Below are 115343 nucleotides of genomic sequence, written 5' to 3'. Positions count from 1 at the left end.
CATACGGAGAAGCAGCCCCTGTCCTTGGTGCAGTGGTAATTTCCCTTATAGGAACTTTACTGATTATATTTTATATCCCCGAAAACAGAGAATGCTCTCTGAAGGGACCTGTCAAAGCCGAAGACATAAGAAAAGTGTTTGGCTACGAGATAAAGGAATGCCGGACCGTGCGGGAAACCGGGAAGCCTTCCTTCAGGGAAGTTTTAAAGCTTCCGAATATCCCTTACATGCTCGGCCTTTACTTCCTCATCTTTCTCGGCTTCAATATTTTCTACACCGCTTTTCCGCTGCATGCAATCGCAGCCCTTGACTGGGGCATAGCAGGAATGGGGGTCTACTTTACGGTCCTGAGCGGTCTTCTGATAATTGTGCAGGGTTCCATACTCCCAAGGCTTTCAAAAAGATATTCGGAAGCCTCGCTGATAATATTCGGAAGCCTTATGCTCGGCACGAACTTTCTGCTGCTTATCCCCGGAAACCTCTTTCTGACCTATCTTGCAACGGGATTTTTCGCAATGGGGGACGGACTTATGTGGCCTTCTTTCCTCTCCCTTCTATCAAAAATTGCAGGGAAAAATTACCAGGGCACGGTACAGGGATTTGCCGGCAGCTTCGGAGGGCTTGCAAGCATAACCGGCCTGATCCTCGGAGGGTTTTTATACGAACTGCTTGCAGGAAGAGCCTTTTTGCTTGCAGGTATGATAATCTATATCGTATTTTTCCTCAATTTCAGGCTAAGGAGATTTGAGAAAGAGCTAAAATACTGAGATAGAATTTGAGATAAGAACTTGAGACCAAAGAAAGATGGGATTAAAAAAGGCAAAAAACCAAACTGTTTAAGTAAATAGGGCCGTATATTGAAAAATAGAACGGGGCTGAGAAAAATCCAGATTAAGAAAAACTCTGGTTAAGAAAAATTTCGGATTAAGAAAAACCAAAACAGGAAACAGTAAAATGCCAGGTAATTACCTTATTCTCATTATATTCGGATTTATTTTTCTTCTTTCTTTTATCCTCTGGGCCTGGACCCTTGTTGACTGCCTGCGAAAAGAAACGGACAAAGGGAATACACGCCTTAAATGGATCATAGTAATTGTTTTTACATACATTGTAGGAGCTTTTCTTTACTACCTTATCAGGCAGCCTAAAAGAATCAAAGAACTCGGCAGGTAATTCCCGAGAGCTCAGGCATCTCCCGATTATCCGGAGAAAAAGTAGAGAGGGTTCCCCCCTCAAAGCGTTTTAAGGTATTCAACGACGTCATTCACATCCTTATCGGTCATATTCCATCTGGGCATGGTAAGGTCAAGAGGCTCGCCTGCAGAATCAATACCCTCCCGGATCGCCCTTTTGATGGTCTCGTCCGTATATGGAGGATGTCCTTCCTCTTCTTCGTGCTCGTCAGAAGTAAGGGTCTCATATCTGATATCCGGAGGGATTGTGTAACCCATCATCACCGGATATCCTCCTCTCCCGTCCGTCCGATGGCAGTCAACACAGCTCCCTCCATGAACGTACAGCCAGTGAGGACCGTACTCTGTCTCAATACGCTCACCGCTTTCATTAAACCCGGTATAGTAGATTAACTCCCCGTTTGACTCAAAATCACTTATGTTATAGGAAGGATACCCTCCCGGATACATACCTCTTCCCGGATACATTCCACCTCCCGGATACATTCCACCTCCCGGATACGAAGTCCTGTTTTCCGAATAAATATCAGGCCGGCCATAGAAGCCGTCCCCTGTACGAGAAAATCCCCACATGGTCCCGAAAGTAAAAATAAGGAAAGCTATCCCTGCGACTATCAGAACCAGCAGGAGAATCAGGAATGGATTGCTTTTGCTCTCCCTGTCTGCGATGCTTTAACCCCCTTTTAAATCATACCTGAGTTTATCTGTTAAAATAATCAGCCAAAATAATCAGCCAAGATTATCAGGTTTTTTGTTCACTACTTATTATTTTCTTCTTTTTCCCCTTACATGCTTTGAGATGAATTTGACTCCTGCAGAAACCATTGCTGCCAGAGCCAGTATCTTCATCAAACCGCGAATTATTCCGAACATTAAATCACCCCATATCTAAAGCTCTTGCATTTATAGCCACGATCACGGTACTAAGGCTCATGAGAACCGCCCCTATGGCAGGGCTCAATAAGATGCCGCATCCGTAGAGTACCCCCGCTGCAAGCGGAATTGCAAATACATTATACCCGGTTGCCCAGAGCAGGTTCTGGTACATCTTGGAGTAAGTTTTTCTGGAAAGCTCAATAATGTACAGCACATCTCCCGGATCGTTTTTCACCAGTACGACATCAGCGGTTTCGATTGCAACATCCGTGCCTGCTCCGATGGCTATGCCCACATCAGCCTGGGCAAGGGCAGGGGCGTCATTGACCCCATCTCCGACCATGCCGGTAATGTACTGCTTCTGGACTTCCTTGACCTTTGCAGCCTTTTCGTGCGGGAGGACTTCTGCAAAGTAGTCGTCAAGCTCCAGTTCCTTAGACACCCAGGCAGCAACATAGCGGTTGTCCCCGGTAAGCATCAGGCATTTTATACCCATTCCTTTGAGCTTTGAAATTGCTTCCCTTGACTCTTTCCGGACAATGTCGGCAAGGGCAAGGGCTCCAAGCACCGTATCTCCTTCAAGTAGAAATACAACGGTTTTTCCCTGCTCCTTAATTTCTTCTATTTTCTCAGATTCGATTCTCCCGTTATTCAGGAGAATTCCTTTTTCTTCAAGGTAGCCCGGGCTTACAACAAGGAATTTCCTGCCTTCTATTGTGCCCTCGATTCCTTTTCCGGGAATGGAACTGAACTTTTCAACCGGTAAAGGCTCTATCCCTTCTTCCCTGGCACTTTCAAGAATTCCCCTTGCGATCGGGTGTTCCGAACTTGCTTCAAGAGAAGCTGCAAGGCTGAGGACCTCTTTGTCGTTAATTTTATCGACATCTCCTGAGAGCAAAACTACATCGGTTACCCCAAATCTGCCTTCAGTGAGGGTTCCGGTTTTATCAAAAATTACAGCCTCAAGGCTCCGGGCTTTTTCAAATGCCTGCCGGTCCCTGATGAGAAGCCCGGACTTTGCCGCCAGGGACGTTGAAACTGCAACCACGAGCGGGATCGCAAGCCCGAGGGCATGCGGGCAGGTGATAACCATTACGGTTACCGCTCTCTCCAGGGCAAAGACAACTTCATGCCCGAAGAAAATCCAGAGGAGAAAGGTGAGCGCGCCCACAGTCAGGGCTATGATCGTCAGGTACATTGCAGCCCTGTTCGCCAGGTCCTGAGTCTTTGATTTGCTTTCCTGGGCTGTTCTGACGAGTTCGACAACCTGGTTAAGATAGGTGTCCTTGCCCGTTTTTTTTACCTCCACGACAAAAGCCGCCTCTCCGTTAATCGAACCGCCTATGACCTCAGTTCCCGGCTTTTTCGTGACAGGTCTTGATTCCCCTGTGAGCATTGATTCATTGACGCTGCTCGTCCCTTCCGTAACAATCCCGTCAACAGGAATCTTTTCCCCGGGCTTGACCAGAACCCTGTCCCCTATTTTTAACCGGTCAACTCCCACGTCAACAGTTTCGCCGTTTTTCTTCAGGTGAGCAATAGAGGGCATGATTTTTACAAGCTCTTCAAGGGCTCTTGAAGCCCCCATTACCGAGCGCATCTCCAGCCAGTGCCCGAGCAGCATTACATCGATAAGGGTTACGAGTTCCCAAAAAAAAACGCCACCTGGAAGCCCGAATACCACCGCAGAACTGTAAAAATAAGCCACGCTGATAGCAACGGCTATAAGGGTCATCATTCCCGGAGCTTTCTCTGCAAGCTCGTCTTTGAGCCCTTTGAGAAACGGATAGCCGCCGTAGAAATAAACGACAGTGGAAAGCAAAAAGGTAAGAATATCCGCGCCTGGAACGCGAAACTCAAAACCAAAAAAGCCCTGAATCATGGGAGAGAGCAGCAAAACCGGGAAGGTCAGTATAAAAGAAACGATGAATCTTTTTCTGAAATCTGCAAGCATATGAGCATGGTGATCGCCATGACCTTTGCCGTGACCTTTGCCCCCCATTTCATGCCCCTCATGTTGCATTCCTTCATGCTGGTCATGACCCTGAGGGTTCATCTCAGCGTTCTGATCATGGGTTTGAGTTATCTTTTCCTCGTGCCCTGCTTGCCCTTCCTGATGGTCCTCATGCAGCATATTTCCAGCCGATTTATGCCCGTTATCTTCGTGCAACTCGTGGGAATTTTTGGGCATTTCCATTCCAGAGTTATGTTTTTTATCGTGAGGAGATTGTTCATTTACCTGAACGGTAGAACTTGTAGTGTCAATCCCTCCGTTTTCAGCCTGCATATACCCAGATACCCCCTGATTTTAATTTTGTTAAATATTATAACTCTTAATATATTTGAAAATAAGGGAATCAAACGTCCCACATCAGACAGAACAGACTTAAAAAAATTACGAATAGTGAAAGAAAATAAAATAAGAGAAAGAAAAAATGGAAAGAAAAAGAAGAAAACTTCAGTAACTTTGTTTACTCTTAATACCCCGATGCACGATGTATATCAAAAAATAGAGCATAATGAAGCAAACGGTCCCGATGAAGACGGTAGACCAGAAAGCCACATATGCAGGAATGTAACTAATTGATCCAAAGTCTCCAAGCAATACCGACATATTATAACATATATGCCCACATGTAATAAACTTACCTTACCACCTTAGAAGGAAAAAAGAAAGACAAGAGAGTTTATAAAGGCAGATCAAAATACAAAAATATCAAAATTGTACAGTCTCACGAAGGATAGATATACGTTTTGCCTTCAATTCCTACATTTTTTACTCTTTTTATTCATGATTTTTTATTCAAGCCGTACAACGTCATTATAGGGATAAAACAGGAGGTCGTTTCTTTTGGCGAGTATCCACAGGTTGGAAAAGACTTTTTCCCGGAACCCGAAAAGAAACCCTTTAATCGGAAACTCCGTGAGTTTGAAGGCTCAGGAAATGGAAATAGAAAGAGTGATTAGAAATTATGTATGCATCTGGTTTCTTTAATGACTTTACCCGTACTATCTTTTTCTATAAATCTCATGATTTCTTTGTCGTGAGAAACCATTGTGTCACAGTAGGGGCATATTTCCGAATTTTTGTATATTACCGTGTGCAGAAACGTTTCTGCATCTTCAAATTGAACAATTTGTGAGCGGAACCATTTTCTACACTGTGTACATCTGATTTCACAGCTTGTAGTCACTTTCATTTACCTCATCTTTTTGATATATTTTTGATATATATAAACAATATTATTAGACATATATAAAGTACTATGATAAAAAAATGATTTCTTCATTGAATAAGAAAGAAAACATCACGTTATACTTCTGTAAAACTACAAAATAAATAGCAATTGCCGGACATTGTCCCGAAACCGGGAAAATGAGGAAGGATTCAGGGAAAGATCAGGCAGAATCCAAAGAAAAAAATCAGCCGGGACTTAACAGTCTGATTTTCAAGAGAAATATTTGTTGAAAAAAGAAACAGAGAACTGATTTTTCCAATGAACTGCCGGCAAAGATTCACTCCCGTATTCTATTTGTTACCCCCAACTCTGTTGTTATTTTTTCCTTGCAGTATTGATCCCGAGAAAAGCGTATGGAGTGCAATGTCTCAGGATCGAACTGTAGAGTCCCGTAAAAGCTATCAGTGCAACAATCCATTTCAAAGGAGAACTTTTTATAAGATTCGTTGCCAGAGCAGTAATTCCAAGTGTCCCTAACAGGGCCCGGAGTACCAGATCAAAACCGCCCACATTTTCTTCCAGAAACAATTTCTTGAGATTCGTCGGACAAAACCCCCATATAAGCCTTCTTACATACTTATAGAACCTCGCAATATATAGCGTTGTTCTGCTTGTGTTCCGTTGTATTTCTTTGTATTCCGTTGTATTCCGTTGTATTCCATTGTATTCCGCTGTATTCCGTTTGATATTTACTTACCAAAAAATCCTGAACAGGAAAATTGTGAACGTCCCTGTTAAAGGGCCTAAAATTCCCGAAAAATCACAAAATATATAACAAGAGATGAGAAGGTTTCTAACTATGCCCGAGATAAAAATTGATAGGTCACTCTCATACCTCGAAGGCACCCAGCGCGTGTATGACGAAGCCACAACCCTTGAAAACACTAAAGATCAGATAAAAAGGATAGGTGTAACCCGAATTGCAGATATAACAAACCTGGACAGGCTCGGAATTCCGATCTTCTCGGCAATCCGTCCCAGTGCCGCTCCGGGAGCGATCAGCATCTACTCAGGCAAGGGCTCAACCGAACAGCGGGCCCGGATTTCGGCAATAATGGAGAGTTTTGAGCGCTGCCTGGCAGAAAGGCCGGGCGTGAACGCAAATATAGAAGGTAGCATCTCTGCCCCGGCCCTTGTGGAGTCCTATGCCAGTGCAAAAGAAAACTGCAGCGTGCTTGACCCTAACTCTCTCCTCCTGTCCCAGCCCTTTAACCCCGGATCCCTTATAGAGTGGGTTGGAGCATATGATTTGATGAACGGAGAAGAGGTCTTCGTAAGTGCAAATGCGGTTTACCACCCTTATGACGCTCCCGGGCAGTGCCAGAAACTTTTCCTGAGCAATACCAACGGACTGGCTTCCGGAAACGTGCTTGAGGAAGCAATCCTGCACGGGCTGCTTGAGGTTATAGAAAGGGACGCAATCAGCACGGCCCAGTTTACCCGGAACCTTGGGAAAGAAATCGTGCTGACTGAAGAGGACGGCTACCTGTACGAGCTTGCCCGGAAATTCAAAGATGCCGGAATAGACCTCAAAATCTGGCTTGTCCCGACCGACACCGGGATTCCCACAATAATTGCAGCAACTGATGACGTTAAATTAAAAGACCCGGCTCTTCTGGTCATGGGAGCAGGTTCCCACCTTAAACCCGAAATCGCAATTTCAAGAGCAATAACCGAAGCCGCACAGTCAAGAGTAGTCCAGATTCAGGGCGCAAGGGAAGACACGGACAGGGAAGGCTTTATCCGAAGTGTGGGATACGACCGCATGAAACGCCTGAACTGGTTCTGGTTCGAAGAAGGAGAAAAAATCTCCCTTTCCGAAGTGAAGGATCTCTCCGGAAAGAGCCCGGCAGAAAACATCGATATAATACTTGGACAGCTGAAGGGGCTTGCCGAAAAGGTGATTGTTGCCGACCTCTCAAGAGAGGAAGTCGCAGTACCTGTAGTCAGGGTAATCATTCCGGGCTTTGAACTCTTCACTATCGACCGCGACCGCAAAGGACAAAGAATCACTGCCGGAAAGAAGAAAGAAATTATAAGAGACAAAAACGATAAGCCGTGGAAAAGAAGATGAAAGCAAGAGCAGTTATCTTTACCGGTAACAGCATCAGCCATGAGGATGCAAAAAAAATCCTCAGGGCAAACTACCAGCCCCCAATACGCAGGTTCCAGCTGGAAAAATTCGTCCGGCAGGGGTATAACGTCATAGGGATTATAGACGGGATCTTCTTTGACCGGGCTGCAGTAGGGCACAGGGAGATCTTGTCTGCCCTTAATGCAGGAGTGAGAGTTGTCGGCGGAGCCAGCATGGGAGCCCTCAGGGCTTCTGAACTGGATACACACGGCATGGTAGGCGTTGGAAAGGTCTATGAATGGTACAGGGACGGGATTATCGAGTCCGATGACGAGGTGGCTGTAAGCACCAACCCTGATACCTTCGAACCCATCTCCGTGCCCCTAGTAAACATCAGGGAAACCCTTAAAGCTGCTCTCGATACCGGAATTGTAAGCGAAAAAGAACAAGACGCCCTTCTGGATCTTGCGATCAACACTTACTACCCTGACCGGAGCTATCTCGGGCTTACAAAGGAAGGGGCAAAAAAAGGGCTGATCCCGGAAGAAAAAAGAAAGCAGCTTCTTGATTTTTGCCTTAGCAGCGAAGTTGATGTAAAAAGACAGGACGCGGTTCTTGTGCTTGAAACCGTAAAAAAGCTTATTGAAGAGGCCTGATATTTAAGGTCTCCTCAAATCAAGGGTTTCGGCTCTTCAAATTCCTTTTTTCAGAGATTGAGAGATTTTCAACTGATTTACCTGTATATTTTCGTCTATTTCGTCTTTTTCGTCTTTCTTTTATATTTCAGGGCTGTTTTTAACTATTTCAACAAATTTTACATTTCATTTCAGCGCTGTACTATGTACAGCCTGAGAACGTACAGGCTTGCAAGCAGGACTATGAAATTGTATACGGCCCTGAAAATGGGGATATACTCATACTCAAACCAGATCTCGATTACTCGCTCTATTGAAAAATAGAGCTGGAAGGTCGCCACAAGCAGAAGCAGCATGGCAATCACAAAAACTCCTTTATTGAAGTTATCCCTGAGATCTGAAGTTTTTGCCTCTTTTGTCTCTGGGCTGAGCTCTTCTGTTTCACTCATCCAAACCGCCTCCTTAGAACCGCTGCCGAACAGAGCAGGACTGCTGCCAGGAAAAGGCTAAACCCGGGAGTTGCTCCTTCTTCGGCATATTTCTCTTCAGGGATCATTTCATAATCATCCACGTTTTCAAACTCACTGGTCTGAATCTTCTTTGTTTCCGTGGAAGTTTTATCTTTAACCTCAACTTTCGGGTTAAGCTGGATATAATCTTCCCCGCGCCTTACAATGGTATCATTGTTCCAGATCAGCACTTCGACAGCGTAGTTGTACTGGTCAGGCATGGTCAGGTTAACACTCCGGATAACTGTTGTTTCGGGCTTGATCTCTCCCGTCAGGGTCCAGACCTTATCGGCAAGTAGCCCCGCGTCCAGTTCCCGGACCTTGACAAGCATACGGAGATCCTGACTGGTTTTCTTTCCCTCGTTTGTCAGATAGATGTCACTTTCAATGAGGACTTTTCTGTCTTCCACTTTCCTGACCCTGAAATCCATTTCGGAAATTTCAAGCCCTATGTCCTGCACATCCGCAGGCAGAAAATCAAGGTTGTAGACATCGATTTCTCCGATGCCCTTCTGGGTATCCCCTTCGAAGAGAACGGAACGTATATTATAGCCTCCGGTCTTTGGCAGGTTCAGACTCTGGCTTACGGCTTTTGTTTCCCCTTTTTCCAGCGCCCCCAATTCAATTCTTTCCTGTGTTTCAAGCAGCCCGCTTTCCCTGCTGTAAACTTTCAAAAGAAGAGAGGAATTTTTCTCCGTATCCCCCTGATATTTTTCTACATATGTGGTAACATTAAGGTCTACAAAAGAAGTCCCGGCACGGTCTGCTGAGATATCCATATCTTTGATGTTGTAGTAGCTTCCCTCTTCAAAGCTCCGAACGCAACCGCTTCCAGAAGCAAAAAGGAAGATAATAGACATCAAAAACAATATCCGGATTGGCTTGATCCTCTGTTTTCCCAAAGTCTATCCTCCTCTTTATTAATTGTATTGACAAGTATATGCCTTTTGCCGTTATCGACAGGCTTTCCATTCCCTGGAAACTTATTCGGTGAAAATTATTAATATAAACATACGGATATTCAGATATGGGATAATATTCCGGGGGTTAGATTATGAAGAGCAAACTCTATAGAAAAATTCTGCTTGCAACCGATGACTCCGAAAGTGCCAGAAAAGCTGCAGATGCCGCGCTTGAGCTTGCTCACCTGAGCGGAGCGAAAATTTATGCTGTCTATGTTATCGACAGATCGATTTATTCTTCGGTTCCTGAAGATCTGGAGTGGGAAGAGGCAATGTATACCCGGTTCAGGGAACTGGGAGAAGAAGCCGTTTCTTATATGGAAAAAGCTGCAAAAGATACTGACTTGCAGGTAGAATCCGTCCTTCTCGAAGGACATCCCGCAGAAGAAATTGTCAATTTTGCAGAAAAGAACGGAATGGACCTGATTATCATTGGCTCGCTTGGAAAAAGCAAAGTCGAACGCTTCCTGATAGGCAGCATATCCGAAAAAGTGATCAGGAACTCAAAAGTCCCGGTACTTGTCGTACACTGGAAAAGACCGTAAAATCGGGATTTTACGGGAAAAATCAGATCGGATTCAACAAAGTGAGGGGAAATAATGCTGAACGAAAAGATGGAAGAAGCGCTGAATGAACAGATTAACAGGGAACTGTACTCTTCTTACCTTTACCTTTCCATGGCGGCATACAGCTCGTCTATCGGACTGCCCGGGTTTGCCCACTGGTTTAAGGTACAGGTCAAAGAAGAGACCATTCACGGAATGAAGATCTTTAATTATGTCAACATGCAGGGGAGAAGGGTCAGATTAAAGGAAATTAAGGAGCCACCCATGGAGTTCGGGACACCGATGGAAATGTTCCAGAAGACCCTGCAACATGAGCAGTTCATTACCCGCTCAATCAATGACCTGGTAGAGCTTGCCCTTTCGGAAAAAGATGAAACAACGGCTTCCTTCCTGCAGTGGTATGTCGAAGAGCAGGTCGAAGAAGAAGAAAACGACAACGAGATAATTGATAAGCTGAAAATTGTCGGGGAAAACAAAGATGCTCTGTCAGCACTTGATGCCGAGCTGGCAAAGAGGCTCCCTCCCGATGATGAAGAATAAGTATCCGGGAGCAGAAACCTGAGCAAAAAAGAGGGCAAAAAATTTAGAAATTTAGGAGGAGTATACAGCTACAATAAGGAAGGAGTATACAGGCTACAATAAAATAGTCTGAGATATTCCTCTTTCTCAGAGAAACTTGACGATGGTTCCGCTTCCGAATGCTGCGAGCTCTTTCCCCGCAGCCAATCTCATTTTCCTTTTATTCGTTTTTTTCTTAGCCCACTTTACCTGCGATTTATTTTGTTCCGTATTTCCGGGACCGCTTTACCGTAATTTACTTTGTTCTGTAGTACTCCCCGGTTTCCGAGTCTACTTTCTCTATTTTGCTTTCACCAAGCAATTTTTCGAGGACAGGGCTAAGGTTTTCAGGGTCCATGTTCAGGCCCTGCCAGATCTGTTCGAAGGTACAGGGCCTCCTGAGGAGAAGGGCATAGACCTCTTCATCCGGCTCCCGGTGTAAAACCCTTGCCCTCTTGTTTTTTCCTTTTAAAACCAGCCTTACTTTTTCGTCCCCAAACTCCGAAACAAAGCACTTCGCAATTTCCCTTAACCGTGCCTCAGAGACCGGTTTTACCCATTTTTCCGCGGGAGGACGGCTGACTGTAAGAATTTCAATCTCGTCAGGGCATATGTACCTGATTGTTGTTATCAGGCCCCCGACCTCTTCATCAGTACTGTTCAGAGGCTTCCCGGTTTCACTCTCAAGAAACATGACCTCAAGTGCAAGCTTTTTTCCGGTCCCTGCTTTTGCAAGTTCCCGCAAGCCCTCGATTATTCCCTTCAGGGTTATGCCGGGAGCAGGTCTATGGATCTTTCTCCAGGTATTTTTATTTCCCGAAACCAGAGTAGCAACAACAAGGTCCGCCTGAGCCAGATTCTCCCGGACGTCTTCCCTTCCCACAAGAGAAGAATTCGTGATGACACAGACAGGGATTCCCCCTATCTCCCTGACATCCCGGATCATCTCCCCCAGAGAAAGGTTCAGAGAAGGTTCGCATGTCCCTGAGAAAGTGACATAGTCCAGACCCTCGATGTCTTTATGGAAATTCCGGAAGCTTTCTGAGACTTCTTCCGGAGTTACCGGTTCCTTTACATCTTCAGGACATCCGAGCTTTGATTCAACGTGCCCGAGCTGACAGTAAATGCAATCATAGTTACAGTTTTTTTTCGAGCCGGTGTTTTTAATCACATCGACCCCGAGAGATCTTCCGAGCCTTCTTGAAAGAATTGGCCCGTAAACGATTCTTGATTTCATTGTATAGGCTCTTCTCTTTGTCGTGTAAGCGGTCACTTCCTGACCATAGGAGTCCCGCATTCTTCACATTTTGTCTCAATGCAGGGCACTCCCGGCCTGTGGGACACCTCGTATCCGCATTCAGGGCATATGCACGTCCCTTCCGGGCCGCCGGTTCCTCCCTTGCTCCTGCACCGCCCTCTAATCTCCCGGCTTGTGCCCACACCCGGACCTCTACCTTCCGGACCGCTGCCGTCTCCACCTGGCATTCTGTAATCTTCTCCTTCAATTTTTACTGATTTTAATTTTTACTTCATTTATGTGTACAAAAGCTTCAGTCACTTTTTCAAGTACGCTTCTGAGCGCCCTCTGAAAAGTAGATTGGTGAGCATCAGGCTATATTTCCAGCTAACCTGCCAGTCTAGAATAAACTGGGGGAATCTACCGGGAAATCCACCAGGAATCCCTCATATCCCAGTTCAAAAATTATTTTTTAAACTAGTATATATATGAATTCGGAGCCCATCAATGAACTATTAGTTAATGGACTCTTTTCTGAATTTGTTTATTAACTCATTCCTTTTTATCGTTTTCCTGGGACTGGAAGTTCTTCAAATTTTCCGTTAATTTATCAAGCTCCTGTTTCAGAGCCTTTATTCGGTCCTCAAGGAAATCTATATCCGATTCTGCCCCTGTCTGAGAAGGTGCAGGATAGTAATATCCAGAGTACTCACCCCGGGAAGCAAACTGCCCACTTTTTCCGGAACCGGGAGTTCGCCTGTGTCCTAAACCCCGACCTGCTCCGCAACCTGCTTTTCGGTTCATACCGCGTCCGGCCCTGCGGCCAGCTCCTACAGGAGTAACCGTCTTATAGCCCGGCTCGTCACTGCCCGAGCAGTAACCCATAGCTCTTCCTGTCTTTGATCCCTGGCCCATCGGACCTGTTCTATCTCCATGTGGCATTGTTTCCAACTCCTTTCATTGTACTATTCGATACATTGTTAATTCGATACATTGTTAATTCGATACATTGTTATATTGTGCGTAAAGTGAGAGTGGTCGGGGAAGAAGCTTTAAACAGTTCCGATAAGAAAAACTGAAATGGAACAGCAAAGGAGCACTGATTGTACCTTCCTCCCACTCTTTTTCGACCTTCCTTTTAACTTACTTCCTGACCATTGAGCTTCCGCATTTCTCGCATTTCACCTGGCTACAGGAGACTCCCGGCTTATGGGGAGTTTCATACCCGCAGGCAGGACATACACAATTTCCATCAGGTCCGCCGAACCGTCCACCCCGGCCCTTGCCCTGTCCACGGTTTCTTCCACCGCCAACCGGGCCCTGGCCTGCAGGACCTGTTCCGTCTCCTCTTGGCATTCTGTAATCTCCTCCTTCGATCCGTATTGCTTTTCCATGGACAAGCGCATCGGTTACTTTTTCAAGTGCTTTTTTCAGAGCCCTCTGAAAAGTGGACTGGTGGATCTCCATACGAAGCGCAGCTTCGCCCTGAGAAAGATTTTCCAGAAAGCTGAGCCTCATGACCTCAAGTTCATCGATAGTTAGCAGAACCTCTTCGGGAATTTCACTTTCGGGACCGAAAGGTCTGAACTGCCTTGCCGAATGTTCGAAATCCACTATCCTTCTTTTTCTAGGGCGCATAATTATGCATAATAATGCAAAACTATATATAATTTTGCATTCATGCCAGGATCCGGACCTGAAATCGCTTTCAGAGGAAAAAAGGAGACTTGCCAGTCAACTTTTAATACATGAAGCTTGAAAAGCACCGTTAAATGTTAAACAACCTGGAATTTGATATTGTGAAAAAAGGTTTCGAATGGCTCTCTTCCCGGCAAATCCAGTCCGTAAAAGAACTTGCAAGTACAGTATCGGCTCATGCTTTATGGGGACTTCCGAACCCCTATACCCCTCTTCTTATCCGTAAAAAAGAAGGCAACTGCTGGAACTCCTCAATAAGGGATACGGCAAGGGCCTGTTCAGCCCTTTCGGCGGAAGGAATCATATTCCGGGCTCCGGAAAAGTGGCTACTTTCCATGAAAACAGGAAGCTCATGGAATGAAGACGTCTATGACACTGCCTACAGTCTTGGAGCTCTTGCGGACATGGAAGTTTCTGACAGGGAAGGATGCGGATGGTTATACGAAAACTACGGGCCAGACTGGGAACAGGTTGGCACTACTTCCCTTGTAATCACAGCCCTGAAAAAACAGGACAATCTAACCGAAAGTAGGGATTTTGAGGCTTTTGTCCGGGAAAGGGCTGAATGGATCCTTTCAAAAAGAAAGCAGGACGGAGGCTGGGAACATATTTCCACAAGCAATCTGGTAATCCAGGCTCTCCTCCTTGCAGGTTTCAAAAAGGAATTGGGAGCTTCCATTGACTGGCTCCTTGGAAAAGCCCGTGAAAACGGGGCCTGGGGGAACAAAGAAGACGATATAAACGCAACTGCCCTGACTCTGAGCACACTCGGGATGTACGAAAAAGCCTGAACATGAAAACTTGATTTATTTCTTTATCCATTTCCCTCTTTCATTCGAGCATTTCCCTCTTTCATTCGAGCTTTTCTCCCACATTTTTCATCCGGATATTTTCACCGTACTTTTTTTATTTTTTAATCTTTATAGAGATCTGTTTAATGAGAACTGCTTTCCAAAAACTATAAATAAGAGCGTGAATTTTGCAGGAGTTTCACCAAAAAACGTATATATAAAAAAATAATATTCTATCTTATCAATTAAGAATTATATAGAGAAAAAACAACATATAAAATTTAATTCTATTTTGTTGAGGAGGAAACCTGATCATGTAGATCGAATGGACTCTAAATCCGTTCAGCCGGGTTAGATTCCCGGGGTTTCCGCCATGTTTCTGAATCCCGGAATGGCACTTGCATAACATTCCACCGAGATCTTTTATAGAATCAGGAAACACTTTCCAGAGCCTATAAACTATTTCTGGATCACTTTATTTCTTTTCCGGGTAGCTGCCAGCAATTGCTGGCTCCACGCTTATGTTCTGTAAGCCGGGGTTCTGAATACTGTTCTTGGAAATTATCCGGGTTTTAGTTCACCGAGGGGTAACACTATGGATAAAAAACCACTAGACACTCTGATATCTACAACCGGGCTCTGGATGTCCAGAACCGGAATGATTCACAAAATCAAGCACCATGAAGTTTCAAGAAGCAAGATATATGTCGAAATGGCATGTGGAGAAAGGCTCGTTGTAAATAATTCCCGGAGCAGTAGGACCGCAAGAGCGCTCAGGCACCACAAATACAGGAAGACCTGCAGGCACTGCAGGGTTTCGGACGAGGATATTAACAACTTTCTCACAAAGACCAGCGAAGAGAAGACCACCGTGAAAGTCAAGGTTGTTTCCACTCCCAGAGTCAGGAAAGCAATGCCGAAATCCATTGCCAGAGCTCCAAAACCACTTGAAGCCACAACACAGGCTCCGCTTTCCGGGATACAACCTGCACCCGCATCTCCGGTTTCTGCACCGACACAGGCTTCCGCATCAGCAACATGCTCGGCTTCGGCAGCACCTGCAGCAGCACATGAAATGAAAAAATCTGCTGCGGTACCGGCTGCCCCTGTTCCTGCGAGTGCTCCTGCGCTTACAAAGAGCCAGCTTGACAGGCTTGAAGGGCTGTTAAGTCCGATGGATAAGATTTCCCTGGATTCCGGGAAGTCTTTCAGGGAGCTTGAGTCCGAACTGCTTTCCCGGAGAAAAAAAGACCTGCAGCGGACCTATGCCGAAGACAGGGAAAATTACCTGGGAAAACTCGAACGCGAGATCACGAAATTCTTTGTGGACAGGGGTTTTCTGGAGATAAAGTCCCCGATTCTGATCCCTGCGGAATACGTGGAGAGAATGGGCATCAACAGTGACACGGAGCTTTCAAAGCAGGTCTTCAGAATCGACAAAAATCTCTGCTTAAGGCCGATGCTTGCCCCGAACCTCTACAACTACCTGCGCAAGCTTGACAGAGTCCTGCCTGACCCGATAAAAATCTTCGAGATCGGGCCCTGTTACAGAAAAGAATCGGACGGCAAAGAACACCTGGAAGAGTTTACCATGCTGAACTTCTGCCAGATGGGCTCAGGCTGCACGCGGGAAAACCTTGAAGCCATAATTACGGAGTTCCTTGACTACATGGGGGTAGACTTTGAGATTATAGGGGATTCCTGCATGGTCTACGGCGATACGCTTGATATCATGCACGGCGACCTTGAACTTTCCTCTGCGGTTGTAGGCCCCGTCCCTCTTGACCGGGAATGGGGAATTGACAAGCCCTGGATAGGAGCCGGTTTCGGGCTTGAACGCCTGCTGAAGGTTATGCACGACTTTAAAAATATCAAAAGGGCCGCAAGGTCCGAATCTTACTATAACGGAATTTCCACAAACCTCTGAGCGGAAATCCCTGAAGAATGACATCTAACTGTCCAGATTCCACAGGACAGGGATATCAGAGTGGCAATAAATGGCAATTCAAACTTAAAATGGCAAAAACAGGTTTCGGGACTTAAAATGGCAAACCAGGGACCTGAAAATGACAAAACGGAATGAACAGACCTTACCTGAAAGAAACCCGAAAGGAAGGCAGTAAAGATGGGAAAAACTGTAAAACTATGAGAGGGTGAAATTTTGATCAAAAAAATGGCAACCGAGGACCTTGACAGGTTCGGAGAGAAAATCATTGAAGGCTTTCAATTGTCTGACGAGGACCTGAGGGGGCTTCTCTCCCTTGAATCCGAAGAAGAGCTGGAAAAGCTGTACTATGTAGCCCGAAAGGTCAGAAACCAATATTTCGGCAACCGGGTATTTCTTAACTGCTTTATCTATTTTTCTACGTACTGTAGAAACCAGTGCTCTTTTTGCTACTATAACTGTAAAAATGAAATCAACCGCTACCGTCTGACCCAAGAGGAAATAAAAGAGACCTGCAAAACCTTAAAAGGAGCAGGTTTTCACATGATCGACCTTACCATGGGAGAGGACCCGTACTACTATGAGGAACCTGACCGCTTCGTTGAGCTTGTCCAGATGGTAAAGGACGAGCTTGGACTTCCCATTATGATTTCCCCGGGAGTGATGGACAACGCTACCCTCCTCAAAGCCAGGGAAAAAGGAGCAAATTTCTTCGCCCTGTACCAGGAAACATATGACCAGGAACTTTACGAAAAACTCCGGTTAGGCCAGTCCTTCGAAGGGAGATATAATGCCCGCCGCTTTGCAAAGGAGCAGGGATACTGTATAGAAGACGGGATTCTTACGGGTGTTGGAAACGATATTGAATCAACAATCAAGTCCCTGAGGGGAATGAAATCGAACGACCCTGATATGGTCAGAGTCATGACGTTCCTGCCCCAGGAAGGGACCCCGCTTGAAGGTTTCAAGGAGAACTCAAACCTTTCGGAACTGAAAATAATTGCAATCCTCAGGTTAATGTTCCCTAAATGCCTGATTCCGGCATCCCTTGACCTCGAAGGAATCGACGGCATGGTTCACCGCTTAAATGCAGGTGCAAACATTGTCACTTCCATCCTCCCCTCGGATTCAAAGTTAGAAGGTGTTGCCAACTATGACCGCGGCCTTGAAGAGAGGGATAGGGATATAAAAAGCGTAATCAAAAGGCTTGAAGGCATGGGGATGGAACCTGCTCCGCAGGCAGAATTCGAAACTGTCCTGGGGTGCTAGCTTGAAAACCATCTGCCTTATAGGCGGGAAACTCCAGGGCTTCGAAGCGGCTTACCTGTCTAAGAAAGCCGGAATGAAAGTAGTTGTGATCGATAAAAATCCACAGGCCCTTATAAGGAACTATGCCGATGAGTTCCACTGTTTTGATGTAATAAAAGAGCCGGAAAAACTCCTCGGGATCTCAAAAAACGTTGATGCCGTACTTCCGGTAAATGAAAACCTTGAATGTATAGAATTCCTGAGTTCCGTAAAAGAGAAATTCTCCTGCCCTGTCCTCTTTGATTTCGAAGCTTACCGGATAAGCAGGGACAAGAAAAAATCAAAAGAATACTTTGCATCCATAGGAGTCCCAACCCCCCAAGACAAACCTAGCAGGCCGCCTTATTTTGTAAAGCCGCCCTGTGAAAGTAGCAGTGTGGGAGCCAGGATCATTTACGACGAAGAGGAGCTCGGAACACTCGAGCAGGGCATGCTTGTCGAAGAGTATGTGGAAGGGGAAGTGGTTTCCCTTGAAGTCATCGGAGATGGGACCCGTTTTGCTGTTGTAAAGGAAACGCTTGTACACATTGACGGAACCTACGACTGCCACATGGTAACCCCTCTTCCTCCTGACCCTTCCTTCAGGGAGATATCCCATTCCCTTGCAGCAAACCTGCCCTTAAAAGGAATCATGGACGTGGAAGCAATTTCCGGCCCCCCTGGATTGAAAATAATCGAAATCGATGCCCGCTTCCCGAGCCAGACTCCAACTGCAGTCTACTATTCTTCGGGAGTTAACCTTATAGAACTCCTGTTCTGCGCCTTCGGAGAAGGTGTTGAAGAGACCGGAACCCTTCCTGAAGACAGGTACTGCATTTACGAACACCTCATGCTTGCAGAAAACGGAGCCCTCGTCCCTGTGGGAGAACAGGTACTTTCCATGGGAAACGATTACGGCAAATATTATGAGGAGCCCGGCATTGAAATCTTCCTGTGTAAAGGAAAAGACCCCGTGTTTACCCTGGTTTTCTGGGGCAAAGATAGGGAAGAAGCTGAGAATAAAAAGAAAACAGGGCTCTTGATCCTGAAAAACCGCGTAGGGGCGGCTGTGTAAAATGGCAAGAACCTGATCAAATAAAGAATTTGTCCAAAGTAAAAATTTGTTTAAAAAAGAATAAGGAGATAAAAATGGCACTTTTAACCCCGGAAGACCTGGAAAACATTAACAGACAGCTTCAGGAAGCTGATTCTACTGTACGGAGAGTTACAGGGCTTGACATAAAAGGAGTCTGCAAAGACTTCTACGGCATGACCCCATGCTGTGAAAAAGTAGGCATCGTACCTGTGACCTCGGGAAACGGGATCATAGGAAATTTCTCGGGATCCCTGCATGTAATTACCGAATATTTCGGATTTGACAGCTTTGTTACGGCTATGCCTGATGTTAGCGGGTACTATGAAGCCGTAAGGAACGGAGCCCGGATTATCCTTATGGCGGACGATAATACCTTCCTTGCCCATAACCTCAAAAACGGGAAAATAGCTAATAACCAGCCCTGCACAGGCAGAATTTATGCGGAAATAGCCTCCAGATATCTGAAAGCCGATTCAAAGGACGTGCTTGTCGTTGGACTGGGGAAGGTAGGCTTTCCGGGAGCAGCGCATCTCGTAAATAAGGGTTTCAGGGTCTATGGATATGATTCTGACAAAGCTCTTTTAGAAAAAACTGTTTCTGACCTTGGAATTACTCTTTTTGAACCCGAAAACCCGAGAAAATTTTCCATTATTTTCGAGGCAACCCCCTGTGCGGATACGGTTCCCGAATTCGTAATTTCGGAGAACTGCGTAATTTCCACACCCGGAATCCCCTGCGCAATTTCCAGGGAGCTTCAAGAGAAGTATGGGGTGGAACTTGTAATGGAACCTCTCGGGATAGGAACAGCATCCATGCTGTATTCTGTCCTGTAAAGAATAGTTAAGTTAAAAAAGTGGTGGGGAATAAACCCCACCAAAATCTTATTTTGTGGTGACTTTTAGTTTGTTGATGTCGATGATACCTTCGGGACAGAGGCTGACACAATGACGATGACTTACACCACCGAATTGCGAATCTGGATCACAGGAAATCGGATATTTAGAACCATTCTATTTTATAAGATTTATGAGAATACTGAAAACTTCCCAACAATTTACAAAATATAAGGGATAGAAATTAAAAAAGTTAAGGGGAAAAATACAGGAGCCTTGGCTGAAAGATAGAAACCAAATGACTTAAATAATTGCAAAGTGTATCTTATTAAAAATTAATATAGTTAGATATAAATTTTCCGGCAAGAACAAAGCGAAAAAAATAAAAATTGTAATTATTCTCGGCAACTGGTCTGAGGTCATAAAATTACAAGTTCAGAGAGCCTGCCTATAAGAAAAAGAAAGCTCAAAGAATGTAGTTTGATGGAAGTCCGGGGGGGCTCCGAAGATGCCCAGAAACGCACCACCAGAACCTTACAGGCTCTGTCTGAGAGCCGGATGATTGTGTAAGCACGCATGTTGTAGAGCCATAATTTGAGAAGTCAGTTAAGTTTTCTATATTCTGGAAAAAGGACAAACACCATGTACGAGAAATTAAAAGAAAATACCGAACTCTGGGACCTCTTTACTAAAAAAGAAGAGTACAATTTGACCTTTTCCGACCAGTACAATAGATTTCCTTATTATTTAAGCAGGCACAAAAATATTTTTGAGCCGAGAGTTTCCAAATTTCTGATAGCAAACGGACTGCAACCTGAGTATCCGGACGAAAAAAAATTCGCCGTCTGCCTTACGCACGACATTGACATGGTTTACCCGGATAAACTGTATCCAATACTCGGATCTCTTAAAGCCCTTGCCCGAAGGGACCTGACTGAGGCGATGAAAACCCCTTTTTGCAGAGTTAACAGGAAATGGAATCCATACTGGAACTTCAAGGAGATAATGAAACTGGAAGCCAAATATGATGCAAAATCCAGTTTTTATTTTCTGGTTCTGAACCCCGAAGAGACAGACTTCAATTATAACATTAGAGGCCTTGAATCGGAACTGGGCTTTATATCAGATAGCGGGTGGGAAGTCGGCCTGCATGGCGGGCACGAATCCTACAACAGCCTTGAAGACCTAAAAGAAAAAAAAGTCGGCTTGAGGAAGTCCTGGGTAAAAGAATTATAGGGTACAGAAATCACTTTTTAAGGTTTAGGGTCCCGAATACATGGGAATTGTTGAGTAAAGCGGGGTTCAAGTACGATACCACGTTCGGGTATCCGGACTGTGCGGGCTTTAGAAACGGGATGTGTCATCCGTTCAAACCTTTTAATTTGAATACTGGACAACAGATTGATATTGTGGAAATCCCGCTTGTTATTATGGACCGTTCGCTTTTTAGAGACTACATGCGACTCGATTTTAAAAAAGCCTGGAAATTCACAAAAAATCTGATTGATACCGTTGAACAGTATAACGGCATAATTACAATCTTATGGCACAATACATGCATGCAAGGAGAAAACCTAAAATTTTATGAGGAAATTCTCAATTACTGTTCCAGGAAAAGTGCCTGGATTACGAGTGGGGAAGAAGTTTGCAACTGGTGGAACAAAAATTCCTGAATATAAAACCAGTTAACGGTATTCACTTATGAATAGTCGCAATTCAAGTTACAAAAACACTCATTTATAATAGATGCTCATTCGGAATATCACAAATATCTGCATATGCATTTCCGGTTCCAAAAACATCACCTTTTTATTTCAGCCCCTTCAACATTTAAAATAGCGTCCTTGATTTTCTCATAATCCGCCCCCACAAGCACATTCCCTCCGCCCTCTACAGTCTCAACCCGTTCGGTATTCTCTCTCATGGTTATACAGGGCACTCCAAGCATTTATGCTTCTTTCTGCACCCCGCCCGAGTCTGTGAGGATCTTTTTTGCATGTGCCATAAGTTTTAGCATCTCAAGATATCCAACTGGAGAAATTATCTTAACTTTCTTGCATAGTTTGCCCCAGAGACCATACTGCTTTAAGTATTTTTCAGTTATTAGGTGTACCGGAAAAACAATAGGGATACCAACCCCGCAGAAGGCATTAACAATAGATGAAAGGTTCATGAAGCCATAGTTATTAGAGGTCCTATTACAGTAGCAACCAGATATTCTTTTGGATTGACTCTCATATCCTCCTTAATTTCTTCCGGCATAGTTTTCGGGAAATAAGCTGAAACAGAATTGTGCTTCTCTCAAAGTGGGCGGAGTGAAGAATTGACAACGGAAAAGAGAGGGAAATGAATCCCAAAAATCTCATTTTTCCTTTATTTTGAGTTTTGTAATATCGACAGCATTTTCAGGGCAGACACTGACACAGCGCCGGCAGCTTGTGCCGAGGCATTTCTGGCTGTCGTACTTTGCAATCCTTTTTCCGTCGGTTTCAACGATCTCGAGGGCGTTTTCAGGGCATTCCTTTACGCATTTCTGGCAGTAAATGCACTTTTCTACCGGGACTTCGAGGATTATGCCTATTTCTTTGAGGATGGCAAGTCCGCCAACTCCGACATGCTCTATGTCCTTACTTACTCTCTTTTCTATGTCAGCATGTTCGAGGGTCAGGGGAAGTGTGGGCAGGCCGTAGAGTTCAAGCATCTGGTCGTACATTTCGAGGGGCATGCCCATGGTCCAGTAGGAGAGTTCACAGAGGTAGAAGTTGTTGAAAGTATCGCTAGTTGCCATCATAAGGTGATCGGCAGTAATCTTTTTTGCAATCTCTATAACGTCATCCAGCCTGGACTTGTCCAGCACAAGTTCCCGGGCGAGGGCGAGAGAGGTGTTTCCGAACTGTACGACTTTTCTGGCATATCCAGGGGCAGCCCCGAGCCGGCGGGCAGCTTCGGCGTCTACATAGGCTCCGGAAGCCCCCGACATGTACGCATACTCAAGGTCTTCGTACTTGATTCCTGATTCCACTATGAGAGTCATGTGAGCAGCCCGGATTGCCCCTATAGCTTTTCCGGCTTCTTCAACATCTTTTTCAGTAATTTCGATTCCAGGGCCTAAAATTAGTTTTCCGTTGGGGAGCTTGGGAAGCTGTTCAACCAGCCCGCTTTTCAGTGCAAGGGCAAAAACCGAGATCACCCCTGTTCCCGTAATGCCTAAAACCTCATACTCGTTAGACTCTTTTATCTCGCCGCTTACAGGGTTGATCAGGTAAGCTTCCTTCTTTTCCATCTCCCTGTCAAGCACCAGAATTTTCCAGTATTCACCCTCAGGCTTCACATCGCAAATCGCTCCCGGGCTTGCAAGCATACCGGAACTGATCCCCTGCCCTTCGATTGCAGGGCCTGCCGCAGCGCTTGCCGTTATAATTCTGTCCCCTACCTTGAGAGCCATTTCGGCATTTGTCCCATAATCGGTCACAAGCGCAGGTTCTGTCTGTGTAAGGAAATCGGTTTCGAGCATCATGGCAAGGGCATCAGCCCCGATTTCGTGCCTGATTGCGGGAGGCACGATTATTTCACAGTCAGGGTGGAAGTCGTTTCCGAAAAGTTCTGAGGCTGGAAATACCCGGGATTCCCTTTTTACGTTCTGGACCCCGAGCATTTTCTGTTTATTTTCCCCGGCGTATGCGAGGTCTCTTATTTCGATATTCTGAAAAAGAGAAAGCTGGATAGGATTTCCACAGACTGCAAGCCTTTCCACCTTAGAAAGATCGGCACCAAGTTTCAGGAACATCCTCCTGACGGTTTCGATAATAACATCATGAGCCACATTTTCCCCGGTCGTGATTGCAAAATCCAGGTGGTCCATGACATTTCCCCCTGGGAGAGGATGACCCATGGTTATGACTGTTTTTAAGGTCTCACGCGTATCAAGATCAATAAGCTGGGCTCGAAAACCACTGGTACCCAGGTCAAGTGCTATTCCATACATTTTTAGATTCTCCTGAAGCATAAACCGTCCCGAGAAGCCCGGCACCATAGACTGCCTCGGAAACGGATGACATGAAGGGTTTATATTTTTAAGTATATGGAGAGGATGCAATATTATTCGATATTAATTATGTAAAATAGAACCCATGAATTATATAAATTAGTATTATTGGTTGAATTTTCAAGAATAAAACTACAAGAATCAAAGAATTTGCTTTGTAACTTGCAAGGCTGTACGCAAACCCCCTTCGATAAAGCCCTGGAAGTCCGAATAAGCCTCCCCGCATATATATATTTTTGTTTGAGGGAGATGCCTCGTAAAGTGAGAATGCCGTTAACTCTTTTATTACCCTTCAACGCAAACGCCAGCCTTCCAGATATGACAGCCAGCCTCAAAAGGCTCCCGACTCCAATCCCTGATGCCGAAACAATTTATTAATTTAGCCCCTACTTCTATCTCTTTCACGTCCTTATTATCGGGGTCCGAGCGTAAATATCGTGTACAGCCCTCGACAAGCCGCCGGTCAAGATTCAGCTCTGCCTGTAGATGCTTTTTCTGCCGTACAAACGGAGTCCAGTAATTCATGCTTGGCTGGTCACCATAAACAATAACCATTTTTCATTTACGGATTCCGTTCTCCCTGAAGGAATAATGGATTTCTCTTGCCGGGGCGGATGAAACCCTCGTCTGTGAAGGTGTGAATTCATTCCACCAGGGATTCTCATTAACAAAAAAACACTTCACCAGCGGGATCGGGATTGCCAGAAGCGATTTGAACCTTCAAACAGAGAAATGGCATGGTTAACGCCTTTTAACTGTATTAATTTATAACAGGCATAAAGACCTGCAATGTCTCCTCCGACTATGCCCGTATCAGAATGGATAATGCCACTCATGTCACTCACTGCAGCTCTCCCCTTATTATTTTAGATTGCTCTGCACTGTTGTGCCAACGTTCAAAAATTGATTACAGGTCATACATATGAGAGATCTAAAAGCTAAAGGGGTATCGAAAAGTTAAAAGGATAGGAGAAAAGCCAGGGTATTGAAAAGCTAAAAGGATAGCGAAAAACAAAAAAATCAATGTTTAAAAAAAGCTACACCCAAACTGTATGCCTTTTCCAGATTTGACCTTTTTACAAGATCATTTTTGTTCACCATACCGCCCAGTATTTCCATTTTCACATCCGTAAAGCCAACATTATTCAAACGGTCTTTAAGCATGATGCAGCGCATACTTTGAGCAATTCCGGTTGTTTCAAGGTATTCAATCGTATGCCCGGCGGTACATAACACCAGTGCTTTTTTTGGTTTAATGAAGGATTTTCTTTCTGCATTTTCGTCGTAAAAATAAGCGTAACCTACTGTCCATACCCGGTCAAACCAGCCCTTTAATATGCCGGGGCAGTCACTCCACCACACAGGGTAAACAAAAGCTACTGCATCGGATCTCTGTATTTTTTCCTGCTCTTTTTTAACATCATCCGGAACAAGAGGCAACACTGTCCTGCTCATTTCGCGAGTATACTGGTCAAGATCCAGCTCACATTTAAAATCCATCGCATAAAGATCCCCGATTTCAAAAGTATTACCTGATTCGCTCAAACCTTTTAAAAAAGAATGTAAAACTTCATAAGTAAAAGAAGATTTACTCGGATGAGCATAGACAACATAAATGTGCATCCTATTTACCTCCTGAATAAATACAATTAATGTAAAAAATCATATAACGCGGCATAAAAGAAAGGTTGAACTCCTGTATAAATTATTTTATTGCAAACCATCAATCTTACGAATGCTAAGTTGTGTACGGAAATGCCGTGTTTGCCACTGTTTCAAAGCATCCGGCAGCCTTCAATCAAAGCTGCAAATCCTCAGCTATTTTAAACTTTCTGTCCAAAAATCCCGGATAAAACAAGTTTACTTGTATTAAGAAAATTTTCAGCCCTTTCCGCCTGTTTTAATTGAGATCTTTATATAATAAGAGCTTTAATTAAGGAATAATAATACATATTTATTTATAGTATGGGTTTTTGAATCTAGGGCTGTCTATAGAACTTAGAGAGGGATTATAGATGACAGAATATACCCCAAAAGAAAGATTATACCGTGCATTGAGGAAACAGCCAGTAGACAGAATGCCTGCAGTCTGTTTCACCCAGACCGCAACCGTCGAACAGATGGAAGCCTGCGGAGCCTATTGGCCTGAAGCCCATGCAGACGCAGAAAAAATGGCAACACTTGCGGAAGCAGGACACACAGTAATTGGCTTTGAAGCCGTTAGAGTTCCCTTTGACATCACAGCAGAAGCAGAACTTTTTGGCTGCGGAATAAAAGCTGGCGACCTGAAGCAGCAGCCATCTGTGATCAAACACGTTGTGAAGAACATGGACGACATGGAGAAGCTTAAAGGCTACAGCCTGAACGAAGGCAGAGTAGGTTTAATCCTTGAAGCTGTCAAGATCCTTTCTGAAAAATACGGAAAAGAACTCCCGATTATAGGATCCATGATCGGCCCCTTCTCCCTTGCCCAGCACATTAACGGAGACGCCTGGTTCGGAAACCTTTTCACAGGCGAAGAGATCGTTCCGGCGCTTCTGGACTTCTGCTCGGATTTCAACGTAGCATATGCAAAAGCAATGGTTGAAAACGGAGCAGACACAATAGCTGTCATAGACCCTACAGCAAGCTACGAGCTTATCGGCGGGGAATTCTATGAGAAATACGCCCTTCCCTACCAGAAAAAGATCGTTGACGCTATGAAGGAGCTTGATGTCGGCACAGTCCTCCACATCTGCGGAAACACAACCAACGGCCTTTCAATTATGGACAAAACCGGCGTAAACGGCATCAGCGTAGACCAGAGAGTGGATATCAAGACCGCAACAGGCAATGTGGAAAATGCCATCATTATCGGGAACCTTGATCCTGTTGCCGTACTCTGGAATGGGACTCCCGAGGATGTTGCAGAAGCCTCAAAGAAAGTACTCGATGCCGGAGTGGGCCTGCTTTCCCCGGGATGCGGGATTGTGAGCATGACGCCCAGCGCCAATCTCCAGAAAATGGTTGAGTGTACTAAAAACTACAAGTACTGAGCAATGAACTGCTGAGCAATGTACTTGATCGCCAGCAAGTGGTTCAAAATAACAAGTATCAAAAAGATTTAGTAATTAAACTGCCGGCTTGGAGCCGGCTTCACTTTTTTGCACTTAACTTAGCAGGTTTTACACTTATTCTTCAGTCTGCCTGAAAAAAAGTTGTATGGAAAAATGTCATATTTTGATATTTGGCTCTCAAATTTACCGGAAGCTTGCTCCAATCCTGCTCCGTGGGTAGAGCGGATTATAGGATCTAATATTTAAATTTTTCTCTATGAGCAATATAGTGATAAAAAAATATTAAAGCCAATAAATGCAGTTTTTGAGATAAAACTCGAGGTTCACAGATATCTAGTATATATAATTTTTGATTTCTTTGATCCACATAAAGCACTTTAGGAAGAAAAAGAAGGCCGAAACCCTGATTTTGGGCGCTGCAACCGGAAAAAATCCCCGATTAAAATTTCTAATAGAATATACAATAAAGAAAGATAGTGTTTGTTTATATAGGATAATTCTCATCTTTATTTCGGGAATCTGTATCTGAGTATTCAGGACAATTCCAGGCAGTTCCAGCAGGCATACCGTTGGGAAATTCGGGGCTGTTAATCGACTGGAAAAGAATAAATCTACAGTCTCCAGCAAAATTCCCCGGTAGCAATGTCAGGAGAAAAGAAATTATTCACGGTAAAACCCGAAAAAACGGGAAAGAAATGGCAAAATGGCAGTGAATAATTTCGGAAATAGACAATCAAGAAATAATGCGACGGCGTCCTTGCGCCTAATGGCAAAATTTAAGGTAGCAGGGCTTGCAACATAAGTAAGAATCCCATGCGAACGCTTTTTTTTACCTAGCGGAGCTTGGGCACATGCTTGAGCAGTACCCTCATTGTCTATTGAGATTCGATACGCATTGTACGCTCAGCGATACTGCACAGGAAAGCCAGTTTTCGACGGAAAATGGAGGTTTAAAAATGGCAAACCAAGAGATTTTTGACAAATTGACCAACGCGATCGTAACTCAAAACGTTGCAGGTTGCGCACAGTTAGCCCAGGAAGCCCTGGATGCAGGAATTTCACCTCTTGACATTATCACAAAGGGTCTTTCCCCGGGGATGAAGATTATCGGTGACAAGTTTGAGGCTGCCGAGGTATTTCTGCCTCAGATCATGATGTCTGCAAAAGCCATGGAAGCTGCAATGAAAGTCCTTAACCCCGAGCTTGAGAAGACAAAAGTAGAAGGAGAGGAAGGAACAGGGCTTGCAATCACCTTCGTTGCAGAAGGAGACATCCATGACATAGGACACCGCCTTGTTACCACCATGTTAGGGGCAAACGGGTTTGAGATCCTTGACCTCGGAACCGACGTCCTCAACGAAAACGTTGTGGAAGAGGCTGAAAAGCACAAAGGGCAAAAGGTTATCCTTGTTGGCTCAGCCCTTATGACCACCTCCATGCTCGGCCAGAAAGACCTCATGGACAGGCTCAAGGAGGAAAACCTCAGGGACAGCGTAAAATGCATGTTCGGAGGAGCACCCGTATCCAGTAAATGGATCGAAGAGATAGGGGCGGACGCTACAGCAGAAAACGCTGCCGAAGCTGCAAAAGTTGCACTTAACATAATGAAATAATCCTGGGAGGAAAAGCACATGACATTCAGAAAATCATTTGACTGCTATGACTTCTACGACAGGGCAAAAGTAGGAGAGAAGTGCACTCAGGATGACTGGGACCTTATGAGAATCCCCATGAAGGCAATGGAGCTCAAGCAGAAGTACGGGCTTGACTTCAAGGGAGAATTCGTCCCCACTGACAAGGACATGATGGAAAAGCTCTTCCAGGCAGGATTCGAGATGCTCCTCGAGTGCGGTATCTACTGTACCGATACCCACAGGATAGTGAAATACACAGAAGATGAGATATGGGACGCAATCAACAATGTCCAGAAAGAGTTCACCCTCGGAACCGGCAGAGACGCAGTAAACGTAAAGAAGAGAAGCGTAGGGGACAAGAGAAAGCCAATTGTACAGGGTGGTCCTACAGGCTCTCCGATTTCCGAAGAGGTTTTCATGCCAGTCCACATGAGCTATGCCCTTGAAAAGGAAGTAGACACCATTGTAGACGGTGTGATGACATCAGTCCGCGGGAAACCCCCGGTACCAAAAAGTCCCTATGAAGTCCTTGCAGCAAAGACAGAAACCCGACTCATAAAGCAGGCATGCGCAATGGCAGGTCGCCCGGGAATGGGCATATAGGGCCCGGAGACTTCCCTGTCCGCTCAGGGAAATATATCATCTGACTGCGTTGGCGGCCAGATATCCTCAGACAGCCACGAGGTCTCGCAACTCAACGAACTCAAAATCGACCTGGACGCAATAGCCGTTATTGCCCACTACAAAGGGAACAGCGACATTATAATGGACGAACAGATGCCGATCTTTGGAGGATATGCAGGCGGTATCGAAGAAACCACAATTGTAGACGTTGCAACCCACATAAACGCCTTTGTCATGAGCAGTGCAAGCTGGCACCTGGACGGGCCGGTCCACATCCGCTGGGGTTCAACCAACACCAGGGAAACCCTCACAATCGCAGGCTGGGCATGTGCAACCATCTCCGAGTTCACAAACATCCTCTCAGGAAACCAGTACTACCCATGTGCAGGGCCCTGCACAGAGATGTGCCTCCTCGAAGCTTCAGCTCAGTCCATCACCGATACAGCATCAGGAAGAGAAATACTCTCAGGTGTTGCATCCGCAAAGGGTGTAGTAACAGACAAGACCACGGGTATGGAAGCCAGGATGATGGGAGAAGTTGCAAGAGCAACTGCAGGTGTGGAAATCTCAGAGATTAACAAAATCCTCGACAAACTAGTAGCCCTTTACGAGAAGGACTATGCAAGCGCTCCGGCTGGAAAGACTTTCCAGGAGTGCTACGACGTAAAGACAGTGACCCCGACTGAAGAATACGTGCAGGTCTATGACGGAGCAAGGAAGAAGCTAGAAGAACTGGGACTTGTATTCTAACCCGAAATTCGGCCTGAAGTCAAATTAAATTAATGAAAGACCAGCGAACTTTTCGCTGGCTAACTTTTTTTGGAAGATTTCAGGCACAACAATTACAGACATATTACGAATTATGAAGGAAATTTTTTCATGAATAGGTGAACGTATACAAGAATTCATTATGTGAAAGAAAGAAGGGGATAGAAAATGGCATTTCAGAACAGAGGTTAATGAGTTATTGCTCTTATAGAAAACCAAGATATGCAGACATATTCCTTTAAAACTGTAAATGAACTCATTTCTTAATCTCACCTTTCAAAGATGAGCGATTTTCCGCTATCCTCTGGCTTTGTTTGTGTATGACTAAGAAATAGATAATCCTGCAACTAACGATTTTGTTAATATGGCAGGTATTTTTCCATGTTCAGAAAAGAAAATAACGATGCTTGTTCATGCGTCATCGGTCAAGCGTTAGAGAAGCTCTCTGGCATGTGTTTTTATATTAATATCCTAACTATTGGTATCTATGTCTCCTCGTCCCCCATCTACTCTAAAAGACTCACTTGCAAAAGACCCTGGTAGAAAACCTGGCAAAAAACTCGAAAACTTCCATGATGTTCTCATTCAAGACAGCACAATTGTTCGTCTTCACTCCTCTTTAGCAGACAAGTTTCCGGCAGCAAGATCAAGAACAATGGCTGTAGGCATAAAAGTGGGAGTTATGGTAAGTGCAGTTGATAACGGACCTAAAACCGTTGCTTTATACTCTGAGAAAAACTAATAGTTAGCAGAAGAATTTATCTCTTGTAAGAAATTCAACAGCTCATCCTGAAAAAATGGCTCAATATACACAGTTACGTTGGAGCACAATATTTGCAGAGAATGCATCAGATTTATTGACACTAATTCTTCAGAGATGTGGAATTCAAAGAAATTTTGACACTATAATGAGTGTATATGAAAGTCAAGCATTGGATCCACATGTAAACAGAGAAAGGTTCAGAGAAGAATGGTTTGAATAAGAAGTGATAGATTGGACTCAAAAAAGAGTGACAATAGAAGGAAATAAATAATTAACCGATGACCAATGAAAAATTATTTCAAGTTTGTAATTTAAAGTAATTGAAAATTTTAAAGATATTAAAAAATCTCTCCACTCTTGAATTTTCATAGACCTATTTCTATTACCCTCAACTCTTGAATTTGCATAGATCCATTTCTGTTACTTAATGGTTTTGAAAAACTACTCAAATTGGGCTATATACTATTAAATACATAAATAGGGTGCCTATTAAAGAATTAAAATAAAATTCCTAAAGGTAAATTGCCTTGACAAATAACCACAATTTATTTAGAGAGGGTTAAAAACGGCACCAAAAACGAATAAAATGGCAATAAAAACGGAATTAAAAGGCACCAAAAATGGCAGTGTCGCTGATTTACTGTAAGTTCTAAGTCAAGTTTTTGCATACTGTAGGAGAAATTGGTCTTCTGATATGGAATTCTTGACTCAAAAACCTCTTGAACCTGCTTTCCCAAAATTTAAGCGAATAAGTATAATTCCACAAATCTGCTAAGTCAGATGGTTGTGATATTAAAATTAGACTCTGGAATTAATACACTTAAGTATAAGCACATAATCCGATCAGAGGGAGTTTATGTGCTTAAAAAAGCGGAACTTAGGCTTGAAATTTGTGATCTTACAGGAAAGTTGGCACACTACCAAAAACGACAAAATGGCAATAAAAACGGAATCAAAATCTGTAACGAATGAATATCTAAAAACCAATAAATTATTGCATCCTTTGAAGAAGGAAATTTACAGAGAGTGACTGGAGTTTTACAGGCTGTACATTGGAATATGGCTGTGACTCACATGATCTCCAAAGAAAAAGAACTGAAAACAGACAGTTCCAGTAGGTATACTATTGGGAAATTTGGTATACAATTACTATTGGGAAATTTGGTATACTATTACTATTGGGAAATTTGGTATACTATTACTATTGGGAAATTTGGTATATGAGTAACTAATTCAGCTGGAAAAGTAAACGAATTTGCAGTTTCCAGCAAATAAACTCCCTGGTAACAATGTCAAGAGGCCAAAATTTTCGCCTATAGATAATCAAAAACCCCGTAAAGGAATTCCCTGATGACTGATTAAAATCGGAAATTGAGAACCGTATATCAAAGAGGAAATCATGCAGATGCTCTTTTTTTGGTAGCGGAGCTTGGGTATATATGCTTAGGCATTTCTGTTACGAGAATTTGGTTGTCTAGAGACATCGTGTTCCCCAACGTACCATTGTGCTCCCAACGTACCATTGTGCTCCCAACGTACCATTGTGCTCCCAACGTACCATTGTGCTCCCCAACGTACCACACGAACAGCCAGTTTTCGACGGAAAATGGAGGTTTAAAAATGGCAAACCAAGAGATTTTTGATAAATTGACCAACGCGATCGTAACTCAAAACGTTGCAGGTTGCGCACAGTTAGCCCAGGAAGCCCTGGATGCAGGAATTTCACCTCTTGACATTATCACAAAGGGTCTTTCCCCAGGGATGAAGATTATCGGTGACAAGTTTGAGGCTGCCGAGGTATTTCTGCCTCAGATCATGATGTCTGCAAAAGCCATGGAAGCTGCAATGAAAATCCTTACCCCCGAGCTTGAGAAAACAAAAGTAGAAGGAGAGGAAGGAACCGGACTCGCAGTCACCTTCGTTGCAGAAGGAGACATCCACGACATCGGACACCGCCTTGTCACAACCATGCTTGGAGCAAACGGATTTGAGATCCTTGACCTCGGAACCGACGTCCTCAACGAAACCGTTGTGGAAGAGGCTGAAAAGCACAAAGGGCAAAAGGTTATCCTTGTTGGCTCAGCCCTTATGACCACCTCCATGCTCGGCCAGAAAGACCTCATGGACAGGCTCAAGGAGGAAAACCTCAGGGACAGCGTAAAATGCATGTTCGGAGGAGCACCCGTATCCAGTAAATGGATCGAAGAGATAGGGGCGGACGCTACAGCAGAAAACGCTGCCGAAGCTGCAAAAGTTGCACTTAACATAATGAAATAATCCTGGGAGGAAAAGCACATGACATTCAGAAAATCATTTGACTGCTATGACTTCTACGACAGGGCAAAAGTAGGAGAGAAGTGCACTCAGGACGACTGGGACCTTATGAGAATCCCCATGAAGGCAATGGAGCTCAAGCAGAAGTACGGGCTTGACTTCAAGGGAGAATTCGTCCCCACTGACAAGGACATGATGGAAAAGCTCTTCCAGGCAGGATTCGAGATGCTCCTCGAGTGCGGTATCTACTGTACCGATACCCACAGGATAGTGAAATACACAGAAGATGAGATATGGGACGCAATCAACAATGTCCAGAAAGAGTTCACCCTCGGAACCGGCAGGGACGCAGTAAACGTAAGGAAGAGAAACGTCGGGGACAAGAGAAAGCCAATTGTACAGGGCGGTCCTACAGGATCTCCGATTTCCGAAGATGTTTTCATGCCAGTCCACATGAGCTATGCCCTTGAAAAGGAAGTAGATACCATTGTAGACGGTGTGATGACTTCAGTCCGCGGGAAACCTCCCATCCCAAAAAGCCCCTATGAGGTCCTTGCAGCAAAGACAGAAACCCGCCTCATAAAACAGGCATGTGCAATGGCGGGACGCCCCGGAATGGGCATATAGGGCCCGGAGACTTCCCTGTCTGCCCAGGGAAATATATCATCTGACTGCGTTGGCGGCCAGATATCCTCAGACAGCCACGAGGTCTCGCAACTCAACGAACTCAAAATCGACCTGGACGCAATAGCCGTTATTGCCCACTACAAAGGAAACAGCGACATTATAATGGATGAGCAGATGCCGATCTTCGGAGGATATGCAGGCGGTATCGAAGAAACCACAATTGTAGACGTTGCAACCCACATAAACGCCTTTGTCATGAGCAGTGCAAGCTGGCACCTGGACGGGCCGGTCCACATCCGCTGGGGTTCAACCAACACCAGGGAAACCCTCACAATCGCAGGCTGGGCATGTGCAACCATCTCCGAGTTCACAAACATCCTCTCAGGAAACCAGTACTACCCATGTGCAGGGCCCTGCACAGAGATGTGCCTCCTCGAAGCTTCAGCTCAGTCCATCACCGATACAGCATCAGGAAGAGAAATACTCTCAGGTGTTGCATCCGCAAAGGGTGTAGTAACAGACAAGACCACGGGTATGGAAGCCAGGATGATGGGAGAAGTTGCAAGAGCAACTGCAGGTGTGGAAATCTCAGAGATTAACAAAATCCTTGACAAACTCGTAGCCCTTTACGAGAAGAATTACGCAAGCGCACCGGCTGGAAAGACTTTCCAGGAGTGCTACGACGTAAAGACAGTGACCCCGACTGAAGAGTACGTGCAGGTCTATGACGGAGCAAGGAAGAAGCTAGAAGAACTGGGACTTGTATTCTAAGCCGAAATTCGGCCTGAAGTCAAATAATATTAATGACAGGCCAGCGAGCTTTTCGCTGGCTAACTTTTTTTGGAAGATTTCAGGCACAACAATTACAGACATATTACGAATTATGAAAGAAATTTTTTCATGAATAGGTGAACGCATACAAGAATTCATTGTGTAAAAAAAGAAGGGGATAGAAAATGGATATCTGGACTGTTATAAACGGACTGATATATCTTCTGGCTTTTGGGCTGATTGCCTGGGTTTTACTGGATGCCAGCCGGGTTTCAAAAAGAAGAGGCTGAGACATCATGTCAGAAAACAATGAGTCTGCCAGCCTTGTGAAGACCCTGCGGCCCTTCCATGTATGGGCTCTCGGAGTAGGAATCGTGCTGGTCGGAGAATACATGGGCTGGAATTTTACTGTCGCAAAAGGAGGGGTGCTTGGTTCTCTGCTTGCCATGCTGGTTGCAGGAACAATGTATGTCATAATCTCCCTCTGCGCCAGTGAACTCGGAGCAGCAACCAAACTTGCAGGAGGACCTTACGACTGGGCAAGGTTATTTATCGGGCCCGGAGCTGCTGCCAGTGTAGGGCTTGCGGTTTATATGGAATACATAGCCCTTGAAGCGGCAGATGCTATTGTTGTCGCCTTCATCGCACAGAGCATCTTCCCGGAGCTGCAGGTCTTTCCCGTGACTTTGCTTGTTATTGCACTTTTGACCTTCATCAACTACCGTGGCGTCGTTGCGGCATTAACCCTGAACTTTTTCCTGACCATGATAGCTTTCATTTCGATAGTTGTCTTCTTCTTCGCAACAGCTTTCGGAGGAGTGGATATCCACCCCGAATACCTGTTTCAGGGAGCTCTGCCAAACGGCATGATAGGCCTCTTTGCAGCTTTGCAGTTCGGACCGTGGTTCTACCTGGGGATAGAAGGAGCGGCAATGTGCGCCGAAGAGTGCAAACACCCGTCAAGGGCAGTACCTCTAGGACAGCAGGCCGGGATGATCACCCTGCTCATGGGAGCAGCAATGACCCTTTATCTATGTTCAGTACTGATCCCAACGGACCAGCTCGGAGTTTCAGTGTATCCACTCTTTGAAGCTGCACAAAACAGCGGCATGTTCATTTTCATTGCCCTGCTAGGACTCGGGACATTCCTGACCTGCGTTGCCAGTGCAAATGGTTGTGTCTGTGACTCCTCACGTTCCTGGTTTGCCCTCTCCAGAGACAATTATGTTTCTTCCTGGTTCTCTGCAGTGCACCCGAGATACAACACCCCGTACAGGGCAGTGATTTTCACAATGCCAGTTGCAATTGGCTTTGCATTCAGCGGTTTCCTTGACCAGGTAATTACCTTCTCGATTGTCTCGGGACTGCTCTGCTATGTGCTGATTCCTTTCGCCCTGATTCGTTTCAGGAACCTTTTTCCGCAGAACACAAGCACCATCAGGCCTTTTGTGGGCCCCCTCCAGCCGTATATTGCTTACTTTGCAATTGCAATTGCAATCACAATTCTTTCAACGCTGTACTGGGGCTACAAATATAACCTGATCTTCGCCTTTGTGTTCTACGGCATTGCTTACTTCTATTTCAGTCACAGACACAGGAGTTTAAACATAGAAAATAACTGGACTGAAATGGGCTGGCCCTTACCCAGGGGCTCGGAAAATACAGGGATACGAAAGGAGGCGACAGGCATTGGAGACAAATGAACAGGCAATGGAAAGCAAATACCAGAGCAAACTCAACGGAGATACGGTTCTTGTTGTCGGCATGATGGCCTTGCTTGTAGGTGTGGAAGGATTTATAATATACAAAATCTTTGCCGAGACCTGGGAGATTGTTTCCGGTTTCTCCTACCTCTACGTAATTTTTCTCGGATTGATCGTTTCGATTGAGACTATCGGATGCCTGAGAGTTAGAAAGTCCATAAAAAACCATATGTTCGAGTTCAAATACTACGATTGAGGAGGCAAAAGATATGGCACAAAAGAGCACCATTGCAGAGGTCTTTGACATTGTGTTTATTTTCGTCCTTGCCTTCGCCTGTGTAGTTATTCCAACCGTAGTCCAGGGAGCTGTACTTGTTTCCTGGGAAGAGGGAGGATCAGGAATAGGCTTCGTCTGGGACCCGGTAGGCTTCTTCAGTTTCTTACTTGTCATAATTGCTTTCTTTGTAGTGATCCTGTATCACTCAGTAAAGCACTACAGGTACTGAAATACGGAAAAATACGGAAAAAAGCCTGAGTAAACAGGATGCCTGCCTGAAATTGAAATCAGGCAGGCAATATTTTTTAAAGTTTTGGAGCAAAGAAAAAAATTCGTTTTTTAAATGCAGCTACAGTTCAATTTTGCTGCATGAGCATAATCTCCCTGAAATGAGGGATTATTCAGGGAGCAATGGAGGGATTTTTTGTGGTGTGGATTTTGACCCAGAAGCCCGATAAAACTTCTGCTCAAGGGAATACAGGCTCTGAACCTCCTATAAAAAGTACAGGACACCTTGCAGATGTATCCTGAAATCTCAGGTCTGTACTCTGTTTAGAAAGTGTAATTGAGCCATTTAACTCCTGAGAAGCATGAACTTCCGGTTCATTTACAATAAAAGATAAAATTTAATCGTATATATAATTTACTATGTGATTTTTACTTGTTGAGAAATTATATATATAATTTACTGTTTGATGAAGAAATAAATAGAATTATTTATATAAGAGATTTAGAAAAAACTTTAAAGGAGGGAAAGGTATAAAAACAAACTGCTCACATCTAAAATAAATTAAGATAAGAAGAAGAAAAAACTTGATTCCCGGATTAATCAGGAGAATGTGGAAATCAACTTTTCGAGCTGGATCCTCTCACTGGCAGCATCCGTAAGTCTGGAATCAGCTTCTGAGATACTGACAATAAGGCGTGCAATATCAGCATCGGGTTCTCCTGAGTCTATAAGCGCTTCGGAAAGTCCCTCAAGGATATCAGTCCCGGAAAGTCCTTTCTCAATAATCATTCCGTCTATGAGCTGGCGTCCTCTGGCAAAATCTCCTTCAAGAGCCGCTTCAAGCAGTTCATCGATAGTCTCGTCCCTGCCTTTCATGGTAGCTTCATAGACGATTTCTTCCGTAATTTCAGCACCTTCTGCCCTGAGCGCAGCAAGCTGGAGAGTCTGGACAGCTCTTCCAACATTTCCTTTAGCCAGATAAAGGACCGCATCAAGTGCTTCATCGGAAAGTTTCAGTTTTTCTGCAAGGGCAATCCTCTCAAGATGGGTTTTCAGAAGAGAATCCGGAACATAGGCAAAAAAGACCTGAAGCCCCCTTGAACGGAGGGGAGAAATGAGTTTCGAAGGTCTTGTTGTAGAAAGAATAAACCTGCAGGTTGAACTGTACTTTTCCATGATCCGCCTGAGAGCATGCTGTGCATCCGAGCTCAGGGATTCGGCATTATCGATATAAATTATCTTGTAATCAGCATCAATGGAAGCCATTCCGGCATATTCGTTAACGATTTCCTTAAAAATATCTATTACGCTCTTGTAGATTTTTTTCGGATCATCCGTGCCCAGAATGCGGACAAAACGTTTATCCCGTACAAGGTAACGTTTTCCCTGGTCGAAAAAGTCCGAAGCGTTGAAATATATAAAGTTGTTTTTCCAGGTCTCTCCGTAGAGCTGCCTGGCAAGGGCAAGAGAAGCTGTTGTTTTCCCCGAGTTTTCAGGCCCGTAAAAAATAAGGTGAGGCAGGGTCCCGGACTGTAACAGTTCGGAAAGCGTTCTTACGGCATGTTCGTTTCCAAGCAGTTCTTCAAGGGTTTCCGCCCTGTATTTTAGAGTCCAGAGATCCTTCATTAATTCCACCTTGTTTTTCAGTTTTTGAATCCTCGGTTTTTCAGGGATTTTTATTTTTTCCCGGGCACTCAGTCAGCCGTACTTTCCTGGGAGCCGTTTCCTTCTACCTCAAGCAGTTCCTTGATTACCACACCGTAAACAGGTCTTGCGATAACCACACCGATGAAAACACCAATGATAGTGGTGATGGCAAATCCCTTCAGGGCTCCGAAGCCCATGACTACCAGGGGAGACATGGCAATAATCGTTGTGGCAGCTGCTCCGAAAATGATTGAAAAGGCCTTTCCAATTCTGGAAACAAAGACCCTTGTTGGAGGGAGTTTGCCTTCGTAAAGCACCTCATCCGTAATAATTACAAGGTGGTCGATACCTGTTCCGATTGCGGCAATTATACCTGCAATTGCTGCAAGGTCAAGCTGCCAGCCGATAGCTGCTGCAACTCCAAGGATCATAATGACTTCGCTGACGGAAGTCCCGATCATTGGCACCAGAATTTCAGGTCTCCTGTACCTGCGGAAAACAACTGCAGCGACTGCTAACAGAGAGAACAAACCTGCTATGACCGCTTCGGTTTTGAACTGTTTTCCAAGGGTTGCATCAACATGTCCTGAACCTACAAGCACCACATTTACAGGTAGGGCCCCTGCCCTGAGGTGAATCTGGAGGGTTTCGGCTTCGGTCTTTGCTGCCTCGTCCGTGCCTGTGGAAGCCTCCCAGGAATAGATGGGAGTTTCTTTCAGTCTGGATGCTGCAGAGTAACTGAGGGGAGCCCCGTAGATCTTCTCTTCATCCAGATACATGTTCAGATAGTGACTTTCGGGGTAATCCGTAGCTCCTGTATCGATTGCAACTTTCTGGAGAGCCCTTGCTCCTTCTTCATTCAGAGTAAAAGGAGTATGCCACTGGTTATCGTGGTAACTCGGAATCCCCACGCTTACAATGGAGTCGCCGTAAAGGACATGCTGGGTTTCATTTCCAGTAGTCTGTATGCGTATCTCGAATTTTCCGGGCTTTTCGGCAATATCCTTTGCCGTTGCAAGGTCGATCCCTGCAAAATCGATGAGGATATAGTCCTCTCCGACAGTCCTGACAGGAATATCCTTCAGACCGAGGGAGTTAAGTTTGTCGTTCAAGATATCCCTGGTCAGATCCCTTGTATCGGTACTGACACCCTCTTTATAAGTCGAGGTCCCGTCTTCATTCTTGAGGATTGTGCCTCCGACTTTTTCCATAAGGGCTTCAATCTCTTCTTCTGAGGCTTCAGCCCTGATTTCATAAACAGTACCGTCTTCGGTACTGATGGGAAGCACTTCCGCATCAAAGGCCTTTGCTAGGTAAGCCTGAATCAGGGTTTCCTTGGTAGTAGTAAGCGTTACCTGGGTCGTACCCTGGCTAAGCTTATCAACGCTTACACTGCCAAGATCCAGAAGCTCAAGCTGGGATGCACTGACCGTGGCGGATGTTGTGAATGTGAGGTAACGGTCAGATAAACTCACCCCACTGACGTCAAGGTTGCTGTCCGTGACCTGGATAGGGGCGCCGATTACAGGTTCTACCAGTTGGCTGACTATCATTTCAGGATCCGCATCTACCTGGACAAGAGCTCCCTGTAATTTGATCTGAAGCCAGGAACCGCCTTCAAGGTCAAGTCCGTAATTCAGGTTAGTGTTCAGCCCTTCTTCAGAATTATAACCCGGATGAATAAGCACAACAGAAGCAAGCAGGGCAAGAATGAAGATGATAACCCTTACATTTTTAAAGAGGCTTTTTTTATCTCTCATCTGTTATACCTCCCTCTAAATTCGGGTTTTGTCACATACCACCGCAGAATCCCGGTGTTGAGAAGCCAGGTGTTCATAATATCTGCAAGAAGCCCCACGATCAACACGCTTGAGATCTGCGAAAGCAGGGTAATCTGTGTGAACGAAGGAATTACCAGGTAGGGGAAAGTTGAAACTATATACATAACTACAAGGGCTGCAAGGGTTGTTGTGGTCATGGTAATCCCTGTCTGCATTGCCCTTGAAATCTTTTCTACCACCGTACCCCTGCGTTTGAGCATTCTATTTGTCAGCAAAATGTCACTGTCCACCGAATAACCAATGAGCATCAGCAGGGCTGCAACCGTTCCAAGGGAAAGTTCGATCCCTGCAATCCGCATGAAAGCCGCAGCAATCATAATGTCCGAAAAGGCAGAAAGAACCACTGCAAAAGAAGGTGTAATGCTCCGGAAAATAAGGAAAACCACAATGGACATTCCTATAAATGATATGAAAACAGCCCGAAGAGCCTGAACCTGCAGTTCCTGGCCGTAAACGGGTCCTATCTGTTTGATTTCTACGTTAGAATAACGGCCCATCACATCGTCTTCAAGCTGACGCTGTTCTTCATTGTCCATAATCCCAAACTGCATGATAACCCTGCTTCCGGCCTGCCGGGCATCCTTGATGGGATAAGAGGAGTACATTTCTTCAAGCACAGCAGGGGAATCGGTTGTCTCTACCGAAATCTGGGTGCCGCCCTGGAACTCCATTCCCAGGGTTACCGGCGACCCGCTGCTTGCAAAAGAAACCAGCAGTACGGCTAAGGAAACTGCAAGTACTGCAAGGGGGACTGCCAGCAACTGGCGATTATCGTGATTTTTCACGAAATTATCTAAAAATTCGGTCAAACCTGTTGCCATAATTAAATACTCCGGATGAATGCATATATTTTTTAGAATTTACCCGAGCTTATTTTTCCGGATTACAATCCAGAAAACATTCAAATTCATAACACGGAAATGTCCTGATTTACAGGCCAGAACCATCCAGAATTATCGTCCGGAACGTACCTGGTAACTTGAAATTATCAGCCTTTTCGAACTCTGGTCCCGGGAAAAATATTCCACATTCCATATAGTATAAATAAGTCGCTTCATTTCAGCTCTATACACCATAGATTATATTAATTATTCCTCGAAAAACGATTCTTTATCTATATAGCGTTAATTCATTTCATTTAAAATTTATTGTCAAAGGCGACACAAGTTTTAACGTTACAACTATATATACCAGTTACTGTTCATTAAAAATAATGACAGAAAGACCTTCCCTTGACGAGTACTTCCTGGAAATAGCATTCGTCGTAGCCAAAAGGGCGACCTGCCTCCGTAACAATGTTGGGGCAGTGATCGTCCGCGATAAACGTATTCTCTCAACCGGATATAACGGTGCGCCAAGAGGCCTGGAACACTGCCTTGACATAGGATGTATCAGGGAACTTGAAAAAATCCCTTCAGGCACGAGGCATGAAAAATGCCGGGCAGTACATGCGGAACAGAACGCCATTATCCAGGCTGCAATCCATGGGGTCAGCATTTCCGGAGCAACCATTTACTGTACCCACCAGCCCTGTATCCTGTGTGCAAAAATGATCATAAATTCAAATATCAAAAAGGTAGTATACTCAACACCTTATCCGGACACTGATTCCCTGGAGTTCTTCAGGAGTGCTGGCGTGGAAGTCGAATGCCTTCCCTTAAAATGATAAAAAAGGAATGGTAAAAGGAATTCCCCGCAAACTCTAAAACCGGGATTAGCAGACTCTCTAAATAAATCGTTTATTAAAAGGCGCCAGAAAGGCTCTTTCAATTCATTTTCTGAAGGCGTCGAAGTCCTTTTTCATAACATCCATATCTTCAGGGTGGTAATTCTCACTCATGGACGTTTCTTCTTAACAGTAGTAATGAAACAATCAAGCCCGTGAATGGTCATTTGCCAGAAACTGGCGACTCTTGTGATTTTCATGAAATTATCTGAAAATGAGGTCAATTCCGAAAGAATTTAGAATTAATTGCCAGAAATGGCACAAGTTCTAACACTATAACTATATACCAGCTACTCTTTATAAAAAATAATGATAGAAAGACCTTCTCTTGACGAATATTTCCTTGAAATTGCCTTTGCTGTAGCCAGAAGGGCGACCTGCCTCCGGAGTAACGTCGGGGCAGTGATTATGCGGGATAAACGTATTCTTGCAACCGGATATAACGGAGCTCCAAACGGTCTGGAACACTGCCTTGAGATAGGGTGTATCAGGGACCTTGAAAAGATCATTTCAGGCACGCAGAAAGAAAAATGCCGGGCAGTGCATGCGGAACAGAACGCCATTATCCAGGCTGCAATCCGTGGAGTTAGCATTGCAGGAGCAACCATTTACTGTACACAACAGCCCTGTACCCTGTGCGCAAAGATGATCATAAATTCAAATATCAAAAAGGTTGTATACTCAACACCTGATCCTGACACTGATTCCCTTGAGTTTTTCAGGAGTGCTGGCGTGGAAGTCGAATGTTTTCCCTTAAAATGATAAAAGGGGATGGGGACTGGAAATTTATCCGTACAACCAAAAACCAGAATTAATAGACTCTAGATTCCCCAAATAACTCGTATATTAAAGGACATCAGAGAGGCTCTTTATTTCAATTCTTTTTCTGCAAGCATCGAAGCCCTTTTTTGATGACATCCATATCTTCAGGGCGGTAATTCTCACTCATGGATGTTTCTTCTTCACAGTAGTAATCAAGTCCGCGAATGACCACTACAGGGATTCCTCCTGCCCCTTCTCCCATCAAAATGTTGGCAGCTCCTGCAAGCTCATCAGCAACTGCTTCTTCCGTAATCTCCAGAACTTTGTCGAAAAGGTCCTTTTCCCCTATCCAGCGTTTTATGGGCTTTATTTTGTAAATCCCTATGGCTACTCCGGTCTGCCCGATTTTGAAAGCTCTTCCGTTTGTGTCCGTAATAATAACACTTAACTTTTTCCCGCTAATGTTTTCAAGCCGCGCTCCAAGTATAGAGGCACTTGAGTCCGGATTTTCAGGAGAATAGAGCAAAAAACCTTCCTCGATATTGGACTCGTCAACCCCTGCATTTACACAGGTATGCCCTGCAAGCGTTGTAACAAGCATAAAAGGAGCCTCAACAAAGACTTCCTTACTCTTAGAAAGGACGGCCTGGATAAAGCGGGCATCTTTCCCTGTCCTGGACGCAATTGCGAGAGCCTCTTCCCCGGGGGTGATGTTTTCAAGCCTGAAAGTTTCCCCTTCGGCTTTTGCAACAATGGTCGAGGCAATAACAATGATATCTCTGTCCTGAAGTTCAATCCTCTCACAGATTATGGAGGGCAAGTCGTCCCCTTTCCGTATCAGGGGGATGTTTTCTACGGCAATTGCTTCAAATTTCAAGAGGCTTCCTCAAAAGCTTTAAATTTTATAAAATATAGAGCAACAAAATATGGAATAGTAGATGGTATAGAACGGTAGATGGTATAGAACGGTAGATGGTATAGAACGGTAGATGGTATAGAACGGTAGATGGTATAGAACGGTAGATGGTATAGAACATTAGATTTTATGGAATGGTAAATTTGCTCTGACAATAAGACCTTTTTCATTGATTTCGGGAAACTTTTCCGATGAGTTAGGGAAACAGCCCCATTAACGGAATAATTTACAGCAGAAAAGGCAGTAACCATAAATAAGACCACCGATATACAGGATTTTGCGGCGATGATGAGAGTTACCCCAGCTGAGCAAAAAATGATGAGAACAATTTCCTGATGCCGCACTTTTCACTCTATTTCCCGGTTATTTTAAGATTTTCAGTTTATTTTGGTTTTTCAGTACCTTATTTTCCGGCCATTTTGCCTGAATTGATCAATTTTTAATTTTTCCCCATTTTAATACAGGATTCTTTTTGAAAGCATAATTAAGAATTTTTATCTAGGTTGTAAACCAATTTCTTAAGGGGTGTTAAGTATTAGCCAATATGACCTGAGTGAAATCATAGAGAAAATCAAAGAAAAAAATCCGTTTGAGTATAAAGATAGTCCCCGTGGGAAAGCTCGAGCCTTAAGAATTATTGCAAGCAAGTTGTACTATTCCCTGAACTATGAAAACGAGCCTCAGGCAACCAGGGAAAAGGTAACCCAGCTTCTTCTTTACCATGGGCAGTTCAGCAGGGAAGAAATCGATGAAACCTTCAAAACATCAGCCAGAGGAACCACAGAGTATTCCATCGAATTTCTAAAGCAGCATCCAGAACTTGCAAAAGCCGAAGCCATGAAGAGTAAAGAGTTCCGAGATGAAGAAGCGGAAGAAGCGGAGAAACTCTTAGAAATTAAGTATATTTTCCCGCATTACACATGAGTTTTTGAGACAATTTTTTCTGAAAAAACAAACATGAAATTCTTCAAATATAAGGCACAAAGGAGTGAAGGTATTTTTCAGATCGAGCTTTCATGCCAAGAAATGAAGAAAAAGCAAACTATAAAGGACAGATGGAAAAGTCAGGAAATGAATTGGAAATAAATTGGAAATAAATTGGAAATAAATTGGAAATAAATTGGAAATAAATTGGAAATAAATTGACGGATGACAAACTTACCGGGAAAACAATAAACTTGCTGGGAAAGACATAAGCAAGAAAAATAAAAAACGGATAAAGCGACTGCGAGTTTTTTCGCAGTCTCTATAGCTCGCCTTCTCTCTAGTTCGCTTTTCACGTATTCGTCTTATAGCAGAGTCTACTTTCTTTTAGATTATCATTCAATTTCTATCTTCTTTTTCGGTTCTTCAATTTGAGCTTTTGGAAGAGAAATTGTCAGGACACCATTTTCCATTTTTGCAGCAGATCCTTCCTCTTTAACACCTACCGGCAGGCGGACGGCACGGTAAAACTGAGTATATGCCCTTTCCTTGCGCAGGTAACCTTCTTCCTCAGTTTCTTTTTCCTCGCCGGTCTTTGCGCTGATCTCAAGCATGTCTTCTTTGAGATTGATTTCAACGTCTTCTTTGTTGATTCCGGGCAGGTCGGTAGTAACCACGAGCTTGTCGTCTTCTTCCATGATGTCAATGGCAGGTGTGTAGACTTTTCCACCACCCCATTCTTCCATTGGCATGAAGTCTTCAAACAGCTGGTTCAGACGTTCCTGTGTTCTTCTAATCTCTTCAAAAGGATCCCAGCGTGCGGGTCCTGAAACTGATCTTTTAGCAGGCCATTTCATTTTGATATTCCCCCTTAAGAAAAAGATAATGCATCTATAGATATGCTATTTTGAATATATTGATAAAGGATATATATGTTTTCCTGAGAGAGAATTTCACTAAAATGTAAGGAAAAACAAAAATAAAATTCATGAAAATAAAAATCCCCGAAAACCCGGGAGGAATTTCCGGAGAAATTGAAAACTTCGGGGCTGAAAACCGGTTACAGACATTTAACAAACCTGAAAACGGGTTTAGCTTTTACAGGCTTAACCTTTTACAGGTTTAGACTTTCACAAGCTTAGCTTTTTACAGGTTTAATCTTTTACAAGCATTCCTATAAGGTCTGAAGCTTTGACCAGATCCATAGAACCATTTTTGACCGAATCCTCGTCAAAGGTTTCCACAGCATCAGGACCGGTTCCATCAGTTCTGTAAATCGCAAAAGGTATCGGGTCCCTGGTATGAGTCTTTACAGAGATAGGGGTCGGATGGTCAGGCAGCACAAGGATAGTAAAAGGTTCATCCGAAGCTTCGACATGTTTGAGGATGGGAGCAACAATCCGGCTGTCAAAATCCTCAACTGCTTTCATTTTTTTCACAAGGCTTCCTTCGTGCCCTGCCTCGTCAGGAGCTTCCACATGCACGAAAACAAAATCCCTGGTCTTCAGGGCTTCGATAGCTGCACTGGCTTTTCCTTCATAATTGGTATCGAGATAACCGGTTGCTCCCGGAACCTCAATTACGTCCAGCCCTGCGTAAATTCCGATTCCCTTGAGTAAATCCACAGCTGAGATGATAGCTCCGCTTTTCCCGTAAAGTTCCTGGAAAGTCCTGAACTTCGGGGCATAACCCTGACCCCAGATCCAGATGGAATTGGCAGGGTTTTTGCCTTCCTGTACTCTTTTCAGGTTAACGGGATGCAGTTCAAGAACGACTGTGGATGCCTCAATCAAATCTGAAAAAAACTCTCCGTCTTTTCCTCCCGGAAGATAATCGTCTTTTTTCTCCCCTGTGATATCATGCGGAGGCGTACATTCCGTTTCAGCTCCCAGGTCATTCCCGGCAACAATAAGGTGCCTGTAACTTATTCCCGGATAAAACCTGACTTTTTCAGTCCTGAGTTCGAAATCAAGCGTATCGATCAGAATCTCGGCTTCGTCACTACTGATATGCCCTGCACTGTAGTCTTTTATCTTTCCGTTTTCGATTGTTACGAGATTGCACCTGAAAGCTACATCATCGGCTGCGAGGTGTACTCCCATACTTGCAGCTTCCAGAGGAGCTCTCCCTGAGTAATAGATTGCCGGGTCGTACCCGAAAATGGACATATTTGCCACATCACTTCCGGGGGGGAACCCTTCAGGCACGGTTTTTGCAAGCCCGGCTTTTCCGCGGGCTGCAATGGAATCCATAGCAGGGGTACGGGCTGCCTGCAGAATAGTTCTGCCGCCCAGTTCCTCTATGGGATAATCCGCCATTCCGTCTCCTATAAGTACGGCGTATTTCATTGCTTCACCTGTTTCCAACTGTTTTACACTTCATCTTACGGATAAAATATATCATTTTCTGCTGGAAGACTGTTCCTTTATTTTATTGGGAATCTGCCAGCAGGATTTTTCTGCCAATACTAACGTTTCAATTCCTATACCCAATTTACACAAACATTATAATATAGTATCCATATCCTATACAGAACAGGTTCCCGGCATAAAATATATTAAGTGTCAGGAGAGCCAGCGTATGCTGTTCTTTACAGTAAGGGTTATTTATAGAGAAGCAACCTGTAAGCGTAACAGGACACATGTTAATATTGTTAGTACCAATACCGGATTAGAACAACAGCTCATAATTAGTGCTATTTCAAATTACCCTGAATATGATCAGGATAATCAGAATTACTTAAACAAAAATACCAGGATTACCATATTAGAAAAAAATAACAATGTAAGAATATACTACTTAAGGCCAAAACGTGATCCGATCATGAAAATTGTAATGAAATTTGGAGGAACTTCCGTTGGAGACGGAAAAAAAATTCGTCACGTTGCCCAGCTACTTAAAAGATATCATGATGAGGGCAACCAGATCGTGGTAGTAACCTCGGCACTCGGTGGAGTAACCGATAGGCTTCTGGAAAATGCTCGCCTTGCCTCAACAAAAGGCAAGGTATCACTTGTAAAAGAGTTTAAAACAGAGCTTACAAACAAACACCACGAAGCTGTGAGGGATGCCATTGATGACCCCAGGGTAGCAAAAGAAGTCCTCCAGGTCCTTAACCTCCGCATCGAAGAGCTCGAAAAAGCCCTGATCGGGATCTGCTATCTTGGCGAACTTACTTCCAGGTCGATTGACTACATCTCGTCCTATGGAGAGAGGCTTGCAGCTCCTATCGTTTCTGGGGCTGTCCGTTCCCTCGGGATAACTTCAATCGAATATACCGGCGGTGAGGCGGGGATTGTAACTACATCGGATTATGGAAATGCCCGGCCTCTTGAAAAGACATACGAGCTTGTCTTGAAGAGGCTTGGGTGCAGGCTTGAGTCCCATATCCTCGTGGTCACGGGATTCATTGGAGAAAATGAAGACGGGATCATTACCACCCTTGGTAGAAGCGGGTCTGACTTCTCGGCTTCCATCCTTGGGGCGGCCCTGAAAGCCGATGAAATCTGGCTCTGGAAAGAAGTCAACGGGATTATGACAACGGACCCGAGGATCGTACCCGAAGCAAAAACCATCCCTCAGATTTCGTATGCAGAAGCCATGGAACTCTCTTACTTCGGGGCAAACGTGCTGCACCCGCGCACAATAGAACCTGCAATGCGTGAACATATTTCCGTACGTGTCAAAAATACCTTTGACCCGGAATTCCCCGGCACACTTGTAGTTTCGGAGAAGTTCCAGTGCAGGCACGTAGTAAAAGCAGTAAGCCTGATCAAGAACGTAGCGCTTATTAATATTTCGGGTGCCGAAATGCCAGGGACAGTCGGGACTGTGGCAAGGCTTTTTACCGCACTTGCAAGAGCAGGGGTAAATATTGTTATGATCAGCCAGGGGTCTTCAGAGTCAAACCTCTCTTTTGTAGTCAGTGAGTCACACGTGGAATCTGCATTAAAAGCCCTCCACTCCGAGTTCAACCGCGAAATCGTAAAGGAAATCACTTCGGATAGAAATGTCTGTGTGGTAGCAGTTGTGGGTGCGGGAATGGCAGGGACTCCGGGAGTGGCAAAAAGAGTGTTCGGAGCACTTGGAAATTCGATGATTAATATTATTATGATCAGCCAGGGGTCTTCCCAGTACAATATCTCTTTCGTGGTCAGGGAAGGGGACGCATTTGCTGCGGTCAAAACCCTGCATGACGAATTCAAACTTTACAATGGAAATGGAATTGAAAAACAGCTATGAAGCAGGCAGGAAGGGTCAGAGAGTGAGCGAAAAGCATCTAACATACGCGGATTCGGGCGTGGATATCACAAAGGAAGAAAAAACAGTCAAAACCCTGATCGACAAACTTCATTATGTCCGCAAGGGTATTGGAGCCCCCCTTACAGGAATAGGGCACTATGCAGGGCTCCTGGACTTCGGGGAATATGCCCTTGCCATGACAACGGACGGGGTAGGCTCAAAAGTCCTTATTGCAAACGAGATGAAGCGCTGGAACACCGTGGGAATAGATTGTATCGCAATGAACGTTAACGACCTCCTTGCCATAGGGGCCGAACCCGTAGCCTTTGTGGATTACCTTGCCCTGGAAAAACACGAAGAGGGCTTTGCCGCCCAGATCGGAGAAGGGCTGCTTAAAGGAGCCGAAATTTCCAGGATGTCCATCGTTGGCGGGGAAACCGCAACCCTCCCTGATATCATCAAAGGTTTTGACCTTGCAGGCACCTGCCTCGGGTTTGTCAAAAAAGAGGAAATCATTGAAGGAGGAAAGGTCCGGGTAGGCGACGTACTTGTCGGCGTGCCGAGCACAGGAGTCCACAGCAACGGCTATACCCTTGTAAGGAAGATCATTGAGAAATCCGGTTACTCTTACCATGACCCCTGCCCCTATGACAGTTCAAAGACCATCGGGGACGAACTCCTTGAGCCAACCAGGATTTATATAGAAGTCCTTGATGTCCTCAAAGCCTGCGAAGTCCATGGGCTTGCCCATATAACAGGCAGCGGACTTTTGAAACTGAGAAGGGTAACAAAACTTGGCTTTGACTTTTCCGACCCTATAGAGCCCCAGGAGATCTTCAAATTCCTGCAAAAAGAAGGCGGAGTCGAAGACCTTGAGATGTACAGAACCTTCAATATGGGCATGGGCTTCCTGATAATCCTGCCGGAAAAAGATGCCGCAAAAGCTGCAGAGCTTACAGGCGGAAAAATAGTAGGAAAAATCGTGGAAAGCGGGATCAAGGTTAAGGACCTGATAATAGAAGAATAAAAACCTGAGAAATAAAAACCTGAGAAATAAAGACCTGAGAATAAGAGCAAGAGTGTAAAGCTAGGATTTTAAAGTCAACTTCGAGAGAAAACTTAGGAAAAAATTTTTTCTCCTAACCTGATTCTCCAGATACCTTGCATCTAATTCTTTTCACTCAAACTCTTTTCATCTAATTCTTTTCATCTAATTCTTTTCATCTAATTCTTTTCATCTAATTCTTTTCATCTGATTCTTTTCACTCAAAATCTCTATCCTGAATCCGAATTCATTTTTTCCACATATCCAGGTAACTGCCAGAGGGTGCCTTCGGGCTCTCAGGAGGTTTGCTTTTTTTCAGAGAGGGCTTTACCTTATCCTTCGCTGTCTCCCTGAGCCGGTCGATCTCTTTTGTGCTGTCCTCGCTGTCTACGGTCAGGACAAAAGTTCCGTAGCAGGGCTTTGTATAGGTGAAAATCAGAGAGTTACCCTTAACCCCCATAGCAATAGGCGGCACTCCTATTATGTGGTAGTCCTTGAAGATCTTGTAGCCAGGGTCTACATAGTAGACTTCTTCTGAGTTTTTCTCGATGTACTCTCTGGCCTCTTTGTAAGTCGTCTTTTCCAGGAGAATCTCGTACTTCATCTGCTCAATACAGCTCATGCGGCTATCCCCTCCACAACTTTGTCCAGCCTGTTCTTAAGCCGCAAAGGATTGTGAACATCCTTTGAGACGATCTTTTCACTCTCGAATTCGATGGTTTCAGCCAGCTCATCGGCATGCCTGCCAAAAACTATGGAGTATAACTTTGCCTGAGAAAGGGCGCTCATGGTCGCAGCATAGGTCATTCCGGCATCGTTATGCATAAAGGCGAAACAGATGTCGAAATCCGATTTTTTCTCAATAATGTCCTCCATAGTTTTATCGAGATTCACAAGCTTTTTTGCATAATAGCCATCGGAATCGGAAACTTTCAAAAGTCTTGTTGCAGCTTCCGTCCCTGCAACCGTTACATCGAATCCCAAGTTGGTCAGCTTGTGGGAAAGATATAGGGCAATGCTGGTTTGAATCGGGATCTCGGGGCATCCCATCATGAGGAGCACTTGGAGCACTTTTGCGCCGGTCATAATATTTTCATCTCTGGATAATCTCTGGATATTATCTGTAAGAATGGGGTAGGTTAATCCTGAATTTCAACCTTTGCAATTAACATTAGGTAGAAACCCTTGAAAACGAGACAACGTTTTATTCAACCATCCCATAAGTTTGAGTTTTAATTCCTCTAAGTTCTGGTTTTGATCATTCTAATGATAGAACCAATTATGTATTAAATCTGTTGAGATCAGTACTGAAAATTTTCAATCTTTCAGAATGAACCTTTATCAAGATCGGTTTACCAGATACGTTCATGCCCGGCATATCACATTGTATCCTTGTTTTATTGAAGGAATGTACAGGTATGGACTATCATAACTTTATAGAACCTATTGGCCTCCTGAAGAACGGAAAGGGAAGCAAAAGTCTTCATAAGGCAATTGATACTGTGAAATTAACCGATTCCTATTCATGTTACTGCCCTTACGTGACAAAGAATATTAATTAGTATTACATCATAGGGAAATATTATGAAGAATTATGATTCGATTGTAATCGGCGGTGGCGTCAGTGGCTTATTATCTGCTCTGGTATTGTCCAAGTCCGGGAAAAAAGTTCTTGTTTTAGAGAAAAACAGAAAGCTGGGAAATAATTGTAATAGCTATCTTGTTAACGGCTATCAAGTCGATACCGGGCCTCATGCCATTACTCAACTCCATGAGGGTGGGCCACTAAGATATTTAATGGAAAATTATTTTGACTATATTCCTGCTTTTGTTGATTATGGTGATTATTTTATACGTGATAAAGATGGTTTAAAGGAAGTTCCCACCACTCTTACGGGCTACCTTACAATGGATGTGTTGCCAAGAAAAGACCGTCTCATAATTGCGCAGTCATTGACTAAAATGCTGCTTTCATGGCAATTCGGAACTGACATATCTAATATTTCAGTTTATCAATCCCTACCATGGGATACGCTCTCATCTGACACAAAAGAATTCATGGATACATTTAGTTATTTTTTATCCGGAAAATCCGCTAAAGAGACATCGGTTCAGAGGATGTTTGTCGGAGGTGGATTTATTGAGGAGGATATCGAGAAGGATATTACTCAAGAAAATAGCGAACATCAGTATATTGATAAATTTAAAAAAATGTCTTATGTCAGCCGATTGTTAAATAATAAAAAAGTAAATTATAATCAGTATTATCCGCGAAACGGTCTGAAAGCGATATTAAATGCCATTCTGTATTCCTTGCCAGAAACGGTGGAGATTGAAACTAATACTGCCGTAGAACGGATAATCACAGAAAACAAAACTGCAAAAGGAGTCTTAACAAATGAAGATTCCTATTTTGCAGATACGATTATTTACTCAGCTTTTGCAAAAGATCTCCCAAGATATGTTACTGATTTACCTGCGTCTTATGTTTCGGATTTAAGCAGAATCAAACAGTCGAAGGCCTTAACAATATGGCTTGGTCTGGACGAAGAGTTTGAAGAATTCAACTACACAGGGGGAGAAGTGTGGTTTAAACAAAAACCTTTCTGGGCAATGCCGATAAGCAATTATAACAAGAGCTTTGCTCCTGCGGGCAAAAAGCTTGTAGGTTTTATGTTTTCCATAGATGAAAATAATTCATTAGAATCTGAAAAATCGGATGCGTACGACACAATTTTGCGAGTATATCCCGGAATAAACAAACATATGGATATGATTCATTATCAAATAACCGTTCCGGAAAAAGCTTCTGTGGCAATAAATGGTTTTATCGCAGAGACAACTACGCCAGTAAAAAATCTATATCTAGTTGGTACAGATGTGGATGAACGCAGTATGGGAATAACCAGAGCTGCTTATTCTGTAGTGAAACTCATAACGGTTTTGAGAAAGGAACAAATTCCGGACCCATGAAATGTATCTTTTATTTAGCATGAAAGCACTGTTATCGGAGAAGTATTTTCCTTCCTTCGTGCCTGTTATTCGATGAATATCATGTGTGTTTTTGGGAATTTCAAAAATTATCGAGAAAAAAGTTTTTCGAAAACAATATTTTGGACTATGAGATCAGACCAAAGTGTGAGATTTAGATTGGATCAAGATTTCTACAGAACTCTCCGTTTCTCGTTTCAAAATGTTATCTCTATATATTATCCCCCCGTAATTCTAATTTATAGATATGATTAACTGTCATTCTAAGTAGTGACAAGCATCAGAATCTTTCTGGCTTCTCTAAAGAAAAAAAATCATAAAAGGTACAAAAATGGTATGTTTAAGCGAATTTGACTACGAGATTCTCCTGAAAAATGCATCCCTTAAAGAGTGTGAAGACCTTATTAAAAAAAACGCGGAGGAAGTGTACCTGGTACCGGGAGGGTACAATATAAAAGGCATTTTCCTTCTGGGTACATCCATCCCCGTCGGTTTTTCAGGAGATGCAATCCTATTTCAATTCATAAAGCCCTGCTTCGGCCTTTTTGTATTAAGGATGAAAAATGAAGCAGAAGAAATCAAGAAACTTAGAGAGCAGTATAAAAAGGATAAAAATGTAAAGAAAATAAAATAAGGTCTGACAAAAGAGCTACAGTCTGTAGCCGTTTGTTTTCCTTAAAGCTTTCCTTATGTTTATTATCGAGTTATTTTTACGCCAATTTTCCTGTATTTCTTTATTTCGGGTTAGGCATTTTAGGTTTTAGAATTTCAGGTTTTAGATTTACAGAGCGAAACTTTTTGACTTGAGATTTCATTTTTTAGACTTTCGTTTGTCAAACCTTTACCTGTCAGATGTTCTTGTCAGACCTTTACTTTTCTCGTACATGCGGCCCTGCACTCGAAAAACCCGGCTGCTGGCAGTTCATGGATTGTGGTTGCGACAATCATGCCTTCTCCGATTCCTTTTGCGACCATGATAGGCCTGTCCCTTTCATCCTCAAGTACAACTTCAGCATCGGTTTCTGAAAAGTAGCCGTCGCATCCCACCGGGGGAACAATGTTTTCGATAAGTTTCTGAGCTTCATGCTCACCCACAGGACGTGGGGCGCAGGAGTTTTCTTCCATTACGTACTTCAGGGAGAAAGGAAGCCACTCATACTCATATTCGGGGACAAGGGGGCTGAAGACGAGAAGGGTCCCGCCTTTTGCCACAAATCTTTCAAGGGAACGTTTGCCGCGTTCAAGCCCGACTCCTGTTTTTGTGTACTGCTTGTTGGCAAACCCGGTAGGCAGGATAAGGATCTTACAGGCGGGCAGATAAGGGGTACCAAGGGAAGTCGAGAGCACTCGGCTGCACTCGAGCCCGTATTCCACAAACAATTTTTCAAAAAGGAGAGGACAATCCCAGAGCAGAATTACATCACTCATGAAAAGTGATAGGAAACTCCCGCATATGAAATTATCTGCCTAAAAACTTAGGGAGTAAAGGAAAGCTCGGACTTAGATCCTGCAAGACCTTGTTCGGATATATGGCTGGGACTCAGGTTTTTCCCGAATTCGAAAACAATCATATGGGGGCTTGAAGTGACTGTAAAAGGATGACCAATAGACCTGAAGATATTTGAGTAGTACTGTATAACGCGTTCACATACTTTTCTGTCGGAGTAGTCGTGAATCAGTTTAACATATTCGCGGCCTTCCTCAGTACAGACTTCAATATCGCTTCCTATACTGTCGGTAAGGTAAATTTCTTTGAAAATCATTATGTGCTCGGCAAGGGTAAAAGTCTCCGGGGGCTTGCCCGCAAGCAACTCGAATTCTCTTCCCATATCGTCAACTGAAGGAAGATCTCCTGAGACAAATGCTTCAAAAACTTTTTTGTTCATGCTGAGCCGCTGGTAGTTCTGCTGCCTGTATGTCTTGACAAGGCTCTTCCAGAACTCCGGCCTTTTCTGGATTTCCCGAAAAGTGCCTTCCATTGACCCGAAATGTTCTTCAAACCCTTTAGGGATTTTTTCATAATTAAGGAACTCGAACCGCTTAAAATAGATTTTAGTTGCATTTGACCTGTTGAACAGCCCCTGTACATCCATTTTCATCTGCTTTGCCAGATAGAGGGCAAGGCTCTGGGCAATTACTCCCCTGAAACAGGGATTGCCATTTGAAAGGGTCAGGATTAAAGTTCCAGGTTCCTGTTTGGCATATTCGGCATCAACTTTAATTTTCCAGCCCATCCTATCATTCAGGATGTTTACATAACTAACAAAATCAGGAGTTTTCTTAATAGTATATGGATTTATTAACTCGTATACGGTCGCTTCTTCAAGAAGCAGGCCTGAAGTTTTTTTGATGAACCACTCAAGCATGGTATGATGGATTAGCAGAAATTCTTCATCTTCAACCATTTTGTTACGCAATTCGATAGTCTTCAAAGCACTACTTGAGTCTTTTTCTCCATTCTCCTTCTTTTTCTCATCAAGAACCTGAGAGGCAGCTTCTATAGAATCCCTTATCGCTGCACTTAAGTTTCCATTGTTTTTGTCCAGAAAGGGCTTTAATTTATCAATATAACATTGATCAATAGAAATATTTTTACGGACTATCAAGCAGAGTTCCTCTTATCCCTTTTTGGAAGCACAGGAAATTCGAACTTTGCCCGGTTCCTGTACTTTACCGTTTTTATAAACCAGTAATAGATTGTACCTCCTACTTATTAATTTTTTTGCCAGATGACAGAAAGGAAAGTTTATATAAAGGGATGAAGAGTTCAGGAAGAAAAATACAGGAAAACAATAGCATACGAGATTTAATGAAAATAGATCGGAAGTTTCACTTAAATATTAACACTAAATAAATAATTATATAGAATAAAACATGAGAAAGAAGAGAATTTTTAATATTTACCGTTGCTTGAAGAATAAGCAGAACAGGGCTCTTTGAACTCAAGGATAATAAGATTTGATACGGTTCTGGCCTCAAATGCATGCCCTGCCGCCATACATAATCTTGAAAAAAGTGCTATAAGTTTTCCAATAGCAATTTCATCGGAAAATTGATGCCGAATTTTTATATTTATCTTGCCCCCCTCAACTGTCCTTTCAACCCCAGTTGCAAGCTGGGTAACAGAAACCAGTTTTTTGGAAATAGCAAACAGTTCGTAAAGCGGAATTTCCTGAATAGGCTTGCCTGCAGAGGTCTCAAAAAAGCATGTAACATCAGGAATCTCCCCTGAAAGTAATGCCTCAAAGACATCCTTGTTAAGGTTTATCCGCTGATACCTCTGCATCCTGTACCTCTCAACCAGAGAAGTCCAGAATTCCGGCTTGCTTCGGATTTCCTTAAAAGTATAGTCAAGGGTGCCGAAGTTCTTTCTAATCCCTGGAGGGACCTCCATATCGGATCTGTATTCCTTAAGGAAGATACGGATAGAATTGGATTTCCGGTGAACAAAGGAAATGTCAAAGTTGAGATAGCGGCCAAGAAAAATAGAGATTGCCTCAGCAAGATAAGCTCTTAAACTGGGGTCTCCGTTTTCAAGCAATATTACGTCAGTCTTATCCCCCTCCCAGTTTTTGATAGAAACCTTAATTCCCCATCCCATATTCTGGCTACGTGTATTGAGATACTCCAGAAGGTCCGAAACAGTCCTTATCTGATAAGGATTGAAAAGTTCACTTACAAGCTCGTCGTCTACCAGTATCCCATCAGTATTTTCAATCAGCCATCGGAATGAAAGCTGACTGATCAATATACATTCTCCGCTCTCGATCAAGCTGTTACGGATCTCAGGATACTTTGTTGAGTCTTCTGTAAAATATTCCAGAGCATCTTCTACGGACTCATGACCCCTAAGGGCAGCATCTGCTAGTTCTATTGCATCCCTTATTGCAGCACTCAGGTTCCCGTTATTTTTGTCCAGGAAAGGCTGCAATTTCTGAAGGTATTCATCTTCCATAGAAACGTTTTTGCGGATCAAAGCTTATCCCTGCTTTATAAAGAGTGTTTTTTCGACAAACGTTCTGGCAGTGCAAACATATCACAAACTTAAAGACTACAGGTAAGTTTACAAGACCGATATATATAAAAATTTTGTTATTTTATTCCAGATCCAGCCCCGAAGAGACTTTTACAGCATCTAGTTCCGGAGTATCAGGAAGAGAAAAATCGAATATTATGAGTTCTGAGACATAGTTCACAGTGAAACTGTGCCAGCCTGCATTAAATACATTGGAAAACAGCTGAATAAGGGTTAAAACCACGCTCTCTTCAGAATAATCATGCCGTATTTTTATCTGCTCTTTTCCTTTCTCGGTACATATTTCCACATCGTTTACCAGCTGGGGGGCAACTACCAGGTATTTAAAGAGCGGGAGAAGTTCCGAAAGAGGGATTTCACGGAGGGAACGGTCGGCTTTAAGCTCAAAATATTTTGTTATATCTGGAAGCTTTCCGGCTACAAGAGCTTCAAAAAGACTCTTGTCCAGATTTACCCTCTGGTAATTGAACTTTGTATAAAGTTCTGCAAGGGTTACCCAGAAATCGGGTTTTCGTTCAATTTCCCTGTACAGGAGATCCTTAGCACCGAAATGTTTCCTGACGCCGGGACTTATACTCTGGCTGTCATGCCGGACAAAATGAATCAGGTACACGGTAACCGAATTGGACTTCCGGTGCAGAGCCTCTACATCCAGGTCCATCCAGCGGGAGAGGAAAATACAGACAGTTTCTACGAGGAGCTCACGAAAATCCCTGTCTCCGCCAACGAAATCCATGGTAAAAGATTCAGGTACGACTTCTCCCCTGAAAGAACAGGAGACTTCTATTTTCCAGCCCGTGGTTTTACTGGTGCTGTTAAGGAACTCCTTTAACCCGGAAACTGTAGTAAGGAGATAAGGATTGAGCAGTTCATGCACAACATCCTCGTCCATGAGTCTGCCAGCACTGTTTTTCACAAGCCATTTCATAGTCTGCTGGTTTATCATTACGCATTCGCCGTTCTGAATAAGCTGTTCCCTTACCTCAGAAGATTTCCTATTTTTCAGATCCCCGGTTTCCTCTGGGATTTGGGAACGTTCAGAGTCAAGGCTGACAAGGTCAATGACTTCACGTATAGCTGCACTCAAATTCCCTCCATGTTTTTCCAGCAGGGGCTGGAGTTTCTGGAGGTGAACCTCATCTAAAGAAACGTTTTTGCGAATCAACAAAATCCTCGAATTCCCTTTTTAAGTTGTGGCTACTCTGGAGAAATTCCTACCTGCAGAATTAAATACCTGAGGGGTCACTTGACTCGGATTCGGACCCCCTTTCAAATCAGGAAAATGACTTTTCAATTTACATTATTATGAAATTTGCACTTCCAGACAGTTATTGTTAGAAATTGTACAAAATATAAATAATTTATTATTTCATCGGGAAAATATAAATTTGCTTCTTCCAGAGGATTTGTTTTTGAAAGTCGGATGACCGGAACGGCTTTAAGTCCTGAATATATTAGTTAGCCTCATGAACAGCAACGTAGAAAGACTTTCAAGAGTCCGTATGATTGCGGATTACCAGTTCGGGAAAGGTACGGGAAAGAAACTTTTTCCAGATGGATCAACGTTTCAGTTATCCCGAACAAAAAGAGTACGTCAAGTCTATTTCTCAGGCAAGAGGATTGCAACGGCCAGAGCAAAAGACGGCTTTTTCACGCTCAGTATTGAAGGAGCTGCCATAGTCCACAGGCTTCGTCCAGAAAAAAGGCTCCGAGTAGTCGTTTCGGAAGACGCCGCTCCTTTTGTGGAGGCTGGAAAAACAGCTTTTGCAAAGCACGTAGTCGAGATCGACCCCGAACTCCGCGCAGGAGAGGAAGTACTGGTCACAGATAAAGCAGACAGGCTGCTTGCGACAGGGCAGTTGCTCTTATCCCCTGCAGAGGTCCTGGCTCTTGACAGCGGTGCAGCCGTAGATGTACGAACAGGAATTGCTTCGAAAAAAAAGGAATAAACCTTTCAGGCCCCGAAAGGCAACAAGTAAATCATAAAAAATTGGATTAAGAAAAGATTGGATTAAAAAAGAAAAATAAATTCTAAATCTGATACGGGAAGGCAAAAAGTATTTTAACTTTTTACGCAAATTTTCATATAGCTGGATATAATATATAAAGAGCCATTCTTACTGCTCAAAAATGCCAGACTGAACGGAAAAAAATGGATAAGAATATATCGTAGATAGTTATTTTTGAATGAATACTACTCGCAAAATAAATAATTGTATTTTTAACCCTGCGATTTTAAAAGCAAAACTGTACCAGATTATAAAAAACAGTTTCCCCGGAGAGTGAAAGCATCCCAGAACAAGAGCAGATCCTAAAACACCTTCTGGTTCCCGATAATACCAGAATAGACACAAGCAGGATTGTAGTTGAGGGAGACATTATTGTCGGAAATCACTCCAGCATCCAGTACAGCATATCCGGGGATATGGTCATTATGGGAGAAGGAGTGGCCGTTTCCGGAGATGTGGTAGCTCGCTCTGATACCAGGATTGACATGTGGTCAAAAATGGGGAGCAATGTGGAAGTCGGCAAGAACGCCTATCTGGGAGAATTCGTTAGCATTGAGGGAAAACTGACCGTAGAAGGGGACCTGGACGTAGGCAAGGAAGTCAAAATCAAAGGTGGATTTGTAGCCAAAGGCTGGATCGTTGTAAGAAACCCGGTCCCTGTAATCATGTTTTTATTCCTGTATATAAAGGAAATGATGCGCCTTGGAAGGGGAGAGGAAATCGAAAAAGCCCTTGAAGAGCTTTTTGACGAATCCGAAGAGGAATATGAATCCGAAAACAGGGAACCCGCTGAAAAAATACTTATCATACCCACAGGCGCAAAAATCACGCCCGAAGCCATGGAAGTCGGGGGGGATGCAGTTATAGGAAATAACTGTTATCTGATAGGAAACCTGAAGGCACAATCTGTAGAAACCGGAAAAGCCCTGGTCCTGAAAGGAAGCATTTATTCCGAAGGGAAGATCAACATAGGAGAAAACAGCACTATCTATGGGAATCTATCTTCAAAAGGACAGGTAAATATTGGCCGGAACACCAAGGTCTTCGGAGGAATAAAAGCAGAGTCCGTCTTACTTCATGAAAACGCAAGGGTAGAAGGCACTATAAAGGCACCTTCAGGATTATCTTTCTTAAGGGATGCTGCAGAAATGCCAGTTCTTGCAGAAGTTAATGCTTTGGGAAAAGTGATTCCGAGAGAAGTCAAGGAACCCGTACCCCAGGACGGGATTCTGAAAGCTCCGGACATAATCGAGATTGACTCGCTCATTAAAACCAGTGCAAAAGCTAAAAACGGCTTTATACCTGGCAGGGAAGGGATGTCTGCCAGGACCGTGGTACTAGGGAGAACCCGGCGTACTGGCGGAGTGAGAAGACTGAGAAGAAGACACGAAGCCGGAGAGCATCAGAGCCGATCATAATCCCGGCTTAAGTCCGAAGCTCCTGAAACCAGAATCTTCCGCCCGGGATTTTTCCAGATGGACTGCTCCTGAAATATCGAGTCTTTCTGTGAATCCTGATTTTGTACTTGCGCAGGAAAATTACATAGAACATGGGAAATGGTGCAGAAAATTTCTATTTTCAGAGAAAGGGCAGCAAATGGCCAGCGCCAGCAATATTCTCAGAGAAGCAGGGAATTATCCGGTCTCCGGTGAAGGTAGGAGAAAAGCTTAAACTGAGAAGTCTATTAATCAGGGAATTATTAAAAACACAGTTGAAACCAAAAACAGCTGGATAAAACAGCTGAAATACTAATTAAAATCCAGAAAAAATTACAATATTAACCTTTAAAATAAGCTTATAATCACAAATTCAAGGAAAGGAATTCACTTGACAGAAAACATTATTGAATCAGGGGACCCGCAGGCAAGGTACGATTCCGTTATAGAAAAAGACTCAAAATATGTAATGCAGACATACGGGCACCAGCCCCTTGTGCTTTCAAAGGGTAAGGGGGCGGTTGTCCAGGATATTTACGGAAAAGAGTATATCGACTGCGTTGCAGGCATCGCGGTAAACAATGTAGGGCACTGCCACCCAGCAGTTGTTAAAGCAATCCAGGCACAGGCAGAGAACCTGATTCACGTTTCAAATCTCTATTATACCGAAATCCAGGCAGAGTTTGCGGAAACCCTTGCCTCGATTACAGGGATGGAGCGCGTCTTTTTCTGCAACTCGGGAGCCGAATCCGTAGAAGCTGCAATGAAACTGGCTCGTCTGGCTACGGGAAAAAGTGCTTTTGTAGCAGCCGAACACTCCTTCCACGGGAGGACTATAGGAGCCCTCAGCGTGACCCACAAAAGCATGTACAGGGACCCCTTCATGCCGCCGGTAAGCTCCGAAACCGCCTTTGTACCGTATTCCGATGCCGAAGCTATCAGGCAGGCAATTTCCGAAAACACCGCAGCAGTAATTCTTGAGCCCATTCAGGGAGAAGGCGGGGTAAACATACCTGGCCCCGGATACTTAAAAGAAGTAAAGGAGATCTGTGATGAGACCGGCACTCTCCTGATCTTTGATGAAGTACAGACCGGTTTTGGAAGGACAGGCACCTGGTTTTGCAAAGAGCAGTTCGGAATTGAACCTGACATTATGAGCATGGCAAAGTCAATAGGTGGTGGCTTCCCCATGGGCGCCATTGCAGCCCGCAACGGGATCAGCTTCGGGCGCGGACAGCACGCTGCTACCTTCGGAGGCGGGCCGCTTGCCTGTGCAGCCGCTCTTGCATCGGTTAAGGTGATAAAGGAAGAAAAGCTTCTCGAGCGCTCAAAGGAAATGGGAGCTTATTTCAGGGAAAAGCTTGCCGGCATGGCAAGGGATGATGTTGTGGAAGTCCGTGGAAAAGGGCTCATGATAGGCGTTGAGATCAAATACCCCTGCAGCAAATTTGTTGACTTTGCAAGGGAGCAGGGTGTGCTTGTAAACTGCACCTCGGAATCGGTACTCCGCCTTGTCCCCCCACTTGTGATTACGAAAGAACAGATCGATACGGTAGTTGATGTTCTTGAGCAGGCCTGAACTGATAAAAAAAGAAATATTTGAGATCGCAGAGTACATTCCCGGGAAATCCATAGAAGAGATAGCTGCCGCCTACGGGCTTGATCCGACAGCGATTATCAAACTCGGTTCAAATGAAAACCCCCTGGGGCCCTCCCCAAAAGCTATCCGGGCTCTCGTAGAGGCTGCCCCCGGAGCAAATATTTACCCTTCAGCCGATGCGCGAGAATTAAAAGAAGCCCTCTCGAAATACACCGGTTTTCCGGTATCGAACATCGTCGCTTCCGGTCCCGGGATGGACGGGCTGCTTGACGGGCTTTGCAGGATAATGATTGACAGGGGAGACGAGGTTATTGTTCCCACCCCCACCTTTTCCTATTACGAACTGCCTGCCAGAGCCTGCGGGGGAAAACCTGTGTTTGTCAGGCGGAACCCCGACTTTTCCCTGGGACCTGAAAAGATCCTCGGAGCCGTCTCGCCCAGGACAAAGATCATTTTTCTCTGCTCCCCAAACAACCCTTCAGGCAACCTCCTTCCCGAAGCCGACCTGAGGAAAATCTTAGAAAATACCCACGCTCTCGTGTTTGTGGACGAAGCATACGTCGAGTTTGCAGACCGGGACCTTGCAGGGCTTGTAAGGGAATATGACAACCTTGCGGTTGGGAGGACTTTCTCCAAGGTGTTCGGGCTTGCAGGCCTGCGCCTTGGCTATGGAATATTACCTGAATGGCTCTCAAAAGAGTATTTAAGGGCAGCCACCCCGTTTTCTGTAAGCCTTCCGGCATTAAGGGCGGGAGTAGCCGCACTTTCGGATACGGACCACCTGAATAAAAGCATAAATCTTGCAAGGGAAGGCAGGGAATACCTGAGGAAAAACATCCCGTTTACGGTTTATCCGTCACAGGCAAACTTCGTGCTCGTAGATGTTGCCCCCCTGAAATCAAAAAAGGTCTCAGAAAGCCTTATGAAAAAAGGAATAATCGTGCGCCCCTGTGATTCTTTCAGGGAAGCCGGAGACTCCTTTATCAGGGTAACAGTCGGCACCCCCGAACAGAATGAAAAGGTAATCAGAGCTTTTGAAATTGCAAAAACAGAGGTTTGAACACCTCTGTTTATCTTAATTAAGATTTAATTTTTCTTAGGTTTGGCTTTCAATTTTATTCTAAACTTTCAATTTTCATCAATGGATAATTCAGTTCGGAGTCGAATTCCATTGCAACTTTCACCCGTGAAGAGCAGTATTTTACAATGATTTTAACATCAAGCATGGGACCCTGAAGCTCGGTGTATCCGAACTCGCTGTTTAGCTTACTCTTCAAGAGATCCCGGTCAATTTTCACGGAGATACTTTCCACAAAAGGCTGAACTGAAATGCTTTCCTGAATAGCCTGCTCAAGGCTCGAAGCTGTTTTAAGGTTTACCGGGGAACCCGTAAACTGATGGTAGAGAGCTCCCAGTTTTATTCCTGCTTCGAAAAGTGCGTTATCCCTATCGGTTATTTTATTTGCAGCCAAATAAACTTCTCCTTTTCAATCCAATACGCCTTGTTTATCCAAAGCCCTTACTAATCCAAATTAATCTTACCGATTCAATCAATCCCTGCTGATACAATGTAATCATGACGAACCAATGCGCGTCTGTTAATTCGATCTGCCCTGTTGATTCAATGTGCTGTGAGAAATTAGAATCAAATACCAGTTATTGAGTGGTTAAATGTAATTTAAGTGTGAATATTTAAGTTCGAAACTACAGGAAACTACAGTAATATTTAAACTGCCTTTACTGCTTTTCATTTCTCCCTCCGGCTTTCAGTCCCTTTTTGTTCCCCTGCTCCTTACTGTTAACAGGGCTGATCAGAGGGACCTTCAGGAAAGGAGAAAACAGGTAAGTAAGCATAAGAATGAAGGGCAGGAAAGAAAAAAGCCGCATGTACTCCAGATCAATAAAGTACAGAAGAATAGTAATCCCGAAAACCGCAGCTACAAAAGCAAGGACCCTGGTATCCCGGATCTTGGGATAACTTACGGAACTCACCATAAGGATAGAAAGAGCTAAAGTCAGAGCCAGCAAAAAGGCTATACCTACGATACTTTCTCCAAGCAAAAGATAGGTAACCAGCATAATACAACCTGCGGTGATGGGGAGTCCTTCAAATCCGGGCTTCGAGGTAGATATCGTAGAATTGAAACGGGCGAGCCTTAGCACTCCGCATACAGCATAGAAAGCTGCAAATATCGCGACAAGAGGATCCTGTTCTCCGAACTCCAGGAAGATGAGAAGAGCGGGAGCGACCCCAAAAGAGACTGCATCGGCGAGGGAGTCGAGTTGCTCCCCGAGTTCTCCTCCTTTGAACCTGCGGGCGATGTATCCGTCTGCTCCGTCTGCAATTGCCGCAATCAGGAGTAATATCAAAGCAAAGCCAAAAGAGTTACTCTGAGCAGCTACTGCAATGGAGCCAATCCCGCAGATCAGGTTCAAAAGAGAAACCATATCCGGGAGCCTTAACATTTGAAATACGTTCATATCAAAAGTCCCTGTCATTCTTTATTGTTGCTATAACGCTTTTGCCTGCAAGCACCCGCTCCCCTTTACAGACGGTGATATCAAAATCATGAGGAATTGTTACATCGACTCTTGACCCGAAACGGATCATCCCGATACGCTGTCCCTGGTCTACAATGTCATTCACATTCGAATATGTGACAATCCTGCGGGCAATAGTGCCTGCAATCTGTGTGACCTCTACATCCCCGTACTTGCTATGAATAACGAACTCGTTTCTTTCATTCCTTTCCGAATCCTTACAAAAAGCAGGGAGATAGCCACCTTTCTTGTAGGTAATTTCCCTGATTATTCCGGAAATCGGAGCTCTGTTTACATGTACGTTCTGAAGAAACATAAAAATACAGATTTTCCTGTCCCTGATGTCGATAACCGTACCATCGGCAGGAGAAATCATATAAGCGTCAGAGATTTCTACCTTTCTTTCGGGGTCCCTGAAAAAGATAACCATAAAGAAAGTTAATGCCATCCCCATGTGAGCTACATGATTAAGGAATGGTAAACTATCCGTTGCCCGGGAGAGAATTGCAAACAGAGCAGTTACGGATGAAGCTGTGAAAAGCCAGGGTTCGGATCCTTTTGCAATCATTGATCTCAATCCTCAGCAAATCTATGCAGAAGATATTTCAATTCTTCGGAAAGTATTACCCAGAGGCCATCGATCATTCCAAGCAACTCAGGCAGAATTTTGAGTACTACATATGAAATTGCAAAGAGAGCGATCCCCGAACCTGCCTTCGCAATATAGTTATGGGCAATTACGAAACTATCAACCCCAAACCACTGTTCTCCATAGGCTATAACCACAAAAATATCTCTGATGAGGTTAAGCACATAGATCACAGGCACGGATACGATGAAAGCCATGACCAGACGGTTAAGGGGCGCTTTGACCGCGCCTATTAACCCCATAAAAAGAGCTATGCTTTCAATTGCAGTACAGGCAAGGATAATCTCAACAGTATAGCCGTTAAGAGTTATCATATTCCAGGCTTTCAAGGATGCCGGAATCTCGAAGTATTGAAGAACCCAGAGAACCTGTGAAGTAACATTCCCAATAATCCAGGTATTCAGGGTAGAAAAATTTGCAAACGGGAAATAAACAAGAGCTCCAAGAGCACTTGCACTCGTAAGCATCGAAGTTATGTCAAGGGACTCACCTTCACCAGGAGCTGAAATTTCCGAATGCACCACTTCTCTATTCTGTTTTATAAGAAGAGGACCTTCCCTGTACTCCCGAAGCATGGTATATGCAACAAGTAAACATAACAGGGCAAATAAAAATGTAAGGACCACATTAGCATAGTCCTGAATCTCGATGTAGTGGAGAGGCTGGTAACCCCAATGGATGGAAAACACACCCCATCCTATTCCCCCTACCAGTTTACGAACCCTTGAGGTCCTGGGAATAACGGATGACGCAATCATTAACCCGACTGCGAGCCAGAGTACACTTTCTATCATTTTTCACGCACCTTTTTGTCCGGGCTCAAGAAATTCCAAATTCCCTTTTTCTTCTGTGATACTGGAAGATCCCGAACAAGTTCTGAAGTTTCCGGAAAGTAGAACATGAAATTCCCTAAAATAATTAATAGATTTCCATAGAGCTTCTATAAATGACTTGAAGTTTTTATGATTATAAGTATAAAGGAATTCAAAGCTTATGGATTTTATTGACATAACGAACCTACAGCCAGCAGATTCATGGCCTTATGAATTGTTACTCCTTGAAAAGCTGTGACAGGGCACTGGCAAATGCATACCTTATTGCAGATCATACGCACCTGGAATAACTCTGATATATAAATACCTGCGCAGATTTCTATAGTCAGCATATGAGGAGATTGGGAACCCTGTAGATAGGTAACAAATTCCTATTATAGAAAAATAACGATTATAAAGGACCTCTATTTATAAGAAAAATACTCCGGATATATAAGAAAAATACTCCGGACATATAAGAAAAATAATCTGAGCAGAATGGTTCTTAAAAAAGTAATAAAGAACTTTTTGGGAACCTGCAAAAGAGAAACATTTAATAAAGACTACTGTGTAAGTGGCTTTTTTGCTTTATGGAACTCGGCTCATAGCCCTGAGAACCGGAGAATAACTAGAAACAGAATTGAGAAAGGATAAAAAAGTTGATAAGAATAATTGAAATATGATGACGAGTTTCTACAATAGGCACTATACTAATATATTATTTATATGGCAAAGCCGCCACAAAAAGCTAATCAGGAAGGAGATTGGAAGAGGAAAAATATTTCCCGGAAAGTGAACTTTGAAGGAGTTTTATGAAACACAATACCCCAAACCTGACTGTTGACGCTGTAATTCTCTTTAAAAACAAGCTTGTTCTGGTGAAGAGAAAAAACCCTCCATACCAGGGAAAATTTGCCCTTCCTGGTGGCTTCGTTGAAATAGGGGAAAGCACAGAAGAAGCAGCTTCAAGGGAAGCTTTTGAAGAAACGGGGCTTTCCATAGAGATTCTCAAACTCATCGGTGTCTATTCCGACCCTGAACGCGATCCGAGAAGGCATACGGTCTCGGTGTGTTACCTTGCGAAAGGATACGGAGATCCGAAATCAGGATCTGACGCTGATGCCGTTGAACTTTTTGAGTTCGATTCTATTCCTGAGCTGGCTTTTGACCACAATAAAATGATAAATGACGCAAAAAGTGATATTGATGCAGTTCTGTCCCAAATGTAAAAGTATGATGTTTCCTAAAGACGGCAACTACCATTGCAGGAAGTGTGGAAACATAATACCGATTGAAAGTGATGCAGAGAATTTTGTCTCTAAAGCCAAGATTGATGATCATGAAGTAGTGGTACTCGAAGGGGAGCAGACGTCAGGCCTGCCAACAACGAATGTAAAATGCCCGGAGTGCGGGAACAACACTGCAGCCTGGTGGCTCAGACAACTGAGATCCGCTGACGAGTCCGAAACCCGTTTCTTCAAGTGTACAAAGTGCGGGTTTACGTGGAGAGAATACGACTGAATTCCATAATTTTTCTTCCGGCCTTTCTAAAAAACGTAGTTCTGGAAAATGTACTTTTGGAAAACTAATTCTCAGGTCAGAACTTCTTTTATGTTTCAGGTAGAGCCTGAAGCTTTCTGATTTTCTGACCAAGATTTATATAGTTGCCGGGACTTTGAATCTACTGGTTTAACCAGATTCCATATATGGCTACTTATTCCTATTAGGGGTTTTCCCTAAAAGGAAAAAAAGTCCCAAATTGTAAGGAAATTTATATATCCAAGGATAGATAAGGGTTTAAGGCTTAAATTTATTTGATGGAGAAGAATCATGTTCAAGGCAGCAATTAATGCAGAGCTTCTGAAAGACGCGATTGCCTCACTGGCTGTAATTGTAGATGAGGTTAGGTTCAAAATTAAACCCGAAGGGATTTCGGTAAAAGCAGTTGACCCTGCCAACGTTGCAATGGGAATTTTTGAACTTGGGTCATCGGCTTTTGAGGAATACAGCGCTGATGAGTGTGAGATAGGACTTGACCTGAACAAGATTACCGACCTTCTGGGAATTGCAGACAGGAACGATACAGTCAGGATGGAACTTGAAGAAGAAAGCAATAAACTCCTGATCGATGTAGGAGGGCTGTCCTATACTCTTTCCCTGCTGGACCCTTCAACAATCCGTGCGGAACCCAGAGTTCCCCAGCTCGAGCTGCCTGCCAAAGTTGTCCTGAACGGTGCAGACCTTAGGCGTGCCGTAAAAGCCGCAGAAAAGATAAGCGACCATATGCTCATGGGGGTCTCCGGAGATACTTTCTATATGGAAGCTAAGGGCGATACAGATCAGGTCCGCCTGGAAATGGGCAGAGACCAGTTAATCGACCTGAAAGCAGGTGAAGCCTGTTCCCTCTTCTCCCTGGACTACCTGACAGATATAGTCAAGCCCACAAACAAGGTAAATGAGGTTACTCTCTCTCTTGGCAGGGATTTCCCTATCCTGATTGACTTTGAAATTGCAAACGGTGCAGGTAGAATATCTTACCTCCTGGCCCCTAGAATAGAATCAGACTAAGGATGGCATGCAGGCCGAAAAACTTGCATATTACCCATTTATTTCAGAAGCATCTGCCCACGTTGAAAACCTGGGAATTTCCCTGGAAAGCCTGCTCAATTCACGGGCTTACAGGACCGCAAGAGCTCGCGGAATAGAAAGAGTAAAGGAAGCTCTTGAAGGGGAAATAAAAAAGTCCCCCGTATCAGGGGAAGCCCAGGTGCTCTCTGAACTCCTTTCCTATCCCTTTGCCAGGATGCTGGTCGCCTGCGTGGATGACCAGCTTTTTACCCGGCGCTACGCCCTCGCAGAAGCCAAGGCTGCCTATACTTTTTTAAGAAACGAAACCTCGGACTTTTTGCTCGAATTCGGAGAAGACTTCGGAATCTCGGCAGAAGTCAGAGACTCCCATTTCAGTATGCATTTTACGGACTATATCCGCTTTTCCAATTCCCTCAAAGACCCCTCATGGAAACTGACAAACCGCCAGTTCAGGGCAGGGAAGATAAGAATAACAAAAGAAGAGTTTGCAAGGCTACTTGAAGAGGCAATCAGGGAAAGGATTGAACAGTCCTTTCCGATCCCTGAAATTCCTCCCGAAGTCTCCGCTTTCTGTGCCCCCTATGTCGCCGAGATAAAGGAACAATTCGAGGTTCAGAAAAAGAAATTCGGAGCTACGGACTTCGGGGCAGTTGAGCCCGAACTCTTCCCCCCCTGTATTTCCCATGCCCTTGCAAACGTACAGGGAGGGGTCAACCTTGCCCATTCGATGCGTTTTGCAATGACCTCATTTCTTCTGAACGTAGGAATGTCCGTGGACGAGATCCTGAACCTCTTCAACGTCTCCCCCGACTTTGACGCGGAAAAAACCCTCTACCAGATCGAACACATAGCCGGAGCTACGGGGAACGAGTACAAACCCCCTGCCTGCGATACCATGCGGACATACGGCAACTGCATAGGAAAAGACGGACTTTGCGCAAAGATCAGCCACCCCCTCGGGTATTACGAGAGGAGGGTTTTCCTGAAAAATAAAGAAAGGGAAAAAGAAGAGGGAAAAGAAAAAGAAAACGAAGAGAAAAAGGAAAAAGAGGAGAAAAAGGAAAAGAAGAACGAAAAAGGGAATGAAATTAAAGAGAAATGAAATTAAAGAGAAATGAAATTAAAGAGAAATGAAAAAGGGAATGAAAGGGCTGCCAACCACTGGATGATTATAGGAACTGCCTGACAAATTCCTCAGACATTAAAGTGCGTTTTGAGGTTTCTTCGACCGACAACCCTTCATTCAGCAGTCTTTTTACCACACTTTCCATGGGTTCGCCAACCTCAACAATATGCATATCGGGATCGTAGAATCTGAGAACCCTCTGGCCCCAGGGCTGTTCTTTTAATCCGTGTACATATTCAATTGAATCCATATTTTTCAGCTTTTGAAGGAAATTATCTAAATCGGCCTCTTCAAAATACAATTCAGAATTATTTGATTTTTGGACGATATCGTTTTTGTTTATGTTTATTAAGTCTGAAAAATGCGACTTTAAGTGTATCGCAAAACCACCTTCAAATGATACGTTTTCACCAAAATCATACTGTACTTTTTGATTGAGAACCTTTTCGTAAAAGTTCCTGGAAATTTCCATATTATTGACAACAATAAGCGGACATATGAATTTCATCCTATTCCCTCCTTTTACAGTGAGCAAGATACCTGTATGGTTCATTCCAAATTATTGTTCATATACGGTTAAAAACTGTTCAACAAATCTTTTCAGTATTCATTCCAAGTATCCGTTCCGGTACATTACTTCAATTCCTAAAAATTACTTTGGTATTTATTAATCTCAGCCTAGCAGGCCGAAAGTATCAAATTCGAGGATAACACACAGTACAACATACGAACATTTAAAGTAAGTAAAGAACTCTAAAATGTAATGAAAAAATAGGGGAATGAGAAATGAAAAATCTATTTGATTTAACAGGAAAAGTTGCTATTGTAACAGGCGCTTCCTCAGGGCTTGGAGTAGAATTTGCCAGGGCTCTGGCAAATCAAGGTGCAAATATTGCTATAGTTGCACGCCGTGAAGAAAAATTAAAGGAAGTACAGAAGGAAATTGAAAAACTTGGAGTAACCTGCCGCTATTACCTCTGTGATGTAATGCAAACAGGCCAGATTAAGAATGCTGTGGAGCTGATAGAAAAAGACTTCGGCAGAATTGATATCCTTGTAAACAACGCCGGTCTCGGACTTATTGATGCTGCGGACAAAACAACTGATGAAATGTGGCACAATATGATTGATACAAACCTGAATGGTGTCTATTTTTTTGCCCGCGAAGTCGGGAAAGTAATGTTAAAGCAAAAACGTGGAAGAATCATTAACATCGGGTCAATTCACTCAACAGTGTCAATGAAAGGAATCCCGCTTACGGCTTATTGCTCGACAAAAGGCGGAGTTTTGATGCTCACCAAAGCTCTGGCAACCGAATGGGCAAAAGAAGGCATTACTGTTAATGCAATCGGACCCGGTTATTTTGCTCTCGGAATGGCCGAAGGAGTTGTTGCTGATCCTGAATTTGCAAAAATTATTGAATTTATGTGTCCGATGGGACGTGCGGGACAATCCGGAGACCTGGATACAACCGTTGTTTATCTTGCATCCGATGAATCAAAATATATTACAGGCCAGATAATTACAGTTGACGGCGGCTGGACAGCACTTTAACGCAAAAGGTTGTTGTATTTAAAAAGCTGAGTTCTTTAAAGAATCGAGTGTTATTTAAAGAGACAGTTTCGAACTTTTCAACCAAAAAAGAAAGAATAATACAGCAAGTAACAAGAGAGATTTGAACAGGAACTCTTTATCTCTCTTATACTACTTCAACTGCGTAAGCTCCTGAACTTTTACTCGAGTCCTGAACTTCTACTAGAGTCCTGAACTTCTACTAGAGTCCTGAACTTTTACCTTCTTTTATATTCCCTGCATTTTTGCACGAACTTATCTACCGGGAAGCTGGCAGGATGGGAGTGCATATACCCTGCAAGAGTGTTGTGTTCCAGAAGCCCGTCAAAACCGTCCTGTATGCCTTTTCCGCGGATCATTTCGTATGCAAACCTGGCATCTCTATCGCATTCCGTGATGGAATAATGGAATTCGTGACCCCGGATATTGCGAGAAGAGAAGTTTTTGTCAAGGGGGTGGGCTTCGGTGTATCCGAGAGCTTTCAGCCGGTTTGTCATGCGGGTATTTGCGGGCACGACATCGGCCAGTTTATAAGTCCTGTCATCGACCTCATAGGCTCCGCAGAGATAGAGCAAGCCTCCACATTCCGCATAGATGGGCAGGCCGTCGGCTGCAAGTCCTTTGAGTTTCCGGGTGCTTTCCGAATTTTCAAGGACTTCGGCATAGAGTTCGGGGTAGCCGCCTCCGAAGTAAATCCCGTTCACGTCCGGAAGCTCTCCTTCCATAGGGCTGAAAAACACAACTTCGGCTCCGTGGTCCCTGAAAGCATCGAACATGTCCCGGTAGTAGAAACAGAAAGCAGGGTCCCAGGCAACCCCGATCCTGAGGTCTGCCCCGGTCTGCGGACCTTCCACGAAATCCGGAACCGAACAGGGCTCGGCAAGTTCAAGCACTGCATCAAGGTCAACATTTTCTTCGATAAAGGCTGCCATTTCCGCAGTGTTATAGTCCTTTTCGTGCGCCATGTAGAGCCCCAGGTGCCTTGAAGGGACTTCGATTTCTTTCTTGCGGGGGATAGTGCCGACAACAGGAATGTTTCCTGGAAGCGAATTTACTACGAGTTCTACATGGCGGGGGCTTCCGACCTGGTTCAGGATTACGCCTGCAATCCTGACTTCAGGGTCGAATTCGGAGTAGCCCTTCAGAATAGCTGCGGTACTTCTTGACATTCCGTGGACATTGATAACGAGGATCACCGGGATATCCAGGGTCTTGGCCACATGTGCCGAACTTGCGATTTCCGTGGAGTCGATCCCGTCAAAAAGCCCCATGACCCCTTCAACGACAGCAACGTCAGCGTCTGCAGAGGTACGGGCAACTGTCTGCCTCACCCCTTCCGTTCCCATCATGTAGGTGTCCAGATTTCTGGAAGAACGCCCGCAAATAGCTGTGTGGTGGGAAGGGTCAATGTAATCCGGGCCTACCTTGTAAGGCTGGACTTTAAGCTGCCTGTGCTTTAGGGCAGCCATGATACCCATGGAGACTGTGGTTTTTCCAACTCCGCTATGGGTTCCTGCGATAAGTATTCCTTTTGTCATTTGGTACCTATTGGATAGATTAATATATATCAATTCGGCTGTAAAGGAGCACAGCAACTATTTATCTGTCAAAATAGATTTATTCTCGTATACTATAGCGCAGCTTAAAAAATGAGCTTGAAGAAACAAACCAGAAGAAATGAACTTGAAGAAAGCCGGAAAAAAAGTCAAACTTCAATATTTTTCTTCTGCCAGTTCCTGAAATAATATGCACTACCAATTTATATTAGCTGTAATTATATATTATATTGGCTAAAACATATCGCTAGTATATATTTTTTTAGCCATGATACTTTTGAAAATTTTAGGTGACCAGATCGGAATATCTGATTTGAATTCTACCAAAAAATATTATTACCTCGATAATATAAATACGCCGAGGAAATATGAAGGACAATAACTCAGGAAAAACTTCCCTGTTTCCGGAAGAAAAAGGAGAAAAAATCCTGGTCGACCCTTACGGGCGCAAAGTAACCGGGCTTCGGATATCCATCACTGACAGGTGTAACCTTTCCTGCATGTACTGCCATAATGAAGGAGCAGAGTGCTGTTCCTGCGGCCCGCTTGGGCACGAGATGAGCCCGGAACTGATCTGCGGAATTATCCGGGAAGCAGCAAAATTCGGAGTCCGTAAAGTGAAGTTCTCGGGAGGAGAACCGCTTTTTCGGAAGGACTTTGAGGAAATCCTTGCCTGCCTTCCTCCTCTGAAAGAGATTTCGGCAACTACAAACGGCGTCCTGCTTGAAAAACGTGCAAAAACCCTGAAGGCTGCGGGCCTGGACCGGGTAAATGTGAGCCTGGATTCCCTTGATCCCGAAAAGTATGAAAAGATTACCGGAGCTCCCCCAGGCACTCTTGAGCAAGTGATTAAAGGGATAGACAGCGCAGTTGAGGCCGGGCTGACCCCCGTAAAGCTGAATATGGTACTCCTGAAGGGCATAAACGACAATGAAATCGATGAGATGATGGAGTTTATCCGACCTTACGGAGGAAAAGTTATCCTGCAACTGATCGAGCTCATGAACATTGACCCGCAACTTTCAAAGTACACTATTGACTCGAAGGCACTCGAAAAAAGCCTTGAGGAAAGAGCAAGCGAGGTAAGAGTCCGGCACCTGCACCACCGGAAAAAGTACATAATCGACGGGGTTGAAGTGGAATTTGTGCGGCCAATGGACAATTCGGAGTTCTGCGCCCATTGCAGCAGGCTCAGGGTCACAGCCGACGGAAAGTTCAAGCCCTGCCTGCTTGTACAAGATAACCTTGTTGATGTCAGGGAAGCAAAGAGCCCCGAAGAGATCGAAAAACTGCTCAGACTTGCGGTAAGCCGGCGGAAACCTTACTATACTCCGGTTACAAGAATTACAAAATTGGAGAAGTGGCAAGAATAAGACAATAACCCGAAAAATAATAAAAATAGTGAAGAAGAGCACAAAATAAAAAGGAAGAAAAAAGGAAAGAAAGGAAAAGAAAGGAAAAAACCGCTATAAGGAGGAAAAAAGTGAAAATCGAACTTTTGGTAGATGACAGGAAAATCCCGATGAACGAATTTGTCCAGAAAATCGTCGGAAACGTCATTAAGGCAATGGTAGAGACCCTTCACACAATCAATAGCGACTGGAAGGAAATCTCCATCCATGTAGAACAGGACGAATCAAACTAAGAAAAAAGTGCAAATAAAAAACAGAAAACTTTTTCCGGAATAAAAAAGCGGTATTTATCCGGCAAATGATTCTATTCTCTTTTTTCATGTGAATTTATCTAAACCGGTTTATAGCCGGCATTAGATCAATGTTCTAGGTCATAGGTCTGGATCAGAGGTCTGGATCACAGTTCTAGATCAGAGGTCTGGATCAGAGGTCTGGATCAGAGGTCTGGATCAGAGGTCTGGATCATTATTCTCAGAGATATTTTTCGATCTCCGAAAACTCTATTCTTGCTGTTGAATCCAGGGAAATGGGTGTTATGGAAACGTGCCCTTTCTGCATAACAGCATGCACGTCAGTCCCGTCTTCTTCTTCCCGGATCAGGTCTCCTGCAATCCAGTAGTAGGGCCTGCCTCTAGGGTCACGACGCTCTTCCACGTCAGTCTTGAAGACCTTCCGCGCCAGGCGGGTTATTTCTATCGGGGTGTCTTCTTCAGCATGGTAAGGAATGTTGATGTTTAACAGGTCCACATTTTCAGGCATGCCGTACATGAGGACATTTCGAGCTACTCTGTTTACGATTTTGATCCCGGCTTCGAAGTGTTCCCTGTGGTAGTCCCTTGGATCATCGAACTTCTGGCCTTCGTCAAGCACCTGCATGGAAGCAGCAATTGCGGGAATGCCATAGCTTGCAGCTTCCAGGGCTCCTCCTATGGTTCCGGAGGTGGTAATCGTGTCCGTACTGATGTTTTCTCCGATGTTGAATCCGGAGAGTACCAGGTCCGGCATCTGCTTGAGGACTGTAAAAATCCCCAGAATTACGGAGTCTGTAGGGGTCCCGCCCACAGCATAAGCAGGTACGCCCCCTACATCGGTTTTCGTAATTCGAAGGGGCTCAAAGATAGAAATCGAACGTCCGACCCCGCTTTGCTGGACAGCAGGAGCCGAAATCGTAACTTCTCCGAGGTCCGAAACGCTGTCAAAGGCGGCTTTCAGACCTGTAGAATAAACACCGTCATCATTAGTAACAAGAATTTTTGGGGTCATTTGTTTTCCCATAAGTTTCAGGATGATTTAAAATTAATGGAAAAAGGCTGTGTGAAAGGAGAAAACAGAGGGAAATATACTATATTATAAATATTATAAAAATTAAAATAATATATGGAAAGCAATATATTTTAGAATAATATGTCCTGGAGGTGGAACAAACCGGAAAGCTCCGACACAAAATGAATAACAAACGGAAATAGAAAGGGGATTATCCCAGATTGTTTTTCTTTTCATCATATTCGTGACTCAAAAGGTTCCGTACAGGATCTTTCTGTAATGCTGATACCTGTTATCATCAAATAAGAATTAAAAATCTCCATCGAATCAAGAATTTCCGTCGAATCAAAAACTTCCATTAAAATTTCGGAGAAAATCCGGGGAGTGATATTGATGGTAGAAGCACAGGAAATAGTAGCAGACGTTCATGTAAGGGACAGGACCGCAAACCCTTCGCCTCTGGGATTTACGGGGCTTGGCCTTTCAGCAACCCTCCTGAGCCTTAGTTACATAGGTCTTTACCCTGTGGACTCGATGATAGTGTCCATGGCAATATTCCTCGGCGGCTTTGCCCAGGTCTTTGCAGGCTTAATGGCCTGGAAAAAAGGGAGTGTTTTCGGAGGAACGGCTTTCTGCGCATTCGGCCTGTTCTGGTTTTCCCTTGCAGGTCTTATACTCTTGCCCTCAATTGGCTGGATTGAAGGCCCGGAACCTATGTCCCTTGCAGCCTACCTCTTCTTCTGGGGAGTTTATACCTTCGTAATGCTCATAGCCACTCTGCAGTTGGGCAGCAAATCCATAATGTTCATATTCTTGACCCTCTTCGTGCTGTTCATCCTCCTGGCTATTGTAAACGCCACGGGAAACGCAGGCTTGCTTGTCGTAGCCGGCTATGTGGGGCTACTCCTGGGCCTTTCGTCCCTTTACGCCGCCCTTGGAGAAGTGCTTAATGACGCATACGGAAGGAAAGTTGTGCCGATCTGAAGATAGAAAAAACTGAAAGCGACAAAAGTAAAAACCAAGCGAAAGCGTGAAATTGAAAGCAAAAACTGAAAAGGCAAACTGAAAAGGCAAAAATACCAGAACAAAAAATAAAGCACAGGGCTGTTTGTTTAACATTTGCAAGCCCTGGTTCTTTTTGATTTGATAACGCTTCTTTTTGTATGACAGTGCTTTTTTAGTTAGAATGTTTTATTTTTGATCTGATTTTGATCTGATTTTTGATCAGATACTTCTTCTGGTTTGGGAATGTTCCTTCTTATGTCTATCAACTGGTCATTCAATTCTTATTCGATTCCAGTTCGCTTTTTGCACCTGAGGATTTTTGAAACAGGCGGGGTATCGGAGGAGGGTGCTTGATCCACCCTGTATTGATTATTTCAACCCCAGGCATTCAGGTGAAGTACACTTTAAAGCATATGTTTAAATGTGTATTCGTAAAGGTGATAAACACTTAAAGAGAACATTATCACCTTCATTGTTAGAAACTCCAGACTGTGAAGCCATTCCCCGATCTCCACAATCGTTTCCGGTTGTAAACTTTTCTTTTCCATTACGGTTTTTACAATTTCGTGTAAACTTTTTGCTAACATTTTGTCATAACCCCACTGATAATGTATTCCATCAGACGTTGACTCAGAGTATTCCCTGTTTGAAAATACCCTGTGCGAGATATATTCCAACACGGTCTCAAAAAGGAGCCTTCTGTTTAAAGACGTCCTTCATAGTATACACTATCCGACGTAATCTCAAAGAGGCATCCCCATATTGAAAATGCCTGTTTTACCCCACCGACTCTAGCTTTAGAAGCTTGTCATATTAAAAGTTGTTGAGCTTGTAGAAGAGAATTTTATATGATCACTCAAATAATATCCAGACCCTCCAATGAACCATTTGATCAAAAATTAAGAAAAAGAAGCTGAATATTAATAGTAAAAGAAGAGAAGCAATGAAAGCAGGATGGAGTTTATAAACCCGGGGTCGAAAAAAGAAGGCAACACCGGGTGTTTATTCCTAACCTGCATATGTCATGCAAAGCGAAACTTAAGCGCAAATCCGGTTGAGGACAAAAGAAAACGATAGAACTGAGTAGATCTAAAAGGCAAACAGAGAACTTCATTCTTCCTTCAAACTGCCACGACTTCCTCAAGAATATGCTTCCCAATGGCAGGTTTCAGGGCAGATTTCATCACCAGATCAACTTCCACGCCCAGAATCCCACTCAAGTAATCCTCAAGCTGAATGTACTCAAAAAAACCGGGAGCTTCCTCAAACTCAACCAGAATATCAAGGTCGCTTTCAGGCCCCTGTTCTCCCCTCACATAAGAGCCAAAAATCCCAAGGTAACTAACTTTATATTTCCTGGAAATCTCCGGCATATTCTGACGTAAAATAGCCATGAACCGAAAAGTTTCTTCAGGTAACTGAGAGGAGCCATCATCCTTCACGACTTTTCTCTTCCTTTAGAACTTGCCTTATTTTAGTATCCAATGGATCAAGCCTGTTCTTTATAATATCCCAGACGATTTCCGAATCTTTTCAATCGATTCAAGAATATCCTCGAAATAAAAAACAGAACTCTTCTCAGGCATACACAACTTCCTTCATGATGATGTCCTTCAGTTGTGGCCTGAGAGCATTTTCAGTAACGAGGTCAACTTCCCGACCAAATAGATCTTCCAGATAAAACTTCAGATCCATATAGTTGTCAAAAGTTTTCTGCCCTTCCTCAAACACTACGAGCACATCGAGGTCGCTATCCTTTTTTCCTCTCCTCGCGCAAAAGATCCGAATATCCCGATCCTTTTGACCCCGAACTTCTGCCGGATAAGTTTCTCATTCTCCTTCAAAGTCGAGATGGCATCCATAATTAGTACTCGGCTTCAATCTTTAAATATTTGTCTTGAAGCAGCTGCAGGCTGTAAAAAGCAAAAGAATCGAAAAACAGGGCATCATTAATAGCTGTCTCAAACCTGTCTTTCCCCGCGCCTCAGCGCGGCCAGAACGCAAAAACTATGAAAAAGCAAGAGAAAAGTGAACTCACCCCATTTTTAAGAAGCGAAAAGCAAATACTAACCAGTTTTATAACTTTATTTTTATTTTTCTTCCGGGCTCCCCGGAAAATCCAGTTCTACTCTTTCAACAACCCGCCTGCAAACCTCATCCATCAATTTCCAGTAATCTCCGACCTGCCGGTAGATTTCCTCTGCGACTTCCTCAAAATTAGAGTGTTCAGCGATATTCTTAATCTCCTCTCTCCTGTCGAGCATCTCAAGAGCCTGTACCGTTTCTTCTTCATCCATGAACTCAACCTTGAAAGTTCTTTTTATACAGGACTTTGGCGACTCACAAACAAATCCTTCATGGATGCAAAGGTAGTCTTTAAGGAGGCTGCAGAAGATTTCAACGCTGCGCTGGAATCTTAGCAAAGTGGCATCGCGGATGATGGGGGAGTAGGGTTCGGAGAGAATTTCGTGGAAAGAGGTAAGAGATTTTGTTGTGAGTTCGCGTTTGAGGTTCAGGTTTTGCATAGATCATTCTTTGATATCTGTTTGCTTAAAATTATCTGAACTTTCAGAATTACGGCCTGATAGTCACATTCGTTAAAGTTACCAAAAACAAACCTAGAGTCAGCCAGCCCAAAAATCCTTCAATCATAACCCATTTTCTGAATTTGTCTTTTGGATACCAATCTCCATAACCGATTGTTGCAAAGGTGACCATGCTGAAATAAAAGGCATCCCAGAAAGATACTTTTTGAGTATGCTTGTTTGGTTCTAATCGAGAAATACCTGGATTCGGCCAATCAATCGTGGGAATGAATCTTTGAAGCCTTTCAGGGAGTAATCTGCAAATACGATCTATTTTTTCTTCACTACGCAAAGAAATAGCAGGCCAACCTCGATAAAAAAAAGAGAATGATAGAACGATTAAACCTCCGAAACCAAATGCACGAAAGGGCTTCACACCATATCCGCAAGTAAGCCACATAAATATATCCCCACATTTTGGGAAAGAGATCCATGGCCATTCTTTTTGGAACAAAATCCACGATTTTTCCGCTTGACGGAGTTTTCGGTACTGGTAATATGCTGCGTCGGCTTCTTCAAACTGTTCAAGATTTCTAAAATTACGAACTAATTTTACATATGTTAGTCCATCAAAAACAAGTGAATTTTCAAGTGAATCCCATCTAACCCACATTTCTTCGAAATCAATACCATATAGTGAAATACTTTTGAATGTAGTATTTAAGAAGTAGGAAGAATCGCCAAAAGTGGCACCTATGAAGGAGGCAAAATCGCCAAAAGTTGTACATAGAAAATTAACTGTGGAAGTGAAATTTCCTTCAACAAAGAACAGAGATTTATTAAATAGTGCATTTGAAAAATCGAGATCATTCTCAAAAATTGAATTACGGATTTTTATATTACTTTCAACAACCTTTAAGTCTTTATTTACTCCATAACGTTTCAAATCTTCTCCATCAAAGAATCCGGATTCTAATAATTCACTATATTTTGGATTCGGAACAGTTTCAACTTCAATTTCACTTAAATTGAGTTCTCCAATTATGCGGCAGTCTGTAAGATTCACATCTTCCCCATTTTCTATTTGTTTTAAAATCTCACTTGCCCGAACATCCCTATATTCGGTTGCCAGACTAATTGTTGACATAGTAGTAAGTACTAAAAAACGCACATGAAATTCTTCGAATAACAGGCACAAAAAGATGAAAGTACGCATGGACTTTCATACCAAAGAGAAAAAAACCAAAAAAATTTGCTTTTGGAATCCCATCAACATACCTTTCGATGTCGTACATATTAAATTTTATGAAATGATATTGATTAAGAATTTATCAAAACTTTCAGTTTGATTTTCCCGAGATATTGTTGTTCTCGAACTTTCTCCACAATCCTCTATCCCCTTCAACCCTCCCGTCGTCTCAGAGCAGTGCAAATTTAATATAATGATTCCCTTTATCCATAGTATTTCGGACAAATCAAAAATTCACAATTACCCTATATTCCCCGATCAATTTTACGAGGATTTATAAAATGGATAAATACGAGAAAGTATTCGAGCTGGCAAAACGCCGCGGCTTTTTATGGAACTCCTTTGAGCTGTATGGCGGAAGCCGCGGGTTTTATGATTACGGGCCGCTCGGGAGCACCCTGAAGAGGCGGATTGAGCAGGTCTGGAGAGAGTTTTACGTCATTCAGGAAGGGCATATGGAAATCGAGTGCCCGACAATAGGGATCGAGGACGTTTTTGTTGCATCCGGGCACGTTGGAGGCTTTTCGGACCCCCTGTGCGAGTGCAAAAAGTGCGGAGAAGCTTTCCGGGCTGACCATCTGGTGGAAAACGTCACGGATGCGGCAGGAACCCTGAGTGCAGAACAGCTCACAGAGGTCATAAAAGAAAAGGGGATCACCTGTCCCGAATGCGGTGGAGAGTTCAACGACGCTTATGAATTTAACCTGATGTTCAAGACCACAATCGGGCCCGGGACCGGGAGACAGGGCTACCTCAGGCCGGAAACGGCGCAGGGGATGTTCGTGGACTTCCAGAGGCTGTCCCGCTTCTACAGGGATAAGCTGCCTTTCGGGGCGGTGCAGATCGGCAAGTCTTACAGGAACGAGATTGCGCCAAGGCAGGGTGTGATAAGGCTCAGGGAATTCACCCAGGCGGAATGTGAACTCTTCGTTGACCCCAGGAACAAGAAACACTCCAACTTCGAGCGCTTCGCAGACAAAGAGCTCGTTCTTTATTCGCAGGCAGCCCAGCAAACGGGCGAACCTGTCAGGCTGACCGTGAGGGAAGCTGTGAAGAGCGGCGTCATTGCCCATGAGGTCCTTGGTTACAACATCGCGCTCACAAACGAGTTCCTGACAAAGGTTGGGATCGACCCCGCAAAACTCAGGTTCAGGCAGCACCTGAAAGACGAGATGGCACACTACGCAATCGACTGCTGGGACGCCGAGATCGAGACGGAACGCTTCGGCTGGGTAGAAATCGTGGGCGTCGCCGACAGAACGGACTACGACCTCAAAGCCCATGCAAGGGTCAGCAAGACCGACCTGTACGTTTATGTGGAATATGACGAACCTAAGATGGTTACCCGCTTTGTCGTAAAACCGAATATGGGCAAACTCGGCCCCCTCTTCAAGGGCAAAGCAAAAGCCGTTGCGGATGCCTTAAAACAGCTTTCCGAAGAAGAGCTCTCAAAAGACCAGATCAAGGTCACCGTGGACGGAGAAGAACTGACTGTCAGCCCGGACTTGGTGGACTTTGCCGAGGAGACCGTAAAAGTCAGCGGAGAAAACGTCGTTCCTCACGTGATTGAGCCTTCCTACGGGATAGACAGGATCTTCTACGGCGTAATGGAACATGCCTTTGACGAAGAAAACGTTGCCCAGAAGGCAGCCGAATCCGGTCTTAAAGGTGCAGGAGAAGCAGAAGGGACAGAGGATGCAGGAAAAGAGTCCGGAGAAGCAAAGAGTGAAAGTGAAGCCGAAGGCGAAGAAGAAGCCCGCCTTGTGATGCACTTCTCAAGCGCAGTAGCTCCCGTGCAGGTTGCAGTCCTCCCGCTCCTTACAAGAAAAGAGCTTGCAGACCCGGCAAAGGAGATTGTTGCAAAACTCAGGGAAAAGAACCTGCTTGTCAATTACGACGACTCCGGGACTATCGGGCGCCGCTACAGGAGAAACGATGAAATCGGGACTCCTTACTCGGTAACCGTGGACTATGACACCCTTCAGGACGGGACTGTCACAATCAGGGACAGGGACTCCATGCGCCAGGTCCGGGCTCCTGTCAACGGGATCGAAAACGTGCTCTATGAGCTGATCTACAGAGGCAGAAATTTCGAATCCGCAGGCAAACCCTTTAATTTCTAAAATTAAGGGTTAGGATCCTTTAAATTAAGGATCCTCCATATTCCTGAGCTGGGGGCTGAGAAGCCTACAGCAAAGTTTTTAATTTTTTATTACTTTTTTATAATTGAAATAAAGCCCTGAAACAAAACAACTTTGAAATGAAACAAAAAAGGGCAAAGCAAACAAGGCTGGAACAAAATAAAATCCTTGAAGTGGAATTAACCTTGAAGCGGAATTAACCTTGAAGCGGAATTAACCTTGAAGCGGAATAATCCTCAAACAAAATAAACCTGAAATAAACAAACCTGAATAGAAATGAAAGAAAATCTTTTTACTGAGAAACCGGCATGTATGAAGCATCCGTTGATTAAACCCGACACAGTTGAGCAGAGACTTTACCAGCTCAACCTTGCAGGAAAAGCCCTTGAAGGTTCAAGCCTTGTTGTGCTCCCTACAGGACTTGGAAAAACCATAATAGCTCTTTTTGTAATTGCTTCAAGGCTCCAGCGTTTCGGGGGAAAAGCCCTGATTCTTTCGCCTACAAAGCCCCTTGTAGACCAGCATGCTGCTTTTTTCAAAAAGGTGATGAACCTTCCCGAAGAAGAGATTCTGGCTTTTACAGGTAGCATCGCCCCTGCTGAGCGGGAAAAGCTCTGGGCGCAGGGAAAGCTGATAGTATCCACCCCGCAGGTGATTGAAAACGACCTTCTTACGAAAAGGATCAGCCTTGAGGACGTAAGCCACATCACCTTTGACGAAGCCCACAGGGCTGTTGGAAATTATGCTTATACTTTTATTGCGGAAAAGTACTTTGAGAGCGCAAAAAATCCCCATGTGCTCGGAATTACCGCAAGTCCGGGCAGCTCGGACGAGAAAATCGCAGAGGTCTGCCAGGCTTTGCATGTTGAAAACGTAGCCGTGAAAACCGAGAAAGACAGGGATGTCCGCCCTTATGTGCAGGAAAAAGAAATTGAGTGGCTTCAGGTCCAGCTCCCTGCCGAAATGGCTGAAATCCGGGGTTATCTGGAAAAGATCCTCGATGACCGACTCAGAATCATAAGGGATCTGGGTTTTTCCGCAGGCAGTGGAAAATATATCTCCAAAAAAGACCTCCTGCTTCTTCAGAAACAGCTCCAGGGAGAAATCCGTGTGGGAGGAGACCCTGCTATTTTCTCTGCCATGTCTGTGGTCGCCGAGATGATGAAGGTGAACCATGCAGTGGAAATGGTGGAGACACAGGGAATTGAAACTCTCAGGAAGTACCTCGAAAAACTGGATGCGGAAGCTTCCTCGAAAAGTGCGAGCAAGGCTTCAAAAAGGCTCATGGATGACCTTTACATGAGAAAAGCCCTGCACAGGGTAAAGGAATGCGATGTTGAACATCCCAAACTCGGGCTTGCCCGGAAAATAGTATCCGAACAGCTGAAAGAAAACCCCGATTCCAGAGTAATTGTGTTTACGAACTACAGGGACACTGCCGAAATAGTGGTAAATGCCCTTTCCGGGGTTTCCGGGATTATTCCGATCCGTTTCGTTGGCCAGGGTTCGCGCCATAAGGACAAAGGGCTTACGCAGAAGCAGCAGGCGGAAATCCTGGATAAGTTCAGGGCCGGAGAATACAATGTACTCGTAGCCACTTCAGTTGCTGAAGAAGGCCTTGATATCCCTGCAACGGACATGGTGTTATTTTACGAGCCCATACCCTCGGAAATCCGCAGCATCCAGCGTAAGGGCAGGACCGGCAGGCAGCAAAAAGGCCGGGTAATCGTGCTCGTGACAAAAGGTACGCGGGACGAAGCCTATTACTGGAGCAGCAAAAATAAGGAAAAAAGAATGCTTAACAGCATGCATGGGCTTGAAAGCGCCCTTACCCCAAAGGCTTCAAAGAAGAGCGCAGCGCTTTCGGATTTCGAAAACCTGCCCTGTACCTCAGACCCACAGTTGAAAACTGAAGAAATAGAAATTGAAAAAGAAGAAGAGGAGGAAGAAGGAGAAGGCTTCGAGAACAGAACAGATCTATACTCGGAAAAAGGATCATACCCGGAAACAGGCTCTGGTGGGAATGAACAGAATGAAGGAAATGAAAGAGTCAATATAAGTGCAAAAGAGAGGCAAAAAACCCTTGTGGATTTCGGAACCGCATCCGGAGACAATGCAAGTGAATCACTCAAAATAGTGATAGACCACAGGGAGACAAAAAGCGGGGTTGCAAAAACTCTGGACAGGCTCGGTATGGAACTCAGCTTTGTGGTTCTCGAAATAGGAGACTACGTGGTAAGCGACCGCCTTGCAGTAGAAAGAAAACGCACGGACGACTTTGTAAGTTCTCTGATCGACGGAAAAAGAAACCTTTTTTCCCAGCTCTCTGACCTTGCGCGGGTGTATGAAAAACCTGTTCTGATTATTGAAGGGGAAGACCTTTTCACTTCCAGGCAGATCAACCCTAACGCTATTTACGGCTCACTTGTATCCATTGCAATAGACTTTGGAGTATCCATCCTTTATTCCAGAGACGAGGCAGAAACAGCTTCTATTTTGAAAATACTCGCAAAGAGGGAGCAAACGGAAAACAAAAATGAAATCAATCCTCACGGGAAAAAATCTGCCAGCTCCCTTGCAGAACAGCAGGAATACCTTATTTCTTCTATTTCGAATATCGGGCCAAAAGCCGCAAGAAACCTCCTTTTGCATTTCGGCTCGGTAGAAGCTATTATGCGGGCTGATATTGAAGAGCTGAAGAAAGTAAAACTGATAGGACCAAAAACAGCAAACAGAATCAGAGAAATCCTCGAAAGCTCATATAAAGGATAAACAGGAAAAAGGCAAATTGCGGGGATGAGTAAGGGATATCATCATTTAAAGGCAAAACTGATTAAAGAGGGATATAAACAGATACAAAAGAATATAAAGAAATATAAAGGAAAATGAATAAAAAATAAATTTTCCCGAGATTCAGGCTGAAAAAGAACTATTATGGTTATAGGAGGATAGCTGGCAACAACATTTGAGGAAAACCGCATACTGTAAGCCTGAATAATAGTACTCAACCTGTAGCTCCGGGAAAAAAATCGTTTTTTAATGAGGAATCCCCGAGGGAATTCCCGCGAGAAAAAAACCTATCCCATCAGTACCTTTTGACGTTGCAGAATACTTTTTCCAGGTGCCGCCTGTGAACTGTACACTTTGGCTCAGGCAGTACACCAAGGAGAATGAAAACCCATCCCAGAGGGAAGAGAAGAATCATCGCCCCAAGCAACCTCAAAAAGGTAACCAGATACGAAAGCAGGTTTCTGTATATCTCTCGCATACTTTCATCACCTCTCAATATACGTTTATCGGGTAATAAAATATAAACACTCCTAAAAGAAATTTATGAAAAATCATGATAAATATGTTCATATCCAAAGTACCGATTTTCAAAAAAAAGGCAAGATTAATAACGAAAAATAATGATAAAAAAAATGTTTCTCCAGGAAACTTAGTGAGAGTTAACGGAGTTGAGGTTAAAACCGGTACCGTATGGAAAAGAAACATACTTTTTAAAAACAATGCTTCTGTAGAGATGGAAGTCAGAAAAGAGGATTCCTGTAATCAAAAAGCATAAAACTGTAATGAAAGATCAGGAAATATCGGAGAAATAAAAACTATTAGATATATAATAGATATATATTGGAATCATAATTAAAACGACCACATACAAATGGGAGAAATGCTTTGAATGAAGCCCAAAAAGCAAAATCAATATCAGTCGAAGTTTGCCGCAGGTATGAGGGAAAAAAGATGCATATCAAGACCGGAGTTTCCTGAGCAAAAGCTTCGGTTTTTCAGCTAGAATCCCACCAGTCAGGGCATATAAAACTTTTTAAGGACGAAAAAGGAACAGAAAAATCCAGATTCCTCAGGCAAATTTACAAAAAATCTGCTTTTTCCAGTTTTTACCCTGAAAATCGTCTTTTTTGTTCTTTTTACCTTCAAAAGCTTTTTTATGTCAACAAGTGTTAGTATAGCTTCTTATTCAGATTATCAGATATATATGCAATCATTTTTTCCTGACTTCCTCTTTCATTTGAGGTTTTTCGGCATATATTTAATCTCGCATATTTTTAGCGTTATTTCTACCCATTATTAACTTGAATTTATCGTTTAATTGCAGTTAATTCAAATTTATCGTTTATTTAAATCCGCCTCAACCGCTCTATCAGACCAATGCCTTTTTCAATCAACTCAAGCTGCTCGGCAATACTGCGCGGGTTCTTTTCATTCTGAAGGGAAGCTGCAATGCTGACCATCTTTTCAAAGAGAAGGTTTTCCAGTTCCTCACGCTCTCCATGAGCTGCAGAAACTATTGCCTGTTCTGTCCTTTTCTCTGCCCGAACCTCGGGAGCGGCCCGAACTCCGGGAACTGCACTTCTTGGGGTTTCAGCTTCATAAGAGGGTTTCGGAACCTCTTCTTCTGCAAACCGGAGGACTTTATCTTCTTCCTCTCCGATCTCCGGGGCTCTTTGCCTGAACCTCGTTTTAGGTCTGCGTGCCTGCACTTTCTTTCTGGCCTCAAAAGAAGACCTGTCTCGCTCAGCTGGAACTTTGTCCCTTTCAGTTGAAGATCTGTCTTGTTCAGGTGAAAGGTTGTCTCGCTCAGATGAAGGTATGGTTTCTGGAACCCGGACTTCTGCCGCAGGTTCTGGAGCCAGTGTTTCTTCTCCTTCTTCCCGGACGTCACAGATAGGGCAGATTACCGTACCCTGGTAACGAAATTTTGGGGCTCCGCAGACCTTGCAGTGTTCGGCAAGCATTGTGCCCCCGAGTTCCAGGAAACGGGCTATTCGCTTTACTTTTTTGTCTCTGTCAGAATCCATATGCCTAACCTTCCTTTTTGCACAGTTTTTGACTCATATTATAAGATTTCTCGTGTAGCTCCCTCTATATGAAACTACCTTTATCATGCGCAAACCGAAAAATGGGCTGTTTACAAAATCGCGAGGAGAAAACACTGAAACAATCGGTTTCACGGATTACCGATAATATTTTATATAACTAGCCTGTCTAACACTAATTTATTAGCTCTAATTTTTACATCATAATTGACTGCGAAGGTGATTCAAATGTCATCAAATGATTCAGCAGAAGTTATCAGACAATGTCTTCAGGTCCTTGACAGCATAACCAGTGACTCTTCAGTTCCAAGAAATATCAGGCGTTCTGTGAATGAAATCATGGATATCCTGAACAATGAATCCGAACCCCTGTTCCTTAGAGCAGCATCAAGCATTTCAATTCTAGAAGATATAAGCAACGACCCAAACCTCCCCCTGCACACAAGGACTCTGATATGGAACCTTTCAAGCCAGCTTGAAACCATTCCGGTAGATGAGTAAAACAAAACAAAAAAACAAAAAAACAAAAAAACAAAAAAACAAAAAAACAAAAAAACAAAAAAACAAAAAAACAAAAAAACAAAAAAACAAAACAAAAAACAAAAAAACAAAACAAAAAAACAAAAAAACAAAAAAACAAAACAAAAAAACAAAAAAACAAAACAAAAAAACAAAACAAAAAAACAAAAGAATTCTTCTTAATCCTGCAAAAAGGATTTTTTCCGAGAGTTCTTTAGAGAAAAAAGTTAGCCCCCGGAAAGAAAACACGCTCATATTCGTTCCTTGAGATGATTCTGTTAAAAGTTTCAAACTTTATCTGATTCTAAACTAAGAACTGCCGGGAAGCGACTTGGTAATGTTAATAGTCGTCTCCAGCTGATTTTAGGATTAATTCAAAGGATCAGGGATAAGATGAGGTAAAAACCTTTTTCACCTTTTTCTTTCTAACCTTAATTTATTTTATTTTAACTTCAAGTTACTTCGATTTTCCAGTATTTTTTTCGATTAAATTTCAAGTTAGCCCAGATTTTTCCCATCTAGAATTAAAATTCAGAGTTTGACCATAGCTTAGAAAGAAAACAAATATATAGAACTTATTCGCGAAAAAAAGTCAAAAAGAGGGATAAAAATATAAAGAACTTCAGAATCATTTTATACATCTTAAAAAAATCAGATATTTGATCAGGTAAGATAGATAAGACTACAGACAAGATAATCAGAAAAAATCAAAGAAAGAATACAATCTAAAGGGAATTCGGAAAGAATACAGCAGGTGGAAAACCAGTATCACAGAAATATGAAATACTTACAGGGGGGCAAAAGTAATGTTGGAGGAAATTTCTTTCCAGATAAGGGATAATTTTGAGACTAAAAATAAGATCAGGGAAGAAGGACTGAAAATTTCAAGGGAAATCGTCAGGGAATGCAGGACAGCAAGCTTTGCTCTGCACGGGAAAGACTTTGAAAAGGCAGATAGCAGCATAAATGCGGCTGGAAGAGCTTTGAAGAAACTTAAATCCCGGTTCAAAGGACATGCTGACATTTACCATGCCGGCTTTGTAGAACATGCCCAGCAGGAATATTCGGAAGTTGCAGTTCTCTACGGCCTATTAAAGGAAGAAGGAAAGATACAGAATCTTCCTTCCCCGGACGAACTGGGAGTCGAGTATGCCGCCTATCTTAACGGGCTTGGAGATTTGGTGGGGGAGCTCAGAAGACATGTCCTTGACCTCATAAGGGAAGAAGCCTTTGAAAAGGCCGAAGTATTTTTAGGGATCATGGAAAATATCCATGCAGTCCTTATGGACTTTGACTACCCTGACGCAATAACCGGCGGGCTCAGGCGAAAGACCGATATCTCCCGCTCCCTGATAGAAAAAACACGTGGAGATGTGGTAAACTCGATTCAACAGAAAAAACTTGAGCTTGCAATGAAGAGCCTGGAATCCAGGCTGTAAGACAATCAGAATGTAAGGCTACAAGTCTGTAAGAATATCAGAATGTAAGGCTACAAGTCTGTAAGAATATCAGAATGTAAGGCTACAAGTCTGTAAGAATGTCAGAATGTAAGGCTACGAGGTTGTAAGAATATCAGCCAGGAGACAATTTACCACTTCAGCACCCTGACAAAGCTTAAGGCTGAGAAAGAAAACTAGATAAATTTTACAATAACCATTAAAATCATTTACTATTCAGTGCAGTTACATTACAACTTAACGTGGTTAATTGCAATTCAGAACCACTACCTACCGCCCATTATCCGATGTACTCCAAAGGGCTGCCAGACAATTCGACATATTCATATAAATGATAAAACGGTAAGGGTCTGATAGATCCAGAATTCCAATAATCAGTTACAAGAGGATATCCATGAAATTCGATCCAGAAAAAATAAAAAAAAATGCAAAGGAGAATTTTGACCTTGCCTGGAACGAAGGTAAGAAAATGGTCAAAACCCCGACCCTTAACGAGCGCTACCCGAGAACCACCTTTAGGTACGGGAAAGCTCACCCTGTTTATGATACAATCCAGAAACTGAGAGAAGCCTATCTGCGCATGGGTTTCGAAGAGATGATGAACCCTCTTATAGTTGACGAAAAAGAGGTCCACAAGCAGTTCGGAAGCGAAGCCCTCGCAGTCCTTGACCGCTGTTTCTATCTTGCAGGGCTGCCCCGTCCGAATGTGGGGATTTCTGACGAGCGTATTGCACAGATAAACGGAATCCTGGGAGACATCGGGGACGAAGGCATAGACAAGGTCAGGAAAGTCCTTCATGCTTACAAAAAAGGGAAAGTCGAAGGTGACGACCTGGTGCCTGAAATCTCGGCATCCCTCGAAGTTTCGGATGCCCTTGTAGCCGATATGATTGAAAAGGTCTTTCCCGAATTCAAAGAGCTTGTAGCCCAGGCAAGCACAAAAACACTGCGCAGCCACATGACAAGCGGCTGGTTCATTTCCCTGGGTGCCCTCCTTGAGCGAAAAGAGCCGCCTTTCCACTTTTTCTCAATTGACCGCTGTTTCAGGCGGGAACAGCAGGAAGACGCTTCCAGGCTTATGACCTACTACTCGGCTTCCTGTGTTATTATGGACGAGGACGTGACCTTAGACCACGGAAAAGCCATTGCAGAAGGGCTTCTCTCCCAGTTTGGCTTTGAGAAGTTCCTCTTCAGGCCCGATGAAAAACGCAGCAAGTACTATGTGCCTGACACCCAGACCGAGGTCTTTGCCTTCCACCCTAAACTCGTGGGCTCGAACTCCAAGTACTCGGACGGCTGGATCGAGATTGCAACCTTCGGGATCTATTCCCCGACAGCCCTTGCAGAATACGACATCCCTTGCCCTGTCATGAACCTGGGGCTCGGAGTCGAAAGGCTTGCCATGATCCTGCATGACGCCCCAGACATCCGCTCCCTGACTTATCCGCAGATCCCCCAGTATTCCGAGTGGGAGATGTCGGACAGTGATCTTGCAAAACAGGTCTTTGTGGATAGGACCCCGGAAACCCTCAAAGGACAGGAAATTGCAGCAGCCGTGGTCGCCCAGTGCGAACTGCACGGGGAAGAGCCAAGCCCCTGTGAATTCCCTGCCTGGGAAGGAGAAGTTTGCGGAAGGAAAGTAAAAGTCTCCGTAATCGAGCCAGAAGAGAATACGAAACTCTGCGGGCCTGCTGCCTTCAACGAGGTCATTGCCTATCAGGGGGATATCCTTGGCATCCCGAACACGAAGAAGTGGCAGAAAGCCTTTGAGAACCACTCCGCAATGGCAGGCATCCGCTTCATAGAAGCTTTTGCCGCTCAGGCTGCCACGGAAATTGAAGAAGCTGCAATGTCCGGAGCAAAGGAACATATCGTCAGGGTCAGGATTGTCAAGGTCCCCTCGGAAGTCAATATCAAGATAGGCGCTACTGCCCAGCGTTATATCACGGGCAAAAACAAAAAAATAGATATGAGAGGCCCGATTTTCACGTCCGTAAAAGCGGAATTCGAGTGAAGCAGGCAGTAGAAACAGGAATGTGCTAACTGGAATGGATCGCATACAAAAAGAAATAGTACCGTTTTCATGGTGCCCGGAACTCAGGCAGTTGATGGAAACCGGAGAGCCTGTCTGTGTGAGCTTTAAAACGGATAAAAGAAGCGGAAAAGGAAGTGAAGAGCTTCCTGAAAAATCCGGCTTTCTTTTTTGCGAACTTGTGCAGAAAGCCCGTATGGGCGAGAAATTCCGGATTTCCGGACAGAGCTGTGCTCCCGGAGATTATGTCCTTGGGCTCTCTGAAAAAAGCCCTGCTGGATATTATCTTCAGTCCGGAAGGTACAGGGATATGCAGGCTGCGGAAAAGGCAGCCTTGTCCCTTCCAAGATTAAAGAGAAAATTTTGTTCCGTAGTGATAGAACCTCTGTCCCTTAACAGGGATACCTTTGATGTGCTAATCCTTTTCCTTAAACCTCAGGAAGCCATGCGCATTGTTCAGGCAAATGCCTATTCCGAAGGAGAAAGGACATTGATGGATACTACGGGAGCGGCTTCAATCTGCGGAGACTGCACCGCACTGGCTCTTGAAAGAGGCATAGGCTTATCTTTCGGGTGCAAAGGATCAAGAAAACACAGCGGATACGAAGATTTTGAAGTCCCTCTAGGGATTGATTTTGAAAAAATAGAAGAAATCGAGGAAGGGCTTTCAAAGCTTCCCGAAACAACGCAATGAAATATAGTAAGAGGCATTCGATAGAAAATGAAGAAATAAAAGAAAATGAAAAGATAAAAGAAAAGTACAGAAGAAACGTACTTTTCGACAACAATCAAGCAGAAAGAGATCTCAGGATGGGGGATTCAACAAAATATTTCGGGATGTTTTAGAACACCAAAAGGAGCGGTTACTTTCTGTAGAAACAGAGTATACATATCGACAATAATGAAAAATATGATGTCTGTAATTGACTCACTTTATGCGGTGCTTCAAAAAGAGCCACAAATACCTGAATAATTACAAAAATCGTTCAGAAAAAGGCTAAAAGATGCTTCAAAAACAAATTTAAAACCTTATGAACATAATTAGATGCGGTAAAAATATTATTTCAAAAAAAGCCTTTAACATTAAAGCCCTTGGATTACTGCTACTGCTCCTGAAAGTGAGAACAATGGATAAAATGCTGACAGACCTGCTCTTTATGTCCCAGAAAAGAAAGAACCTTTTGCTCCTTCTGAGGGACGGAGGGAAAACAATAGAGGAAATTACAGATACTCTTAATGTTACCCCGATGGGGATGCTCCCCCAAATAAAAAAATTAAAGGAAGAGTTACTGGTTTTACAGGATCAGAAGGAATACAGGCTTACCCCTCTGGCAGAAATTCTGGTCGAAAAAATGCAGCCTCTTCTTGATATTCTTGAGGTTATCGAGGAACATAAAGATTTCTGGCAGGAGCGAGACCTGAGCGGTTTGCCTCCAGCCTTTCTCGAAAGACTTAACGAATTAAAACCTTACTCTCTTACAAAACCCGACACCGATAAACTTTTTGAGACTCGTCCAGTATTTCTGGAAAACGTGGAGAAATCAAGAGACATACTTTCTCTGGCTTCGATATTCCACCCGGTATTTTCGGATACACTTCTGAGAACTGAGGACAAGGATGCCGAAATTACCCTTATAGTAACAAAAAGAATTTATGAAAGGCTGAGAACCGACTTTAAAAAAAAACTGGAACTTTACCTGAAACAGGAGAAAAAGCGGCTTTTTGTCTGCGATGACGAAGTAAAAATAGCTATGATGACAAAAACCGAACATTTCATGATGGCCGATTTCCTTACATGGAAAGGAGCTTATGACCGGGAGAGTATCATAAGCTTTGAACCTGCTCCTATAAAGTGGGCTGAAGACCTTATTCTCTATTATAGAGACCAGGCTCAGGAGATTAAGGGGTAAATCCTGGCAAAAGAATTATGAAGAGAAGGTTTGATCTTAACATAAATTATTCTGTCTCTTCTGTCTCGACAAGCTAAAAAATATCCCGATTTTTCTTTGTAGATGTTTCCGACTTTATATCCCGAAGTACTACGTTTTTTATAATCAAGAATCCTTAAACTGAACACCAGTCTGCATATACTGCTTTTCTTCAACAAGGTAGAACGATACTTCGGATAATGAATATTAACAGTACGTATAAAGAAAGGAGCATTGAAAACATTCTCCTTCAGCAGGTGAGACATCGAAAATACAACGATAAGATCTGGTTCCAAACTCCAGACCCATTTTTCCAGATTTTTACTGTCCCCTTTTAACTGAAAGATTTTTTATTCAAGATGAAAAATTGAAAATAAAAGTTAGTTAAAATTTTTGAATTAAAGATTCATTTTTAATTAAAACAGAGAAAAATAAACTTATTATTAAAACTGCGAACAGAACTGAAGCTTAAGCAAAGGATAAATTCGAACAGGTCTATCCTTCCATATATAAATTCGAAGAAGAGGGAGATAAATGAAAAGAAGGATAGACAACAGTTCTTTAAAGACTGTGAAACTGGTAACAATCCTGTTCATGATCTTTACAGCTGCTCTTTCCGGTTGTGTTGACAACGGCCAGAATAATACGGATAACCGGACAGACGATTCAGCAAACGAGAGCCAGAATACCGGCACTGAAGAATACATATATGGTGTGGCAAATATTGAAAATATCGAGATTTTGACTCTGGAATCTTTCCCCGTACAGATACACGTGATAGCAGAAGGCTACCTGCCTGACGGATGCACTGAGATTGATGAAATAAAGACTGAAACGGAAGGAAATACTTTCAATATCAATATTACGACGAAACGCCCAAAAGAAGCAATCTGTACCCAGGCTATAGAGAGTTTTACGAAAACTATTCCTCTTGAAGTCCGGGGCCTCAGTGCAGGAAACTATACTGTCAACGTTAACGGTGTAAATGGATCATTCGAACTTGCAGTTGATAACACCCTAGATGAAACTCCCGATGCTATGCCGCCTGAACAGTAGGTAATAACCGAAGCTGGCAATGGGACAACCATAAGTCTCGAAAAAGGAGAAACTTTTTACCTGAGACTTGAGGAAAAGCCGACTCCGAGGGAAAACATAAGGTAACAGCAATAAAAAGATCCTGGGACAATGAAACTGGTACGGAAGACAAATTTACACTTAATGTTGAAGTGGCCTGAACTGCAGTCCCGCTTTTTATGCCTCTAATCTCTTCTAATTCCCTTTTCATATTCTCTAGAGTAAGAGAACAGGGGGCAGGAAATTTTACTTTCTGCCATCAGCAACCCTGTTTTCGAGCGGGTTCACGGGATCCCAAGGGCCTGTTTCAAGTCTTTGAGACAATTGTCGCAAATATACGATGTGCCTATCTGGGTACACCCGAGTATATTTACATCTTCCTTGTGTTCTTTTTCTTCCGGGCTTCCGGGATAGCTTTCACAGTAAATTCCACATTTCACTCACAGTAAGTTCCGCAGAAGAGACATTTTGTCATAATATCATTTAGGGCTTCAGATATAATATATTCCTTCGCTTCCCGAATTGCGCCTCGGGAGTACGCGGTCCGTTTCACTCGCTTCGCTCACTCAAGCGGACTATTTGTGGGAAAAGTGAGCTCTGCTCAAGAGGATTACTTGATGGGTAAAAGCAGTAAACTCTGCTTAAGAGGATTAAGTTACAATTATCTTAAATGCGATCAAAGCAGAATTAAATTATACCTGAAAAAACTCTTTTTCGAGTCTCTTTTCTTTTAATCAGGGATCACCAGGAAACTTGGAGAAATAAGGAAGAACTCAAATAAAATTATAATGAAGTTGAGGGGTTCTCCTGATAAGAGTTTAACTTTCTTAATGCTGAAGAAGAGAGGGGCGAGCGAAAAGTATATAAACTATCGTTAGTATGTTCTGATAGCTGTCCCTGGCAAAGTGGCCTGATCGATAAAACACTGTAGCGGGGTGGGGTAGCCAGGAGATCCCGACGGGCTCATAACCCGTAGACCGATGGTTCGAATCCATCCCCCGCTATAAAAAGACCTTTTAGAAATTAATTTCCTTTACCAGCTTATTCATCCTATATATCATCCTATAACATCTTAGCGGGGTGGGGTAGCCAGGAGATCCCGACGGGCTCATAACCCGTAGACCGATGGTTCGAATCCATCCCCCGCTATAAAAAGACCTTTTAGAAATTAATTTCCTTTTTCCTTACCCGACAATTTGTATTATCGCGGTTTTGTACTATGCCTGTGTTCTTTCGTACCTCTATTTTTTATATCCGGGAACTCATTATATCCAGAAAACTCAAATCCTATCTGAACAACTCAAATCCGGCCTAAATTCTGTTTAATCACATCCCTATTCAATCCTATCTTATACATTTGATCATACCTTTTTCAAGAATCAGAAACTCAAAGGCTTATTAAATAAGGATCACTTTCTTATACAGGGTTAAAATAAATTCAAAAAAAGATCAATTTCATATAAGGTAAAAATAAAAGCAAGGAAAAATAACTCTTTCCAGGCTAATAAACGGAACTTGCTAATAAACGGAACCTAATACCTTTGGAATTTAATATTTCCTATCCATTCTTAAAATCAAGCAGGACGATTCTCATATGGTAATGGAAAAACTCGGAGACTCCTTACAGGGGGCACTCAAGAAACTGATCGGCGCGGGGCGAATTGATGAGCGCACGGTCAACGAAGTAGTAAAAGACATTCAGAGAGCTTTGCTCCAGGCCGATGTTAACGTAAAACTTGTCATGGGGATGTCCCAGAGAATTAAAGAACGTGCAATGAAAGAAGAACCGCCTGCGGGTATGAATCCGAGGGAGCACGTAATCCGCATCGTGTACCAGGAACTGATGGAAATCATAGGGAAGGGAGCGGAGATCCAGCTCAAACCCCAGACCATCATGATGGTGGGGCTGCAGGGGAGCGGAAAAACCACAAGTGCTGCAAAACTTGCCCGCTATTTCCAGAGAAAAGGGCTTAAAGCAGGTGTTGTTGCCGCAGATACTTTCAGGCCCGGAGCTTACCACCAGCTCAAGACTCTCGCTGAAAAACTCAATGTGGGTTTTTATGGGGAAGAAGGAAATCCCGATGCTGTCGAAATTACCAACCACGGGCTTAAAGCCCTGGAAAAATACGATATAAAAATAGTGGACACTGCAGGCAGGCATGCCCTTGAAGCCGACCTGATAGAAGAAATGGAACAGATCCATGCTGTTGCAAAACCCGACCACAAGTTCATGGTTCTGGATGCAGGGATAGGGCAGCAGGCAAGCCAGCAGGCTCATGCTTTCAACGACTCTGTGGGGATCACAGGAGTTATCATCACAAAACTGGACGGGACCGCAAAAGGTGGCGGAGCCCTGTCAGCCGTATCCGAAACAAAGGCTCCGATTGCTTTTATCGGAGTAGGGGAAACCCCTGAAGACTTTGAAAAGTTCGAAGCTGACAGGTTCATTTCAAGGCTGCTCGGAATGGGAGACCTCAAGAGTCTGATGGAAAAGGCTGAAGAGAGCCTGAGTGAAGAAGACGTAAATGTCGAAGCCCTGATGCAGGGACGTTTCACCCTCAAGGACATGTACAAGCAGCTCGAAGCAATGAACAAGATGGGCCCTCTCAAGCAGATCATGTCCATGCTCCCGATGGGTGGTATGGGAGGCATGAAGTTCTCAGACGAAATGTTCCAGGCTACCAGTGACAAAATGAAAAACTACAAGGTCATCATGGACTCGATGACAGAAGAGGAAATGACAGACCCCAGGGTCATAGGCGGATCAAGGATCAAGAGGATTTCGAAGGGTTCGGGCTGCAGTTCAGAGGATGTAAGGGAGCTTCTGAAATACCACAAAACCATGCAGACAGCTTTGAAAGGCTTCAGAGGCGGAAAATTCAATATCCAGAAAATGATGAAGAAGAAAATGGGGATGTAATATCCCCGAGTTCTCTTTTCTGTCGTTTTTAGAACTTTTTTAGAACGTATTTTAATGATCAATGACCGGATTAATACCGGTCACAGACCTCAAAGAAGTTCATCAGCAGCTCATCTCCCTGCTTTGTGTGGGAAACTTCAGGGTGCCACTGAACTCCATAAATCGGTTTTGTGGGGTGCCGCATGGCTTCAATCTCGCAGATATCCGAACGGGCAAGGTGGATAAAGCCTTCAGGAAGAATAGCAACCTCATCGGCATGGGAAGCCCAGACGGTTGTTTTTGGGCCAAGACCCCTGAGTATGTCGTCTTCTTCGATGACTTCGATTTCAATCTCGGCGTACCCGCCTTTTTTCCCTGAGTGTACATGCCCCCCGTAAGCAAGGGCAATTGCCTGGTGCCCCAGGCAGATTCCAAGAATAGGGATATCGATTTCCCGGGCATAGTCAAAACAGAGGCCTGCCCTTTCCATCTCCGGGCCTCCGCTCAGGATCAGGCCATCAGGCTCTTCTGCCAGGATATCCTCTATAGGGGTTACGTTGGGAATGATCTTCGTATCCATGTCAAGATCCCGGACAGCCCTGTGAATAAGGTGGCAAAATTGTCCGTAATTATTTACAACAAGGATTTTTAATTCTTTCATGGTTCCTTCCGTTCCTGTTTATAGATATGAAATACTTCTTTGCTGCAAACTTATTCTATTAGCCCATGTTATCCTATTTTAATTCTTTTATCTTCCCGGTTTTGCTTAAGCTCCTCTTTATTTTTCAAATATCAAACCCCAACTGTCAAAAAAGAGAAAACTTTAAGAACTGAACGTTCCAGTACATAGATGTACAAATTCGTTCAGTATATACCATCTTAATCCATAAGATTCATCTAAATCGGTAACTACCACTTAAATCCGTAGTAGCTGGAAAAATGAACCCGGGTCAGGGCTTGAATAAGTTTAAATATAAGTTGCGTGTTAGTATGTGACATACTAGCACGCTAGAGAAGATCATAATACAATTAATAAAAATCACTGATGCAGTAAACCAATTTAGAATTCAGGGGAAGCACGATGTCAGAAATTGGAAAGAAAATCCGCATAGAAAGGCTGATGAATCGGGAAAGCAGAAACATGGTCGTCATTCCCATGGACCATGGGATCTCCGACGGACCTATTGAAGGGCTTATCAACATTACCGACACAGTTAATAGGGTTGCCGAAGGAGGAGCAAACGCAGTTCTCATGCAGAAAGGCATGGTCAAGTACGGGCACAGAGGATACGGCCATGATATAGGGCTTATTGTGCACATCAGTGCCTCTTCCGTTCTGAGCCCTGACCCCAACGCCAAGGTACAGGTCTGTACCGTTGAAGAAGTTATAAAGATGGGAGCTGATGCAGTTTCCATGCACGTCAATGTGGGTTCCAATACCGAAGCCGACCAGCTAGAAATGCTCGGTAAAATCTGCAGGGACTGTACGGAATGGGGAATGCCTCTTCTTGCTATGATGTACCCCAGAGGCAAAAAGATCACAAACCCCCATGACCCTGTAAATGTTGCACATGCTGCAAGGATCGGTGCCGAACTCGGAGCTGATGTTGTAAAAACCGTCTACACCGGAGATCCCGACAGTTTCAGAGACGTGGTAAGGGGCTGCCCTGTGCCTGTAGTAATTGCAGGCGGGCCGAAGACCTCAACCGACAGGGAACTTCTTGAAATGATCGACGGGGCAATGGAAGCCGGAGCAAGAGGAGCTGCGATAGGAAGAAACGTATTCCAGCACCGGGACCCTGTAAGACTTACCCGGGCTATCTGCGAAATCGTACACCACAGAAGACCTGTGGAAGAAGCGCTGGAGCAATTAAAGTAACAGGAATATTGAAAGCAAAATTAAGCCCTAGGTAAAAAACAAAAAACGAAAATACCGGAGTAAAGGCCGGAGTAAAATACAGAATTTACGAACGGGGTTGAAAGCCTTTGAAAAAGAAAAGCGTCTGGATAAAAGCCGATGAAGGCGGATGGGAAGAACAGAAGGATAGGATCACGACAGGCCTGGAATCCGGAGCCGACTGTGTACTGGTAAACCCGGGAGATGTGGAAAAGGTCCGGGAACTGGGAAACATTACAGTAGCAGCTTTTGCCCGCGACAACAAGTCCGGAGCTGACATTGTGGTCGTGGGAAAGAGAGGAGAAGGTGACGGGACAAAACCCCTGCCCCAGGAAATTCCGGGTTCTTTTGATATAAACGCAGCAACCCTGCTCATGGACAAAGGTGTAAGCATAGGCGGATATGTGGTCATAAAGGACAAACACTATGAACATTTCGCAGCCGAAATGGGAAAAATCTGCGATTATCTGCTGGTTACAGGCACTGACTGGAAAGTTATCCCTCTCGAGAACCTGATAGCTGACCTCCAGCACCAGAAAGTAAAGATCATTTTCGGAGTAAAAAGTGCAGAGGAAGCAAGACTTGCCTTCCAGACCCTTGAAGCCGGAGCTGACGGAGTCCTTCTTGACAGCGGAAATCCCCAGGAAATAAAAGATACAATCAAAGCTGCAAGAGAACTGGAAAGAGAAAGTGCCGAACTTGAAGCTGCGGTTGTAACAAGGGTCGAACCCCTCGGAATGGGGGACAGGGTCTGTGTGGACACATGCAACCTCATGCAGCGCGGAGAAGGCATGCTGATAGGTTCGCAGGCAAGCGGGATGTTCCTGGTAAACTCGGAATCCGATGACAGCCCTTACGTGGCAGCCCGTCCCTTCAGGGTAAATGCAGGTGCGGTTCACTCTTACATCAAAATAGGGGAGAAAACCCGCTATCTTTCGGAACTCCGGGCCGGAGATCCAGTAACTATCGTAGACTCAAAAGGAGAACAGCGGGAAGGCATAGTCGGCAGGGTCAAGATCGAAAGCCGCCCCCTGATGCTGATAGAAGCAAAAGCCGGGGACAGGACTTTAACGGCAATCCTGCAAAATGCCGAAACCATCAAACTTGTAGGAAAAGGCGGAACCCCGATCTCGGTTGCAAAACTCAAGAAAGGAGACGAAGTCCTGGTCCGCCTTGAAGAGGGAGCCAGGCATTTCGGCAAAAAAATTGAAGAAACGATTATAGAGAAGTGAACCTGGGAAAACTGAGTAACAGCCTGTTTGTAACCAGATTCATGATCAGATCCTACCGATCCCAGACAGATCTACAAACAGATACTACCACAAACAGATACTACCAGATCTACAAACAAATCCTACAAGATCTACAAACAGATACTCTATAGACAGGTTCATAGCCAGATTCCTTAAATTCCAGATTCCTTAAGTTCCGGAGCGAGCAATGACGCAAATAGGCCCTTTTGACCTTGAAAAAAAAGCTGCAGTTATTGCAGTAATCCTTGAAAAGCCCCTTGAAACCTCAAAAAAAGCAGCTGAAAAGGGGGCTGACATCCTCGAAGTCCGGCTGGATTTGCTGGGGATCAGGGACCCGGAAAGTGCTGCAAAAATAATCAGGGGAATTAAATCCGAAACAGGGCTTCCCATACTCGTTACCAACCGTTCCGGGACAGAAGGAGGAAAGTGGGAAGGAAAAGAAGAAGACCGAACAGGGCTTCTGGCAGCCCTACTTTCCCTTAAAGACGGACCTGATGCTGTTGATATCGAACTCTCTGCCAGCAGGGAAGATAGAGATAAAGTTATAAAAGCGGCTAAAGCTCATGGAAAAACCACAATCGTTTCTTCCCATGATTTTTCAAAAACCCCTTCTCCACAGGAAATGACGGCAATTCTGACAGAAATGTTTACTGCAGGAGCGGATATTGCCAAACTTGCGGTGATGCCCGGATCACTGGAAGACGTCCTTAACCTGCTGAAAGTTACGCTGGAATTCAAAAATGCAGGGAAAGCCGTATGCACCATTGCAATGGGCAATCCGGGAAAACACACGCGAGTGGTTGCCCCTCTTTACGGTTCGCTCCTGACATATGCATCGGTAGAAAGCGATGCTGCCGCAGCCCCGGGTCAGCTCCCGGTAGATGAAGTAAAGAAGATAATGGAAATGCTAAAATGAAGCGAGTTTTTGGTGTATTTGGAGACCCTATAGGTCATTCTCTTTCCCCTGCCATGCATAATGCAGCGTTTTCCGCCCTTGGCATGGACTGTATCTACCATGCTTTCAGGGTCAGGCCTGAAAACCTGGGAAAAGCAATCCTCGGAGCCGGAGCTATGGGATTTGGGGGACTTAACCTGACAGTCCCGTTAAAAGAAGAAGCTCTGAAACTGGATTTCATAAAGCCTGACCCCCTTGCCGAGAAAATCGGAGCAATAAACACCGTAGTCTTCAGCGAGACAGGAGAAATCCGGGGATACAACACCGACGGACTCGGAGCAATACAGGCTCTTCTAGATGCTGCAGTGGAAATAGAGGGGTCCAAAGTGGTGGTTACAGGAGCAGGAGGAGCAGCAAGAGCGGTCACTTTCCAGCTTGCAGCCGCCGGCGCCGAGATCACCGTAGTAAACCGGACAGCAGAAAGGGCGGTTGAACTTGCAAAAGATGTCGCAGCTGTAGCCCTTCCGGGAAAAATAAGCGGAGTCGGGCTTTCGGGGTTAAAAGAACTACTGCGGGATGCAGACATCCTGATCAATACCACGACTCTCGGGATGCACCCGAACACGGATACAACGATTGCGACAGCAGAAGAACTTCACAGTGAACTTACTGTTTTTGATATCGTCTATAACCCGCTTGAGACCAGGCTTTTAAAAGAAGCAAAGGCCGCAGGGGCAAAAACCGTAAGCGGGGTTTTAATGCTCGTCTACCAGGGAGCTGAAGCTTTCAAACTCTGGACAGGAGCCGAAGCCCCGGCCGAACTCATGAAAGAAACCGTCCTGGAGGCTCTGCAGGCTTGAACCCGGACCCTGAAAAAACGAGCTCCGGAAAAACGAAGGTTTTGATCCTCGGCGGAACCGGAGAGATGGGACAGTGGTTCACTCGTTTTTTTAAAGAAAGGGGTTATGAGGTTACGGTCTGGGGAAAAGGGGGCAAGGTGGAGGTCGCCAGGAAACTGAATGTACCCTTTGCTTCGGACCTTGATGCGACCATCCCTGAAAATGATATAGTAATAGTATCAGTTCCGATCAATGCAACGGAAGAGACCATTGCAGAAGTCGCCCCGAAGATGAAAGCAGGAAGCCTTCTCATGGACTTTACCTCCATCAAGGTAAAGCCTGTTGAAGCCATGCAACGATTTGCACCTGCCGGGGTTGAGATTCTTGGAACGCACCCCATGTTCGGGCCCACGATTCCCACCATCAGGGGGCAAACGGTAATCCTTGTCCCGGTAAAGGAACGCTCGGAAAAATGGTTTCCGGTAATGAGACAGCTTTTTGAGGAAGGTGGAGCCCACGTTGAAATCACGACCGCAGCCGAACACGACAGGCTGGTCTCAGTGGTACAGGGGCTGACGCATTTTGCTTATATCTCAATAGGAACAACCATCGACAGGCTTGATTTCGATATCAAGAAATCCAGGAAATTCGTAAGTCCGGTCTACAGCATAATGCTTGACTTTGTAGGGAGGATCCTGGGCCAGAACCCTTACCTTTACGCCCTCATCCAGATGGAAAACCCGGGTGTCCTGGAGGTGCATGAAGCATTTATAGAGGAATGCGAGGAACTTTCCGGCCTTGTACGGGCTCATGACGAAGAAGGCTTCGTAAGGAAAATGAAAGCTGCCGCCCGAAAATACGACGATACGGCCCATGCCCTTCGTAGGTCGGATAAGCTGATAAATTCCAGAATAACCGAGTATGAGACCATCCTGAACTCTGTCGGAAAAGTCTGCGGCTTTTCTCATGTTTATTCCGGAAAGATCCATGTAGGCACAGTGGAAAAAGTTGGCCCGAATGAGGTAATTCTTACAAAGCTTGCTTCAAAAGGAAGCGCCCCTCATATAAAAAACAAATTCATAAAACTCAAGCTTGAAAACCTTCGCCTCCTTTCGGAATCCGAACTGAGGGAGTGGAGAAAAGAAAACCTGGTGCATTCGGTAAGGGATATTTCGGTCCTGATCCCTGAAGGCGCAGATCCCGAAATTGTCCTCGGGGCAGTAAAAACAAACAAACATCTTGTAGCCTGTCAAATCAGTGATATTTACAGTGGGACTGAAGGAACAGGATCTAAAAATAAGATAAGAGAGACAGGAAGGCTTGGCGTGACTTACAGAATAACTATTTTTGGGGACTGCCACACCGGTTCTGTCGACGCTGAGGTGACAGCCCTTCTCTGCGGGCTTGGGTGCAGGGTAAGGGAGAAAAACCTGAAGCTTAAGGAATGAAAGAACTTTTTTTGGGATCGGACTTTATAAGCAGAGAAAGCGATATAAACAATAACTGGATAAATATAAAGTATAATGTCCCAAGCCAAATGGAAAATTTCTCTTTTATTTGGACTTATCACTCTCACAATATTTTTCTCACTTGTTTTAAGCGGTGATAAGTTTGTGGAAAACAGTGGAAATATAACAACTCCCACTGCCGCGACTGGAGTTTCAAGCGAAGATAAGATCACAAATCTCATAAATAAGCTGGAAACCAGTGACCGTGAAACAGGATTAAACACTGCAGCCGAACTTGGGGAACTCGGAGAGCCTGCAGCAGATGCCCTTCTCGAAAAGATAGAGGAAGGGAATTCGAGTTCGGGAGAAATAAATAATTATATGCTTCTTGCACTTCTTGAAACCGGAGACGAAAGAGCGAAAACTATTCTTTCAGAAAAACTTGAAGAAAAAGAGATTACGGTTAAGGCTTCAGCCGAAAGTACAGTTGATGGGCAGGGGGAGGTCCCGGAAGATGTACTCCGAGCTATAGAAGCAAAAGACATGGCCATGAGAGAGTCTCTTGCAAAGTCTCTTAATATTGAATACGACGAGGAAACAGATCTTCTTGAAGAAGCCCTCAAGGCTGAGGAACAGAATTCCACTCTTTATACTTCCTTCGTACTTTCAAATTTTGAATCCGAAGAAACCGGAACCGGAACCGAAAACGAAATACTTCTTCAAGCCCTTAAAAGTGAAAACGGATACATGAGAGTTGCAGCTGCAATGGCTCTCGGCCAAAAAAAAGAGAAAGATGCAATAGATCCCTTACTGACGATTATGACGCGAGATTACCCCCTGGCAAGATACAGTGCGGTTATGGCGCTCGGGGAAATCGGAGATGAAAAAGTAGCAGATGCCCTGATGACAGAAATAAAAAATAGCGAGAAAGATTACATCAGGAGTAGCGCTGCAGTCGCCCTCGGGAAAATGGGAACAGAGGAAGCCGTACCCTATCTTATCGAGAGATTAAGAGACACAAAAGCCGCTGTAAGGAGTAATGCGGCCCTCACCCTTGGCAGAATGGGAGACGAATCCGCAGTGGAACCCCTGATAGACATGCTGGAAAGCGGAAAAGAGGCCGAAGGCCAAAGAAAAGATACCATTAATGCACTTGCGGATGTCCGAAAAAGCGTCGTCCTTGCCCTTGGAACAATAGGAGGCGAGGAAGCTACGGAAGCATTAATCGGCGTGCTGAAAGATGATGAGGAAGCTCTTGAAGTGAGGGTTGCGGCAGCCTCAGCTCTTGGGAATATAGGAAACCCTGAAGCGATAAGTACCCTCAGGACGGTATTTGACAACCAGAGCCTGAATATGGGCATCAGAAACGAAGCCCTTCTCGCCATTGGCAAAACCAAAAACCAGGAATCTGCAGAGTTTTTTGTAGAAAAACTGGGAGATGACGCCTTCAAAACCAGTGCCAGAGAAGCCCTCATATCCATGGGAGACATTGCAGTCGAACCCCTCATCGAAAACCTGAACACCGAAGACCCGGCAGCTAAGGACGAGACCGCCCTGATCCTGATTGAAATCGGAGACCCAAGAGCAGTTGAACCCCTGATTCTGGCTTATCAGTGATTCGGAAGCCCTGAAAAAAGTTCAAAGAAAAGCGGCTGAAAAAGCCGCATTCCTTTTTTATCCGTATCTGTTATTCCGATACTCTTTTTTATCCTTGAATTATGTTATCCCGATTTTATTCTATCAACAGACCTGTTTGGCTGCCAGCTCAACCTTACGTTTTTTATTTTCGGAGAATATGATATCTGCTCCTGCCGCTGAGAGCAAAGAACTGGTATAAAGATCCTGGCATTCGACTATTATCTGCTTTCGGGAACCGTATTCGACTATCTTTCCCAAATTCATCACGGCAATGTTATCGCATACATAAGCGGCAGCAGCGATGTCATGGGTGATGAAAATGAATGTAATCCCCAATTTTTCATTCATTTCAAGGATCAGGTTAAGGATATCGACACCTATGGAAGCATCAAGCATGGAAATAGGCTCATCGGCTATTACCAGATCGGGACTGGTAATTATCGCCCTGGCAATAGCCACACGCTGTCGCTGCCCGCCGCTGAGGGAACGCGGATACTTATGTAGGTACTCGTCAACAGGGGTCAGACCTACGGATTTGAGGACGCTGCGTACTTTATCGGCACTGCACGGGTTTTTGTGCTTTATTAAATACGGCTCGGCCACAATTTCTTCAATTGTCATCATATGGCTCAGGGAATCATAAGGGTCCTGAAAAATCACCTGGACTTCAGGTTTCCTTAACCCGCCGTTCCCGTCTTTCAGGTCGGCAAAAGATATGACTCCTGATGTTGGTTTCAGGAGACCAAGTATTAATTTAGCCAGAGTAGTCTTGCCACTTCCGCTTTCCCCTATAATTCCAAGTATCCTGTTTTTTTCCACGGAAAGTGACACACCATCAAGAGCGGTGACAGACGAACTGTCTTTAAATAATCTTTTACTCTTGAACTCCTTTGTGACATTTGCAACCCTGACAAGTTCATTTTCATTCATTTTCATCCCTCAACATGAAATAAGTGACACGACACTCTGGCACTGCCAGTACATTCGGGAGGTTTTTTCTCCCTGCAAAGCTCGGAACCCCTTTCGCATCTTTCCAGAAATTCACATCCCTGATACACTTTCAGGGTAGACGGAGGCGTGCCGGGTATACCCTTCACCCTTACAGGTTCGACAGTAAGGGGTAATCTCGAACTCAACAATTTTTGCGTATACGGATGAAGCGGCCTCTTCAGAATCTCTTCTTTCGTACCCTTTTCCACGATTCTCCCTGCATACATTATGTAAATCCGGTCGCAAATTTTGGAAATCGTATGCAGGTCATGGGAAATCACAAGCAGGGAGGTATTTTTTTCCCGGGCCGTATTCTTCAACAGGTCTATGATTTGCAACTGGATCATTGCATCAAGGGCAGTGGTAGGCTCATCGGCAATAATCAGTTCGGGAGAGAGAAGCATGGAAAGGGCAATCATAAGCCTCTGGCGCTGTCCTCCGCTGAATTCATAGGGGAAAGCATTAATCCTTCCGGGGTCTATGGACACCAGGGAAAGCATATCACGGCTGAGAGCAAACATTTCTTTTTCAGGCATATCCACATGAGCCCTGATCGTCTCCATGAACTGTTTTTTAACACGTACAAGCGGGTTAAGCGCGTTCATGGAAGCCTGGGGTATAAATCCTATATGCCTGCCCCTGAGCTTCCGCATTCTTTCCCTGTCGAGTTTCTGAAGGTCCTCTCCCATGAAGCGAATCTGCCCTGACATGTTCCTATTTCGGGTATTTATGTCAAGGACACTCATGGCAAGAGTTGATTTTCCGCAACCCGACTCCCCTATCAGACCCACAATCTCACCCCTTTCAATCCGAAGGTTTACGTTTTTCAGCACATGGTGAGTCCCCATTCGGGTAGTAAAATCAACTGTAAGTCCCTCAATATCAAGTACAGGCATCAATAATCACCTTCCAGGGACTGGCCCAGAAGCACAAATCCGAGTACAAGCAGTGTTATGCACATCCCTGCAGGCAGCAGCCACCACATCCACGCATCCGTGAAAAATATCATAGGATAGGCTATTGCATATTTTATCATGGTCCCCCAGCTCGGGTAAGAAGGGTCTCCAAGCCCCAGGAAAGCAAGCCCTGACTCCGACAGAATGGCACGGATGGACTGCATTACAATGGAAGTGACCATGATGGGATACAGGTCCGGAACAATGTGTTTCCTGACCACATACCAGGGCTTGGCCCCGGATACCCGGGCAAAATCCACATGGCCGGATACCTTGAGGGTCCGGGTCTGAGCCCTTGTGACCCTTGCGCCCACGGGCCATCCCATAATGATCAGGATGAAAATAATATTCCAGATGCTCGGCCTCAGGTATGCTGCAAGGATGAGGATGAGGGGGAGGTCCGGGATCATGAGGAAAATATCAACGCCTCTCATCAGGACCCTGTCAAAGGTCCCCCCCACATATCCTGAAAATACCCCTCCGAGGGTACCTATTACCAGCACCCCGAAAGATACGACAAAAGCGACCGTAAGTGAAGTCCTTGAGCCGTAAAGGAGCTCCGTGAAGATGTCCCTTCCCACATCATCGGTACCGAGCGGATGATCATTATCCGGAGAAAGTAAAGGCTGACTTGAGATGTCAGAGGACCCGTAAGGAGCCAGGAAAGGTGCGGATACAGCCATTAAAATGAAAAAAGCCAGAATTGCAAGCCCTGCGATTCCTTTCGGTGTTTTTAACCGCTGTGAGACAGTTTTTTCGTGCATGTTCACTCCTGTCCGGCCCTGCCATCAATGTATGAACAGACGATATCAGCTGCATAGTTGCATGCCAGCACAAAGAGGGCGATAAAAACAAAAGCCCCCTGAAGGACAGGATAATCTCTTTCGATAAAGGCATTATAGACAAGAAGCCCCATTCCGGGATAGGAAAATACAGTCTCCACGAATAAAGCCCCCCCTACCATGAATCCGAGCATTGCGGCTACCTGGTTCACCACGGGCCCGATGGAATTGAGAAGGATGTGCCTCTTAACATGGCTGTCCTTCAGACCCCTTGCAATATCCATCAGGACATAGGGGCTTTCGAGCTGCTGGGAACAAACATTTCTTACAAGCAGGTATGTGCCCGGCATCTCAAAAGCCGAAAGGCACGCCAGCGGAAGTATCAGGTGGGAAGCAATGTCTTTTACCATGGAGGAAAAGCCCTGATAATCCATGTAAGGAGTCAGAGCTCCGGAAACCGGGAACATGCCCAGCCTGTACCCAAAAAGGAAGATGAGGATCGATCCTAAAAAGAATACCGGAACGGACCGAAACAAAGGTAGCCCTATAAGCAACAGGCTATCCAGCTTTTTTCCCCGGTTCCAGGAAGATTCGAGCCCGAACAAAATTCCCAGTACTGTTGACAGCAGCAGTGCGGATCCCATAAGGAGTAGGGTCCAGGGTAACCTGCCGGAGATTACATCGACCACAGGCACATTGTAGAATATCGAATAGCCAAAATCCAGATGTGCTGCATCTTTCAGGTAGTGAAAGAACTGTAAGTACAGAGGGTCATTTAAGTGGTAGTAGTCCATCAGCTTTAATTTTGTCTCCTCATCGATGACCACCGGTAAGTCGGCACTCTGGCTCCCTAACACGCTTAACAGCGGACCTCCGGGCATAAAGCGGGGCAGAAAAAAATTGACAGCAAGGATCAAAAAGAATGTGAGGGCATACTCCAGCCCTCTTGAGAATATGTGGCCCCACTGAACTCTGTCCGACAATCACAACACCCGTTCATTACCTTTTTAGTCTGTACAGCATGAAAACAGCTGCAAATGCCATCAATGCTGTCAGGATTCCGGGAGCGTTCATCGAAGGACTGTCCACTGAACTGGCAGGATTGTTCCCGGTAGAAGCAGTACCCTGACCGTTCCACTCTCCGTAGATGAAAACCAGTTTGTTGTATTCCGTGGGGACTCCTCCACCAACGCCTCCGGGGGTGTAGAAAAAGCCGTCGAACTTATCCTGGTTACAGGCACTGTAAACGTTCCTGTACAGGAGGGGAATTGTCGGAACATTCTCAGCGATCAAAACCTGCATCCGGTCTACGAGCTCCTTACGTTCCTCTTCATCTACGGTGCTCGTCTGCTGGTTTGCCAGGGATACGAATTCGGTGTCATTCCAGCCCGTGGATGTCGGGAAAGAATTCAACATCCTCGCAGGGTCTGTTGAGGTACCGTGGGAATAGATAGCCAGGTCAAAGTTGCCTGCATTTACCAGGCCGTCCACGGTTTTCGTGTCTCCCGGCTTAAGGACCACTCCGATACCCACGTCTTTCAGGTAACTCTGGACAAGTTCTGCTATCCTCTGGCTCTGCTGGTCCGAACTATAAAGCAACTGGAACTCAAGCTTTTCGCCATCCGGGGTAAGCCTGATCCCGTCCGAACCCACTTCATCGTATCCTGCCTCATCAAGGATTTTTTCGGCATCTGCAGGATCATATGCGTACTGTGTTACATTCGGGTTATACCAGACGGAGTAGGGAGGCACGTATCCCGAATTGCCTGCAATTCCTCCGCCGTGAAGTACTTTATTCTGGATTTCCTCGCAGTCAAGGGAATGGTAAATTGCTTTTCTGACCTCGGTATTTTCAAGAATGGAATTTGCAGGGATGTTGAACCTCAGCCTGTACACCCAGTATCCGGGACCCTCGATCACTTTCATGTTCTCCGAATCGTTCAGGGCCTGGACCTGGTCCAGGGTAAGGCCGGCTTCGTCTACGTCTCCTACCTTAAGGGAAATAACGGGGTCAGCGGATTTCACAAAGATAAGAGTATCAACAGCCGGTTTTCCAAGGAAATAGTTCTCATTCGCGGAGTATTTGTAAGATTGCTGATCTTTGTTATAATCGTCAAGGATGAAAGGCCCTGTGCCGATGGCAGCTTCATCTTCCATGTATTTTGTCGGGTCAGAGACATCTTTCCAGATATGTTCCGGCATGATAGGAATTACGGCAGCTACCTGCTGCATAAAAGGTGCATACGGCTGGTTGAGCGTTATCCGGACCGTATAGTCGTCCAGAGCTTCCACGCTTTCAATGACTGCCGTATTATACCAGCCTGCTCCGATCGGGCTTATTGCTGCTTTTCCCTGGATGTAATCGTATGTGAAGGTCACATCATCTGCCGTAAACGGTTCTCCGTCATGCCAGGTCACATTTTCCCGCAGGTAAAAAGTCCAGTTAAGCCCATCAGGGGAGTTCTCCCAGGAGCTTGCAAGCAACCCCGTAAAGTTCCCTGTTTCTTCAGGCCAGACAAGCGAGTCAAAACAGAAACTTGTCATTACATAACCCGGGCCTCTCGGGTAAAAGGTTAGGGAAGAGGGAAATCCCCAGTCCCCGCCACTTGCTCCCCAGGTTGCTTTAAGAACCCTGGCACTGTCCTCCCCGGAATTTTCTGCAGCTGCAGCCGGGAAAAGGAAAAGCGGACCGAATACGGAACTGATGATAAAGAAGGATAAGAGAAACGAAAATGCCATTCCAATCTTCATTTTACCAACCTCTTGTATATTCCTCATAACAGGATATGCAGACTATCTCTCCGTTCTCCATTCTGGCGCGAGACTCTGCAAACATTTCCCCGCATTTTGAACACTTTACCGAATTGAAGATCCTGGCTTTTCGGGGAATTTCTACTTTTACATGTTTTATGTCGAACATTTCTTCAGCCGGCATTTCTCGGATGTACTCCGAGATACAATTAATCCTTGTTCTGAAGTCCAGAGTTTCGGAATCAGTAGCCGTGCCTGATATCACTCTGGGACGAAGTTCGCTTAACTCAGGGTCAAGGTCCTCAATGTTAAAATCAGATTTCAGCACAAACCTGACGGCTTTGCCGCTGTCTCTGCATATGAAAGTGAAAGCCTGCTTCCCGTAATCCCTGTAGATGAGGTTGCCTTTCCCAATAGTGCAACCCGTTACAACCTGAACCGCATCAACTCCACAACCATCGTTTTCCACAATGGTCACAAGTTCTTCATCGAGATCCCTGTCAACAGAAAGCTCTTCCATGCCGGCTCTGGCAGCCATATAACCTATAGTCAGCCCCGGACACACATGCCCATGGAACTTTGAAACCTCGGAAAAGGGTGCTATTTGATTTACCCCTGTGTTTTCGCGCGAACATTCTCCAGACATTTTGATCATGAATGTTTACTTTTGTAATACATATTATATTTTTCTAAATAATTATTATCAGCAATTAATAAAAGAATTTTTCATATTAGAATTTCAATTATATAATAATCTCTTAGCCAACATAATTTACCGGAAAAAGCCCTTGAAAGGTAAATTCGAGGTTTCAGAGAGGAAACGGTTCCGGATCGGAAGAGAATTGCAGGATAAGAAAAAATATTTTCAGAGCTTTGAGACTGCATATAAATGTATTTATTTAGTTGAGCTCAACAAATTTAAATACCCTGTTTTATTACATTAACTTAAAAAAGTAACATTAAATTGCCTTGTTTTTTTAGTTTTTGCAAATTAATATTAAATGACTGATGGGATACATAAGTTGCAATTGTGAAAACAATGAAAACCGTGATTATGGACAATGAAACTGTTTATGCAGATCCCGGAGTTTGAAAAAGATGAAGACCAAAACTAAAGTTCTCTTTATGGCAGTCATACTGCTGACTTCAGTCGTTTTAAGCGGCTGTGTGGGCAATTCGGCGGGTGAAGAAAAAAAGGGTGAAAGTTCCAGTTCCGATTCCGGTTCCAGCTCGGCTAAATCCGCTGTAATAATCGTTACTGACGATATCGGAAGAGAGATACCAGTTCCCTATCCCTGTGAAAGAACCGTGTTTCTGGTTGAAAATGCCATGAACTCGATGTATGCCGTGGGAGGTGCCGATGAAATTAGCGGAATAGGAGCTGTCTGGTATGAGGACACAAAGGCACCTTTCTTCAGGGCTATCGACCCGAGTTATGATGAAAAAAGGCTTTCCAGAGGAAGCGAACAGCCGAGTACCGAAACCATAGCAACGGCAGACCCTCAGGTTGTATTCCTCTGGGCATCGGACTGGGGAAGTGAAGATATAAAAGCAATTGAAGAGACCCTCAATACCTCTGTCTATGGGGTTTACATCGACAGCCTTGATGACCTGCAAAGGCAAATGAAAACGCTCAGTAAACTCATTGGAAAGGAAGAGCGCGGAGAAGAAGTAATTGAGCTTATGAATGAAAGTATGGAAAAGGTCACGGATGTAACCGGAGCCCTCTCCCCCGGAGAAAAGCCGACGGTTTACTGGATGTGGGGAGATGTATACGGCACTGCAGGCCTGAACAGTACAGCCAATGCCCTCATAGAGAGAGCGGGGGGAATAAACGTCCTCAATAACTGGACGAACGAAACAAAGAATGTGGAACACCCTGTCCTGAACCTGGAAGCCCTGCTTGCCCTGGACCCTGAGGTCATATACATGTGGAATAACGAAAACCTTGACCCTGTAAACATTACTTCCGGAGATACCGTGGACGGAATAGACTTCAGCACCTGGAGCGAAATTTCTGCCGTGAAAAACGGAAGAGTGTATGAGATCTCGGATCCTTTTGTCTATGACTTCCACTCCCCGAGACTGCCCCTTGCAATGATGCATGTTGCAAAAGATCTGCACCCTGACAAATTTGCAGCCCTGAACCTTACGGCAGAAACGGATCAGTATTATGTTGACGTGTACGGGGTCCACTATCCGGGATTCGAACCTGCATAAGGGACAGGATCTGGTATGAAGTTCCCGGAAAAGGAAAAAACAGGGTATCCGGCCTGCGGACCGGAAATCCCTTTTTACCTGGAATGGAGAAGCCTGGCATTTGCAGGCTTTTTACTTTTGCCCGTACCCGTGTTTTTCTTCTCGATTTTCCTCGGGACCTACCCTTTATCTCCTCCGGAACTGCTCAGGGTTCTTCTATCCCATTTTACTGCATATGAATACAGCTATCCTTCGGTTTATGACACTATCATTTTCAACATCCGGTTCCCAAGAGTTTTGCTTGCCATGATGACAGGAGCGGCTCTTTCAACTTCAGGAGCCACGTTTCAGGGGATATTCAGAAACCCCCTCGTAAGCCCTTACATCCTCGGACTTTCTTCGGGAGCGGCTTTCGGAGCTGCGCTGTCTATCGCAGTTATCCCTGAACTGCCCGTCCAGGCAGGAGCGTTTATCTTCAGCCTGGCAGCGCTCGGGTTTTCTTATGTAATGGCAAGGACTGGAGGGCAGACTTCAACTGTTGCCCTTGTGCTTTCGGGGGTGATAACTTCATCTGTCTTTGCAGCTCTGCTTTCGATAATTCAGTTTACGACTGACGAAAAAGCCGTCCAGAGCATTGTTTACTGGACCCTGGGATGCCTCCACACCTCACACTGGGCCAAATTTCTGGATTCTTTTCCCCTTGTGCTCGCCGGCTGCCTGCTCATCTATCTCCTGCGCTGGAAACTTAACGTCCTCGCCCTCGGAGAAGAAGAGGCAAAAGCAGTGGGCATGAACGTCGAGCTGTATAAGGCAATATTCATAATCGCGGCTTCCCTTGCAGCCTCGGCGGCCGTAGCCGTAGCAGGAATTATAGGGCTCCTGGGGCTGATTGTCCCCCACATCCTCAGAATGATCTTCGGCCCGGACCACCGGAAGATCATACCTCTTTCAATCACTTTCGGAGCTGCATTTCTAGCCCTCGTGGACGATGTTGCAAGGTCTGCCTTCGGATTTGAAATCCCTGTCGGAATTATTACCACGCTTCTTGGAGCTCCCTTTTTCCTGTATCTCCTGAGGACTACAAAAATAGGGGGATGGGAATGAACGAAAACCAAAACAAAGGCATATCCGTAGAGAACCTGACACTGAGCTACGAAAAAAACCTGGTTTTAAACAATATCAACTTTTCAATTAAAAAAGGGTCGGTAGTAACCCTTGTAGGCCCTAACGGCTGTGGGAAAACGACCCTTCTGAAAATCATAAACGGATTTCTCAGACAGAACGAAGGAACCGTGTATATCGACAGCAGGAATATAGAGGAAATTGCAAATCGGGAGCTTGCAAGGATTCTGGGGCACGTATCCCAGATGCACAAATCCTCCTTTCCTTTTTCCGTGCTGGATGTTGTGCTTACAGGCCGCATGCCCTACATCTCCATGTTTTCAACCCCAGGAAAAGAGGATATTGAAAAAGCCTACCAGGTCCTGGAATTTATGGGAATGGCGCATTTTGCCAGGAGGCCCTACACCCGGATCAGCGGGGGAGAACGGCAAATGGTTATGATTGCAAAAGCTCTTGTGCAGGAGCCTGATTTTCTCCTGCTTGACGAACCGACGTCCTTTCTTGACCTGAAAAACCAGATCCATGTCCTGAAAACCATAATCAGCCTGGCAAAAACCCGGAATATCACCGTGCTGATGACCCTGCACGAACCAAACCATGCCCTGCTGTTTTCTGACGAGATCATTCTCCTGAGAAAACTGCATAGCCCGGAAAACGAAAATTATTCCAGCCGGCATGATCCCAGCCCGGGAGCTTCTCCTGAAAAAGAGGACATTCCGGCATTTCCTGAGGAAAACATAGTCAGTTCAGGAGCTCCGGAAAAGGTAATGACCCCGGAAAAAATAAAAGAAGCGTACGGCATAGACGTCGAGGTTCTGGAACATAAAGGAAAAAGGATGATCGTGCCTGAAATTTAACTCCAGATTTAGAAATCAAGCTGAGATCCTGTTCATAAGCCCCGTAAAAAACCTGATTCTTCTTAATTGAAATTGGAGATGGGAAAGGGCAGAACCTCCCATCAAGTACCTGAAAACAAATTCGAATATTCGACCTGAAATTCAGGAAAATAAAACTTAAACCAGGCGAATAAGGTCTTCAAGTGCAGCCTTAGGGTCTGAAGCTTTCACGATTCCGGAAGCAAGGAGCACACCCTGCGAGCCAAGGTCAAGAGCTGCCCTGAGGTCTTCGCCTTTTGAAATTCCGGCACCGCAAAGCACTTTTACTCCGGAATTGATCTTTGCAACGGCTTCGACAGAACCGCTGACAACTTCAGGGTCGGCTTTTGAGACGGGAATTCCGCTGCCTATGAGCTCAGGCGGTTCGATTGCTACATAGTCTGGCTCAAGGGCTGCAGCTGCTGCAGTTGTAGGGACGTTATTGGTGCAGATAACCGCTTTTAGTCCGAATTCTTTTGCCGCCTTTAAGGAAGCCTCAATTTCCGCAAGAGTCAGACGCCTTTCAGAGTGGTTGATCAGAGTCCCGACAGCTCCTGCTTCTTTTATGCATTTTCCGAAAACGTGGCCTGTAAAGCTTCCTGCCCCTACTCCATCCATATGCTGGGAAAAAATCGGAAGTTCAACTTCCGAAGCTACCCTGTAAATGTCCGGAAGCTGTGGAGCTACTGCAATCTCGATACCTGATTCTTCGGATACGTTTCTGCAGGCCCTGGCAATTTCTACTGCTCCCTGGCCTGTACCCTGATTATAAGTCTTATAATTCAGTAAAATGAATGGTGAACCCAAAAAAATCCCCTCCTGAGAAACGAAAAGAAAATAAAAAGATAATAAAAGCGTAGAAACCCACGCTTTTAGAAGTCAGTCATGACCCTGAACTGGTCAATTTCCGGCTTGTTAAGGGCGTTGATGAACTGTTCGGCAACTTCCCTGACGTCCTTTGCATTGGTGATAGCACGTCCGACCACGAGGATGTCAGCGCCCTGGCCCAGAGCCACAGGCACCTTGTCGAGACGGACTCCACCTGCAACGGCGATCAGAGCTTTGGGAG

General features: G+C 44.3%; 113 protein-coding genes, 2 tRNA genes and 4 pseudogenes (2 of these 119 cut by a window edge). 68 read left to right on the top strand and 51 right to left on the bottom strand.

All coding sequences use genetic code 11. From position 1 onward, the window contains the following. Both MSSIT_RS00830 and MSSIT_RS00825 read left to right on the top strand, forming a co-directional pair. Positions 1 to 767: the 3' portion of an MFS transporter gene (locus MSSIT_RS00830; protein WP_082088833.1), read on the top strand. It extends 586 nt beyond the left edge of the window; the window shows 767 of its 1353 coding nt (coding positions 587-1353); its start codon lies off the left edge, out of view; the stop codon is at positions 765 to 767. Between the two features lie 187 nt (positions 768 to 954). Then, positions 955 to 1173 carry a PLDc N-terminal domain-containing protein gene (locus MSSIT_RS00825; RefSeq protein ID WP_048169206.1) on the top strand — a complete coding sequence of 73 codons (219 nt, stop codon included), beginning with the start codon at positions 955 to 957 and terminating at the stop codon, positions 1171 to 1173. Positions 1174 to 1232: 59 nt separating this feature from the next. Here the strand turns inward: MSSIT_RS00825 and MSSIT_RS00820 are convergent, their stop codons facing one another. Further along, positions 1233 to 1829, bottom strand: coding sequence for a c-type cytochrome (locus MSSIT_RS00820; RefSeq protein WP_048169204.1), 597 nt, complete (start codon positions 1827 to 1829; stop codon positions 1233 to 1235). A 241-nt stretch (positions 1830 to 2070) separates the two neighbouring features. After that, complete coding sequence (locus MSSIT_RS00815) at positions 2071 to 4266, bottom strand: heavy metal translocating P-type ATPase (protein ID WP_082089102.1); 2196 nt, start codon at positions 4264 to 4266, stop codon at positions 2071 to 2073. Positions 4267 to 4383: 117 nt separating this feature from the next. On the opposite strand from MSSIT_RS00815, the gene MSSIT_RS00810 reads away from it, so the two are divergent. Next, complete coding sequence (locus tag MSSIT_RS00810) at positions 4384 to 4656, top strand: hypothetical protein (protein ID WP_048169202.1); 273 nt, start codon at positions 4384 to 4386, stop codon at positions 4654 to 4656. A gap of 967 nt (positions 4657 to 5623) precedes the next feature. Here the strand turns inward: MSSIT_RS00810 and MSSIT_RS00800 are convergent. Further along, on the bottom strand, positions 5624 to 5836 hold the full coding sequence (locus MSSIT_RS00800) for a YgaP family membrane protein (protein WP_231590307.1): 213 nt from the start codon (positions 5834 to 5836) through the stop codon (positions 5624 to 5626). A gap of 271 nt (positions 5837 to 6107) precedes the next feature. Between MSSIT_RS00800 and MSSIT_RS00795 the strand changes: the two genes are divergently transcribed. Together MSSIT_RS00795 and MSSIT_RS00790 are read left to right on the top strand one after the other, a co-directional pair. Beyond that, the gene (locus MSSIT_RS00795) at positions 6108 to 7382 is read left to right on the top strand and encodes a YcaO-related McrA-glycine thioamidation protein (protein ID WP_048169196.1); all 1275 of its coding nucleotides are present in this window, start codon (positions 6108 to 6110) and stop codon (positions 7380 to 7382) included. Further along, a complete protein-coding gene (locus MSSIT_RS00790; RefSeq protein WP_231590285.1) occupies positions 7379 to 8038 on the top strand; it encodes a TfuA-related McrA-glycine thioamidation protein in 660 nt (219 codons plus the stop codon). Before MSSIT_RS00795 ends, MSSIT_RS00790 begins: the two co-directional genes overlap by 4 nt. Positions 8039 to 8208: 170 nt before the next feature. On the opposite strand, the gene MSSIT_RS00785 is transcribed toward MSSIT_RS00790, so the two are convergent. Beyond that, positions 8209 to 8466, bottom strand: coding sequence for a hypothetical protein (locus tag MSSIT_RS00785; RefSeq protein WP_048169192.1), 258 nt, complete (start codon positions 8464 to 8466; stop codon positions 8209 to 8211). Beyond that, positions 8463 to 9428 (bottom strand): DUF7490 domain-containing protein, encoded by a 966-nt coding sequence (locus MSSIT_RS00780; protein WP_231590271.1) that lies wholly within the window; start codon positions 9426 to 9428, stop codon positions 8463 to 8465. Before MSSIT_RS00780 ends, MSSIT_RS00785 begins: the two co-directional genes overlap by 4 nt. Positions 9429 to 9580: 152 nt before the next feature. On the opposite strand from MSSIT_RS00780, the gene MSSIT_RS00775 reads away from it, so the two are divergent. Both MSSIT_RS00775 and MSSIT_RS00770 read left to right on the top strand, forming a co-directional pair. Beyond that, positions 9581 to 10033: a universal stress protein gene (locus MSSIT_RS00775; protein WP_011020220.1), complete on the top strand. Its 453-nt coding sequence runs from the start codon at positions 9581 to 9583 to the stop codon at positions 10031 to 10033. Positions 10034 to 10087: 54 nt separating this feature from the next. Next, positions 10088 to 10594 carry a ferritin gene (locus MSSIT_RS00770; protein WP_048169188.1) on the top strand — a complete coding sequence of 169 codons (507 nt, stop codon included), beginning with the start codon at positions 10088 to 10090 and terminating at the stop codon, positions 10592 to 10594. Positions 10595 to 10868: 274 nt separating this feature from the next. Here the strand turns inward: MSSIT_RS00770 and MSSIT_RS00765 are convergent, their stop codons facing one another. From MSSIT_RS00765 to MSSIT_RS00750, 4 genes are all read right to left on the bottom strand, one after another. Beyond that, on the bottom strand, positions 10869 to 11849 hold the full coding sequence (locus MSSIT_RS00765; protein ID WP_048174397.1) for a radical SAM protein: 981 nt from the start codon (positions 11847 to 11849) through the stop codon (positions 10869 to 10871). Positions 11850 to 11881: 32 nt separating this feature from the next. Then, on the bottom strand, positions 11882 to 12097 hold the full coding sequence (locus MSSIT_RS00760) for a hypothetical protein (RefSeq protein WP_048169186.1): 216 nt from the start codon (positions 12095 to 12097) through the stop codon (positions 11882 to 11884). Between the two features lie 304 nt (positions 12098 to 12401). Beyond that, entirely contained in the window at positions 12402 to 12791 is a 390-nt protein-coding gene (locus MSSIT_RS00755) for a DUF5320 domain-containing protein (RefSeq protein WP_048169184.1), read from the bottom strand. A 201-nt stretch (positions 12792 to 12992) separates the two neighbouring features. Then, on the bottom strand, positions 12993 to 13487 hold the full coding sequence (locus MSSIT_RS00750; RefSeq protein ID WP_048169182.1) for a DUF134 domain-containing protein: 495 nt from the start codon (positions 13485 to 13487) through the stop codon (positions 12993 to 12995). 134 nt (positions 13488 to 13621) lie between these two features. Between MSSIT_RS00750 and MSSIT_RS00745 the strand changes: the two genes are divergently transcribed. The 7 genes from MSSIT_RS00745 (at position 13622) to MSSIT_RS25450 (ending at position 21172) form a co-directional block, all read left to right on the top strand. After that, positions 13622 to 14338, top strand: coding sequence for a hypothetical protein (locus tag MSSIT_RS00745; RefSeq protein WP_048169180.1), 717 nt, complete (start codon positions 13622 to 13624; stop codon positions 14336 to 14338). A 595-nt stretch (positions 14339 to 14933) separates the two neighbouring features. After that, positions 14934 to 16265 (top strand): pyrrolysine--tRNA(Pyl) ligase, encoded by a 1332-nt coding sequence (gene pylS, locus MSSIT_RS00740; protein WP_048169178.1) that lies wholly within the window; start codon positions 14934 to 14936, stop codon positions 16263 to 16265. Between the two features lie 234 nt (positions 16266 to 16499). After that, on the top strand, positions 16500 to 17552 hold the full coding sequence (pylB, locus tag MSSIT_RS00735; protein ID WP_048169177.1) for a methylornithine synthase PylB: 1053 nt from the start codon (positions 16500 to 16502) through the stop codon (positions 17550 to 17552). A gap of 1 nt (position 17553) precedes the next feature. Then, a complete protein-coding gene (pylC, locus tag MSSIT_RS00730) occupies positions 17554 to 18645 on the top strand; it encodes a 3-methylornithine--L-lysine ligase PylC (RefSeq protein WP_197080317.1) in 1092 nt (363 codons plus the stop codon). A gap of 74 nt (positions 18646 to 18719) precedes the next feature. After that, positions 18720 to 19499 (top strand): 3-methylornithyl-N6-L-lysine dehydrogenase PylD, encoded by a 780-nt coding sequence (gene pylD, locus MSSIT_RS00725; RefSeq protein WP_048169175.1) that lies wholly within the window; start codon positions 18720 to 18722, stop codon positions 19497 to 19499. 642 nt (positions 19500 to 20141) lie between these two features. Beyond that, complete coding sequence (locus MSSIT_RS25455; RefSeq protein WP_331456176.1) at positions 20142 to 20735, top strand: polysaccharide deacetylase family protein; 594 nt, start codon at positions 20142 to 20144, stop codon at positions 20733 to 20735. Positions 20736 to 20785: 50 nt separating this feature from the next. Continuing rightward, positions 20786 to 21172, top strand: coding sequence for a polysaccharide deacetylase family protein (locus MSSIT_RS25450; protein WP_331456175.1), 387 nt, complete (start codon positions 20786 to 20788; stop codon positions 21170 to 21172). 128 nt (positions 21173 to 21300) lie between these two features. Here the strand turns inward: MSSIT_RS25450 and MSSIT_RS24420 are convergent. The 5 genes and pseudogenes from MSSIT_RS24420 to MSSIT_RS00700 form a co-directional block, all read right to left on the bottom strand. Beyond that, positions 21301 to 21672: pseudogene (locus MSSIT_RS24420) on the bottom strand (UDP-N-acetylglucosamine 2-epimerase). Between the two features lie 189 nt (positions 21673 to 21861). Continuing rightward, the gene (locus MSSIT_RS00710) at positions 21862 to 23484 is read right to left on the bottom strand and encodes a methylamine methyltransferase corrinoid protein reductive activase (protein ID WP_048169173.1); all 1623 of its coding nucleotides are present in this window, start codon (positions 23482 to 23484) and stop codon (positions 21862 to 21864) included. A 345-nt stretch (positions 23485 to 23829) separates the two neighbouring features. Then, positions 23830 to 24099: a hypothetical protein gene (locus tag MSSIT_RS00705; RefSeq protein ID WP_048169171.1), complete on the bottom strand. Its 270-nt coding sequence runs from the start codon at positions 24097 to 24099 to the stop codon at positions 23830 to 23832. Positions 24100 to 24224: 125 nt separating this feature from the next. After that, complete coding sequence (locus tag MSSIT_RS22705) at positions 24225 to 24389, bottom strand: hypothetical protein (RefSeq protein WP_156158764.1); 165 nt, start codon at positions 24387 to 24389, stop codon at positions 24225 to 24227. A 175-nt stretch (positions 24390 to 24564) separates the two neighbouring features. Continuing rightward, positions 24565 to 25167 (bottom strand): NAD(P)H-dependent oxidoreductase, encoded by a 603-nt coding sequence (locus MSSIT_RS00700; protein WP_048169169.1) that lies wholly within the window; start codon positions 25165 to 25167, stop codon positions 24565 to 24567. 392 nt (positions 25168 to 25559) lie between these two features. Between MSSIT_RS00700 and mtbA the strand changes: the two genes are divergently transcribed. The 10 genes and pseudogenes from mtbA (at position 25560) to MSSIT_RS00640 (ending at position 36270) form a co-directional block, all read left to right on the top strand. Continuing rightward, the gene (gene mtbA / locus MSSIT_RS00695) at positions 25560 to 26579 is read left to right on the top strand and encodes a methylcobamide:CoM methyltransferase MtbA (RefSeq protein ID WP_048169167.1); all 1020 of its coding nucleotides are present in this window, start codon (positions 25560 to 25562) and stop codon (positions 26577 to 26579) included. Between the two features lie 977 nt (positions 26580 to 27556). Next, entirely contained in the window at positions 27557 to 28213 is a 657-nt protein-coding gene (locus MSSIT_RS00690; RefSeq protein ID WP_048169165.1) for a methyltransferase cognate corrinoid protein, read from the top strand. Positions 28214 to 28231: 18 nt separating this feature from the next. Further along, positions 28232 to 29608, top strand: a pseudogene (locus MSSIT_RS21540) (monomethylamine:corrinoid methyltransferase). A 505-nt stretch (positions 29609 to 30113) separates the two neighbouring features. Continuing rightward, positions 30114 to 30368 (top strand): hypothetical protein, encoded by a 255-nt coding sequence (locus tag MSSIT_RS25820; protein ID WP_048169160.1) that lies wholly within the window; start codon positions 30114 to 30116, stop codon positions 30366 to 30368. Continuing rightward, positions 30365 to 30609, top strand: a pseudogene (locus MSSIT_RS25815) (IS4 family transposase); the annotation flags it as partial. The gene MSSIT_RS25820 and the pseudogene MSSIT_RS25815, both read left to right, overlap by 4 nt. 1400 nt (positions 30610 to 32009) lie before the next feature. Then, positions 32010 to 32666: a methyltransferase cognate corrinoid protein gene (locus MSSIT_RS00665; RefSeq protein WP_048169156.1), complete on the top strand. Its 657-nt coding sequence runs from the start codon at positions 32010 to 32012 to the stop codon at positions 32664 to 32666. 18 nt (positions 32667 to 32684) lie between these two features. After that, positions 32685 to 34061, top strand: a pseudogene (locus MSSIT_RS21535) (monomethylamine:corrinoid methyltransferase). A 296-nt stretch (positions 34062 to 34357) separates the two neighbouring features. After that, the gene (locus MSSIT_RS00650; protein WP_048169150.1) at positions 34358 to 35764 is read left to right on the top strand and encodes an APC family permease; all 1407 of its coding nucleotides are present in this window, start codon (positions 34358 to 34360) and stop codon (positions 35762 to 35764) included. Beyond that, the gene (locus MSSIT_RS00645) at positions 35751 to 36020 is read left to right on the top strand and encodes a hypothetical protein (protein ID WP_048169148.1); all 270 of its coding nucleotides are present in this window, start codon (positions 35751 to 35753) and stop codon (positions 36018 to 36020) included. Before MSSIT_RS00650 ends, MSSIT_RS00645 begins: the two co-directional genes overlap by 14 nt. Positions 36021 to 36033: 13 nt before the next feature. Continuing rightward, positions 36034 to 36270, top strand: a complete 237-nt coding sequence (locus tag MSSIT_RS00640; protein ID WP_048169146.1) for an efflux RND transporter permease subunit — start codon at positions 36034 to 36036, stop codon at positions 36268 to 36270. Between the two features lie 600 nt (positions 36271 to 36870). On the opposite strand, the gene MSSIT_RS00635 is transcribed toward MSSIT_RS00640, so the two are convergent. From MSSIT_RS00635 to MSSIT_RS00625, 3 genes are all read right to left on the bottom strand, one after another. After that, complete coding sequence (locus tag MSSIT_RS00635; RefSeq protein WP_048169144.1) at positions 36871 to 37896, bottom strand: AAA family ATPase; 1026 nt, start codon at positions 37894 to 37896, stop codon at positions 36871 to 36873. Between the two features lie 68 nt (positions 37897 to 37964). After that, the gene (locus MSSIT_RS00630) at positions 37965 to 39677 is read right to left on the bottom strand and encodes a preprotein translocase subunit SecD (protein ID WP_048169143.1); all 1713 of its coding nucleotides are present in this window, start codon (positions 39675 to 39677) and stop codon (positions 37965 to 37967) included. Then, the gene (locus MSSIT_RS00625) at positions 39674 to 40579 is read right to left on the bottom strand and encodes a protein translocase subunit SecF (RefSeq protein WP_048169138.1); all 906 of its coding nucleotides are present in this window, start codon (positions 40577 to 40579) and stop codon (positions 39674 to 39676) included. Before MSSIT_RS00625 ends, MSSIT_RS00630 begins: the two co-directional genes overlap by 4 nt. A gap of 392 nt (positions 40580 to 40971) precedes the next feature. On the opposite strand from MSSIT_RS00625, the gene MSSIT_RS00620 reads away from it, so the two are divergent. Together MSSIT_RS00620 and MSSIT_RS00615 are read left to right on the top strand one after the other, a co-directional pair. Next, positions 40972 to 41424 (top strand): deoxycytidylate deaminase, encoded by a 453-nt coding sequence (locus MSSIT_RS00620; RefSeq protein WP_048169136.1) that lies wholly within the window; start codon positions 40972 to 40974, stop codon positions 41422 to 41424. Between the two features lie 369 nt (positions 41425 to 41793). Further along, positions 41794 to 42246: a deoxycytidylate deaminase gene (locus MSSIT_RS00615; RefSeq protein WP_048169134.1), complete on the top strand. Its 453-nt coding sequence runs from the start codon at positions 41794 to 41796 to the stop codon at positions 42244 to 42246. Between the two features lie 112 nt (positions 42247 to 42358). On the opposite strand, the gene MSSIT_RS00610 is transcribed toward MSSIT_RS00615, so the two are convergent. Next, entirely contained in the window at positions 42359 to 43123 is a 765-nt protein-coding gene (locus tag MSSIT_RS00610) for a coenzyme F420-0:L-glutamate ligase (protein ID WP_048169133.1), read from the bottom strand. A gap of 564 nt (positions 43124 to 43687) precedes the next feature. Between MSSIT_RS00610 and MSSIT_RS00605 the strand changes: the two genes are divergently transcribed. Next, the gene (locus MSSIT_RS00605; RefSeq protein WP_048169129.1) at positions 43688 to 44086 is read left to right on the top strand and encodes a hypothetical protein; all 399 of its coding nucleotides are present in this window, start codon (positions 43688 to 43690) and stop codon (positions 44084 to 44086) included. A 395-nt stretch (positions 44087 to 44481) separates the two neighbouring features. Here MSSIT_RS00605 and MSSIT_RS00600 read toward each other — a convergent pair whose 3' ends face one another. Beyond that, positions 44482 to 44943 (bottom strand): Hsp20/alpha crystallin family protein, encoded by a 462-nt coding sequence (locus tag MSSIT_RS00600; protein WP_048169127.1) that lies wholly within the window; start codon positions 44941 to 44943, stop codon positions 44482 to 44484. A 131-nt stretch (positions 44944 to 45074) separates the two neighbouring features. Here MSSIT_RS00600 and MSSIT_RS22695 point away from each other — a divergent pair, with 131 nt between their 5' ends. Further along, positions 45075 to 45212, top strand: a complete 138-nt coding sequence (locus MSSIT_RS22695) for a hypothetical protein (RefSeq protein WP_156157223.1) — start codon at positions 45075 to 45077, stop codon at positions 45210 to 45212. A 28-nt stretch (positions 45213 to 45240) separates the two neighbouring features. Here the strand turns inward: MSSIT_RS22695 and MSSIT_RS00595 are convergent, their stop codons facing one another. Next, positions 45241 to 46434: a cofactor-independent phosphoglycerate mutase gene (locus MSSIT_RS00595; RefSeq protein ID WP_048174395.1), complete on the bottom strand. Its 1194-nt coding sequence runs from the start codon at positions 46432 to 46434 to the stop codon at positions 45241 to 45243. A 475-nt stretch (positions 46435 to 46909) separates the two neighbouring features. Here MSSIT_RS00595 and MSSIT_RS00590 point away from each other — a divergent pair, with 475 nt between their 5' ends. Together MSSIT_RS00590 and purM are read left to right on the top strand one after the other, a co-directional pair. Further along, entirely contained in the window at positions 46910 to 48328 is a 1419-nt protein-coding gene (locus MSSIT_RS00590; RefSeq protein WP_048174394.1) for an aspartate kinase, read from the top strand. A 22-nt stretch (positions 48329 to 48350) separates the two neighbouring features. After that, entirely contained in the window at positions 48351 to 49355 is a 1005-nt protein-coding gene (gene purM / locus MSSIT_RS00585; RefSeq protein ID WP_048174393.1) for a phosphoribosylformylglycinamidine cyclo-ligase, read from the top strand. Between the two features lie 265 nt (positions 49356 to 49620). On the opposite strand, the gene MSSIT_RS00580 is transcribed toward purM, so the two are convergent. Beyond that, entirely contained in the window at positions 49621 to 49995 is a 375-nt protein-coding gene (locus MSSIT_RS00580) for a DUF1894 domain-containing protein (RefSeq protein ID WP_048169125.1), read from the bottom strand. Then, positions 49992 to 50459, bottom strand: a complete 468-nt coding sequence (locus tag MSSIT_RS00575) for a DUF1890 domain-containing protein (protein WP_048169123.1) — start codon at positions 50457 to 50459, stop codon at positions 49992 to 49994. Before MSSIT_RS00575 ends, MSSIT_RS00580 begins: the two co-directional genes overlap by 4 nt. A gap of 498 nt (positions 50460 to 50957) precedes the next feature. Between MSSIT_RS00575 and MSSIT_RS00570 the strand changes: the two genes are divergently transcribed. Continuing rightward, positions 50958 to 52346: a phytoene desaturase family protein gene (locus tag MSSIT_RS00570; RefSeq protein WP_048169121.1), complete on the top strand. Its 1389-nt coding sequence runs from the start codon at positions 50958 to 50960 to the stop codon at positions 52344 to 52346. Positions 52347 to 52695: 349 nt separating this feature from the next. Then, positions 52696 to 52998, top strand: a complete 303-nt coding sequence (locus tag MSSIT_RS00565) for a DUF1894 domain-containing protein (RefSeq protein WP_048169118.1) — start codon at positions 52696 to 52698, stop codon at positions 52996 to 52998. Positions 52999 to 53225: 227 nt separating this feature from the next. On the opposite strand, the gene MSSIT_RS00560 is transcribed toward MSSIT_RS00565, so the two are convergent. The 4 genes from MSSIT_RS00560 to MSSIT_RS00545 form a co-directional block, all read right to left on the bottom strand. Further along, positions 53226 to 53792: a hypothetical protein gene (locus MSSIT_RS00560; protein WP_048169116.1), complete on the bottom strand. Its 567-nt coding sequence runs from the start codon at positions 53790 to 53792 to the stop codon at positions 53226 to 53228. Between the two features lie 47 nt (positions 53793 to 53839). Continuing rightward, positions 53840 to 54970, bottom strand: coding sequence for a hypothetical protein (locus tag MSSIT_RS00555; RefSeq protein WP_048169115.1), 1131 nt, complete (start codon positions 54968 to 54970; stop codon positions 53840 to 53842). 287 nt (positions 54971 to 55257) lie between these two features. Continuing rightward, positions 55258 to 56340, bottom strand: a complete 1083-nt coding sequence (locus MSSIT_RS00550; protein WP_048169113.1) for a hypothetical protein — start codon at positions 56338 to 56340, stop codon at positions 55258 to 55260. 121 nt (positions 56341 to 56461) lie between these two features. Continuing rightward, on the bottom strand, positions 56462 to 57565 hold the full coding sequence (locus MSSIT_RS00545; RefSeq protein ID WP_048169111.1) for a hypothetical protein: 1104 nt from the start codon (positions 57563 to 57565) through the stop codon (positions 56462 to 56464). 301 nt (positions 57566 to 57866) lie between these two features. On the opposite strand from MSSIT_RS00545, the gene MSSIT_RS00540 reads away from it, so the two are divergent. The 5 genes from MSSIT_RS00540 to hisC all read left to right on the top strand — a co-directional run bounded on the left by MSSIT_RS00540 (position 57867) and on the right by hisC (position 62505). Then, complete coding sequence (locus tag MSSIT_RS00540) at positions 57867 to 58349, top strand: PUA domain-containing protein (protein ID WP_048169107.1); 483 nt, start codon at positions 57867 to 57869, stop codon at positions 58347 to 58349. 485 nt (positions 58350 to 58834) lie between these two features. Beyond that, positions 58835 to 59827 (top strand): polymer-forming cytoskeletal protein, encoded by a 993-nt coding sequence (locus MSSIT_RS00535; protein ID WP_231590254.1) that lies wholly within the window; start codon positions 58835 to 58837, stop codon positions 59825 to 59827. 131 nt (positions 59828 to 59958) lie between these two features. After that, the gene (locus tag MSSIT_RS00530) at positions 59959 to 60144 is read left to right on the top strand and encodes a hypothetical protein (protein WP_048169102.1); all 186 of its coding nucleotides are present in this window, start codon (positions 59959 to 59961) and stop codon (positions 60142 to 60144) included. A gap of 92 nt (positions 60145 to 60236) precedes the next feature. Next, positions 60237 to 61424 (top strand): acetylornithine transaminase, encoded by a 1188-nt coding sequence (locus MSSIT_RS00525; protein ID WP_048169100.1) that lies wholly within the window; start codon positions 60237 to 60239, stop codon positions 61422 to 61424. After that, positions 61405 to 62505 (top strand): histidinol-phosphate transaminase, encoded by a 1101-nt coding sequence (gene hisC, locus MSSIT_RS00520; RefSeq protein ID WP_048169098.1) that lies wholly within the window; start codon positions 61405 to 61407, stop codon positions 62503 to 62505. The genes MSSIT_RS00525 and hisC overlap by 20 nt, the downstream gene beginning before the upstream one ends. 55 nt (positions 62506 to 62560) lie before the next feature. On the opposite strand, the gene MSSIT_RS00515 is transcribed toward hisC, so the two are convergent. The 4 genes from MSSIT_RS00515 to artA all read right to left on the bottom strand — a co-directional run bounded on the left by MSSIT_RS00515 (position 62561) and on the right by artA (position 65429). Beyond that, complete coding sequence (locus MSSIT_RS00515) at positions 62561 to 62917, bottom strand: dihydroneopterin aldolase family protein (protein WP_048169096.1); 357 nt, start codon at positions 62915 to 62917, stop codon at positions 62561 to 62563. Between the two features lie 265 nt (positions 62918 to 63182). Continuing rightward, positions 63183 to 63944 (bottom strand): archaetidylserine synthase, encoded by a 762-nt coding sequence (locus MSSIT_RS00510; protein WP_231590252.1) that lies wholly within the window; start codon positions 63942 to 63944, stop codon positions 63183 to 63185. Beyond that, complete coding sequence (locus tag MSSIT_RS00505; RefSeq protein ID WP_048169093.1) at positions 63928 to 64554, bottom strand: phosphatidylserine decarboxylase; 627 nt, start codon at positions 64552 to 64554, stop codon at positions 63928 to 63930. The genes MSSIT_RS00510 and MSSIT_RS00505 overlap by 17 nt, the downstream gene beginning before the upstream one ends. Before the next feature lie 5 nt (positions 64555 to 64559). Then, positions 64560 to 65429, bottom strand: a complete 870-nt coding sequence (artA, locus tag MSSIT_RS00500) for an archaeosortase A (protein ID WP_048169091.1) — start codon at positions 65427 to 65429, stop codon at positions 64560 to 64562. An 830-nt stretch (positions 65430 to 66259) separates the two neighbouring features. Here artA and MSSIT_RS00495 point away from each other — a divergent pair. From MSSIT_RS00495 to priL, 4 genes are all read left to right on the top strand, one after another. Beyond that, positions 66260 to 66676 (top strand): NUDIX domain-containing protein, encoded by a 417-nt coding sequence (locus MSSIT_RS00495; RefSeq protein WP_048169089.1) that lies wholly within the window; start codon positions 66260 to 66262, stop codon positions 66674 to 66676. After that, complete coding sequence (locus tag MSSIT_RS00490) at positions 66654 to 66968, top strand: transcription factor S (protein WP_048169087.1); 315 nt, start codon at positions 66654 to 66656, stop codon at positions 66966 to 66968. Before MSSIT_RS00495 ends, MSSIT_RS00490 begins: the two co-directional genes overlap by 23 nt. A 309-nt stretch (positions 66969 to 67277) precedes the next feature. Beyond that, on the top strand, positions 67278 to 68015 hold the full coding sequence (locus MSSIT_RS00485; protein WP_048169085.1) for a DNA polymerase sliding clamp: 738 nt from the start codon (positions 67278 to 67280) through the stop codon (positions 68013 to 68015). A 7-nt stretch (positions 68016 to 68022) separates the two neighbouring features. After that, positions 68023 to 69138: a DNA primase regulatory subunit PriL gene (gene priL, locus MSSIT_RS00480; protein WP_048169083.1), complete on the top strand. Its 1116-nt coding sequence runs from the start codon at positions 68023 to 68025 to the stop codon at positions 69136 to 69138. 67 nt (positions 69139 to 69205) lie between these two features. Here the strand turns inward: priL and MSSIT_RS00475 are convergent, their stop codons facing one another. Next, a complete protein-coding gene (locus MSSIT_RS00475) occupies positions 69206 to 69670 on the bottom strand; it encodes a glyoxalase/bleomycin resistance/dioxygenase family protein (protein ID WP_048169080.1) in 465 nt (154 codons plus the stop codon). A 278-nt stretch (positions 69671 to 69948) separates the two neighbouring features. Here MSSIT_RS00475 and MSSIT_RS00470 point away from each other — a divergent pair, with 278 nt between their 5' ends. Then, positions 69949 to 70716, top strand: a complete 768-nt coding sequence (locus MSSIT_RS00470; RefSeq protein WP_048169078.1) for an SDR family oxidoreductase — start codon at positions 69949 to 69951, stop codon at positions 70714 to 70716. A gap of 236 nt (positions 70717 to 70952) precedes the next feature. On the opposite strand, the gene MSSIT_RS00465 is transcribed toward MSSIT_RS00470, so the two are convergent. Then, positions 70953 to 72272, bottom strand: coding sequence for a cobyrinate a,c-diamide synthase (locus MSSIT_RS00465; RefSeq protein ID WP_048169077.1), 1320 nt, complete (start codon positions 72270 to 72272; stop codon positions 70953 to 70955). 386 nt (positions 72273 to 72658) lie between these two features. On the opposite strand from MSSIT_RS00465, the gene moaA reads away from it, so the two are divergent. Beyond that, complete coding sequence (moaA, locus tag MSSIT_RS00460) at positions 72659 to 73663, top strand: GTP 3',8-cyclase MoaA (RefSeq protein WP_048169074.1); 1005 nt, start codon at positions 72659 to 72661, stop codon at positions 73661 to 73663. 110 nt (positions 73664 to 73773) lie between these two features. Then, positions 73774 to 73935 carry a hypothetical protein gene (locus MSSIT_RS23865; protein WP_187151838.1) on the top strand — a complete coding sequence of 54 codons (162 nt, stop codon included), beginning with the start codon at positions 73774 to 73776 and terminating at the stop codon, positions 73933 to 73935. Between the two features lie 238 nt (positions 73936 to 74173). Here the strand turns inward: MSSIT_RS23865 and surE are convergent, their stop codons facing one another. After that, positions 74174 to 74977, bottom strand: a complete 804-nt coding sequence (gene surE, locus MSSIT_RS00455) for a 5'/3'-nucleotidase SurE (RefSeq protein WP_048169072.1) — start codon at positions 74975 to 74977, stop codon at positions 74174 to 74176. Positions 74978 to 75358: 381 nt separating this feature from the next. Between surE and MSSIT_RS00450 the strand changes: the two genes are divergently transcribed. Further along, a complete protein-coding gene (locus MSSIT_RS00450) occupies positions 75359 to 75949 on the top strand; it encodes an acetate uptake transporter (protein ID WP_052721459.1) in 591 nt (196 codons plus the stop codon). Positions 75950 to 76374: 425 nt separating this feature from the next. Here MSSIT_RS00450 and MSSIT_RS00445 read toward each other — a convergent pair whose 3' ends face one another. The 6 genes from MSSIT_RS00445 to MSSIT_RS00425 all read right to left on the bottom strand — a co-directional run bounded on the left by MSSIT_RS00445 (position 76375) and on the right by MSSIT_RS00425 (position 79642). After that, positions 76375 to 76647, bottom strand: coding sequence for a hypothetical protein (locus MSSIT_RS00445; RefSeq protein ID WP_048178912.1), 273 nt, complete (start codon positions 76645 to 76647; stop codon positions 76375 to 76377). A gap of 444 nt (positions 76648 to 77091) precedes the next feature. Next, the gene (locus MSSIT_RS00440) at positions 77092 to 77364 is read right to left on the bottom strand and encodes a nucleotidyltransferase family protein (protein ID WP_048174392.1); all 273 of its coding nucleotides are present in this window, start codon (positions 77362 to 77364) and stop codon (positions 77092 to 77094) included. A 184-nt stretch (positions 77365 to 77548) separates the two neighbouring features. Beyond that, complete coding sequence (locus MSSIT_RS24415; RefSeq protein WP_231590243.1) at positions 77549 to 77701, bottom strand: nucleotidyltransferase family protein; 153 nt, start codon at positions 77699 to 77701, stop codon at positions 77549 to 77551. Next, entirely contained in the window at positions 77701 to 77832 is a 132-nt protein-coding gene (locus MSSIT_RS25165; protein ID WP_261788964.1) for a hypothetical protein, read from the bottom strand. Before MSSIT_RS25165 ends, MSSIT_RS24415 begins: the two co-directional genes overlap by 1 nt. Positions 77833 to 78060: 228 nt before the next feature. Continuing rightward, positions 78061 to 78495 (bottom strand): nucleotidyltransferase substrate binding protein, encoded by a 435-nt coding sequence (locus MSSIT_RS00430; RefSeq protein ID WP_048169066.1) that lies wholly within the window; start codon positions 78493 to 78495, stop codon positions 78061 to 78063. 49 nt (positions 78496 to 78544) lie between these two features. Continuing rightward, the gene (locus MSSIT_RS00425; RefSeq protein ID WP_197080315.1) at positions 78545 to 79642 is read right to left on the bottom strand and encodes a potassium channel family protein; all 1098 of its coding nucleotides are present in this window, start codon (positions 79640 to 79642) and stop codon (positions 78545 to 78547) included. Positions 79643 to 80025: 383 nt separating this feature from the next. Between MSSIT_RS00425 and glyS the strand changes: the two genes are divergently transcribed. Continuing rightward, the gene (gene glyS / locus MSSIT_RS00420) at positions 80026 to 81867 is read left to right on the top strand and encodes a glycine--tRNA ligase (RefSeq protein ID WP_048169062.1); all 1842 of its coding nucleotides are present in this window, start codon (positions 80026 to 80028) and stop codon (positions 81865 to 81867) included. Between the two features lie 330 nt (positions 81868 to 82197). After that, positions 82198 to 84657 (top strand): DEAD/DEAH box helicase, encoded by a 2460-nt coding sequence (locus MSSIT_RS00415; protein ID WP_052721750.1) that lies wholly within the window; start codon positions 82198 to 82200, stop codon positions 84655 to 84657. A gap of 313 nt (positions 84658 to 84970) precedes the next feature. Here the strand turns inward: MSSIT_RS00415 and MSSIT_RS00410 are convergent, their stop codons facing one another. Then, on the bottom strand, positions 84971 to 85153 hold the full coding sequence (locus tag MSSIT_RS00410) for a hypothetical protein (RefSeq protein ID WP_048169053.1): 183 nt from the start codon (positions 85151 to 85153) through the stop codon (positions 84971 to 84973). 75 nt (positions 85154 to 85228) lie between these two features. On the opposite strand from MSSIT_RS00410, the gene MSSIT_RS00405 reads away from it, so the two are divergent. Next, entirely contained in the window at positions 85229 to 85450 is a 222-nt protein-coding gene (locus MSSIT_RS00405; protein ID WP_048169051.1) for a hypothetical protein, read from the top strand. Positions 85451 to 86021: 571 nt separating this feature from the next. Here the strand turns inward: MSSIT_RS00405 and MSSIT_RS00400 are convergent. Continuing rightward, positions 86022 to 86702 (bottom strand): Sjogren's syndrome/scleroderma autoantigen 1 family protein, encoded by a 681-nt coding sequence (locus tag MSSIT_RS00400; RefSeq protein WP_048169048.1) that lies wholly within the window; start codon positions 86700 to 86702, stop codon positions 86022 to 86024. Positions 86703 to 86948: 246 nt separating this feature from the next. Here MSSIT_RS00400 and MSSIT_RS00395 point away from each other — a divergent pair, with 246 nt between their 5' ends. The 8 genes from MSSIT_RS00395 (at position 86949) to MSSIT_RS00365 (ending at position 93712) form a co-directional block, all read left to right on the top strand. Next, the gene (locus tag MSSIT_RS00395; protein ID WP_048064806.1) at positions 86949 to 87221 is read left to right on the top strand and encodes a UPF0147 family protein; all 273 of its coding nucleotides are present in this window, start codon (positions 86949 to 86951) and stop codon (positions 87219 to 87221) included. After that, a complete protein-coding gene (locus tag MSSIT_RS22690; protein WP_048169046.1) occupies positions 87214 to 87507 on the top strand; it encodes a hypothetical protein in 294 nt (97 codons plus the stop codon). The genes MSSIT_RS00395 and MSSIT_RS22690 overlap by 8 nt, the downstream gene beginning before the upstream one ends. A 538-nt stretch (positions 87508 to 88045) precedes the next feature. After that, a complete protein-coding gene (locus tag MSSIT_RS00385; RefSeq protein ID WP_048169044.1) occupies positions 88046 to 88678 on the top strand; it encodes a translin family protein in 633 nt (210 codons plus the stop codon). A gap of 412 nt (positions 88679 to 89090) precedes the next feature. Beyond that, entirely contained in the window at positions 89091 to 90710 is a 1620-nt protein-coding gene (gene sepS, locus MSSIT_RS00380; RefSeq protein WP_048169042.1) for an O-phosphoserine--tRNA ligase, read from the top strand. A 34-nt stretch (positions 90711 to 90744) separates the two neighbouring features. Further along, positions 90745 to 91422 (top strand): DUF169 domain-containing protein, encoded by a 678-nt coding sequence (locus MSSIT_RS00375; protein ID WP_048169040.1) that lies wholly within the window; start codon positions 90745 to 90747, stop codon positions 91420 to 91422. Beyond that, positions 91419 to 91574, top strand: a complete 156-nt coding sequence (locus MSSIT_RS25585) for a hypothetical protein (RefSeq protein ID WP_156157221.1) — start codon at positions 91419 to 91421, stop codon at positions 91572 to 91574. Before MSSIT_RS00375 ends, MSSIT_RS25585 begins: the two co-directional genes overlap by 4 nt. 185 nt (positions 91575 to 91759) lie before the next feature. Continuing rightward, entirely contained in the window at positions 91760 to 92638 is an 879-nt protein-coding gene (locus MSSIT_RS00370) for a helix-turn-helix transcriptional regulator (RefSeq protein WP_231590236.1), read from the top strand. A gap of 552 nt (positions 92639 to 93190) precedes the next feature. Beyond that, a complete protein-coding gene (locus tag MSSIT_RS00365; RefSeq protein ID WP_048169038.1) occupies positions 93191 to 93712 on the top strand; it encodes a hypothetical protein in 522 nt (173 codons plus the stop codon). 302 nt (positions 93713 to 94014) lie between these two features. Here the strand turns inward: MSSIT_RS00365 and MSSIT_RS00360 are convergent, their stop codons facing one another. Continuing rightward, entirely contained in the window at positions 94015 to 94170 is a 156-nt protein-coding gene (locus tag MSSIT_RS00360; protein ID WP_231590235.1) for a hypothetical protein, read from the bottom strand. Positions 94171 to 94659: 489 nt separating this feature from the next. Between MSSIT_RS00360 and MSSIT_RS00355 the strand changes: the two genes are divergently transcribed. The 3 genes from MSSIT_RS00355 (at position 94660) to MSSIT_RS00345 (ending at position 96650) form a co-directional block, all read left to right on the top strand. After that, positions 94660 to 94734, top strand: a tRNA-Met gene (locus MSSIT_RS00355). A gap of 70 nt (positions 94735 to 94804) precedes the next feature. Continuing rightward, positions 94805 to 94879 (top strand) — tRNA-Met (locus MSSIT_RS00350). A 445-nt stretch (positions 94880 to 95324) separates the two neighbouring features. Further along, a complete protein-coding gene (locus tag MSSIT_RS00345; protein WP_048169035.1) occupies positions 95325 to 96650 on the top strand; it encodes a signal recognition particle protein Srp54 in 1326 nt (441 codons plus the stop codon). A 70-nt stretch (positions 96651 to 96720) separates the two neighbouring features. On the opposite strand, the gene MSSIT_RS00340 is transcribed toward MSSIT_RS00345, so the two are convergent. Next, positions 96721 to 97290, bottom strand: a complete 570-nt coding sequence (locus MSSIT_RS00340; protein WP_048169033.1) for a GMP synthase subunit A — start codon at positions 97288 to 97290, stop codon at positions 96721 to 96723. 420 nt (positions 97291 to 97710) lie between these two features. Here MSSIT_RS00340 and MSSIT_RS00335 point away from each other — a divergent pair, with 420 nt between their 5' ends. From MSSIT_RS00335 to MSSIT_RS00310, 6 genes are all read left to right on the top strand, one after another. Then, positions 97711 to 98508: a 2-amino-3,7-dideoxy-D-threo-hept-6-ulosonate synthase gene (locus tag MSSIT_RS00335; protein WP_048169031.1), complete on the top strand. Its 798-nt coding sequence runs from the start codon at positions 97711 to 97713 to the stop codon at positions 98506 to 98508. 107 nt (positions 98509 to 98615) lie between these two features. After that, positions 98616 to 99758: a 3-dehydroquinate synthase II gene (locus tag MSSIT_RS00330; RefSeq protein WP_048169029.1), complete on the top strand. Its 1143-nt coding sequence runs from the start codon at positions 98616 to 98618 to the stop codon at positions 99756 to 99758. Positions 99759 to 99966: 208 nt separating this feature from the next. Further along, positions 99967 to 100695, top strand: coding sequence for a type I 3-dehydroquinate dehydratase (gene aroD, locus MSSIT_RS00325; protein WP_048169027.1), 729 nt, complete (start codon positions 99967 to 99969; stop codon positions 100693 to 100695). Next, positions 100692 to 101534 carry a shikimate dehydrogenase gene (locus MSSIT_RS00320; RefSeq protein ID WP_048169026.1) on the top strand — a complete coding sequence of 281 codons (843 nt, stop codon included), beginning with the start codon at positions 100692 to 100694 and terminating at the stop codon, positions 101532 to 101534. The genes aroD and MSSIT_RS00320 overlap by 4 nt, the downstream gene beginning before the upstream one ends. Beyond that, positions 101531 to 102961 (top strand): prephenate dehydrogenase, encoded by a 1431-nt coding sequence (locus MSSIT_RS00315; protein ID WP_048169023.1) that lies wholly within the window; start codon positions 101531 to 101533, stop codon positions 102959 to 102961. The genes MSSIT_RS00320 and MSSIT_RS00315 overlap by 4 nt, the downstream gene beginning before the upstream one ends. A 165-nt stretch (positions 102962 to 103126) precedes the next feature. Continuing rightward, positions 103127 to 104578, top strand: coding sequence for a HEAT repeat domain-containing protein (locus MSSIT_RS00310; protein ID WP_231590224.1), 1452 nt, complete (start codon positions 103127 to 103129; stop codon positions 104576 to 104578). Positions 104579 to 104701: 123 nt separating this feature from the next. Here the strand turns inward: MSSIT_RS00310 and MSSIT_RS00305 are convergent, their stop codons facing one another. From MSSIT_RS00305 to MSSIT_RS00280, 6 genes are read right to left on the bottom strand one after another with little or no spacing between them, the layout of a single operon-like run. Then, positions 104702 to 105529 carry an ABC transporter ATP-binding protein gene (locus MSSIT_RS00305; RefSeq protein ID WP_048169020.1) on the bottom strand — a complete coding sequence of 276 codons (828 nt, stop codon included), beginning with the start codon at positions 105527 to 105529 and terminating at the stop codon, positions 104702 to 104704. A gap of 2 nt (positions 105530 to 105531) precedes the next feature. Continuing rightward, positions 105532 to 106485, bottom strand: coding sequence for an ABC transporter ATP-binding protein (locus tag MSSIT_RS00300; RefSeq protein ID WP_048169018.1), 954 nt, complete (start codon positions 106483 to 106485; stop codon positions 105532 to 105534). Beyond that, on the bottom strand, positions 106485 to 107309 hold the full coding sequence (locus MSSIT_RS00295; RefSeq protein ID WP_048169016.1) for an ABC transporter permease: 825 nt from the start codon (positions 107307 to 107309) through the stop codon (positions 106485 to 106487). Before MSSIT_RS00295 ends, MSSIT_RS00300 begins: the two co-directional genes overlap by 1 nt. 2 nt (positions 107310 to 107311) lie before the next feature. Then, entirely contained in the window at positions 107312 to 108310 is a 999-nt protein-coding gene (locus MSSIT_RS00290) for an ABC transporter permease (protein WP_048169014.1), read from the bottom strand. Between the two features lie 16 nt (positions 108311 to 108326). Then, positions 108327 to 110078: an ABC transporter substrate-binding protein gene (locus tag MSSIT_RS00285; RefSeq protein WP_231590222.1), complete on the bottom strand. Its 1752-nt coding sequence runs from the start codon at positions 110076 to 110078 to the stop codon at positions 108327 to 108329. A gap of 1 nt (position 110079) precedes the next feature. Next, a complete protein-coding gene (locus MSSIT_RS00280) occupies positions 110080 to 110733 on the bottom strand; it encodes an FmdE family protein (protein WP_048169010.1) in 654 nt (217 codons plus the stop codon). A 443-nt stretch (positions 110734 to 111176) separates the two neighbouring features. On the opposite strand from MSSIT_RS00280, the gene MSSIT_RS00270 reads away from it, so the two are divergent. The 3 genes from MSSIT_RS00270 to MSSIT_RS00260 are packed head-to-tail and all read left to right on the top strand — an operon-like array spanning position 111177 to position 114256. Further along, complete coding sequence (locus MSSIT_RS00270; protein ID WP_048169006.1) at positions 111177 to 112298, top strand: iron ABC transporter substrate-binding protein; 1122 nt, start codon at positions 111177 to 111179, stop codon at positions 112296 to 112298. Positions 112299 to 112313: 15 nt separating this feature from the next. Beyond that, positions 112314 to 113381, top strand: a complete 1068-nt coding sequence (locus tag MSSIT_RS00265) for a FecCD family ABC transporter permease (protein ID WP_052721458.1) — start codon at positions 112314 to 112316, stop codon at positions 113379 to 113381. Next, a complete protein-coding gene (locus MSSIT_RS00260; protein ID WP_231590207.1) occupies positions 113378 to 114256 on the top strand; it encodes an ABC transporter ATP-binding protein in 879 nt (292 codons plus the stop codon). Before MSSIT_RS00265 ends, MSSIT_RS00260 begins: the two co-directional genes overlap by 4 nt. A gap of 156 nt (positions 114257 to 114412) precedes the next feature. On the opposite strand, the gene tpiA is transcribed toward MSSIT_RS00260, so the two are convergent. Both tpiA and MSSIT_RS00250 read right to left on the bottom strand, forming a co-directional pair. Further along, on the bottom strand, positions 114413 to 115081 hold the full coding sequence (tpiA, locus tag MSSIT_RS00255; RefSeq protein WP_048168999.1) for a triose-phosphate isomerase: 669 nt from the start codon (positions 115079 to 115081) through the stop codon (positions 114413 to 114415). A gap of 65 nt (positions 115082 to 115146) precedes the next feature. Next, a protein-coding gene (locus MSSIT_RS00250) for a bifunctional 5,6,7,8-tetrahydromethanopterin hydro-lyase/3-hexulose-6-phosphate synthase (RefSeq protein ID WP_048168998.1) crosses the window boundary here: on the bottom strand, positions 115147 to 115343 show its end. Its footprint extends 982 nt past the window's final position; the window shows 197 of its 1179 coding nt (coding positions 983-1179); the start codon falls outside the window, past its right edge; the stop codon is at positions 115147 to 115149.

Source organism: Methanosarcina siciliae T4/M (assembly GCF_000970085.1).
GTDB lineage: Archaea > Halobacteriota > Methanosarcinia > Methanosarcinales > Methanosarcinaceae > Methanosarcina > Methanosarcina siciliae.
This window is presented reverse-complemented; position numbering and strand designations above follow the sequence as displayed.

Bases quoted from the DNA above. Each gene is read 5' to 3' on its own strand.
- MSSIT_RS00825 (WP_048169206.1), top strand. From the start codon at position 955: ATGCCAGGTAATTACCTTATTCTCATTATATTCGGATTTATTTTTCTT.
- MSSIT_RS00815 (WP_082089102.1), bottom strand. From the start codon at position 4,266: ATGGAAATGCCCAAAAATTCCCACGAGTTGCACGAAGATAACGGGCAT.
- MSSIT_RS00795 (WP_048169196.1), top strand. From the start codon at position 6,108: ATGCCCGAGATAAAAATTGATAGGTCACTCTCATACCTCGAAGGCACC.
- MSSIT_RS00790 (WP_231590285.1), top strand. From the start codon at position 7,379: ATGAAAGCAAGAGCAGTTATCTTTACCGGTAACAGCATCAGCCATGAG.
- MSSIT_RS00785 (WP_048169192.1), bottom strand. From the start codon at position 8,466: ATGAGTGAAACAGAAGAGCTCAGCCCAGAGACAAAAGAGGCAAAAACT.
- MSSIT_RS00775 (WP_011020220.1), top strand. From the start codon at position 9,581: ATGAAGAGCAAACTCTATAGAAAAATTCTGCTTGCAACCGATGACTCC.
- MSSIT_RS00770 (WP_048169188.1), top strand. From the start codon at position 10,088: ATGCTGAACGAAAAGATGGAAGAAGCGCTGAATGAACAGATTAACAGG.
- MSSIT_RS00765 (WP_048174397.1), bottom strand. From the start codon at position 11,849: ATGAAATCAAGAATCGTTTACGGGCCAATTCTTTCAAGAAGGCTCGGA.
- MSSIT_RS00760 (WP_048169186.1), bottom strand. From the start codon at position 12,097: ATGCCAGGTGGAGACGGCAGCGGTCCGGAAGGTAGAGGTCCGGGTGTG.
- MSSIT_RS00755 (WP_048169184.1), bottom strand. From the start codon at position 12,791: ATGCCACATGGAGATAGAACAGGTCCGATGGGCCAGGGATCAAAGACA.
- MSSIT_RS00750 (WP_048169182.1), bottom strand. From the start codon at position 13,487: ATGCGCCCTAGAAAAAGAAGGATAGTGGATTTCGAACATTCGGCAAGG.
- MSSIT_RS00745 (WP_048169180.1), top strand. From the start codon at position 13,622: ATGTTAAACAACCTGGAATTTGATATTGTGAAAAAAGGTTTCGAATGG.
- pylS (WP_048169178.1), top strand. From the start codon at position 14,934: ATGGATAAAAAACCACTAGACACTCTGATATCTACAACCGGGCTCTGG.
- pylD (WP_048169175.1), top strand. From the start codon at position 18,720: ATGGCACTTTTAACCCCGGAAGACCTGGAAAACATTAACAGACAGCTT.
- MSSIT_RS25455 (WP_331456176.1), top strand. From the start codon at position 20,142: ATGTACGAGAAATTAAAAGAAAATACCGAACTCTGGGACCTCTTTACT.
- MSSIT_RS00710 (WP_048169173.1), bottom strand. From the start codon at position 23,484: ATGTATGGAATAGCACTTGACCTGGGTACCAGTGGTTTTCGAGCCCAG.
- MSSIT_RS00705 (WP_048169171.1), bottom strand. From the start codon at position 24,099: ATGGTTATTGTTTATGGTGACCAGCCAAGCATGAATTACTGGACTCCG.
- MSSIT_RS00700 (WP_048169169.1), bottom strand. From the start codon at position 25,167: ATGCACATTTATGTTGTCTATGCTCATCCGAGTAAATCTTCTTTTACT.
- mtbA (WP_048169167.1), top strand. From the start codon at position 25,560: ATGACAGAATATACCCCAAAAGAAAGATTATACCGTGCATTGAGGAAA.
- MSSIT_RS00690 (WP_048169165.1), top strand. From the start codon at position 27,557: ATGGCAAACCAAGAGATTTTTGACAAATTGACCAACGCGATCGTAACT.
- MSSIT_RS25820 (WP_048169160.1), top strand. From the start codon at position 30,114: ATGTCTCCTCGTCCCCCATCTACTCTAAAAGACTCACTTGCAAAAGAC.
- MSSIT_RS00665 (WP_048169156.1), top strand. From the start codon at position 32,010: ATGGCAAACCAAGAGATTTTTGATAAATTGACCAACGCGATCGTAACT.
- MSSIT_RS00650 (WP_048169150.1), top strand. From the start codon at position 34,358: ATGTCAGAAAACAATGAGTCTGCCAGCCTTGTGAAGACCCTGCGGCCC.
- MSSIT_RS00640 (WP_048169146.1), top strand. From the start codon at position 36,034: ATGGCACAAAAGAGCACCATTGCAGAGGTCTTTGACATTGTGTTTATT.
- MSSIT_RS00635 (WP_048169144.1), bottom strand. From the start codon at position 37,896: ATGAAGGATCTCTGGACTCTAAAATACAGGGCGGAAACCCTTGAAGAA.
- MSSIT_RS00630 (WP_048169143.1), bottom strand. From the start codon at position 39,677: ATGAGAGATAAAAAAAGCCTCTTTAAAAATGTAAGGGTTATCATCTTC.
- MSSIT_RS00625 (WP_048169138.1), bottom strand. From the start codon at position 40,579: ATGGCAACAGGTTTGACCGAATTTTTAGATAATTTCGTGAAAAATCAC.
- MSSIT_RS00620 (WP_048169136.1), top strand. From the start codon at position 40,972: ATGACAGAAAGACCTTCCCTTGACGAGTACTTCCTGGAAATAGCATTC.
- MSSIT_RS00615 (WP_048169134.1), top strand. From the start codon at position 41,794: ATGATAGAAAGACCTTCTCTTGACGAATATTTCCTTGAAATTGCCTTT.
- MSSIT_RS00600 (WP_048169127.1), bottom strand. From the start codon at position 44,943: ATGAAATGGCCTGCTAAAAGATCAGTTTCAGGACCCGCACGCTGGGAT.
- MSSIT_RS22695 (WP_156157223.1), top strand. From the start codon at position 45,075: ATGAAAATAAAAATCCCCGAAAACCCGGGAGGAATTTCCGGAGAAATT.
- MSSIT_RS00595 (WP_048174395.1), bottom strand. From the start codon at position 46,434: ATGAAATACGCCGTACTTATAGGAGACGGAATGGCGGATTATCCCATA.
- MSSIT_RS00590 (WP_048174394.1), top strand. From the start codon at position 46,910: ATGAAAATTGTAATGAAATTTGGAGGAACTTCCGTTGGAGACGGAAAA.
- MSSIT_RS00580 (WP_048169125.1), bottom strand. From the start codon at position 49,995: ATGAGCTGTATTGAGCAGATGAAGTACGAGATTCTCCTGGAAAAGACG.
- MSSIT_RS00575 (WP_048169123.1), bottom strand. From the start codon at position 50,459: ATGACCGGCGCAAAAGTGCTCCAAGTGCTCCTCATGATGGGATGCCCC.
- MSSIT_RS00570 (WP_048169121.1), top strand. From the start codon at position 50,958: ATGAAGAATTATGATTCGATTGTAATCGGCGGTGGCGTCAGTGGCTTA.
- MSSIT_RS00565 (WP_048169118.1), top strand. From the start codon at position 52,696: ATGGTATGTTTAAGCGAATTTGACTACGAGATTCTCCTGAAAAATGCA.
- MSSIT_RS00560 (WP_048169116.1), bottom strand. From the start codon at position 53,792: ATGAGTGATGTAATTCTGCTCTGGGATTGTCCTCTCCTTTTTGAAAAA.
- MSSIT_RS00540 (WP_048169107.1), top strand. From the start codon at position 57,867: ATGAACAGCAACGTAGAAAGACTTTCAAGAGTCCGTATGATTGCGGAT.
- MSSIT_RS00535 (WP_231590254.1), top strand. From the start codon at position 58,835: ATGGGAGAAGGAGTGGCCGTTTCCGGAGATGTGGTAGCTCGCTCTGAT.
- MSSIT_RS00530 (WP_048169102.1), top strand. From the start codon at position 59,959: ATGGGAAATGGTGCAGAAAATTTCTATTTTCAGAGAAAGGGCAGCAAA.
- hisC (WP_048169098.1), top strand. From the start codon at position 61,405: ATGTTCTTGAGCAGGCCTGAACTGATAAAAAAAGAAATATTTGAGATC.
- MSSIT_RS00510 (WP_231590252.1), bottom strand. From the start codon at position 63,944: ATGACAGGGACTTTTGATATGAACGTATTTCAAATGTTAAGGCTCCCG.
- MSSIT_RS00505 (WP_048169093.1), bottom strand. From the start codon at position 64,554: ATGATTGCAAAAGGATCCGAACCCTGGCTTTTCACAGCTTCATCCGTA.
- artA (WP_048169091.1), bottom strand. From the start codon at position 65,429: ATGATAGAAAGTGTACTCTGGCTCGCAGTCGGGTTAATGATTGCGTCA.
- MSSIT_RS00495 (WP_048169089.1), top strand. From the start codon at position 66,260: ATGAAACACAATACCCCAAACCTGACTGTTGACGCTGTAATTCTCTTT.
- MSSIT_RS00490 (WP_048169087.1), top strand. From the start codon at position 66,654: ATGCAGTTCTGTCCCAAATGTAAAAGTATGATGTTTCCTAAAGACGGC.
- MSSIT_RS00485 (WP_048169085.1), top strand. From the start codon at position 67,278: ATGTTCAAGGCAGCAATTAATGCAGAGCTTCTGAAAGACGCGATTGCC.
- priL (WP_048169083.1), top strand. From the start codon at position 68,023: ATGCAGGCCGAAAAACTTGCATATTACCCATTTATTTCAGAAGCATCT.
- MSSIT_RS00475 (WP_048169080.1), bottom strand. From the start codon at position 69,670: ATGAAATTCATATGTCCGCTTATTGTTGTCAATAATATGGAAATTTCC.
- MSSIT_RS00470 (WP_048169078.1), top strand. From the start codon at position 69,949: ATGAAAAATCTATTTGATTTAACAGGAAAAGTTGCTATTGTAACAGGC.
- MSSIT_RS00465 (WP_048169077.1), bottom strand. From the start codon at position 72,272: ATGACAAAAGGAATACTTATCGCAGGAACCCATAGCGGAGTTGGAAAA.
- moaA (WP_048169074.1), top strand. From the start codon at position 72,659: ATGAAGGACAATAACTCAGGAAAAACTTCCCTGTTTCCGGAAGAAAAA.
- surE (WP_048169072.1), bottom strand. From the start codon at position 74,977: ATGGGAAAACAAATGACCCCAAAAATTCTTGTTACTAATGATGACGGT.
- MSSIT_RS00450 (WP_052721459.1), top strand. From the start codon at position 75,359: ATGGTAGAAGCACAGGAAATAGTAGCAGACGTTCATGTAAGGGACAGG.
- MSSIT_RS00440 (WP_048174392.1), bottom strand. From the start codon at position 77,364: ATGGCTATTTTACGTCAGAATATGCCGGAGATTTCCAGGAAATATAAA.
- MSSIT_RS25165 (WP_261788964.1), bottom strand. From the start codon at position 77,832: ATGGATGCCATCTCGACTTTGAAGGAGAATGAGAAACTTATCCGGCAG.
- MSSIT_RS00430 (WP_048169066.1), bottom strand. From the start codon at position 78,495: ATGCAAAACCTGAACCTCAAACGCGAACTCACAACAAAATCTCTTACC.
- MSSIT_RS00425 (WP_197080315.1), bottom strand. From the start codon at position 79,642: ATGTCAACAATTAGTCTGGCAACCGAATATAGGGATGTTCGGGCAAGT.
- glyS (WP_048169062.1), top strand. From the start codon at position 80,026: ATGGATAAATACGAGAAAGTATTCGAGCTGGCAAAACGCCGCGGCTTT.
- MSSIT_RS00415 (WP_052721750.1), top strand. From the start codon at position 82,198: ATGAAGCATCCGTTGATTAAACCCGACACAGTTGAGCAGAGACTTTAC.
- MSSIT_RS00410 (WP_048169053.1), bottom strand. From the start codon at position 85,153: ATGCGAGAGATATACAGAAACCTGCTTTCGTATCTGGTTACCTTTTTG.
- MSSIT_RS00405 (WP_048169051.1), top strand. From the start codon at position 85,229: ATGATAAATATGTTCATATCCAAAGTACCGATTTTCAAAAAAAAGGCA.
- MSSIT_RS00400 (WP_048169048.1), bottom strand. From the start codon at position 86,702: ATGGATTCTGACAGAGACAAAAAAGTAAAGCGAATAGCCCGTTTCCTG.
- MSSIT_RS00395 (WP_048064806.1), top strand. From the start codon at position 86,949: ATGTCATCAAATGATTCAGCAGAAGTTATCAGACAATGTCTTCAGGTC.
- MSSIT_RS22690 (WP_048169046.1), top strand. From the start codon at position 87,214: ATGAGTAAAACAAAACAAAAAAACAAAAAAACAAAAAAACAAAAAAAC.
- MSSIT_RS00385 (WP_048169044.1), top strand. From the start codon at position 88,046: ATGTTGGAGGAAATTTCTTTCCAGATAAGGGATAATTTTGAGACTAAA.
- sepS (WP_048169042.1), top strand. From the start codon at position 89,091: ATGAAATTCGATCCAGAAAAAATAAAAAAAAATGCAAAGGAGAATTTT.
- MSSIT_RS00375 (WP_048169040.1), top strand. From the start codon at position 90,745: ATGGATCGCATACAAAAAGAAATAGTACCGTTTTCATGGTGCCCGGAA.
- MSSIT_RS25585 (WP_156157221.1), top strand. From the start codon at position 91,419: ATGAAATATAGTAAGAGGCATTCGATAGAAAATGAAGAAATAAAAGAA.
- MSSIT_RS00370 (WP_231590236.1), top strand. From the start codon at position 91,760: ATGAACATAATTAGATGCGGTAAAAATATTATTTCAAAAAAAGCCTTT.
- MSSIT_RS00365 (WP_048169038.1), top strand. From the start codon at position 93,191: ATGAAAAGAAGGATAGACAACAGTTCTTTAAAGACTGTGAAACTGGTA.
- MSSIT_RS00345 (WP_048169035.1), top strand. From the start codon at position 95,325: ATGGTAATGGAAAAACTCGGAGACTCCTTACAGGGGGCACTCAAGAAA.
- MSSIT_RS00340 (WP_048169033.1), bottom strand. From the start codon at position 97,290: ATGAAAGAATTAAAAATCCTTGTTGTAAATAATTACGGACAATTTTGC.
- MSSIT_RS00335 (WP_048169031.1), top strand. From the start codon at position 97,711: ATGTCAGAAATTGGAAAGAAAATCCGCATAGAAAGGCTGATGAATCGG.
- aroD (WP_048169027.1), top strand. From the start codon at position 99,967: ATGACGCAAATAGGCCCTTTTGACCTTGAAAAAAAAGCTGCAGTTATT.
- MSSIT_RS00320 (WP_048169026.1), top strand. From the start codon at position 100,692: ATGAAGCGAGTTTTTGGTGTATTTGGAGACCCTATAGGTCATTCTCTT.
- MSSIT_RS00305 (WP_048169020.1), bottom strand. From the start codon at position 105,529: ATGAATGAAAATGAACTTGTCAGGGTTGCAAATGTCACAAAGGAGTTC.
- MSSIT_RS00300 (WP_048169018.1), bottom strand. From the start codon at position 106,485: ATGCCTGTACTTGATATTGAGGGACTTACAGTTGATTTTACTACCCGA.
- MSSIT_RS00295 (WP_048169016.1), bottom strand. From the start codon at position 107,309: ATGCACGAAAAAACTGTCTCACAGCGGTTAAAAACACCGAAAGGAATC.
- MSSIT_RS00285 (WP_231590222.1), bottom strand. From the start codon at position 110,078: ATGAAGATTGGAATGGCATTTTCGTTTCTCTTATCCTTCTTTATCATC.
- MSSIT_RS00280 (WP_048169010.1), bottom strand. From the start codon at position 110,733: ATGATCAAAATGTCTGGAGAATGTTCGCGCGAAAACACAGGGGTAAAT.
- MSSIT_RS00270 (WP_048169006.1), top strand. From the start codon at position 111,177: ATGAAGACCAAAACTAAAGTTCTCTTTATGGCAGTCATACTGCTGACT.
- MSSIT_RS00265 (WP_052721458.1), top strand. From the start codon at position 112,314: ATGAAGTTCCCGGAAAAGGAAAAAACAGGGTATCCGGCCTGCGGACCG.
- MSSIT_RS00260 (WP_231590207.1), top strand. From the start codon at position 113,378: ATGAACGAAAACCAAAACAAAGGCATATCCGTAGAGAACCTGACACTG.